Annotated in this window: 109 protein-coding genes, 2 pseudogenes and 1 riboswitch (2 of these 112 cut by a window edge); of the genes and pseudogenes, 60 read left to right on the top strand and 51 right to left on the bottom strand. The window is 65.1% G+C overall.

The annotated features are described in order from the left end of the window. Positions 1–359 carry the 3' end of a bifunctional aconitate hydratase 2/2-methylisocitrate dehydratase gene (locus tag ACFFJ7_RS17155; protein WP_377593943.1) on the top strand. Its footprint begins 2,431 nt before the window's first position, so 359 of the gene's 2,790 nt are visible here — the last part of the coding sequence; its start codon lies off the left edge, out of view; it ends in the stop codon at positions 357–359. Positions 360–629: 270 nt separating this feature from the next. Here ACFFJ7_RS17155 and ACFFJ7_RS17150 read toward each other — a convergent pair. Beyond that, positions 630–737, bottom strand: a pseudogene (locus tag ACFFJ7_RS17150) (helix-turn-helix domain-containing protein); the annotation flags it as partial. Between the two features lie 110 nt (positions 738–847). Between ACFFJ7_RS17150 and ACFFJ7_RS17145 the strand changes: the two are divergent. Beyond that, entirely contained in the window at positions 848–1,582 is a 735-nt protein-coding gene (locus tag ACFFJ7_RS17145) for an SDR family oxidoreductase (RefSeq protein ID WP_377593940.1), read from the top strand. 136 nt (positions 1,583–1,718) lie between these two features. Next, on the top strand, positions 1,719–2,048 hold the full coding sequence (locus ACFFJ7_RS17140) for a hypothetical protein (protein WP_377593937.1): 330 nt from the start codon (positions 1,719–1,721) through the stop codon (positions 2,046–2,048). Here ACFFJ7_RS17140 and ACFFJ7_RS17135 read toward each other — a convergent pair. The 3 genes from ACFFJ7_RS17135 to ACFFJ7_RS17125 all read right to left on the bottom strand — a co-directional run bounded on the left by ACFFJ7_RS17135 (position 2,037) and on the right by ACFFJ7_RS17125 (position 3,916). Further along, the gene (locus tag ACFFJ7_RS17135; RefSeq protein ID WP_377593935.1) at positions 2,037–2,858 is read right to left on the bottom strand and encodes an IS3 family transposase; all 822 of its coding nucleotides are present in this window, start codon (positions 2,856–2,858) and stop codon (positions 2,037–2,039) included. The two genes, ACFFJ7_RS17140 and ACFFJ7_RS17135, sit on opposite strands and share 12 nt — an antisense overlap. Further along, positions 2,824–3,159, bottom strand: coding sequence for a transposase (locus ACFFJ7_RS17130; protein WP_377593933.1), 336 nt, complete (start codon positions 3,157–3,159; stop codon positions 2,824–2,826). The genes ACFFJ7_RS17135 and ACFFJ7_RS17130 overlap by 35 nt, the downstream gene beginning before the upstream one ends. A gap of 244 nt (positions 3,160–3,403) precedes the next feature. Continuing rightward, positions 3,404–3,916, bottom strand: coding sequence for a hypothetical protein (locus ACFFJ7_RS17125; RefSeq protein ID WP_377593931.1), 513 nt, complete (start codon positions 3,914–3,916; stop codon positions 3,404–3,406). Positions 3,917–3,930: 14 nt separating this feature from the next. Here ACFFJ7_RS17125 and ACFFJ7_RS17120 point away from each other — a divergent pair, with 14 nt between their 5' ends. Beyond that, the gene (locus ACFFJ7_RS17120) at positions 3,931–4,197 is read left to right on the top strand and encodes a LysR substrate-binding domain-containing protein (RefSeq protein WP_377593929.1); all 267 of its coding nucleotides are present in this window, start codon (positions 3,931–3,933) and stop codon (positions 4,195–4,197) included. Positions 4,198–4,220: 23 nt separating this feature from the next. Here ACFFJ7_RS17120 and ACFFJ7_RS17115 read toward each other — a convergent pair whose 3' ends face one another. Continuing rightward, positions 4,221–5,219: a YeiH family protein gene (locus tag ACFFJ7_RS17115; RefSeq protein WP_377593927.1), complete on the bottom strand. Its 999-nt coding sequence runs from the start codon at positions 5,217–5,219 to the stop codon at positions 4,221–4,223. Positions 5,220–5,336: 117 nt separating this feature from the next. Between ACFFJ7_RS17115 and ACFFJ7_RS17110 the strand changes: the two genes are divergently transcribed. Next, positions 5,337–6,233 (top strand): LysR substrate-binding domain-containing protein, encoded by an 897-nt coding sequence (locus ACFFJ7_RS17110; RefSeq protein WP_166954188.1) that lies wholly within the window; start codon positions 5,337–5,339, stop codon positions 6,231–6,233. A 31-nt stretch (positions 6,234–6,264) separates the two neighbouring features. Here ACFFJ7_RS17110 and ACFFJ7_RS17105 read toward each other — a convergent pair whose 3' ends face one another. The 7 genes from ACFFJ7_RS17105 to ACFFJ7_RS17075 all read right to left on the bottom strand — a co-directional run bounded on the left by ACFFJ7_RS17105 (position 6,265) and on the right by ACFFJ7_RS17075 (position 12,486). Beyond that, positions 6,265–7,101 (bottom strand): phosphodiesterase, encoded by an 837-nt coding sequence (locus ACFFJ7_RS17105; RefSeq protein ID WP_377593924.1) that lies wholly within the window; start codon positions 7,099–7,101, stop codon positions 6,265–6,267. A 3-nt stretch (positions 7,102–7,104) separates the two neighbouring features. Then, on the bottom strand, positions 7,105–8,184 hold the full coding sequence (locus ACFFJ7_RS17100) for an ABC transporter ATP-binding protein (RefSeq protein ID WP_377593922.1): 1,080 nt from the start codon (positions 8,182–8,184) through the stop codon (positions 7,105–7,107). After that, a complete protein-coding gene (locus ACFFJ7_RS17095; RefSeq protein ID WP_166954182.1) occupies positions 8,181–8,975 on the bottom strand; it encodes an ABC transporter permease in 795 nt (264 codons plus the stop codon). Before ACFFJ7_RS17095 ends, ACFFJ7_RS17100 begins: the two co-directional genes overlap by 4 nt. Before the next feature lies 1 nt (position 8,976). Next, positions 8,977–9,789, bottom strand: coding sequence for an ABC transporter permease subunit (locus ACFFJ7_RS17090; RefSeq protein ID WP_166954180.1), 813 nt, complete (start codon positions 9,787–9,789; stop codon positions 8,977–8,979). A gap of 71 nt (positions 9,790–9,860) precedes the next feature. Beyond that, positions 9,861–10,874, bottom strand: a complete 1,014-nt coding sequence (locus tag ACFFJ7_RS17085) for an ABC transporter substrate-binding protein (protein WP_377593921.1) — start codon at positions 10,872–10,874, stop codon at positions 9,861–9,863. Positions 10,875–10,916: 42 nt separating this feature from the next. Next, positions 10,917–11,939: a substrate-binding domain-containing protein gene (locus ACFFJ7_RS17080; RefSeq protein WP_377593920.1), complete on the bottom strand. Its 1,023-nt coding sequence runs from the start codon at positions 11,937–11,939 to the stop codon at positions 10,917–10,919. Between the two features lie 226 nt (positions 11,940–12,165). Further along, positions 12,166–12,486 carry a DeoR family transcriptional regulator gene (locus ACFFJ7_RS17075; RefSeq protein ID WP_377593918.1) on the bottom strand — a complete coding sequence of 107 codons (321 nt, stop codon included), beginning with the start codon at positions 12,484–12,486 and terminating at the stop codon, positions 12,166–12,168. A gap of 342 nt (positions 12,487–12,828) precedes the next feature. On the opposite strand from ACFFJ7_RS17075, the gene ACFFJ7_RS17070 reads away from it, so the two are divergent. Beyond that, positions 12,829–13,722: a helix-turn-helix domain-containing protein gene (locus ACFFJ7_RS17070; protein ID WP_377593917.1), complete on the top strand. Its 894-nt coding sequence runs from the start codon at positions 12,829–12,831 to the stop codon at positions 13,720–13,722. Between the two features lie 84 nt (positions 13,723–13,806). On the opposite strand, the gene ACFFJ7_RS17065 is transcribed toward ACFFJ7_RS17070, so the two are convergent. Next, on the bottom strand, positions 13,807–15,930 hold the full coding sequence (locus ACFFJ7_RS17065; protein ID WP_377593916.1) for a TonB-dependent siderophore receptor: 2,124 nt from the start codon (positions 15,928–15,930) through the stop codon (positions 13,807–13,809). 353 nt (positions 15,931–16,283) lie between these two features. Between ACFFJ7_RS17065 and ACFFJ7_RS17060 the strand changes: the two genes are divergently transcribed. From ACFFJ7_RS17060 to ACFFJ7_RS17045, 4 genes are read left to right on the top strand one after another with little or no spacing between them, the layout of a single operon-like run. Then, a complete protein-coding gene (locus ACFFJ7_RS17060) occupies positions 16,284–17,297 on the top strand; it encodes an iron-siderophore ABC transporter substrate-binding protein (protein WP_166954170.1) in 1,014 nt (337 codons plus the stop codon). After that, positions 17,294–18,352, top strand: coding sequence for a FecCD family ABC transporter permease (locus ACFFJ7_RS17055; protein WP_377593915.1), 1,059 nt, complete (start codon positions 17,294–17,296; stop codon positions 18,350–18,352). The genes ACFFJ7_RS17060 and ACFFJ7_RS17055 overlap by 4 nt, the downstream gene beginning before the upstream one ends. Further along, entirely contained in the window at positions 18,352–19,389 is a 1,038-nt protein-coding gene (locus tag ACFFJ7_RS17050) for a FecCD family ABC transporter permease (protein ID WP_377593914.1), read from the top strand. The genes ACFFJ7_RS17055 and ACFFJ7_RS17050 overlap by 1 nt, the downstream gene beginning before the upstream one ends. A gap of 43 nt (positions 19,390–19,432) precedes the next feature. Next, positions 19,433–20,263 carry an ABC transporter ATP-binding protein gene (locus ACFFJ7_RS17045; protein ID WP_166954164.1) on the top strand — a complete coding sequence of 277 codons (831 nt, stop codon included), beginning with the start codon at positions 19,433–19,435 and terminating at the stop codon, positions 20,261–20,263. Between the two features lie 147 nt (positions 20,264–20,410). Here the strand turns inward: ACFFJ7_RS17045 and ACFFJ7_RS17040 are convergent, their stop codons facing one another. Next, a complete protein-coding gene (locus ACFFJ7_RS17040) occupies positions 20,411–20,809 on the bottom strand; it encodes a RidA family protein (protein WP_166954162.1) in 399 nt (132 codons plus the stop codon). A 170-nt stretch (positions 20,810–20,979) separates the two neighbouring features. Here ACFFJ7_RS17040 and ACFFJ7_RS17035 point away from each other — a divergent pair, with 170 nt between their 5' ends. Then, entirely contained in the window at positions 20,980–21,579 is a 600-nt protein-coding gene (locus ACFFJ7_RS17035) for a TetR/AcrR family transcriptional regulator (protein WP_377593913.1), read from the top strand. A gap of 36 nt (positions 21,580–21,615) precedes the next feature. On the opposite strand, the gene ACFFJ7_RS17030 is transcribed toward ACFFJ7_RS17035, so the two are convergent. Next, entirely contained in the window at positions 21,616–23,004 is a 1,389-nt protein-coding gene (locus tag ACFFJ7_RS17030) for a cytosine deaminase (RefSeq protein WP_166954158.1), read from the bottom strand. 274 nt (positions 23,005–23,278) lie between these two features. Here ACFFJ7_RS17030 and ACFFJ7_RS17025 point away from each other — a divergent pair, with 274 nt between their 5' ends. The 3 genes from ACFFJ7_RS17025 (at position 23,279) to ACFFJ7_RS17015 (ending at position 25,693) form a co-directional block, all read left to right on the top strand. Further along, positions 23,279–24,118, top strand: coding sequence for a GntR family transcriptional regulator (locus ACFFJ7_RS17025; RefSeq protein WP_377593912.1), 840 nt, complete (start codon positions 23,279–23,281; stop codon positions 24,116–24,118). A gap of 94 nt (positions 24,119–24,212) precedes the next feature. Continuing rightward, entirely contained in the window at positions 24,213–24,695 is a 483-nt protein-coding gene (locus ACFFJ7_RS17020) for a RidA family protein (RefSeq protein WP_166954156.1), read from the top strand. Next, positions 24,695–25,693, top strand: coding sequence for a CobW family GTP-binding protein (locus ACFFJ7_RS17015; protein WP_377593911.1), 999 nt, complete (start codon positions 24,695–24,697; stop codon positions 25,691–25,693). Before ACFFJ7_RS17020 ends, ACFFJ7_RS17015 begins: the two co-directional genes overlap by 1 nt. 24 nt (positions 25,694–25,717) lie before the next feature. Here the strand turns inward: ACFFJ7_RS17015 and ACFFJ7_RS17010 are convergent, their stop codons facing one another. From ACFFJ7_RS17010 to ACFFJ7_RS16970, 9 genes are all read right to left on the bottom strand, one after another. Further along, positions 25,718–26,707, bottom strand: a complete 990-nt coding sequence (locus tag ACFFJ7_RS17010) for an isochorismatase family protein (protein WP_377593910.1) — start codon at positions 26,705–26,707, stop codon at positions 25,718–25,720. Next, positions 26,704–26,940 (bottom strand): 2-hydroxymuconate tautomerase, encoded by a 237-nt coding sequence (gene thmT, locus ACFFJ7_RS17005; RefSeq protein ID WP_166954150.1) that lies wholly within the window; start codon positions 26,938–26,940, stop codon positions 26,704–26,706. The genes ACFFJ7_RS17010 and thmT overlap by 4 nt, the downstream gene beginning before the upstream one ends. A gap of 57 nt (positions 26,941–26,997) precedes the next feature. Further along, entirely contained in the window at positions 26,998–27,675 is a 678-nt protein-coding gene (locus ACFFJ7_RS17000) for a resolvase (protein WP_377594063.1), read from the bottom strand. 5 nt (positions 27,676–27,680) lie between these two features. After that, complete coding sequence (locus ACFFJ7_RS16995; RefSeq protein ID WP_166954148.1) at positions 27,681–29,027, bottom strand: dihydroorotase; 1,347 nt, start codon at positions 29,025–29,027, stop codon at positions 27,681–27,683. Further along, the gene (locus tag ACFFJ7_RS16990) at positions 29,024–29,938 is read right to left on the bottom strand and encodes a dipicolinate synthase subunit DpsA (RefSeq protein WP_166954145.1); all 915 of its coding nucleotides are present in this window, start codon (positions 29,936–29,938) and stop codon (positions 29,024–29,026) included. Before ACFFJ7_RS16990 ends, ACFFJ7_RS16995 begins: the two co-directional genes overlap by 4 nt. Next, on the bottom strand, positions 29,935–31,023 hold the full coding sequence (locus tag ACFFJ7_RS16985) for an NAD/NADP octopine/nopaline dehydrogenase family protein (protein ID WP_377593908.1): 1,089 nt from the start codon (positions 31,021–31,023) through the stop codon (positions 29,935–29,937). Before ACFFJ7_RS16985 ends, ACFFJ7_RS16990 begins: the two co-directional genes overlap by 4 nt. A 203-nt stretch (positions 31,024–31,226) precedes the next feature. Next, complete coding sequence (locus ACFFJ7_RS16980; RefSeq protein WP_166954138.1) at positions 31,227–32,666, bottom strand: amidohydrolase family protein; 1,440 nt, start codon at positions 32,664–32,666, stop codon at positions 31,227–31,229. A 59-nt stretch (positions 32,667–32,725) separates the two neighbouring features. After that, positions 32,726–33,919: a M24 family metallopeptidase gene (locus ACFFJ7_RS16975; protein WP_377593906.1), complete on the bottom strand. Its 1,194-nt coding sequence runs from the start codon at positions 33,917–33,919 to the stop codon at positions 32,726–32,728. Positions 33,920–34,130: 211 nt separating this feature from the next. Then, positions 34,131–35,291, bottom strand: a complete 1,161-nt coding sequence (locus tag ACFFJ7_RS16970; RefSeq protein ID WP_377593905.1) for a mandelate racemase/muconate lactonizing enzyme family protein — start codon at positions 35,289–35,291, stop codon at positions 34,131–34,133. A gap of 198 nt (positions 35,292–35,489) precedes the next feature. On the opposite strand from ACFFJ7_RS16970, the gene ACFFJ7_RS16965 reads away from it, so the two are divergent. From ACFFJ7_RS16965 to ACFFJ7_RS16950, 4 genes are all read left to right on the top strand, one after another. After that, entirely contained in the window at positions 35,490–35,846 is a 357-nt protein-coding gene (locus ACFFJ7_RS16965) for a hypothetical protein (protein WP_377593904.1), read from the top strand. A gap of 229 nt (positions 35,847–36,075) precedes the next feature. After that, on the top strand, positions 36,076–37,071 hold the full coding sequence (locus ACFFJ7_RS16960) for an ABC transporter substrate-binding protein (protein WP_377593903.1): 996 nt from the start codon (positions 36,076–36,078) through the stop codon (positions 37,069–37,071). A 7-nt stretch (positions 37,072–37,078) separates the two neighbouring features. Beyond that, positions 37,079–37,948: an ABC transporter permease gene (locus ACFFJ7_RS16955; RefSeq protein ID WP_343042588.1), complete on the top strand. Its 870-nt coding sequence runs from the start codon at positions 37,079–37,081 to the stop codon at positions 37,946–37,948. Between the two features lie 62 nt (positions 37,949–38,010). After that, on the top strand, positions 38,011–38,817 hold the full coding sequence (locus ACFFJ7_RS16950; RefSeq protein WP_166954121.1) for an ABC transporter ATP-binding protein: 807 nt from the start codon (positions 38,011–38,013) through the stop codon (positions 38,815–38,817). A gap of 73 nt (positions 38,818–38,890) precedes the next feature. On the opposite strand, the gene ACFFJ7_RS16945 is transcribed toward ACFFJ7_RS16950, so the two are convergent. After that, on the bottom strand, positions 38,891–39,805 hold the full coding sequence (locus tag ACFFJ7_RS16945; RefSeq protein WP_166954117.1) for a LysR family transcriptional regulator: 915 nt from the start codon (positions 39,803–39,805) through the stop codon (positions 38,891–38,893). 134 nt (positions 39,806–39,939) lie between these two features. Between ACFFJ7_RS16945 and ACFFJ7_RS16940 the strand changes: the two genes are divergently transcribed. The 4 genes from ACFFJ7_RS16940 to crcB all read left to right on the top strand — a co-directional run bounded on the left by ACFFJ7_RS16940 (position 39,940) and on the right by crcB (position 45,780). After that, complete coding sequence (locus tag ACFFJ7_RS16940; protein ID WP_377593901.1) at positions 39,940–42,129, top strand: dehydrogenase E1 component subunit alpha/beta; 2,190 nt, start codon at positions 39,940–39,942, stop codon at positions 42,127–42,129. After that, positions 42,126–43,166: an ACP S-malonyltransferase gene (locus ACFFJ7_RS16935; RefSeq protein ID WP_377593900.1), complete on the top strand. Its 1,041-nt coding sequence runs from the start codon at positions 42,126–42,128 to the stop codon at positions 43,164–43,166. The genes ACFFJ7_RS16940 and ACFFJ7_RS16935 overlap by 4 nt, the downstream gene beginning before the upstream one ends. Positions 43,167–43,458: 292 nt before the next feature. Then, positions 43,459–45,009 (top strand): L-piperidine-6-carboxylate dehydrogenase, encoded by a 1,551-nt coding sequence (amaB, locus tag ACFFJ7_RS16930; RefSeq protein WP_377593899.1) that lies wholly within the window; start codon positions 43,459–43,461, stop codon positions 45,007–45,009. Positions 45,010–45,140: 131 nt separating this feature from the next. Then, positions 45,141–45,200: riboswitch (Fluoride riboswitch) on the top strand. 151 nt (positions 45,201–45,351) lie between these two features. Further along, positions 45,352–45,780 carry a fluoride efflux transporter CrcB gene (gene crcB, locus ACFFJ7_RS16925; RefSeq protein WP_377594062.1) on the top strand — a complete coding sequence of 143 codons (429 nt, stop codon included), beginning with the start codon at positions 45,352–45,354 and terminating at the stop codon, positions 45,778–45,780. Between the two features lie 126 nt (positions 45,781–45,906). Here the strand turns inward: crcB and pqqE are convergent, their stop codons facing one another. The 14 genes and pseudogenes from pqqE to pedA1 all read right to left on the bottom strand — a co-directional run bounded on the left by pqqE (position 45,907) and on the right by pedA1 (position 60,333). Further along, positions 45,907–46,998: a pyrroloquinoline quinone biosynthesis protein PqqE gene (gene pqqE / locus ACFFJ7_RS16920; RefSeq protein WP_377594061.1), complete on the bottom strand. Its 1,092-nt coding sequence runs from the start codon at positions 46,996–46,998 to the stop codon at positions 45,907–45,909. A gap of 32 nt (positions 46,999–47,030) precedes the next feature. Beyond that, positions 47,031–48,088, bottom strand: a pseudogene (pqqC, locus tag ACFFJ7_RS16915) (pyrroloquinoline-quinone synthase PqqC). Further along, the gene (pqqB, locus tag ACFFJ7_RS16910; RefSeq protein WP_377594060.1) at positions 48,085–48,984 is read right to left on the bottom strand and encodes a pyrroloquinoline quinone biosynthesis protein PqqB; all 900 of its coding nucleotides are present in this window, start codon (positions 48,982–48,984) and stop codon (positions 48,085–48,087) included. The pseudogene pqqC and the gene pqqB overlap by 4 nt, the downstream one beginning before the upstream one ends. A 50-nt stretch (positions 48,985–49,034) precedes the next feature. Next, the gene (pqqA, locus tag ACFFJ7_RS16905; protein ID WP_166954478.1) at positions 49,035–49,118 is read right to left on the bottom strand and encodes a pyrroloquinoline quinone precursor peptide PqqA; all 84 of its coding nucleotides are present in this window, start codon (positions 49,116–49,118) and stop codon (positions 49,035–49,037) included. A gap of 177 nt (positions 49,119–49,295) precedes the next feature. After that, positions 49,296–49,727 carry a pseudoazurin gene (locus ACFFJ7_RS16900; RefSeq protein ID WP_377593898.1) on the bottom strand — a complete coding sequence of 144 codons (432 nt, stop codon included), beginning with the start codon at positions 49,725–49,727 and terminating at the stop codon, positions 49,296–49,298. 94 nt (positions 49,728–49,821) lie between these two features. Next, complete coding sequence (locus tag ACFFJ7_RS16895; RefSeq protein ID WP_377593897.1) at positions 49,822–52,044, bottom strand: PAS-domain containing protein; 2,223 nt, start codon at positions 52,042–52,044, stop codon at positions 49,822–49,824. Then, positions 52,044–53,219, bottom strand: a complete 1,176-nt coding sequence (locus ACFFJ7_RS16890; protein ID WP_377593896.1) for an FIST signal transduction protein — start codon at positions 53,217–53,219, stop codon at positions 52,044–52,046. The genes ACFFJ7_RS16895 and ACFFJ7_RS16890 overlap by 1 nt, the downstream gene beginning before the upstream one ends. Before the next feature lie 40 nt (positions 53,220–53,259). Continuing rightward, entirely contained in the window at positions 53,260–53,982 is a 723-nt protein-coding gene (locus ACFFJ7_RS16885) for a response regulator transcription factor (RefSeq protein WP_166954474.1), read from the bottom strand. A gap of 75 nt (positions 53,983–54,057) precedes the next feature. Then, positions 54,058–55,824, bottom strand: coding sequence for a PQQ-dependent methanol/ethanol family dehydrogenase (locus ACFFJ7_RS16880; RefSeq protein WP_377593895.1), 1,767 nt, complete (start codon positions 55,822–55,824; stop codon positions 54,058–54,060). 306 nt (positions 55,825–56,130) lie between these two features. Then, entirely contained in the window at positions 56,131–56,961 is an 831-nt protein-coding gene (pedC, locus tag ACFFJ7_RS16875) for a lanthanide ABC transporter permease protein PedC (RefSeq protein WP_377593894.1), read from the bottom strand. Beyond that, a complete protein-coding gene (gene pedB / locus ACFFJ7_RS16870; RefSeq protein WP_377593893.1) occupies positions 56,958–57,677 on the bottom strand; it encodes a lanthanide ABC transporter ATP-binding protein PedB/LutE in 720 nt (239 codons plus the stop codon). Before pedB ends, pedC begins: the two co-directional genes overlap by 4 nt. Before the next feature lie 7 nt (positions 57,678–57,684). Next, complete coding sequence (locus ACFFJ7_RS16865; protein ID WP_166954092.1) at positions 57,685–58,143, bottom strand: cupredoxin domain-containing protein; 459 nt, start codon at positions 58,141–58,143, stop codon at positions 57,685–57,687. Positions 58,144–58,169: 26 nt separating this feature from the next. Further along, positions 58,170–59,138 carry a YVTN family beta-propeller repeat protein gene (locus ACFFJ7_RS16860; RefSeq protein WP_377593892.1) on the bottom strand — a complete coding sequence of 323 codons (969 nt, stop codon included), beginning with the start codon at positions 59,136–59,138 and terminating at the stop codon, positions 58,170–58,172. Position 59,139: 1 nt separating this feature from the next. Further along, on the bottom strand, positions 59,140–60,333 hold the full coding sequence (gene pedA1 / locus ACFFJ7_RS16855) for a lanthanide ABC transporter ABC transporter substrate-binding protein PedA1 (protein ID WP_377593891.1): 1,194 nt from the start codon (positions 60,331–60,333) through the stop codon (positions 59,140–59,142). A gap of 182 nt (positions 60,334–60,515) precedes the next feature. On the opposite strand from pedA1, the gene pedF reads away from it, so the two are divergent. Next, positions 60,516–61,202: a cytochrome c-550 PedF gene (gene pedF / locus ACFFJ7_RS16850; RefSeq protein ID WP_166954087.1), complete on the top strand. Its 687-nt coding sequence runs from the start codon at positions 60,516–60,518 to the stop codon at positions 61,200–61,202. 3 nt (positions 61,203–61,205) lie between these two features. Beyond that, on the top strand, positions 61,206–62,120 hold the full coding sequence (locus ACFFJ7_RS16845; protein WP_166954085.1) for a substrate-binding periplasmic protein: 915 nt from the start codon (positions 61,206–61,208) through the stop codon (positions 62,118–62,120). A gap of 72 nt (positions 62,121–62,192) precedes the next feature. On the opposite strand, the gene ACFFJ7_RS16840 is transcribed toward ACFFJ7_RS16845, so the two are convergent. After that, a complete protein-coding gene (locus tag ACFFJ7_RS16840; RefSeq protein ID WP_377593890.1) occupies positions 62,193–63,068 on the bottom strand; it encodes an FAD:protein FMN transferase in 876 nt (291 codons plus the stop codon). Beyond that, positions 63,065–65,188, bottom strand: a complete 2,124-nt coding sequence (locus ACFFJ7_RS16835) for a 4Fe-4S binding protein (protein WP_377593889.1) — start codon at positions 65,186–65,188, stop codon at positions 63,065–63,067. Before ACFFJ7_RS16835 ends, ACFFJ7_RS16840 begins: the two co-directional genes overlap by 4 nt. A gap of 361 nt (positions 65,189–65,549) precedes the next feature. Between ACFFJ7_RS16835 and ACFFJ7_RS16830 the strand changes: the two genes are divergently transcribed. Further along, on the top strand, positions 65,550–66,377 hold the full coding sequence (locus ACFFJ7_RS16830; protein ID WP_377593888.1) for a L,D-transpeptidase: 828 nt from the start codon (positions 65,550–65,552) through the stop codon (positions 66,375–66,377). Positions 66,378–66,417: 40 nt separating this feature from the next. Here ACFFJ7_RS16830 and ACFFJ7_RS16825 read toward each other — a convergent pair whose 3' ends face one another. After that, positions 66,418–67,635 carry an NAD(P)/FAD-dependent oxidoreductase gene (locus tag ACFFJ7_RS16825; RefSeq protein ID WP_377593887.1) on the bottom strand — a complete coding sequence of 406 codons (1,218 nt, stop codon included), beginning with the start codon at positions 67,633–67,635 and terminating at the stop codon, positions 66,418–66,420. Between the two features lie 11 nt (positions 67,636–67,646). After that, positions 67,647–68,411 (bottom strand): HpcH/HpaI aldolase family protein, encoded by a 765-nt coding sequence (locus ACFFJ7_RS16820; protein ID WP_377593886.1) that lies wholly within the window; start codon positions 68,409–68,411, stop codon positions 67,647–67,649. Between the two features lie 107 nt (positions 68,412–68,518). Between ACFFJ7_RS16820 and ACFFJ7_RS16815 the strand changes: the two genes are divergently transcribed. From ACFFJ7_RS16815 to ACFFJ7_RS16730, 18 genes are all read left to right on the top strand, one after another. Then, complete coding sequence (locus ACFFJ7_RS16815; RefSeq protein WP_377593885.1) at positions 68,519–69,412, top strand: 2-hydroxy-3-oxopropionate reductase; 894 nt, start codon at positions 68,519–68,521, stop codon at positions 69,410–69,412. Beyond that, on the top strand, positions 69,412–70,224 hold the full coding sequence (locus ACFFJ7_RS16810) for a shikimate dehydrogenase family protein (RefSeq protein ID WP_377593883.1): 813 nt from the start codon (positions 69,412–69,414) through the stop codon (positions 70,222–70,224). The genes ACFFJ7_RS16815 and ACFFJ7_RS16810 overlap by 1 nt, the downstream gene beginning before the upstream one ends. Then, entirely contained in the window at positions 70,217–71,032 is an 816-nt protein-coding gene (locus tag ACFFJ7_RS16805; RefSeq protein ID WP_377593881.1) for an SDR family NAD(P)-dependent oxidoreductase, read from the top strand. The genes ACFFJ7_RS16810 and ACFFJ7_RS16805 overlap by 8 nt, the downstream gene beginning before the upstream one ends. 6 nt (positions 71,033–71,038) lie before the next feature. Then, complete coding sequence (locus tag ACFFJ7_RS16800; protein WP_166954071.1) at positions 71,039–71,386, top strand: RidA family protein; 348 nt, start codon at positions 71,039–71,041, stop codon at positions 71,384–71,386. Next, positions 71,383–72,234: a FadR/GntR family transcriptional regulator gene (locus tag ACFFJ7_RS16795; protein ID WP_377593880.1), complete on the top strand. Its 852-nt coding sequence runs from the start codon at positions 71,383–71,385 to the stop codon at positions 72,232–72,234. Before ACFFJ7_RS16800 ends, ACFFJ7_RS16795 begins: the two co-directional genes overlap by 4 nt. Before the next feature lie 297 nt (positions 72,235–72,531). Beyond that, positions 72,532–73,245, top strand: coding sequence for an SDR family oxidoreductase (locus tag ACFFJ7_RS16790; RefSeq protein ID WP_377593879.1), 714 nt, complete (start codon positions 72,532–72,534; stop codon positions 73,243–73,245). Between the two features lie 10 nt (positions 73,246–73,255). Next, positions 73,256–74,005 carry an SDR family NAD(P)-dependent oxidoreductase gene (locus tag ACFFJ7_RS16785; protein ID WP_343042587.1) on the top strand — a complete coding sequence of 250 codons (750 nt, stop codon included), beginning with the start codon at positions 73,256–73,258 and terminating at the stop codon, positions 74,003–74,005. An 83-nt stretch (positions 74,006–74,088) separates the two neighbouring features. Beyond that, positions 74,089–74,997, top strand: a complete 909-nt coding sequence (locus ACFFJ7_RS16780) for a LysR substrate-binding domain-containing protein (RefSeq protein WP_377593878.1) — start codon at positions 74,089–74,091, stop codon at positions 74,995–74,997. 125 nt (positions 74,998–75,122) lie between these two features. Further along, positions 75,123–76,157, top strand: a complete 1,035-nt coding sequence (locus tag ACFFJ7_RS16775) for an amino acid ABC transporter substrate-binding protein (protein ID WP_166954063.1) — start codon at positions 75,123–75,125, stop codon at positions 76,155–76,157. A gap of 57 nt (positions 76,158–76,214) precedes the next feature. Then, on the top strand, positions 76,215–77,378 hold the full coding sequence (locus tag ACFFJ7_RS16770) for an amino acid ABC transporter permease (RefSeq protein ID WP_377593877.1): 1,164 nt from the start codon (positions 76,215–76,217) through the stop codon (positions 77,376–77,378). 3 nt (positions 77,379–77,381) lie between these two features. Beyond that, positions 77,382–78,455, top strand: a complete 1,074-nt coding sequence (locus ACFFJ7_RS16765) for an amino acid ABC transporter permease (protein WP_166954059.1) — start codon at positions 77,382–77,384, stop codon at positions 78,453–78,455. Positions 78,456–78,575: 120 nt separating this feature from the next. Beyond that, positions 78,576–79,331, top strand: coding sequence for an amino acid ABC transporter ATP-binding protein (locus ACFFJ7_RS16760; RefSeq protein WP_377593875.1), 756 nt, complete (start codon positions 78,576–78,578; stop codon positions 79,329–79,331). 105 nt (positions 79,332–79,436) lie between these two features. Further along, positions 79,437–79,655, top strand: coding sequence for a thiamine pyrophosphate-binding protein (locus ACFFJ7_RS16755; RefSeq protein ID WP_377593873.1), 219 nt, complete (start codon positions 79,437–79,439; stop codon positions 79,653–79,655). Continuing rightward, entirely contained in the window at positions 79,652–79,852 is a 201-nt protein-coding gene (locus ACFFJ7_RS16750; RefSeq protein ID WP_377593872.1) for a hypothetical protein, read from the top strand. Before ACFFJ7_RS16755 ends, ACFFJ7_RS16750 begins: the two co-directional genes overlap by 4 nt. Positions 79,853–79,862: 10 nt before the next feature. After that, positions 79,863–81,959 carry a hydantoinase/oxoprolinase family protein gene (locus ACFFJ7_RS16745; protein WP_377593871.1) on the top strand — a complete coding sequence of 699 codons (2,097 nt, stop codon included), beginning with the start codon at positions 79,863–79,865 and terminating at the stop codon, positions 81,957–81,959. Next, the gene (locus ACFFJ7_RS16740; protein WP_377593870.1) at positions 81,956–83,575 is read left to right on the top strand and encodes a hydantoinase B/oxoprolinase family protein; all 1,620 of its coding nucleotides are present in this window, start codon (positions 81,956–81,958) and stop codon (positions 83,573–83,575) included. Before ACFFJ7_RS16745 ends, ACFFJ7_RS16740 begins: the two co-directional genes overlap by 4 nt. Then, positions 83,572–84,774: a pyridoxal phosphate-dependent aminotransferase gene (locus ACFFJ7_RS16735; RefSeq protein WP_377593869.1), complete on the top strand. Its 1,203-nt coding sequence runs from the start codon at positions 83,572–83,574 to the stop codon at positions 84,772–84,774. The genes ACFFJ7_RS16740 and ACFFJ7_RS16735 overlap by 4 nt, the downstream gene beginning before the upstream one ends. Before the next feature lie 6 nt (positions 84,775–84,780). Next, the gene (locus ACFFJ7_RS16730) at positions 84,781–85,599 is read left to right on the top strand and encodes an NAD-dependent epimerase/dehydratase family protein (protein ID WP_166954049.1); all 819 of its coding nucleotides are present in this window, start codon (positions 84,781–84,783) and stop codon (positions 85,597–85,599) included. A gap of 112 nt (positions 85,600–85,711) precedes the next feature. Here ACFFJ7_RS16730 and ACFFJ7_RS16725 read toward each other — a convergent pair whose 3' ends face one another. The 5 genes from ACFFJ7_RS16725 to ACFFJ7_RS16705 all read right to left on the bottom strand — a co-directional run bounded on the left by ACFFJ7_RS16725 (position 85,712) and on the right by ACFFJ7_RS16705 (position 90,850). Continuing rightward, positions 85,712–86,518, bottom strand: coding sequence for an ABC transporter ATP-binding protein (locus ACFFJ7_RS16725; RefSeq protein WP_377593866.1), 807 nt, complete (start codon positions 86,516–86,518; stop codon positions 85,712–85,714). 8 nt (positions 86,519–86,526) lie between these two features. After that, complete coding sequence (locus ACFFJ7_RS16720) at positions 86,527–87,549, bottom strand: ABC transporter substrate-binding protein (protein ID WP_377593864.1); 1,023 nt, start codon at positions 87,547–87,549, stop codon at positions 86,527–86,529. Positions 87,550–87,585: 36 nt separating this feature from the next. Continuing rightward, positions 87,586–88,431 carry an ABC transporter permease gene (locus ACFFJ7_RS16715; protein ID WP_377593861.1) on the bottom strand — a complete coding sequence of 282 codons (846 nt, stop codon included), beginning with the start codon at positions 88,429–88,431 and terminating at the stop codon, positions 87,586–87,588. Positions 88,432–88,456: 25 nt separating this feature from the next. After that, entirely contained in the window at positions 88,457–89,800 is a 1,344-nt protein-coding gene (locus ACFFJ7_RS16710; protein WP_166954041.1) for an LLM class flavin-dependent oxidoreductase, read from the bottom strand. A gap of 231 nt (positions 89,801–90,031) precedes the next feature. Further along, the gene (locus tag ACFFJ7_RS16705) at positions 90,032–90,850 is read right to left on the bottom strand and encodes an IclR family transcriptional regulator (protein WP_377593858.1); all 819 of its coding nucleotides are present in this window, start codon (positions 90,848–90,850) and stop codon (positions 90,032–90,034) included. 342 nt (positions 90,851–91,192) lie between these two features. Between ACFFJ7_RS16705 and ACFFJ7_RS16700 the strand changes: the two genes are divergently transcribed. The 11 genes from ACFFJ7_RS16700 to ACFFJ7_RS16650 all read left to right on the top strand — a co-directional run bounded on the left by ACFFJ7_RS16700 (position 91,193) and on the right by ACFFJ7_RS16650 (position 101,486). Beyond that, on the top strand, positions 91,193–91,948 hold the full coding sequence (locus tag ACFFJ7_RS16700) for an SDR family NAD(P)-dependent oxidoreductase (protein WP_377593855.1): 756 nt from the start codon (positions 91,193–91,195) through the stop codon (positions 91,946–91,948). Positions 91,949–91,991: 43 nt separating this feature from the next. Next, positions 91,992–92,747, top strand: coding sequence for an SDR family NAD(P)-dependent oxidoreductase (locus ACFFJ7_RS16695; protein ID WP_377593852.1), 756 nt, complete (start codon positions 91,992–91,994; stop codon positions 92,745–92,747). A 27-nt stretch (positions 92,748–92,774) separates the two neighbouring features. Then, a complete protein-coding gene (locus tag ACFFJ7_RS16690; RefSeq protein ID WP_377593849.1) occupies positions 92,775–93,548 on the top strand; it encodes an SDR family NAD(P)-dependent oxidoreductase in 774 nt (257 codons plus the stop codon). A gap of 46 nt (positions 93,549–93,594) precedes the next feature. Next, positions 93,595–93,891, top strand: coding sequence for a Dabb family protein (locus ACFFJ7_RS16685; protein ID WP_166954031.1), 297 nt, complete (start codon positions 93,595–93,597; stop codon positions 93,889–93,891). After that, complete coding sequence (locus tag ACFFJ7_RS16680) at positions 93,888–95,813, top strand: AMP-binding protein (protein WP_377593846.1); 1,926 nt, start codon at positions 93,888–93,890, stop codon at positions 95,811–95,813. The genes ACFFJ7_RS16685 and ACFFJ7_RS16680 overlap by 4 nt, the downstream gene beginning before the upstream one ends. Beyond that, positions 95,810–96,637 carry an enoyl-CoA hydratase/isomerase family protein gene (locus ACFFJ7_RS16675; protein ID WP_377593844.1) on the top strand — a complete coding sequence of 276 codons (828 nt, stop codon included), beginning with the start codon at positions 95,810–95,812 and terminating at the stop codon, positions 96,635–96,637. Before ACFFJ7_RS16680 ends, ACFFJ7_RS16675 begins: the two co-directional genes overlap by 4 nt. A gap of 166 nt (positions 96,638–96,803) precedes the next feature. After that, positions 96,804–97,559: an ABC transporter ATP-binding protein gene (locus ACFFJ7_RS16670; RefSeq protein ID WP_166954025.1), complete on the top strand. Its 756-nt coding sequence runs from the start codon at positions 96,804–96,806 to the stop codon at positions 97,557–97,559. After that, the gene (locus ACFFJ7_RS16665) at positions 97,552–98,289 is read left to right on the top strand and encodes an ABC transporter ATP-binding protein (RefSeq protein ID WP_166954023.1); all 738 of its coding nucleotides are present in this window, start codon (positions 97,552–97,554) and stop codon (positions 98,287–98,289) included. The genes ACFFJ7_RS16670 and ACFFJ7_RS16665 overlap by 8 nt, the downstream gene beginning before the upstream one ends. 95 nt (positions 98,290–98,384) lie before the next feature. Further along, complete coding sequence (locus ACFFJ7_RS16660) at positions 98,385–99,272, top strand: branched-chain amino acid ABC transporter permease (RefSeq protein ID WP_166954021.1); 888 nt, start codon at positions 98,385–98,387, stop codon at positions 99,270–99,272. Next, positions 99,272–100,255 carry a branched-chain amino acid ABC transporter permease gene (locus ACFFJ7_RS16655; protein WP_377593841.1) on the top strand — a complete coding sequence of 328 codons (984 nt, stop codon included), beginning with the start codon at positions 99,272–99,274 and terminating at the stop codon, positions 100,253–100,255. Before ACFFJ7_RS16660 ends, ACFFJ7_RS16655 begins: the two co-directional genes overlap by 1 nt. Before the next feature lie 25 nt (positions 100,256–100,280). Next, positions 100,281–101,486: an ABC transporter substrate-binding protein gene (locus ACFFJ7_RS16650; RefSeq protein ID WP_166954017.1), complete on the top strand. Its 1,206-nt coding sequence runs from the start codon at positions 100,281–100,283 to the stop codon at positions 101,484–101,486. 156 nt (positions 101,487–101,642) lie between these two features. On the opposite strand, the gene ACFFJ7_RS16645 is transcribed toward ACFFJ7_RS16650, so the two are convergent. Continuing rightward, entirely contained in the window at positions 101,643–102,422 is a 780-nt protein-coding gene (locus ACFFJ7_RS16645; RefSeq protein ID WP_377593839.1) for an SDR family oxidoreductase, read from the bottom strand. Positions 102,423–102,638: 216 nt separating this feature from the next. Here ACFFJ7_RS16645 and ACFFJ7_RS16640 point away from each other — a divergent pair, with 216 nt between their 5' ends. The 6 genes from ACFFJ7_RS16640 to ACFFJ7_RS16615 all read left to right on the top strand — a co-directional run bounded on the left by ACFFJ7_RS16640 (position 102,639) and on the right by ACFFJ7_RS16615 (position 108,681). Next, complete coding sequence (locus ACFFJ7_RS16640; protein WP_377593838.1) at positions 102,639–102,989, top strand: hypothetical protein; 351 nt, start codon at positions 102,639–102,641, stop codon at positions 102,987–102,989. A 183-nt stretch (positions 102,990–103,172) separates the two neighbouring features. Further along, positions 103,173–103,655: a tripartite tricarboxylate transporter TctB family protein gene (locus tag ACFFJ7_RS16635; RefSeq protein WP_166954010.1), complete on the top strand. Its 483-nt coding sequence runs from the start codon at positions 103,173–103,175 to the stop codon at positions 103,653–103,655. Between the two features lie 20 nt (positions 103,656–103,675). Continuing rightward, a complete protein-coding gene (locus ACFFJ7_RS16630) occupies positions 103,676–105,184 on the top strand; it encodes a tripartite tricarboxylate transporter permease (protein WP_377593837.1) in 1,509 nt (502 codons plus the stop codon). Between the two features lie 208 nt (positions 105,185–105,392). Next, positions 105,393–106,379: a Bug family tripartite tricarboxylate transporter substrate binding protein gene (locus ACFFJ7_RS16625; protein ID WP_166954008.1), complete on the top strand. Its 987-nt coding sequence runs from the start codon at positions 105,393–105,395 to the stop codon at positions 106,377–106,379. A gap of 39 nt (positions 106,380–106,418) precedes the next feature. After that, positions 106,419–107,822 (top strand): aldehyde dehydrogenase family protein, encoded by a 1,404-nt coding sequence (locus ACFFJ7_RS16620; protein ID WP_377593836.1) that lies wholly within the window; start codon positions 106,419–106,421, stop codon positions 107,820–107,822. Between the two features lie 97 nt (positions 107,823–107,919). Next, positions 107,920–108,681, top strand: a complete 762-nt coding sequence (locus ACFFJ7_RS16615; protein ID WP_377593834.1) for an SDR family NAD(P)-dependent oxidoreductase — start codon at positions 107,920–107,922, stop codon at positions 108,679–108,681. Positions 108,682–108,724: 43 nt separating this feature from the next. On the opposite strand, the gene ACFFJ7_RS16610 is transcribed toward ACFFJ7_RS16615, so the two are convergent. Next, complete coding sequence (locus ACFFJ7_RS16610; RefSeq protein WP_377593832.1) at positions 108,725–109,939, bottom strand: DUF5666 domain-containing protein; 1,215 nt, start codon at positions 109,937–109,939, stop codon at positions 108,725–108,727. Then, on the bottom strand, positions 109,936–110,335 hold the 3' portion of the coding sequence (locus tag ACFFJ7_RS16605; RefSeq protein ID WP_377593830.1) for a DUF6502 family protein. The gene runs 458 nt beyond the window's last position; 400 of the gene's 858 nt are visible here — the last part of the coding sequence; its start codon lies beyond the right edge, outside the window; the stop codon is at positions 109,936–109,938. The genes ACFFJ7_RS16610 and ACFFJ7_RS16605 overlap by 4 nt, the downstream gene beginning before the upstream one ends.

Genomic DNA, 110,335 nt, shown 5'->3' with positions numbered 1-110,335 from the left:
ATTCGGGCTTCGAGTTCGACGATCTGCTTCCCAAGAACAAGGCCCGCACCGAGTACGAGAACGTTCTCTATCTCGAACGTCCGGGCTGCAACCTCTGCATGGGCAACCAGGAAAAGGCCGAGAAGGGCGATACCGTCCTGGCCACGTCCACGCGCCTGTTCCAGGGACGGGTCGTCGAGGATACCGTCGAGAAGAAGGGGGAATCCCTGCTTGCCTCGACCCCGGTCGTCGTCCTTTCCGCGATCCTCGGGCGGACGCCCAGCGCGGAAGAGTACAGGGCCGCTGTGGAAGGGATTGACCTGACCAAGTTCGCCCCGCCGCTGGAAAAGCCGGCGATGGCGCGGTCTATCCATTTCTGAGGGAATGGCGGGTGCAGTTCAGGGCCGCTGACCAGCGGCCCGCGAGACCGACGGCAGATACTCGCCAGCGTTCGGGACGGCGGCGTCGCTGCTCTGGCGGGGTCGTCATATAAACTCGCCCCCCTCATACGAATACGGGGCGTGATCCGTCACGCCCGCCGTTCCGAAAGAATGCACTCGGCCAACGGTTCGTCCACCCGGCCCACGAAGACGCCGGGGCCGGGACTGGCGCTCCGCGCAGGCGGCGCATACAATTGCTCCAGCACTTCGCGCATCGGTGACTGTTGAGCGCGGCAAGCCAAGGTCTTCCGCTGCAAGGGTGAAGCTGCTCCGCTCGACGATGCGGACGAAGAGGCGCATCGCATCGAAGCTGTTCATTGTCCGTTATACCCGGAAACTAATATCGATTTAATAGTAATTATCCGCTTTACGGATTGTGCTATCCAGTTCGCAGCGCAAGGCGTCCACGAACACAAGGTGAAAATCAAATGCCTGAACAGAAAGTTGCCCTCGTTACTGGTGGTTCGCGGGGTATCGGCGCTGCCATTTGCATACGTCTGGCCCGTGACGGCTTCGCGGTGGTGGTGAACTACGCCGGCAATGCCGCCGCCGCCGATGCAGTGGTGCATGAGATCATCTCCGCGGGCGGCAAGGCCATGGCCGCGCAGGCCGACGTAGCCGACGCAACGGCAGTACGCCGCATGTTCGACAGCGCCGAGGCGGCCTTCGGTGGCCTCGATGTGCTGGTGAACAATGCGGGCATCATGAAGCTTTCGCCGCTTGCCAAGGCCGATGACGCGCTCATCGACAGTCAGATCGGCACGAACCTCAAGGGTTCGATCAATACAATGCGCGAAGCGGCGGAGCGACTGCATGACGGCGGACGCATCATCAACTTTTCCACCAGCGTCGTCGGCCTGAAGCTGGAAAACTACGGTGTCTATGCTGCCACCAAGGCAGCCATCGAGACGCTCACCGCCATTCTTTCCAAAGAACTGCGCGGACGGGGGATCACCGTCAACGCGGTAGCTCCCGGACCGACGGCAACCGCCTTGTTTCTTGACGGTAAATCCGCCGAACTGATCGAGAAGATGGCAAAGATGAACCCGCTGGAGCGTCTTGGCACACCCGAGGACATTGCAAGCGTCGTCGCCTTCCTTGCCTCGCCTGAAGGCGGGTGGATCAACGGCCAGACCCTGCGTGCCAATGGTGGCATGGTATAAGCACGAAGGTTCATGGAGCCGCCAACGACAATTACACATTGACCAAGTGCCGATTTATTGCCACATTTCGCCAGCGGAGGCGGCGCCGTTATTTTGAAATTGAACGGGCATCGCGAGAAATCAAGGAGCTAGGTTCATGATGAGCCGCCGACTTGGCGCGTTTCTTGCGATCGTAGTTTGCCTGTTCTGGTCTCCGGCATCGGCAGCGGATACGGCGAGTACTTGCGGGCCGGAACCAAACAAGTTTGTTGCTAAACGCACCCCCGTCAATGCGGCGCACGCGGAGATCCTGAATCTCATCGCCAAAGGCTCGCCGGATAAAGAAGCTGTTTCAAAGCGCCTGCCGAAAATGCAGGCTGCCGTGCGTGCGGAAAAACTGACTCGTGACCAGGAACTGCTGGTGCGCTTCGACCTGGCAAACATCAATGTATCGACCCAGCGGAATCTGCTCAGGTTAAGCCGCTAATCTGAATGCCTCGGCCGGCGTGCGCATGGCAAGGGCCTGATGAGGGCGGCGGTTGTTGTAGAAGCTGATCCAATCACCGATGGCGCGTGTTGCGTGTTGGATGCTGTCGAAGCGTTGGCGATGGACGCATTGCTCTTTCAGTGTTCGGATCACGCGCTCGACCATGCCGTTCTGTTGCGGGCAGTGAGGCGTGATGAACTCCTGCTTCAACCCGTAGCTGCGGACCAGTGCCGTGAACTTGCGACTGGTAAAAACGAGCCCGTTGTCCGACCTCAGCAGGAACTCCTGCGTGACCCGGCCCAAGGTGCCGAACCTGGTGATCAGGGCATGCTCCAATGCGCTGGCTGCGGTCGTGGCCTTGCCGGATCGCGACAAATGCCAGCCCAACAGCTCGCGGGTGTGGCAATCGATAACCAGGGCCAGTGTGGCCCAACCATCCCGCCCGGCCCAGACCCGGCACATGCCGGTCGACCAGCGCTCGTTTGGGGCTTGGGCCACAGATGGGATCGCCTCAATGCGGGGGCGCATGCCGATGGGCCGCTTGCGCACCTGCCAGCCCTTGAGCTGAAAGACCCGCTGCACCGTGTTTTTGTTGAAGCCGAGCAGCCAAGCCACGGTCCGGTAGCCGAAGGACGGTTCCTGCTCGATCATAGCCTTGATCGGCTCAGCGAACCGCGGATCGACCTTTGGAGCTGCCTTGGTTGGCAGGTAATACACCGTCCGGCGCGGCACCTCAAACCAGGCGCAGAGCTTGGTTAGCGGAACCTTGATACCCTCAGCGAGAAGGCCCTGATGGATGCTCTGGATCATTTGTCGTCCTGTGCATCCAGCAGGGCCTGGTATTTTTTCGGGCACGCAACTCCAGCATGGCCTCGCCATAAGCCTCCTGCAGGTCCTTCAACTGCTTCTCGTATTGCTCTCGAATGTCGAGCGGGTTCGCCCGCAGGGAATTCTCCATCCCCCGCTTCGCGTCATCAATCCAACCCTCAATCTCGGAGGGCGACAGGTCGAAGGACCGGCTGGCCTCGGCCACCGTGGTCTTGCCCTGAATGATTTCGATCACCAGCGCCGTTTTTCGCTTCGCGGTCCAGCGCTTGATGCTGTCGTCCATGGTCATACTCATTGCTACGTTCTCCCTTGTAGCATGAGCAGGAATTCACTGGGTCGATACAGCGATGCACTGCCTCCCAATGAGATCGCAGCGCTTTATGAACACATGTTACAAGCCGATCGGACTTTCATTTTGGCCACGTTCCTTTCACGTCTCGATAACGGTGCCTGGATACTGGAAGCGGTGCAGCAGGTCAGGCGCAGCTCGCCGCTAGAATGTTCGTCGAGAAGCTGTTCTCAGGAAATTATCCATAGTCATAATATAGTAATAAATTGCGAAATCGTCGAAAATTGCCTCCGGCTGGAACGACGAACGCCCCGGCATCACCTTCGTCACCAAGGAACTTGGAGACCATACGGGCCGCCTGAGGGAGAAGCTTCGCGTTGGGCAGGACGTCAGGGTGGAAGGTCCTTACGGCTGCTTCACTTGCGGCGACGACCGGCCGCGGCAGATCTGGATCGGCGGCGGCATCGGCATCACGCCGTTTCTTGCCCGCATGAAGCATATGGCGCTTCAGAAAGGCACACCGGACTGGCCGCTCTCGCAGCAGATCGATCTCTTCCACTCGACGGCCGATGTCGACGAGGAAGCGCGGGGCAAACTGACGGAGGGCGCATCGGGTGCCGATGTCCACTTGCACGTCCTGATCGACGCGCGCGACAGCTATCTGACCGGGGAGCGGATACGCGAGCCCGAGGTGCGCCACCTGCTTGTCCGACAGGGCGGAGCCGCAGGTATTGATGGGTGCGCTGGGCACGCCGGCTGCGGAGAATGTCGAAACCCAGTGTGCCGATCGCCGATCGCCTGACCGTCACCCAGAACCTCGGCTCCACCGACGCGGTCAAGCACGCCGTTGCGGCTTCCCTTGGCATTTCCATCGTGCTCGATGCCTCCGTGACCAACGAGGTAAGGGACGGGCGTCTCCACGCGATCGAAATCGAGGACGCGGCGCTGGTGAAGGACATTTACGTCATCATACCGGTGGAGACGCCGCCGAACTCGGAAATCCGCCGGTTCGTCGCCTTTCTGATGGAATAGGGACGTGCCGGTTGTTGCCGTCCTTACGGCGCGGAGAGGAGGGCGACGGCGGTGGCGCTCAGCGCCGCGAGGGTGATGAGGGACAGGCCGCCGGCGGCGAGCACTCTTCCGCCCGAGGAGAGAACGGTGCGAAGATTGACGGACAGGCCCAGCGCCGCCATGGAAAGATTGGTGAGGCCGGACGACAGGTGACTGAGCGGCGAAAGCAGTGCTTCGGGAACGAGGTTCAGCGACCGCGCCGTCATCAGCACGGCAAAACCGATGACGCACCACGGAACCGGCACCGCGCGGGCTCCCGCCTGCCCCCCGGCACGGCCGCGCATCAGGCCGAGGCAGGCGATCACGGGACCAAGCATGAGAACACGTATAAGCTTCACCAGGATGCCGATCTCGGCGCTTGCCTGGCCAATGGGTATGGTGGCCGCCAGCACCTGCGGCACCGCATAGAGCACCATGCCGGCGATGACGCCGTATTGCCACTGTGTGAGATGGAGAAGCGGGAATGTCAGCGGCAGCAGCACCACGACCGGGATGCCCAGGGCGGCCGTGAATGTGATGGAAGCGGTCACTTCTTCGCCCTTCGCGCCGATCACGGGGGCGGCGGCGGCGATCGCGGAATTGCCGCAGATGGCGTTTCCGCAAGCGACGAGTATCGCCACCCGCCGCGGCAGTCCGAGCATTCGACCGATGCCATAGCCTGCCGACAGCGTCATGACGACAACCGTCATCACTGCGCCGACCATGGCGAGGCCGGCATCCACAATCGCTGTAATGCTGGTCGAGGCGCCGAGAAGCACAATGGCGATTTCCAGAGGCCATTTGGCGGCGAATTGCACCCCGGGGAGCCAGCAGGGCGGAATTTTCCAGATTGTATGGATTGCCGTTCCAAGCAGGATCGATAGGATAATACTATCAATCCAGGTAAATCCAAGAAATATGAATTCAATATTCGCAAGTAAGATAGCTGAAATCGTGATAAATACGCAAGCGGACAGACCAGTTAGAAGTTTTTTATATTTCATGATAAATATCATAAATTTCGTATGTTTTTGACTGACTTGAAATATATTGCATTGTTAAAAAAACATATCTATCGAGAAAAATGATACATTCTGTTTGACGAAACTGAACGGTTTGCCATGACTTTTGAGCAGCTCACCATCTTTGTCGCGGTCGCGGAGCGCGAGCATCTCACACGCGCCGCCTCCGCGCTTGGCTTAACGCCATCGGCTGTCAGCGCCTCTATCAAGACGCTTGAGTCTTTCTACAACGTACGTCTGTTCGAGCGGGTTGGCCGTGGCATCGAACTGACGCGCGACGGGCAAACCTTTCTCAAGGAAGCGAAGGAAACGCTTGCCCGCGTACGAGCCGCGGAACTCGTTCTGGGCGATCTCGGTAATCTCAAGAGAGGGCATATCGATATTCACGCAAGCCAGACAATCGCTAATTACTGGCTGCCACAGAGACTCCTTCGTTTTCGCGACGTCTATCCAGAAATAGAACTCAGTCTTACAGTCGGCAATACGATGACCGTCACCCGTGCTGTCGTCGAGGGCACTGCCGAACTGGGGTTCATCGAAGGCACCATCGATGAGCCGGCCATCGCGGCGCAAACGATCGCTCTCGATCAGCTCGTCGTCGTGGTGCCGTCGGGCTGCAAGCTTGCGCCGGCAGGGAAACTGCCGGTTGTCGACACCATCAGGGAGCTTGCCTGGATCATGCGGGAGCCCGGTTCCGGCACACGTTCGGAATTCGAGGCCGCGTTGCAGGCGTTTTGCATCGATGTCTCCGAACTCAAGGTTCTGTTGACCCTGCCGTCGAACGAGGCCGTTCTGAAGGGCATTCTCTCCAGCGGGGCCGCCGCGGCCCTTTCCAGAGCGGTTGTCGAGCCTTTCATCGGGAACGGCACGGTCACGGTACTCGACATACCGTTGCCGTCACGCAAGTTCACCATCCTGAAGCACAAGGAACGCCGGTTGTCGTCAGCCGCCCGGCGGCTCAGCGAGTTGTTCCGGAACAGTTCGTTCGGGACGTAATTCCGGCGTGCGATCGAGGGGGCCGCGCTGCCTACGGGACCGCATCCGGGCGGCGGCCGGGGTAGTCGTCGGGCAATATGAACGGGAACGGACCGGGTGCCCTGTCTATCTTGGCCGTGTGGGTGACGATCCGGTTGCCGGCAAGCCGATGCAGCAGAAGCTCAGGCGGTTCCAGGATGAAGCACGACGGCGCATCGGCATGCAGGTCGAGGGCGACCTGATGGCCCACGGACGGCGCGATCTGGCATAGCGTTCCGCCGAACAACTGCTGGATCGAACGATGCACGTGTCCGCAGAGAACGCGCTGCACCTGGGGGTTCCTTCTGACAAGGCGCTCCAGTTCCTCCGCGCCGTCGAAAAGGCGTGCCCTGTCCATATGGCCGATGCCGGTTTCGAAGGGCGGATGGTGCAGCATGACAAGCGTCGGCGCTTCCGGAGCCTCCGCGAGCGCGCGCTCCAGAAACGCCAGCGTCTCGGGCAGCAGCGCGCCATGGCTTTCGCCCTGCACCAGACTGTCGAGGGCGACGATGCGCGCCGGACCGCACCGCACGGCGTAGTTGAGCGGGCCCGCAGAGGGAAGATACCCGGCGGACCGGAAGGTGCGCCGGAACGGCTCCCGCCTGTCGTGGTTTCCCGGAATGGCGTAGACGGGCATGGGCAGCCGGGACAGCAACCCGGATACGATCTCGTATTCCTCGTCCAGCCCGCAATCGGTGAGGTCGCCGGTCACAAGAACGCAATCCGGCGCCGGGTTGAGGCGCAGCAGCGCGTGGATCGCGTGTTCGGCGAGGAGATTGGTTTCGGAGATACCGTAGGCGAGTTGGCCGTCGGGCCGAATATGCAGGTCTGAAATCTGGGCGATGAGCATTGATCAGGCTTCTTGCTGGAACTCGATGATCGCCTGCGGATCGATATCGAAAGCGACGATCTGGCCGGGCGTGAAGGACAGGCTGGACGACAGGTCGAGCTGCAACCTGCGGCCCGGCGCGACCTCGGCGACGAGACGTTGCGTGGCACCGAAAAAGGTCGAGGCGACGACGCGCGCCGCAACGGCGGCCTCACCGGCCGACAGCCGCGCGGCTTCGGGACGGAAGCAGATCGCGGCCGCGCGATCGGGGCCGCCGACGTCCAGGCGCGCGTGGGTGCCGTCGCCCTCGATGGCCAGCACCCCGCCGGCCACGCGCCCTTCGAGCCGGTTCATGGTGCCGACGAAATCGGCCACGAAGTCGTTGGCGGGGCGGTGGTAGATCGTCTGCGGCGCGCCAATCTGGGCAATGCGCCCGCGCTGCATGACGGCGATGCGGTCGCCGATGGCCATGGCCTCGGCCTGATCGTGGGTTACATAGACGGCCGTGATGCCGAATTCGCGCAGCAGCAGGCCGATTTCGACCCGCAGGCGCTCGCGCAGCACGGCGTCGAGCGCGGCGAGCGGCTCGTCGAGGAGCAGGACGCGCGGCTTGATGGCAAGGGCGCGGGCCAGCGCGGTGCGCTGGCGCTGCCCGCCCGAGATGGCCGAGATGCGGCGATCCGCATATTCGTCCATGCCCACGAGCGCCAGCAGGCGGCGGGTTTCAGCCTCGCGCTGCGCACGCCCGATCCTGCGGATTTTCAGGCCGTAGGCGACGTTTTCGGCAACCGTCATGTTCGGGAACAGGGCGTAGGACTGGAACACCATGCCGACATTGCGCTTCTCGATGGGCACGCCGCCGACATCCTCGCCGTCGAAGCGGATCATGTCGGGGCCGTCGGGCTGTTCGAGGCCGGCGATCAGCCGCAGCAGCGTGGTCTTGCCGCAGCCGGACGGCCCGAGCAGCACGAGGATCTCGCCCGCGGGGATTTCGAGATCGGTGGGCTGGAGCACGGTGACGCCGTTGAACGTCTTGGACAGCCGGCGGGTGGTTATGGACGAGCCGCGCCGGGCAGCCGTCGGGTTTGCGGTGTGGGCGTTCATGACTTTGTCCGTTTCTCCGAGAGGTCCGCAACGGCCTGCACGCCGACGAGCAGAGGGATCACCATGACGAGGAAGACGAGCGTATAGGCGGATGCGATTTCGAGACGCATCGACGCATAGGCATCGGCCAGCCCCACGGGCAGGGTCTTGGTCATCGGCGTATGCATCATCCATGTCAGGTTGAATTCGCCGATGGACAGGGTGACGACGGTGAGCGCGCCCGCCACGATGCCGGGGCGCACGTTCGGCAGGATCACATCCACGAAACGCCGCCACGCGGGGGAACCGAGGCTGGCCGCGCCTTCATCCAGCGTCCGCCAGTCGATGGTTTCGAGAATGGCGATGACCGAGCGCATCATGAAAGGCAGCGTGAAGAGCACGTGCCCGATCACGACGAACAGCGTGGATTGCCGGAACGCACCGAAGCCGCCGTAGAGAAGGATCATGGCGAGCGCGAGCGCCAGACCCGGAATTGCGACGGGCAGCGTCACGATCTCCTCGACGATGCGGGCGAAGCGGCCGCCCCGGCGCACCAGCGCATAGGCGCCGGGCACGCCGATCAGCAGTGTCAGGATGAGCGTCAGCAGCGCGACGACGAGGCTGCGCAGGACGGTGTCCGAATAGAGCCCCCAGACCTGCCTGACCCAGTCGAGAGTGAAGCCCGCCGAAATGCCGCGCGCGTAGTTGACGGTCAGGCCGGCATATACCGACAGCAGCACAGGAACGATCAGGAACAGGGTGAGCAGGGCCGTGATGACGATCCCGGCGCAGGTGGTCCAGCGAATGCGCATGTCAGCCTCCGTTCACGTCGCGCATGGCGCGGCTGCGGGCGACGACGAGCGCGGCCCAGGTGATGAGTCCGAGAGCGATGGAGATGGCGGCGGCCATGCTGGCGTTGGTGGCCAGCGTGAACTCGGTATAGATCAGCATGGGCACGACATCGATGTTGGTTGCCAGCGTGAAGGCGGTGCCGAAGGCGCCCATCGCCGTGGCGAAACACAGCGCGCCGCCGGTGTACATGGCCGGAAACAGGGCGGGCAGCACCACATCGCGCTGGATCGCGACCGGGCCGGCGCCGAGGGAGCGCGCCGCCTCGACCAGCGACGGGTCGAGCTTTTCGGCGGCTGCGAGAATGGTCAGCAAGACGCGCGGCACCGAAAAATAAAGGTAGCCGAGAAACAGGCCGAACAACGAATAGGCGAAAACGACGTTGGTGCCGATCAGGCTTTTCGTGACGCTGCCCACAAGTCCGAGCCGGCCGCCGAAAAGGATGATCATGAAGCCCACCACCACGCCGGGAAAGGCGAGGGGGAAGGTCAGCATCGACAGCAGCAGGCCGCGCCCCGGGAACTTCCTGTGGGCGAGCGTCTGCGCCGCGACCGTGGCGACCGCGAGTGTCGCGACCGTGGTGACGATCGCCAGCACCAGCGTGACGATCAGGCTGTTGCGAAAGCGCGCTTCGGTCAGGATGACGAAGAAGCCCGCCAGGCCGCCCGGTCCGCTCCCGGCCTCAAGTGTCAGCCGCGCGAGGGGAAGGATGAGAAAGGCCAGCGTGAAAATCGCCGCCGGCAATATCAGCAACAAGTCGAAATGTCTGCTGCGCACGGGAGCCTCCGGTCGGTGAGGGGCGATGCCGGGGGGGGGGGGGAGCGCTCCTCCCCCGGCAACGTTGGCCGTCAGCGCGCTTCAGACAGGTAGCGCTGGGAGAATGCGGCCTGCGCGGCCTGCGCCTGCGCCCAGTCAATGGCCTTGGCGCGCTCGTATTCGCTCGCCGGCAGGAACTTCCCGGCGATTTCCTGCGGCATCTCGACCGGCAGCGCGGGGCGCAGATAGGCGGTGCTCCAGAAAAGCTGGCCTTTGTCCGAAAGCAGGTAATCAAGCACCTTCTTCGCCGCCTCGGCGTGCGGGGCGCCCTTTACCAGGGTCATGACGTATGGGAAGGTGACCGAGCCTTCGCAGGGCAGAACGAACTGGAAGTTTCCGGTCTCGGTGTATTTGGCGCGATAGGCGTTGAAATCGTAGTCCAGCAGGATCGGAAACTCGCCGGAAACGACGCGGGCGTAGGATGTCTGCTTGGTCGCGATCGCGCCGTTGCCGGCCAGCGCCTTGAAGTAGTCGATGGCAGGGGTGAAGTTGTCGAGCGAGCCGCCGAGCGCCGTGTTGACGGCAACGGCGGAGACATAGCCGACGGCCGCGGAAGTCGGGTCGAGATAGCCGACCAGACCCTTGTATTCGGGCTTCTTCAGGTCGGCCCAGCAAGCGGGCACCGGCGTGCCGCCCAGGGCGTCGACATTGACGAAAAAGCCGAGCGTCCCCTGATGAACGGCCCACCAGCGGCCGTCGGGGTGCTTCAGGCCTGCCGGAATCTCGTCGAAGCGGGCCGGTTTCCAGGCCTCGACCAGATCCTGTTGGGCGGCGGAAATGCCGGCATTGATGCCGAGATAGGCGATATCGGCCACGGGGCTTGCCTTTTCGGCGATGATCTGGGCGATGGCCTGGCCGGAATTCTTGTTGTCGCCCGGGATATCGATACCGAGATCGGCGCGGATGCGGTTCAGCATCTCGCCCCAGTTCGCCCATTCCGGCGGGCAGTTGTAGCAGATCGCGTCAGCGGCCTTGGCCTGAAGCGGAACGAGGGTGAAGACGCTCAGGGCGGCGGCAAGGCCGAGCGAGAGGAGGCTGGCTTTCATGGTCTGGACCTTCCGATCAAGAGGACTGGGTTGGCGTGGGAGTCAGGCTGGTTTGGGAGGTTGGTTGACTGTCGATAATCCGCACTGCCGGGGCGGTGCGATTGTCTCCCCGCTGAGCGGGATGACGTCGGGCCGCAGCTGTTGCGGGGGCTTGTGCCCTGCGGCCATATCCAGGAGCAGGGAAGCGGCGAGCGTGCCCATGGCCTGGGAAGGTTGCTGGATCGTCGAAAGCCTGGGCGAGACATGCCGGGCGAAGTCGATCCCGTCGAAACCGACGACGGATACATCTTCCGGGATGGACAGGCCGGCACGGCGCAACGAGCCGATTACCGTCACCGCCAGGAGGTCGTTCGAGGCGATGATCGCGGTAGGTCTGTGGTCGGCGATGACTTCCGTGAGGTCGATGTCTTTCGTGGCGTCGATGAAGTCGACTTCGATCGCCGGGACAGTTTGCAGTCCTGCCGCGGTCATCGCGTCGCGGTAGCCTTCGTAGCGGCGGGCCGACCTGTCGGAGGAGACGAACCGGCCGCCGACGAAAAGGATGTTGCGATGGCCGAGCGCCAGAAGTTCCTCGGTCATCCGGCGGACGGCGCCGCGATTGTCGACCGACACCGCGCCGACACCCTCGGGCGTGCCTTCGTTGTAGATCGTCACGACGGGCAGCCCGGCCTTGCGAACGCGCTGAAGCGCCACGCTGGAGACGGGATCGCAGACTGTCATGATCATCCCGACGGGACGTTCGCCGATCAGCGCGGTCACGATCTCCTCTTCTTGCGCGGGGTCGTAATTCGATTGACCGAGGACGGTGGACAGCCCCGCCGACCGTGCCCGCTGCTCGACCCCGGCGACAGCCACGGCGAAGACGGGATTGGTCAGGCTGGGAATCAGAATGCTGATGATGGGACGGGTTTCGGGAAAGGCGCGCGCGATCGCGAAGCCAACCTCCAGAGCGGCCTGGACCACGCGCTTGCGCATGTCCTCGCTCACAGGGCCGTTGCCGGTGATGACGCGGCTCACGGTGGCAATCGAGCATCCTGCCCGTGCCGCCACGTCGCGGATCGTCATTTCCGATGAACCCATCGCCTTGCCCCGGCCTCTCGCTGCGCCGTACCTGTGCGGCCGCTGATGCAAGGCTCCTAGCAAAAGCTGTTATTGCCTGAATGACAGTGTTTCAGTCGTTTTCAGTGGGCTATAGCATTTCGACATTCCATTGAAACGCCGAAATTCTATAAGTTTTTGATATTACGCGCTTTCTTCACGCAAACCGGTATCCGCTCTGCTTGAAAACGCTTTAGAGGCTGTTGGTGACCATGGATAGGGTATTCATGGCGGAATTGCTCCGGATGTTCGCATCCGGCATGGAGACCTCACCGGCGCCGTGTACGCAGCGCACCTGGCCGGTTTCCTTCAGGGCGCGGATATCGCGCCGGATCGTTTCCTGGAAGATCCCGAAACGGCCGGCGAGGTCTTCGGCGACGATACTCTCGCGGCCGGAGATGAGTGAAAGGATGTTTCGCTGGCGGGCGATGCTGAGCTTGGCGCTGCCCAGCTTGCGGTTCTTGCCGCCTTTCACGAAACAGGGCAAAGCCGTGCCGGCTGTAGAGCATTTCATCGAGAACAGCTCAATAATTTACATTATAGTAATTTTAGAGTAGTGCAGAATATAACTATCATAAAGTTTGCTTCTGTATTATTTATATGTTGCATAATTTCTCTCGGCAATATAAATATCTGCTTCCGCAATGGTCGGAGCGGAGTGTGCTGACTTTTTTCATGATTACCCGGCGTTTCCGGCTTCTGTCTTTAGGCGGCAAGTGGATGCACCGGAAAGCTGGACTGCCGGAACGCGAGCCCATCTCGTCCGTTCCACCCCTTTCTGGAGAACTGGCCGTGACCGGGCGCGTCGAGATGCAGGTGCTTGCGGCCGTGATACCATGGATAAGGTTGAGTGGAGATGTTAGGCTATCAGCATTCCATGACCTGCCATACAGAAGGCATCCGGCCGCTCGCGCCCGTCAAATGGCGCGGCCTTGACGGGCTGATGAGCGTCTTCTGGGATGCGGAAGGCGACACCGGGGCGAGAGCCTATTATCTGTCTCCCGACCCGCGCATCGTGATCTTTTTCAACGACGTGTCCTCCCATATCCGGATGACGAACCAGGAAGGCGGAGTCGAAAGGCATTATCGCCGCATGACGCGCGCGATCTATGTGCCTGCCGGTGTTCCCTTGTGGACCAGCTTCACGTCCTCACATCGCTTCTCGCATCTGGATCTGCACGTTCACAAGGACCGGATGTTGAAATTCCTGTCGCCGTCAGTCGGCACCTCGGGTGCGCTCACGGCATTGCGCCGCTCGGTGGAAGTTCAGGATATCGTTGCCATCGAAATGCTGGCCAGCCTGTTGGTCAATGAAGTGTCGAATCCATCGAAACATGCAGTCTATGCCGAAAGCCTCGTCGGCAGCATCGTGGCCGGGCTTCTCGATATTCCCGAGAACAGCAGCGAGCGGGCCAATGGCAGGCTCACCCAGGCGCAGATGAACAAGCTGGTCTCGCGCATCAACGCCTGCAACGATTGCCGCCTGACCGTCGCGGAGATGGCCGCGACGGTGGGGTTGTCCGAGAGCTGGTTCGCCAATGTTTTCAAGCAGACCACCGGCACAACGCCGCTGCAATGGCAGCTTGAAAGACGCATCGATGTTGCGAAAAAGCTGTTGGCGGAAAGCGACCTGACCATAGCGGATATAGCGGCCCAGCTCGGGTTTTCCGATCAGGCTCATCTCACGAAAGCCTTCCGGCGGATTGCCGGGGAAACGCCCGCCGCATGGCGCCGGATGCAGCAGCCTTGATCTTGAGCGAAGTCCTGTCGGCCGGATAAGGCCGTCAAGGGCGGAAGAATCCCGCCCGCAATGATTGCGGGCGGGATGGTTTCGTCACCAGGTATGGCGCAGCGTCGCCGAAATCCTGCGGCCAGGGTTGTACCAGTCCGCTCCGAAACCGCCGTAAGCAACGTGTTTCCTGTCAAACAGATTGCTGACGTTGAGTTCAAGCGAGGTGCTTTCCCGGACCTTGTAGCTGACGGCTGCATCGACGACGAAGTTACTTCCGGTTGACGCCGTATTCGCCTCGTTGAAGTAATACGAGCCCGTATAGCGCCCGCCGACGCCGAACGTCATGTCGCCGCGAATGCCGCTGCCTTTCCACAGGTAGTTGAGCCAGAGCGAAGCCGTATGTCGAGGCACGAAGCTTGGACGATTGCCCTTATTCCCGGCATTTCCATCGTCGACGATCTCGGCATCGAGATACGAATAGGCGGCAGTGAGGCTGATGTTGTTCATCAGCTCCGCCTTTGCCTCCAGGTCGATGCCACGAACACGCACCTCGCCGATCGTGGACTGAATCAGTGTAGCCGGATTGGTGACCGTGATATTGGTTTTGCTGAGATCGTAAATGGCGGCGCTGAACAAACCCGGGAAGGCATCGGGCTGATACTTGATCCCTAGTTCGAACTGCTCGCCGCGCTCGGGCTCAAGGCCGATGGTGGGAGGCGCGGCGGACTCGGCGTAGCTCGCGTACGTCGCCAGCTGATCGGTCCACTTGTAGGTCACGCCGATGCGCTTCGTGAACTCACTGACGTCGTCGTCAGACAGCCTGCCGGTGAGCCGGTTCGTCGATTTCAGATCGAGCCAGTCGTTTCGCAAGCCGACGGTCGCGATCAGTTTCTCCGCGATGGTCAGCTCCTGCTGGAGATAGACGGACTTGGTCTTCTGATCGTTCTTCGTGCTGCTGATAAGCGGAAGAGAAACAGGCGGGCCCGTAAAAATCGGATTGAGCCAATTGATACTTGGCGCAGCCCCCCAATACGTATCGGTGCTGGACAGGAATTCGTTATATTCTACCCCGGCCAGGGTGCGGCTTTTGACGTTGTTGAAAGTCGCATCGTACTGCAAGCGCGCGTCGGCGATGAAATGCTCGCTTGAGTAGTCGTTGCCGAAGAAAGCCCGGTTGACGAGCGTTGAGCCATTCGTCGGCGTGGCGGAGATGTAGGCATAGCCGAAGTCAGTCTTGGTATCGCTGTAGCGCGCGTTCGAGCTGAAGCTGAGGCCGGAGCCGAAATCGTGGTCGAACATGACGCTGACAGTGCTTCTGTCCGTGCCGCGATAGTTGAAGTCGGGCTCCCCGAAGAACAGCCTTCTGTTCAGATCCGACCCCACCGGATGCCCGCCGCTGCCGGGAACGCCGTCGCGGTTGAGATAGTCGTAGACGACGGTCAGGCTGGTCGCGTCGCTGGGGCGCCATGTCAGGCCGCCCATGAAGAACTGCTGGTCATCCCGCGAATGTTTATATTCATCATCCGCGTCTCTGACCATGCCGGTAACGCGGAAGGAAAACTTACCGTCAGGGGTGATGTTGTCTCCGAAATCGAGACCGACTTCCTTGCGGTTGAACGATCCGCCCGTGAGGTAAGCTTCGCCGAACCGTTCATTTTTAGGCCGTTTGGTGACGAAGTTGACCGCCCCGCCCGGGTCCGCGACGCCGAAGACGGTTGAGTTCGCGCCCTTCAGGACCTCGATGCGTTCAAAGGCATAGACCTCTTCCCTAACCCCGCCGAAGGGGCGGCCCAGTGTCAGCCCGTCGCGATACATATGGGCGTCGAAACCCCTGATCTTGAAGAAGTCGAAACGGTTGTCCGAGCCGTAGTAATCCGTGGTCACGCCGGCGGTATATTTCAATGCATCCTCGACGCTCTGAACGCCGCGCTGCTGCATTTCCTTGGCGGTGATCACGGAGACGGAGGCCGGCGTATCCAGAATGGCCGCCGGCAGCTTGCTGCCGCTCGACGTCTGCGTTGCGACGATTGATCTCCGATCGTCATCCGCGCGGGTGCCCCCGACGGTGATCGTGTCGAGAACGATGGCGGTGTCCGACGTCTCAGCCTCCTGGGCCAGCAGACGGGATGGCGTGAGGGTGACAATTGCCGCACAACCCAGGAGCAGCGCATTCCGATAGTGGCTGATGGACCGTCTGCCGCATCCACCCGTTTTTTTGAAATTCATCGTCAATTTCCAGAAATTGGTGTTGCTATCGCCGGCGGTCTGAAAATGCGTGCCGGCCTTACCGAAAAGCCTGCCTGGTAACCCTCGTCCGTATCGTGCCCGTATGTCTCGCGCGGCCGGCCACCTGGCCGGGACGTCCTTCCGGATTGCGGACAACAATAGAGATCGTTCGGTATCATGTCGGAATACGTGCTAACCCGAGCGTGCTCGCCGGGTATTGTAAATTTCCCCGCCTTTGTAGAAAGCCACGGAAATCTCACGGCTTTTTCGGGAAGAGGCCGGCTCCGGAGTTGACGCCGGCCGGTGAACCTGAAACTAAAAAGCCACCTCGGACGACATGGAGTTTCTGCCGAATGCTACGGTTCGTTCGCTCTTCCGTGATATTGATCGCCACAGCCTTTTCGATCATCGCTTCCGGCGGCGCGCTGGCCGCGGAGGGCACGTCCTATCCCATCGTCATCAGGCACGCCCTCGGTACGACGACCATTGCGAAAAAACCCGAGCGCGTTGCGACGGTCGCCTGGGCGAACCATGAGGTTCCGCTGGCGCTCGGTATCGTGCCTGTCGGCTTTGCCGCCGCCAACTTCGGTGACGATGACGGCGACGGGTTGTTGCCGTGGGTGACCGAGAGACTGGCCGAGCTTGGCGCCGATAAACCCGGCGCCGGCAAGCCCGTGCTGTTCGATGAAGGCGACGGCATCGATTTCGAGGCTGTCGCCGCCACCAAACCCGATGTGATCCTGGCATCCTACTCCGGCCTGAGCCAGTCCGACTACGACACGCTGAGCCGGATCGCCCCGGTCGTCGCCTATCCCGAATCCGCCTGGGCGACCGACTGGCGCGGCATGATCCGCTTCAACAGCGCAGGGCTGGGCATGGCGGCCGAAGGCGAAGCGCTCATCACGCGCATCGAGGGAGAAATCGCCCGGGCAGCCGCCGGTCATCCAGAGCTTGAGGGCAAGTCGGCGATATTCGTCACGCATCTCGACACCACCAATCTCAGCATCGTCAGTTTCTATACCGCCAACGATACGCGGGTGAAATTCTTCGCGGATCTGGGGCTGAAATCGCCGAAAAGCGTCCTGGAAGCGACGAGACCGGGGCAGTTCGCGGCGGAGGTCAGCGCCGAGCGGGTCGATGCCTTTGACGATGTCGATATCGTCGTGACCTACGGCAGCCAGCCGCTGCTCGACGCCGTGCGGGCCGATCCGCTGCTGTCCAGGATGCCGGCCGTCAGCAAGGATGCGATCGTCATGCTCGGCCGAAACCCGCTCGGCACGGCAGCCAATCCGACACCGCTGTCCATTCCGTGGGTGCTGAAGGATTATGTATCCTTGCTGGGCGAAGCCGCCAGAAAATCCCGATGACGGCCGGCCGCACGGAAGCATCCGCCCGGGCCCCGGTACCCGAAAGATCGCGCCGCACCCGCGGCCTCTCGTTGGCTGCATTGGTCGCGATCCTCGCCGCGCTGTGCGCCCTGTCGGTTGCGATCGGCACGCGCGCGATACCCTGGGCCGACATCGTCGCCGCGCTTGAAAATCAGGTTCTCGGCGGTCAGGTGGACAACATAGGCCAGGCTGCGGTCGCCGTCCGTATTCCGCGAACGTTGCTGGCGCTGCTCGCCGGTGCGGCGCTTGGCCTTGCCGGGGCGATCATGCAGGGCGTGACGCGCAACCCGCTTGCCGATCCGGGTATTCTCGGCGTCAACATGGGTGCGTCTCTGGCGGTTGCTGTCGGAATCGCCTGGTTCGACATCTCCTCCGCCCATGCCTATATCGTGGCGGCCATTCTGGGAGCCGGCGTCTCTGCCGTGTTCGTGTATGTCATCGGCTCGCTCGGGCGGGGCGGGGCGACCCCGCTCAAGCTGGCGCTTGCCGGCGCCGCGACCTCGGTCGCCTTTTCCTCGCTGGTCATCGCCGTCGTGCTGCCGCGGGCCGACATCGCGGGCGGCGTCCGCTCGTGGCAGATCGGTGGTGTGGGCGGAGCGACTTTCGACCGCATCTTCCACGTCCTGCCGTTTCTCGCCGCGGGTTTTGCCATCGGTCTGCTGTCGGCACGGAGGTTGAATTCTCTCGCCCTGGGCGACGAACTGGCCGCCGGGCTCGGCGAGCGCGTCGCCATGGCTCGCGCCGTTGCAGCGCTTGGCGCGGTTCTGCTGTGCGGGGCAACCACGGCGATTTGCGGGCCGATCGGCTTTCTGGGGCTGGTCGTGCCGCACCTGGGCCGCTTGCTGGTGGGGGTCGATCACCGCTGGCTCCTGCCTTTCTCGGCACTGGGTGGCGCTTGCCTGCTTCTGGCCGCCGATATCGTCGGGCGCATCATTGCGCGTCCCGCTGAACTCGACGTCGGCATCGTCACCGCCTTCGTCGGAGCGCCGGTCTTCATCTGGATGGTCAGACGCCAGCGGGTTCACGAGTTGTGATGTTGCTTTCTCCCACCCTCGACTCCATCATCGACAATCGCCGCCGGCGCGCACGCAGGCGCAGCCTTGTGATCGGCGTCCTGGCGGTCCTGCTCGTGGCGATGTTCGCCCTGACGCTGCTGCTGGGGCAGTCCTTCACACCGCCTGAAGACGTCATTCGCGTGCTGCTTGGGGAGCAGGTGGCGGGCGCGAGCTTTACCGTCGGGCAATTGCGGCTGCCGAGGGCGGTTCTGTCGATCCTCGCGGGACTGAGCTTCGGCCTTGGCGGGGTGGCCTTCCAGATCATGCTGCGCAATCCTCTCGCCAGCCCGGACATCATCGGCATCAGCTCCGGCGCCAGCGCGGCGGCGGTGTTTGCCATCGTCGTTCTATCGCTGAAGGGGCCTCTGGTTTCGGTCATTGCCGTCGCGGCCGGTCTGGGGGTGGCGTTGCTGGTTTATGCTCTTTCATTCAGAAACGGCGTTGCGGGCATGCGGCTTATCCTTGTCGGGATCGGCGTTTCGGCGATGCTGGACAGCTTCATCGCCTATGTCCTTTCCCGCGCCCCGGCCTGGACCCTGCAGGAGGCGATGCGCTGGCTGACCGGCAGCGTCAATGGCGCGCAATTGAGCGACGCGCTTCCGCTCGTGCTGGCGGTGGTTGCCTTCGGCGGGCTGCTGACAAGCCGCGCGCGGGACCTTGACGCGCTGAAGCTGGGTGACGACACTGCCGCGGCGCTGGGGGTAGGGGTCGTAAGGACCCGCGTCATGGTCATCGTTGCGGCGGTCGGCATGATCGCCTCCGCGACGGCGGTGGCGGGGCCGATCGCGTTTGTCGCGTTCCTGTCGGGACCAATCGCGGCCCGCATTATGGGAAATAACGGATCGTTGCTGATCCCGTCCGCGCTGATCGGCGCAATGCTTGTGCTGGCGGGGGACTACTGCGGCCAGTTCCTGTTGCCGAGCCGCTATCCGGTGGGTGTCGTTACCGGAGCATTGGGAGCGCCGTATCTGATTTTCCTGATCGTCCGCGCCAACCGGACAGCCAACTCGCCATGACCGCCAACTTGCCACGACCGCTTATCCGATGACCGCTTATCCGATGACTGCTTGCTCCCTTGTCGCCAACCGGGTTTCCGCCGGTTATGGCGACACCGACATTTTACGCGGGCTTGATCTTGCCGTGCCGCCGGGCAAGATCACCGCGATCGTCGGCGCCAATGCGTGCGGCAAGTCCACGCTCTTGCGCACGATGTCCCGGCTCATCTCGCCGCGTCAGGGGCAGGTGCTGCTCGACGGCAAGTCGATCCACCGCATTCCATCGCGGGAACTGGCGCGGACACTGGGCCTGCTTCCCCAGTCTCCCGTCGCGCCGGAGGGCATTACGGTTGCCGATCTCGTCAGCCGCGGCAGGCACCCTCATCAGGGCCTGTTCTCGCGCTGGACGCGCAAGGACGACGAAGCCGTAGCGGCGGCACTCGTGGCGACCAAAACCGTCGCCCTCGCGGAGCGACCGGTGGACGAACTTTCCGGCGGCCAGCGCCAGCGTGTATGGATCGCCATGGCGCTGGCGCAGCAGACGGAGATATTGCTGCTGGACGAGCCGACAACATTTCTCGACATCAGTCATCAGATCGAGGTTCTGGATCTTCTGACGGATCTGAATCGGGCGCGCGGCACCACGGTCGTCATGGTCCTGCACGATCTCAACCTGGCGGCACGCTATGCGGACCACCTCGTCGCCATGGCGGGCGGGCGCCTGCACGTCTCCGGCAAGCCGGAAGACGTGCTGACGGAACAGCACGTGCGAGAGGTTTTCGGCCTCGAAAGTCGCATCATCGTCGACCCGACCTCGGGGAGGCCGATCATGCTTCCGATCGGCCGCCACCGAATGGTGACAGAGCAGGTTTCCACGATCCCGCCGGCAGGTTAAGGTCAGGTGTGGGCGAGCCTTGACGCCGGATCGCATGCCGAGGTTCGCGATCGGGCGGCCACGCTTGAATGCCATGGAACTTGCGCTTCCGTGAAAAGCGCAGGTCCGGCATCCGTTCATGGAAAACCGCCGCCGGGCCGCGGCGGCTTACGCCTTGTCGGGAATGCGGGCAATGACCTTGATTTCGAAGTCGAAGCCGGCAAGCCAGTTAACACCGACCGCGGTCCAGTTCGGATAGGGCGCGCGGGAAAATGCCTCGTTCTTCACGGCCATGACGGTTTCGAACTGGTTCTCGGGATCGGTGTGGAAGGTCGTCACATCGACGATGTCGTCGAAGGTGCAGCCCCCTGCCGCAAGCGTCGCCTTCAGATTGGCGAAAGCCTGCCGAACCTGGGCTGCAAAGTCCGGTTCCGGCGAGCCGTCGGAGCGGCTGCCGACCTGACCGGAAACAAACAGCAGATCGCCGGAGCGGATCGCGGCCGAATAGCCGTGTGCCTCGTAGAGGGCATGGCGGTTTGCAGGGAAAACAGCCTCGCGTTGCGTCATGTCATGATCCTTTCAGATACTGCTGTCCCGCGTGAAACCGGCTTGGCTACCGCCGGTCGGGACTTCACAAGAGGTAATGTGATTTGATATACGCTGCGTATGTCGTATAATCTCACATACGAGACGCATGTCAACTCAAATACGTTGCGTATCTGAAATGAAAGTGAATCATGGCTCCGAAGCGCCGCATCGAAATGATGGAGGAGAACCGTGTCAGGCTGATCTCGGCCGCGCGCAAGGCTTTTGCCGAGAAGGGTTTTGCTGCGGCCTCGATGGACGAGTTGACTGCGGATGTCGGCCTCACCCGCGGGGCGCTATACCACAACTTCGGCGACAAGAGGGGACTGCTTGCCGCCGTTGTCGCCCAGGTCGATGGCGAGATGGCCAGGCGCGCGCAAGAGGCCGGTGCCGCAACGGGGAACGATTGGGAGGGGATGCTCGCCGAGGGGGCGGCCTATATCGAGATGGCGCTCGACCCCGAAGTGCAGCGGATTGTGTTGCTGGATGGGCCTGCTTTCCTCGGCGATCCGTCGCAATGGCCAAGCCAGAATGCCTGTTTGCAAATGACGAAACAGGCCGTCGCCCGCTTGATCGCCACGGGCATCCTCAAGCCCGTCGACGTTGACGCCGCAGCGCGCCTTCTCCACGGCGCGGCGCTGAACGCGGCCCTGTGGGTGGCCGCGAGCGATGAGCCACGATCGGCTTTGCCCAAAGCCGTTGAGGCGTTTCAGCTCATGGCGGCAGGCTTGCTGGCGAAGCAAACGGGTTAAAACGCCAGACGCTCTGACGGAATAAGACCGTGCGCTCTAGACCATCTCGTTGGGAGATTCGTCGAGTTCGGCATAGTCGGGCAGGGGGCTGTCGAGCGGGCTGGCGCCGGCGACCACGATGCGGGCGGCCTGCGGCCGTGACAGCAACTCCGACCAGGAACGTCCTTCGCAGATGACGAGATCCGCCCCGGCTCCGGTGCAAAGCGGGCCGCCTGCGATACCGATGAGCTTCGCGGGGAGGGTGTTGACCGTGTCGATCCAACTGCCGGGGGCGCGGTCGAGATGCATGACGCGGACGCCGATGCGGAAGACCTCCATCATATCGAGATCGCCGAAGGGGTGGAAGGGGTCGCGCGTGTTGTCCGAGGCGATCGCCACGGGGATGCCCTGTTCGTGCATTTCGTGGATGGCGGTAATGCCTCGCCAGCGCGGTGTCGTGGCATCGTGGCGCCGGTCTTGAAGATGGAGATTGCACAGGGGCAGCGACACGATTCCGAGCCCGGCCCGTGCCACCTTTTCCAGTGTGCGCCTTCGGTCGTTCTCGTCCTGCACGGCGAGCGAACAGCAATGGCCGACGAGAACCGGCGGCGATTCCGCGCGTGCAAGAGCCCGGTCGGCAATGCGCTCCAGCATGTTCGAGGACGGATCGCTGGTCTCGTCGGCATGAAAGTCGAGCGGGAGCCCATGATCGGACGCGGCGCGGAACATGCGCTCCAGCAGGTCGTCCACGTCGGGCGTAGGGAACACGACCGCGCCGAGCGCGCCGCCCGCGCGGCCGACACGCCGGCAGACTTCCGTGAAGAAGGTCTCGTCGCGAACGTATTCGATGCTGAAGAGGCTCGCGCCCTGCAGGGCGATCCGTCCCCGCCAGGTATCGCGCAATTCCTCGAACACCTCCCATGACACCCGATACTGGCCGGGTTGGGAATCGATATGCGTGCGCATGGACGCTGTGCCATGGTGATGCGCGCAGCGCAGCGCGAAGCCCATGCGCCGGCGCAGGTCGGCCGGCGTCCAGTGGGTGCGGTCGGCCGCAGTCACTGCGATGGCCGTGGGCAGCGTGCCGTCGCCGTCCGCGGTGCGTGGCAGGATATGTCCCTTGTCGAGATGGGCGTGGCAATCCACGAACGGCGGCAGCACGATCCTGCCGCGCAGGTCGATGACCGCACAGGGCGCGGGGCGGGCGACATCCGGCGCCCACGGTTCGCGCGCAGACATGTCGCGCGGGACGATGCCGCGGATGCCTCCACCCGCGATGTGGAGATCGGCGGTGACGAAGCCGGTGGCGGCCGTCTCCTGGCCCGGGAGATCGGCGGCCAGTACGGCTGCCGGGATGCGGGCATTGGTGAGCACGTAGCCGCCGGCCGCCGCGCCGCGCCGGATGGCGTCACGGATATCCGCCATCGTCCGGATGTCAGCGATCATCACGATATCCGCCTTCCCCGATCTTCCTTCCCGGGCGTTGCCTATCCCCCTACGGGAATACCTTTGCACGAACGGTTGTCGGGAGATCTTGCATGTGGCGAGAAGATCATTTATTGATCACAGTATGAGATCACATTTTGATTTCTGTCAATATCGGCATCGGCGGGCCAGCGATGAAGCGGCGTGCAGCGGATCGGAAGGCGTGGAGCTCGATGCGATCCGGCGGAGGATCATCCCGCGCCAGCAGTGTCCTCCCGAGCTATGAGGTGTGAACATGGGGCGCGACAAACCGGGGCGGGAACAGGCGGACTTCGATCCGCAGGACATGAGCCGGGACATGGTAGGCCGGGACATGGACCCGGCGCCGGAGCGGAAGAGCCCTGATCCGGAGGAATCGCCGCAGAAGCGGGAACGCCGCCATGTCTACGGAACGGTCATGAGCCGCATGCGTCGCGGGTTGATGATCGGCGCCTTCCTGCCCGGCGAGGTCATGAGCCTGCGCAAGCTCGCGGCGGAATTCGGCACGAGCGCCATGCCGGTGCGCGAGGTGCTGAGCCGGCTGGTGGCGGCCAATGCCCTGGAGGAGATGCCTAGCGGATCGGCCCGCGTTCCCCGGCTGCGGCCGGCGCGGCTGCGCGATCTCTTCGCCGTGCGCGAGGTGGTGGAGGGAACGGCAGGCGAATGGGCGGCAAAGCACGGCGGGCTGACGCTGGCGGACGATCTTCTCAGGATCAACAACGAACTGCACGCGGCGATCGACAAGCGCGATATCCTGGGATGCCTGTCGCTCAACCAGCAGTTCCATTTCATGCTGTATGAGGCCTCGGGATCGGACGTGCTGGTGCCGCTGATCGAGTCGCTCTGGCTCCAGTTCGGCCCGACGATGTACATGTCGCTGCTCATACCCTCCATGCCGTGGGACGCCTCGCACCACGAGCACGTCGTTGACGCGCTGCGCGCGGGCGACGGCGCGGGCGTGCGGCAGGCCATCGTCGGCGACATCCGCAGCACCTGCGCAGCGCTGTTGAGCGTCACCGGCGAGTCCGGCATTGCGGATCTGCCGTTCATCGCGCGCGCCGGCGCGCTGACCTATCCGTCTGCAAGGGGGGCGTGACTGTCGCCAGTCTCACGCCAGGCCGCGTGCCGGATTTTACCGAAGCGGGACCGATCCCCGGTGTGATGCGCATAATCAGGGAGGAAAGATCGGCATGGACAATAATAACACGGGCCATCGCGTGACAACCCGTCTGGCGGAACTGGGCATCGATCTTCCGTCGCCCGTCGCACCGGCGGCCAATTATGTCCCGACCCGCAGGACGGGCAATCTGCTCCACGTCTCCGGGCAGGTGCCGCATGTCGACGGCAAGGACGCCTTCACCGGCAGGCTCGGCGACACCTATGACGTCGAACAGGGACAGGCGGCCGCCCGCCTGTGCGCCATCAATATCATCGCGCAGGTGAAGGCGGCGCTCGATGGCGATCTCGACCGCGTCACGGGCGTCGTGCGGCTGGGCGGCTTTGTCAACGCGACGCCTGATTTCACCCGGCATCCGCAGGTACTCAACGGTGCTTCCGATCTCATGGTAGCGGTTTTCGGCGATGCCGGCCGCCACGCCCGGGCGGCCGTCGGCGTGTCGTCGCTGCCGCGCGGCGTGCCCGTGGAAGTCGATGCCATCTTCGAGGTTTCCTGATGGCGCTGGCGCTTCCGCCGCGATCCGGCGCGGGCGGCAGGATTCCGCTCCATGTGCTGACGGGCTTTCTCGGCAGCGGCAAGACAACCATTCTGCGGCGGCTTCTGCAGAGTCCCGAGTTCGCCGACACCGCAGTCATCATCAACGAGTTCGGCGAGATCGGGCTCGATCACGTCCTGGTGCGGGATGTGGCGGAGGATGTGGTTCTGCTGTCGTCGGGCTGCCTGTGCTGCGGGGTGAGGGGGGATCTCACGTCGACGCTCATCGATCTGCTCGAAGGCGCGGCGTCCGGCGCCATCCCGCCCTTTCGCCGCATCGTGGTGGAGACGAGCGGTCTGGCCGATCCGGGGCCGATCCTCGGCGCCGTCGTCAGCGACCGGGCGCTGAACGTGCATTTCGCGCCCGGTGTCGTCGCCACCGCCGTCGATGCGGTGAGCGGGATGCAAAGCCTGCAAGGCTTTGTCGAGGCGCGCCAGCAGGTGGCGCTGGCCAGCCGGCTGCTGATCACGAAAACGGATATCGCCGACGACGACGGGATCGCTGTGCTGGAGCGGACGCTTGCTGGCCTCAACCCGCTGGCGCCGCCGGTGCGGCTTTCCATGCAGGCGGCGCCGCGCTTCGCCGACCTGTTCGCCCTCCGGCCGCAGGACGATCCGCTCCCCGCCGGAAGCGGCTTCTCCGCCAGTTGGACGTCGCATAGCGACGGTATCGGCTCCTTCACCATTTCGCTCGACTGCCCGGTGCCGCGCGCCGCTTTCATCGAATGGCTCGAACTGCTGCTTGCCGCCCGGGGCGAGTCCATTCTGCGGGTCAAGGGCCTTCTGGCCGTCACCGGCAGCGACCTGCCGCATGTGGTGCAGGGGGTGCAGCAGCGCGTGTTTCCGCTGGAGACTTTGCCGGCGTGGCCGGCGGGCGCGACGCGGACCGGCCTCGTCTTCATCGCGCGCGACCTGACCCGGACGGCGATCCAGAGATCGCTGGAAAGCCGGCTGAGCTGAGGGCTCGGCCGGCGTCCCTTCCGGTCAGGCGGTGGCCCCGGTCTCGTAAAGCTCGATCTTGGTGCCGTCGGGATCGCGGACATAGATCGACAGGCCATAGGGGCCGTCGTGCAGATCGTTGAAGAAATGCACGTCAGCCTCTTTCAGCCGGGCAGCAAGGCCGCGCACGTCATTGACTTCGAAGGCGATGTGATCGATCTGGCGATGGCCCGCCTCCTTGCCTGCGATCAGGGCGATGCCCTGCCGGAAGGCGGTGAAGGGGCGCCCGTCCGCCAGCGGCTTGGCCGGGCGGATGCTGAAGCCGAGCAACCGCGTGTAGAAGTCCACCGACCGGTCGATGTCCTCGACCATGATCAACTGGTGGCCGTATTCGAGCACGCGCGGTCTGCTCTTCTCATCGATCCACGACGCGACTTCCGCGCTGGTCGACAGCTCGCAGAAATATTGCTGCCAGACCTCCTTCGCCGTCGTCTCCCACGTGCCGTTGACGCCGGCGATGCAGTCGTCAACGGCAACGACGTCGAGATCGCGCAGATAGGCCTCCCGGATGGAGGTCTCGACGCAGGCGTTCGTCGTGGCGCCGGTGACGAACAGGTGCCGCACGCCCAGTATCCGCAGCAGGATCTCCAGCCGGGTTTCGTGGAAGGCGCCGAAACGGTGCTTGCGGACGACATGGGCGGGATTGACAGCGGCAAGGTCCTTCAGCTCGTCGACGATTTCCTCGTCCCAGGTGTTGGCGAGCGCGGAAATCTGCTTGCGGCGCGCGGTGTGGTTCGCAAGCTTCTTGCCGGCACGGCTGTGATCGGTCGCGAAGTGCTCCTGCAGCGTCCACAGCACGGGAATATCGGCCTGCTGGAAGCGCTCGATCAGCGTCTTCAGCGGCGGCACGATGGCCGACAGGCGGCGGGTGTCGACACCCGAAACGCCGAGTGTGCCTTCCTCATGGATGAAGGCGTTCTGCAGATCGATCACGAGAAGGGCGGATTTGCCCGGCTCCAGTACGTCGAGACTCATTGCCCCTTCTCCTCTGCGTCCGCGGCTGCCTGCGCCTGCTTGTTTTCCTGCATGTCGATGCCGAGAACGCCGGCCCGGCCCCAGCTTGCCTTCGGTGTTTCGTGGATGACCACATGCAGGTGGTCCGGCTTGCAGGCGGCCTCATTGACCATGGCATCGGTGATGGCACGCACCAGATTGCGTTTCTGCTCGACGGTGCGGCCTTCCCACATTTCGACAATGACGAATGGCATCGGTTAATTCCCCTTATCGCTCGGCCGGTTCTGCGGCCCTTTCATCGAAACCCGGCGTTAGGCGGCTGGCGCGACGGCCTCGATCCACACCGGGACGGTCATCGAGAAGCCGCGCACGAGATCGCTGCCGCCCCGGTTTTCACCGGCCAGCAGCCATAGCGGGCGGTTCGTGTAGTTGATCAGCACCTGTTCCTCCATGCAGCACCGGTTGGCGGGGCTGCGCGGATCGCGGTCGTAATGGCTCGTTGCGGGCATGACGCGGATGACATAGAGCGGCCGACCAGCGCCGCGCGCTGCCAGTTGCGGAACGGTACCCCGGCCGATGGCCGCGACATCAATCGCCTCGATGGCGGTTTCCCGGTCCTCGAAAGCGACCAGTATCACGGCGCCGGCAAGCGGCGTGGCCGGCCAGTAACGTCCCTCGCGGTCTTCCCGCAGGAAACTGCAATAGTGCGCGCCGTCGAGATACAGCTCGCTGTCCCACAGCAGGATGTCCGGCCCGAGTAGCGACTGGGCCGCCGCCACGACGGGCGCGCTTTCGCACAGGTCGAGAAAGGCCCACGGATCGGTGATGGCACCCGCGAGCCCCCACGGATTGTGGATGCCGGAGAGCCGCTCCTGCCGGATCTTTGTTCCGCGTGCGGCGAGATCGGCGACGTGCGCGCCGGCGCTGCGGCGTTCGGGCAGCAGCGGCAGGCGGCCTGCGAGATCGGGCCGGGCGGCCGCTTCCGGCATGGCGCTCACGCCGGCACCGTCACGCAGCGGCCGCGGCCGAAGTGCCTGTCGTCGACGGCGCCGTCTTCATAGACCACCTCGCCGCGCGCGACGGTGAGCACCGGCCAGCCCCTGAGCGTCCAGCCCTCGTAGATGCAGGTGCCCTTGCCGGTGTGACGCACCGTGCGCTCCTCGTCCGGATCGACAAGAACGAGATCGGCGTCGAAGCCCGCATCGATATCGCCCTTGCGCGGCCACAGCCCGAAGCGGCGGGCAGGGTTGTAGGAATTGAGCGTCACGAGGCGCGACAGCGGCAGCCCGCGCTGATGTACGCCGAAATGCAGCATCAGCGGCAATTCCCAGGGAAAGCTGACCACGCCCGGGAACTCGGTCCAGATGTCTTCCAGCTTCTTCGGCAGGAAGGGAACGTGGTCGGTGCCCAGGCTGTAGACGGAACCGTTGAGGATGCCCGCCCACAGGCCTTCCAGCTCGGAGCGGTCGCGCAGCGGCGGCGAGATCTTGGCCCGCATGTCGAGATCCTCGTCATAGCAGGTGCGCGTCAGGTAGTGCGGGCAGGTCTCGACCGTGACCTCGATGCCGCGCGCCTGTGCTTCCGCCGCCAGCACGGGGCCCATGCCCACGGAGGTGTGGACGAGATGCAGGGAGCAGCCCGTCTTCTCCGCCAGAAAGATCATGCGACGGATGGTCTCGACCTCGCACAGCGCAGGGCGGGATTCGGTATAGGCGCCGAGATCCTGCCGGCCGGTGGCGATCATCTCCTTCTTCACCCAGGCGGCGATCTGGGTGTTCTCGCAATGGACGTTGATGACCCCGCCGGGGATTTTCGCCAGGATGCGCATCGCCGCGTAGACCCAGCCATCGGTGGCGGGGACGATGCCGATGGGGTTGTCGGGCTCGTAACCGAAATAGCACTTGAACGAGCGGACGCCGGTTTTCGCGACAAGCTCCGGTATCTCCGCGATGTGCTCCTCGCGCTGGATGCCGAAGTGGAAGCCGAAATCGATGGCTGCATTGGCCTCGCCGATCGCCCTGCGCTCCGCGTAGAACGGCAGGTAGGATTCCTTCAGGTTGCGGATATAGAGCAGCGCCGTCGTCACCCCGCCCGATGCGGCGGCGGCTGTTTCGGTGCGCATGTCCTCATCGAACGGGAACTTGACCCCCAGATGGCAATGGGGATCGATGAGGCCCGGCATCAGCACCAGCCCCTTTGCGTCGATGATGCGATGCGCGTCGGGCAGAAGGTCGTCCCTGCCGGTGAGCGCGATCTTTCCGTCATGCACGGCGACCCCGCCATGAAATTCGCCGTCGTGGCGCACCACGCGCGCATTCCTGATAACCAGATCGACTTTCATGCCCGCTTCTCCCGCAGTTCCGCGATGCGTCTCCTGATGCCGCTCCACTGGCTGCGGCCGACCGTGACCGGCGCCCGCGCGCCCATGCCGCGCGCCCATACCGCCTTGAGGCCGAGCGCTGCCGCCGCCTCCCGGTCGATGGTGCCTGGCGGGGCGGCGATGTCGACGAGCAGCGTCGACGGCCGCAGCGTCGCCAGCAGATCACGTCCGATGATCTGTTTGGGCACGCTGCCGATGACCATGTCCATGCGCGGCAGCAGCGACGGCAAATCCTCCAGGCTCCACGACTCCGCCCCCGCCGCATAGGCGGCTGCGCGCTGGACGGGATTGCGCGCCGCCACATGCACCCGCGCGCCGAGGGAAACCAGTGTGTGAGTGAGCAGCGAGCCGATCGTGCCCTGTCCGACGAGCAGGATATCGGCCCTGTGAATGGTGATGTCGGTGTTCTCAATGAGCACCTTGAGAACACCCTCGACGATGGCCGGACCGCGCAGCAGCATCAGGTCGACGTCCCACTCGTACTCGTGCAGCGTGATCCCGAGCGCTTCGCAATGGGCCTTCAGATTGGCGTCCGCCCAGCCGAGGATGATATGGCCGGGCTGCTTCATGCCGGCGAGCGCCTCTCGGGTCGGGATGATCCGCCCGCCCGCCGCAGGTGCAAACAGTGCCCCGTCCGGCGCGATGCCGGGAATGGGAAAGAGGGCGATGTCGGCGCCATTCAACGCCTGCTCAAGGCTGTCCGCGAGCGTCACGCCCTTGATGCCGCCTTCGGGCCAGGGAAAGCCGAAGGCGCGCACGCTGGCGCCCGCGTCGCGGGCGCAGCGGGCGATTTCCTGCTCGCGCGCGTCGCCGGCGACGACGGCGATGGTGATGTCGTTCCAGCTATCTTGCCAGCTGTCTTGCCGGGTCATGACGCCCTCACTTTTTCCAGAAGCTGATCCTTCGACAGGCCGGCGATGCCCATCGCCTGCGCCGTGCGCCCGCCCTGCCGGTAATCGACGCCGACGGCAGTCTCCGCCAGCGTGTAGAGCGCCTCGGCGACCGGCACGTCGACACCGGCGATGCGTGCCAGTTCGATGAATGGCAGCAGGCCGTGGCCGAAATCCTCGCGGTAATAACGGTGTTTGAAAGAGTCGGGGGCCATGATGCGGCGGTTCGCCTCGCCGCCGGCGATCGCCGCCCGGTAGTTGCCCGGATCGTCAAAATCCGCCTCGACCGTGCCGACAAGCTGCATCTCGCCGATGAGGTCGGGAAGCGCGTGGCCAAAGGCCTGCGCCACCGCAAGCCGCTCCCCGTCCAGCCGGCGCATGGTGCGCGCGACACCGTCCGTCATGCCTTCGACGTAGAACGTGAAGTCGCCGCCGGTCGCCTCGACCCAGGCCGCGCCCAGCACGGCGCCGGGCGGGTGCAGCACAAGATTGGTGCTGCTGAGATCCGCCGCCAGCACGTCGCGCACCGGCGCCGCGCCCGGAAACAGACGTGCCGCCAGATCAAGCTCCTCCACCCCGCCGCCCAGCGCCGCTGCGCGAACCTGCCGGGCGCGTCCGCTGACGGTGACGCCGTCGGGGCGGTATTTGCGCGCGACATAGGTCAGCGTCGAAAAGGCGACCACCGGCGGCGGTGCGGCTCCCGCGCTCCGGAAAGCATGCGAGAATTCCAGCGCACCGCCGGTATGGCCGGGGTTGAGGATGACGGGCTTGCCGGCGGACCACCCGGCCCGCGCCAGCGTCGCCGCCATCGGCGCATGCGAAAAGGTCGGCAGTGCAATCACCGCCGCATCGACATCCTCGATCGCCGCCGCGACGTCGCTCGTGATGCGGGCCATTTTTGCGAGGCCCGTGCCAAGCACGCCCTCATATTCCACGCCGCCCGCCGCCTGATGGGGGGCAAGCGTTTCCGGCGAGCGCGCCCAGAGATGGACGTCGTGCCCGGCGAGAAACAGCTCGCTCGCTGCCGCCGCGCCGCCTGCACCCGCGCCCAATACCGCAATCTTCATCCACTCCTCCAACGTCCGATATCGCCGGCGACCACGCGCCGGCCCTGTTCCCCTCGGCTGTTCGTGCAGCCGAATTCTTGTCATCCGTGCTGTTGGCGGTCTTATTTGATCACAGTTTATGATCACATAAGGGAATGTCAAGCGCGGTACACGGGCCGGGCATGACTTCCCCCGGGATGGCGGGCGCCGGCGCCCGCCGCCTTTCAGTTGCCCTCGTCGTAGAGCGTCGTGGCCGTTTCCACGTCGTCCTTGTGGAGGCCGGCGCGCACCACGGCGGCGGCGGCCAGCTCGCGCGCCTTCCGCCGCACGTGGCGCTCGTCGACGCCATGCACCTTGCCCTCGCCGTAGACCTTCACGCCGTTGACCCATGTCTGGCTGACGGAGGCTGTGGAGGCGGAGAACACGAGCGCCTGCAGCGGATCGTGGAAGGGCGTCCATTCGACGTGATCGAGATCGAACAGCACGAAGTCAGCCTTCTTGCCGATTTCCAGCGAGCCGATCTCGTCGTCCCACAGCAGCGCCTTCGCACCCTCGATGGTGGCGGCGCGCAGCGCCTGCCTCGCCGTGAAAACGTCCGGCTTGATGCGCGCGTCCTTGAACATGCCTGCGACGAGCAGCATCTGGCGCATGAGGTTCAGGTTGCCGGCCGCCGACACGCCGTCGGTGCCGAGGCCGACCTTGACGCCCGCCTGCGCCATTTCCGGATATTTGCCGATGGCCGTCGCGCCCTTGCCGAGCTTGAAGGACGAGCAGGGGCAGAAGGCCACCCCCGCGCCGCGCTCGGCCAGCAGTTGCACTTCCTCATCCGTCACCGCCGCGCAATGGGCGATGACGAGATTGCGACGGATGCCGCCGACGCGATCGATGCGCGTGATGGGCCAGCAGCCGTATTTGCTCTCGCACACCCTGGCCTCCTCGATGGAGGTCGTGAGGTGATACGTCGTGCCGACGCCGAGCTTCTCAGCCAGCGCCACGGCACCGACATGCAGTTCCAGGGTGCAGGGCTCCTTGCCCTCGATATTGACCCAGCAGCGCGCGCGTCCGTCGAGCGCGCCGTTATACTTGACGACGCAGGCTTCGAGTTCCCGAAGCGCGGTCTGCGCATCGGGAAAGAAATGATGGTCGGCCATTTCTTCCGTCCAGCCGCGCGGCAGTTCCGCAGGGCGGTTGTCGGCGGCGTGGCGGCCGGTGATACCGCGGATGCCGGTCGGCTCCATGGCGCGGACGACGATGCCGGGGTCGTATTGCGAGCCCATGTCGAGGAAGCAGGTCGTGCCGCCGCGCAGCATCTCGGTGATGCCGAGCAGCGCGCCCCAGTACTCGTCCTCGGCCGTGATGTGGGCGTAGAAGGGCTTCGCCCAGTGGAACACCCAGGCGCGGGTGTTGAGATTGTCGGGGAAGGCTGCCCGCGACAGGGTTTCGGACAGGTGCACATGGCTGTCGACGAAGCCCGGACACATGCCGAGCATGCTGCCGTCGATCACCTGATCGAAGCTCTCCGGCGCATGCCGGTCGGCGATGGCGGCGGCCGGGCCGATATCCGCGATGCGGTCGGCATCGATGACGATGCTGGCATTGCGCAGGACCGTGTCGCTCTCGTCGACGGTAAACAGGAAATTCAGGTTCCGGATCAGGGTGCGCATTGACGGGCTCCCGCTGTAACGTGACGAAAAGGATGGGGCGGCGAGCGTGCTGCCGCCGCTCAGGCGACGGCAGCGCGCGCGGCATCCTCCCGGCCCGCGGCGTTGCCTGCCCGCGCGGTTCCGGTGCGGATCAGGGCATCGGTGTCGGCATAATCGGACAGAAGCTCGGAACCGGTGGCGGTGACGAGCAGCATGTCCTTGTTCTGCATGCCGAAGCCGTGGCCGGTATCATAGCAGAGGGGCTCGAAGCCCAGCACCATGTTTTCCTCGATGACGGCGTCGCTCCCCGGCGCGCCCAGGATCGGCGTCTTGCCGAGATAGGGATCTTCGTGCAGATGCAGGCCGATGCCGTGGCCGACGAAGGAAATGGGCGGCAGATCGAGCTGCGCCAGTTTCGCGCAGAAGGCGTCGTAGATGGCACGGCAGCTCGCACCGGGCTTCACCATGTTCATGATCTCGTACTTGCATTCGACGAGGTGGCTCCAGATCCGCCCGGCATGGGGCGGGGCCTCGCCGACGAAGGCAGTGCGGCAGACGCCGGCCTGATAGCCGCCGATGACCGAGAAGATTTCGACGCGGCAAACGTCGCCATGCCGCAGCACCCGTTCGCTCGGTCCGACATTCGGCAGCATGCTGCGCTCGCCGGTGGCCACGATCATCAGCTTGAAATGTTCGGCGCCGAGCGCATAGACGTTGCGCGTGAGGTGGCCCGCGATGTCCATCTCCGTGTCGCCCGCGTCGACGGCGGCGAGGGCGTCGGTGATCGCCTGGTCGGCGATGCGCGACAGGCGGCGCAGCAGGGCGATCTCCTCCGCCGTCTTGATCTGGCGCAGCCGCGCGAGGACGTTTTCGGCGCGTGTGAACGCGGCGTCGGGCAGCGCCGCCCTCAGGCGGGCGAAGTCGCCGGCCGGCAGATAATCCATCTCCAGCCCGATGTGAGCCCTCGCCAGTCCGCGTGCGCGCAGCTCCTCCGCGAGAACGGTCATCGCATCGTCGGAAAACTCCGCCCATACCCGCAACGGGGTGTCCGGAGCGCGGCGGCGGATGGTGCCGGCCTCCATGTCGACGCCGACGAGCGAGACGCCGCCATCGGCCGTCACCACCGCGAAGGCGTGGCGATGGCGGATCAGCGGCTGGGAAGGCACCACGAAACCCGTGACATAGGCAAAATTTTCCGGCGATACGGAGACGATGGCGTCAAGCCCGTGCTCAGCCATGGCCTTCTTCTGCTTCTCGATGATTTCCGGTCGCATTATCGTTCCCTCTGCATCCAGATCGTGTCATCGTTTCACGGAAACGCCGACGCGATATAATTATTTGATTTATAATGAGTTTTTCTCGATCGAATGCTTCCGTTCGATCGGCATGCGCTCTGGAGCCCCTGACAAACCTCGCGAGGTCGGCTGGCCGGCGTTCCGGCCTTGCCGCGTCGCCGACCCCCGTTGATGCGCCACGGCGCCGCCGTCAGTCGGGCACGCGGTATTGCTCGATCTTGCGCTCGTCGACATCGATGCCCATGCCCGGTCCGGTCGGTGCCTCGATGGCGCCGTCGACCAGGCGCATCGTCCCGGCAAGCAGGTCGTCCTTGTAGTAGATGCCGCCGATCTGGCCGGTCTGCGCCTCAGCCGGAACGGAGACGGGTATGACGCACGACAGGGTGACAGCAGGCGAGGCGAGGGCGAGCTGCACGTTGGCGAGATTGCCGATGCCGGTCTCGATGGAGCCGTTCACGTTGCAGACGATGCCCGCCGCCCGGCAGACGGCGGCAACCTCCTGCGCCTTGTAGAGCCCACCTGATTTCGTGGTGTAGATGGAGACGATCTGCACCGTGCCTTCGCGGATGATCTGGAGCACGTCGTGAGCGTTCCAGGCCGATTCATCTGCCATGACCGGAATATCGATCTTGCGCGCGACTTCGGAGATGCGCTCGATGCCCATCGTCGGCTGCTCGACATACTTGATGCGGCAGGACTCGATGCGGCGGATGACCTGCAGTGCCTCGCCCGGCGTGGCGTAGCCCTCGTTGGCGTCGACGCAGATTTCCATCTGCTCGCCCGCCGCTTCGCGGACCGCGTGCACGATACGCACATCGCGCTCGGGGTCGACGCCGATCTTGATCTTGATGGTGCGGATGCCTTCCCGCGCGAGCTGCGCCGCCTCGGCCACCGCTTCCTCGACCGATATCAGGCCGATGGAATGGGTGACGGGCACGCGGGTGCGGGCCCGGCCGCCGAGGAGAACATGGACGGGAACGTCGAGCCAGCGGCCGGCAAGGTCATAGGCCGCAAACTCGACCGCCGCCTTGGAATAGGGGTAGCCGCGGATGATGGCGTCCATGCGCCGGTGCAGCTCGACGATGTCGCCGACCTCGACGCCCGTGATAGCCGGGGCAAGATAGGTATCGATGACGGCGCGCGTGATCAGTGCGGATTCGCCGAAATAGCGGCCGAACTCGCCGCCCCAGTCCTTGAGCGCCGGCGCCTCGCCCCAGCCGACGCGCCCGTCGCTGTCCGTGATCCTGACGATCACATAGCGCCCGATGACCTCCGTCAGCCCGGTCCACTTGTGCTCGCGGCGGGTGGGCAACTGGACGATCATGGTCTCGACGGACTTTATGACTGGCATGTCGATTTTCCCCCGCAATGGTCGCCGCCGTTTGCCGGCTCTGCCGACAGAAGCCGGGCTGCCGGCGGCATTGTGATGTGATTGGAGCTGTGCTTTAATGTGCGAGATCACTTAGTGTGATCACATAATATGATCTTTGATGTCGGCCGTCAAGCGCATCGGAAATCCGGGCGCAGCCCAGGGATGGAGAAGCCGGTCATGATTGTGGAAACCACGAATTACCATGCGCAGGAAGAAAAGGTGGAGGCCGTTCTCGCCCAACGGCGGGCAGCGTGCGCCATACGCAGGGAGCTTGGCCTCGACCCGGGCGTGATCCATGTCAGGCTGGAGGGCGACGGGCCCGTCGTGCGCTGGCAATGCGCGTTCGCCAGCCGTGAGGCTTACGACGACGACATGCGTGTGCGTGGCGGTTCACCGGCGTTCCGGTCCGCGCGGGAGGTCATGCATCGGCTGATCGAACGATTCGAACGCACGCTGTACCTTGTGGATGGCGAGCAGGATGGCCCGGAAACGCAGGCTGGACGCGCTGCCGCACCCGGCAGATCACTGCCCTGAAAACGGGCAATCGGCGTAATCGTTCATCAGCGAGAGGCCGAAAACCCGCAGCAGGCCTGCAATTCGCCAATTGTCCGCCTGTTTATTATAGCAGCTTGACAGCGTATCGTTGTGATCACAGTATGAGATCAAGAAAGCGACGTCCGACGGGCCCCGTCATGACCCGCATGATGGACGGCGCCGGTCCAGAATGAAGCGCAGACAAATGCGCGTGAGGAAGGGGAATGACATGATATTCAAACGTTCGCTCGCGAGAGTGGCGGCGACCATTGCAGCTGTCGCATTCGCCGGGGGGCTTGCTATGTCCTCCGCCAGTGCCGCGGACCAGGTGAAGGCCCGTTTCAGCTGGAAGCTCAAGGGCGAGTATGCCTTTTTCTACCTTGGCCAGGAACGCGACCTCTACGGCAAGAAGCAGATCGGGCTCTCCCTCGGCGAGGGCGCGGGGGCCCAGGCGGCGCTCGGCGCGGTGCTCCAGGGGCAGGAGGATGTGGCTATCCTGCCGGGCATTTTTGCCATTTCCGCGATCCAGAAGGGCATGCCGGTCAAGCTGATCGCACTGTATCAGCCTGCCGCGCCGGTGGTGATTATCTCCCATCCGGAAAACCCTGTGACGAAGCCCGGCGAACTTGAGGGCAAGACGATCGCCCACGCCGTCGGCGAGACGGGCACGTCCTATCTGTCCGTTCTGTGTGCGAAGAACAATGTCGATTGTGGCAAGCTCAGCAAGGTGCAGATGGACTCGCAGTCGCGCGTGCCCCAGTTCCTGCAGAAGAAGATCGATCTCGTCAGCGTCTATCTGACCAACGATCTCCCGTTGCTCGCCGAGCGGACGGGCGTCGACTATCCGGTGCTCGATCTCGCGCAGTTCGGGCTGGAGGTGCCGGGCCTTGCCATCGTGGCGAGCGAAGAGGGCATCCGCAAGCGCGGCGACGTCCTGCGCCGGTTCCTGGCCGCGACCAACGAGGCGATCGAGGCAACGCGCGCCGATCCGGCGGCGGCTGTGACGGCGCTGAAGGCCGCCTGGGCGGGCAGCCCGTCGGACAAGGTGCTTGAAAAGCAGATCGTGGAGACGTCGCGCTCCATCCCCGCGCGGGGAGAGAAACCGCTCGGGTGGATCAGCGAACAGGCTATCGAAAATGCCCTGGCGCTGCTGGCGACGGAGCCGGACTTCGGCAAGCCGCGCCCGACCGCCGCTTTCTATACGAACGATCTCCTTTCCGAGTGAGGCAGCCGTGGCCAGATCCAATGTCCTGAAGCCGGAAGCCCTGAAGCCGGACGCCCGGGAGGCCCTTGCCGGCCGTGGCGGCAAGACGGCCCCGATGGCGGTACCCGTCCGCAAGAAGCGCAAGCGCCGCGTCCTCGAAAGATATTCGGCGATCATGCTCGCCGGTTTCATCCTTCTGCTGTGGCAGATTCTCGTGCCGCTTTCCGGGCTCTCCGAGTTCATCCTGCCGACGCCGGCCGCGATCGTCGCAAGGATCGTTGAAGATTTCCCGCTGCTTGCGATGCATGGCTACGTGACGCTGTTCGAGGTGCTGGCGGGCTTCGGGCTCGGCGTGCTGATCGGCGTTCCGCTCGCCCTCGCCATCTTCTATTCGCCTCCGTTCCAGTCCGCCGTCTACCCCCTGCTGGTGGCCCTGCAGACGGTGCCCAAGGTGGCGCTTGCGCCGCTGCTCGTGCTCTATCTTGGCTATGGATGGGCGCCGAAGATCACACTTGCCTTCCTGATCGCGCTGTTTCCCATCGTGATAGGGACGGTGGTCGGGCTGCAAAGCCTCGACAGGAACCTCGTCGATCTGACGCGCTCGATGGGAGCGAGCGAGTGGCAGACGTTCCGCAAGGTGCGCCTGCCGGCCGCACTGCCCAACATCTTCGGTGGCTGCAAGGTGGCGATCTCGCTCTCGGTGATCGGCGCGGTGATCGGTGAGTATGTGGCGGCGGAACGCGGTCTTGGCTATCTGCAATTGCAGGCCAATGCCCAGTTCGACACCACGCTGAACTTCGCCAGCGTCGCGGCCATTTCGGCGCTTGGGGTGACGCTCTTCTTCATCCTCTCGTTCATCGAGTCCAAGGTGGTGTTCAGGCGCGACACGGCCCGGTGACAACCGCGCGGCAATCCGGCTGTTCCCTTCGGAAAGCCGGATCATCAGAAAGGAAGTAGCCAATGAACGTTGCATCCCGGATCGCCGGCGCGCGGGTCTCCATTTCCGGTCTAGTGAAAACCTACCAGACACGGGACGACGTCGACGTGCTGGCGCTCGACAATATCGACCTCACGATCGAGCGGGGCAGTTTCGTCGCCGTCGTCGGCCCCAGCGGTTGCGGCAAGAGTACGCTGCTATCGCTGGTGGCGGGGCTTGTCGAGGCCTCCGACGGGCGGATCGAGATCGACGATCAACATATCGTCAACAGACCTCACCCCAAGATCGGTGTCGTGTTCCAATCCGATCTCCTGCTCTATTGGCGCACGGTGCTCGACAACATCCTGCTGCCGATCGAGATCAAGCATCTCGACGTCAAGCGTCACATCCCGAAGGCCGAGGAACTGCTGCGGCAGGTCGGCCTCAAGGGCTTCGGCAACAAATATCCCTCCGAGCTGTCAGGGGGGATGCGCCAGCGCGTCGCCATCTGCCGCGCGCTCATTCAGGAGCCCGGCCTGCTGCTGATGGACGAGCCGTTCGGCGCGCTGGACGCCCTGACGCGCGAACAGATGATCATGGATCTGCAGGAGATGTGGACGCGGCTCGGCAACACCGTGCTGTTCATCACCCACGGCATCGACGAGGCGGTGTTTCTCGCCGACCGCGTACTGGTGATGTCGCCGCGCCCGGGCCGCATCGCTCTCGATCTGACGATCGACATGCCCCGGCCCCGCCGCTGGAGCAACGCGCACGAGAACCCCGGCTATCAGGGCTACGTGCGCAAGATCCGCGAGATCTTCGAGGCCCAGGGCGTGCTTGTCGCGCATTGAGCGCCAGGGGAGACCACGTCCGGGAGGCCACTGCCGCGGCGGGCGTCGCGTATCATATGCCTGACGCCGCCGCCTATGCCGGTGCCGCGCGGCTTTCGGTCGTCTTTCCGATGATCCATTCGGTGAACGCACTGATCAGCGCGCTGTGCTGGGTTTTCAGCGGGGTTACGATGTAGTAGGCGCCAGGCCCGGCAAATGGAACCTCATTGAGCTTGATCAGCCGGCCGTCGGCCAATTCCTGCTCAACGAGAAAGCCGGGCGCAAGCGCCACGCCCATGCCGACGGCCGCGGCCTGGATTGTCATGGCGAACTGGTCGAATATCGGACCGCGATAGGGGTGCGGATGGTCGATATGCGCCTCGTCGAACCAGTGTCGCCAGAGGCCGGGCCGCGACGCCTGCTGCAGCAAGGTGGCGTCGAGCAGATTGGCGGCGTCTCGCAGCCCCCGCGCCTGCGCATACGCGGGGCTTGCCACGGCGATAATGTTCTCGTCGCAGAGATAGGTCGCCTCGCCCTGAGGCCAGGTGGGCGCGCCGTAATGGATCGCGATGTCGACGGACTTTTCGGAGAAGTCGAACGGCTTCGGCTCCGACGTCAGGTTGACGGTAAGCGACGGGTGCCTGGCGATGAAATCCGGCAGGCGCGGAATGAGCCAGCGGGAACCGAATGTCGGCAGCACCGCGATGGTCAGTGTCGTGTCGCTTCCCGCCGACGCGACGATGGCATGCGTCTCCACCTCATAATCGCGCAGGATCTTGCGCACCGAGCGCAGGTAGCGCTCGCCGGGCCGGGTCAGCGTGACGCGGCCTTTGGTGCGGTCGAACAGCACGACGCCGAGCGTGTCCTCAAGCTGGCGTATCTGCTTGCTGACAGCGCTCTGGGTGAGGGCGAGTTCCTCGGCGGCCCGGGTGAAGTTGCCATGGCGGGCGGCCGCCTCGAAGGCCGTCATCTCCTGAAACGATGGCATCAGGCTGCGCGAGAACGCCATTGCGGGCTCCTGTCATTCCGGAATGTCATGGGGCGACAACATACCATCGCTTGTCGCGATCGGCGCAAGCCGGAAGATGGGCCATCTCGCGGTTCCGCGCACAAAGCCCATACGACAACATTCCAGAGCCTGACATGCCCCGCGCGCTCATCGTCCACGAAAACTTCCTGCGGCGCGTCGGCGCCGGCGATCTGCCGGCGGGCGGCGCGCCCGCTCCCGGCCTGACGCATCCGGAAGCCGTCAGCCTGTACCGCTCGCAATGCCTCAGCCGAGCGCTCGACCGCACGAGCCGCGCCATGCAGAAGGCCGGGCAGGGCTTCTACACCATCGGCTCCTCCGGCCATGAAGGCATGGCGGCCGTGGCCCATGCACTGCGGCCAACGGATATCGCGTTTCTGCACTATCGGGATGCGGCGTTCCAGATTGCCCGGGCCGCGCAGGTTCCCGGCCAGACCATCGCCTGGGACATGCTGCTGTCCTTCGCGGCGTCGTGCGAGGACCCCATCTCCGGCGGCCGCCACAAGGTGCTGGGCTCGCGGGCCCTGAACATCCCGCCGCAAACCTCGACCATCGCGAGCCACCTGCCCAAGGCGGTCGGCGCGGCCTACTCGCTCGGCCTGGCGCGACGCCGCCCGCCGGAACATCGCGCGCTGCCGGCGGACGCCGTCGCTGTGTGCTCCTTCGGCGATGCTTCCGCCAATCACTCGACGGCACAGGGCGCCTTCAACACCGCGCAGTGGACGAGCTATCAGGGCACGCCGCTGCCGCTGCTCTTCGTCTGCGAGGACAATGGCATCGGCATCTCGACGAAGACGCCGAAGGACTGGATCGCGGCGAGCTTCGCCAACCGGCCGGGCCTGAAGTACTTCCACGCCGACGGTCTCGACATCTACGACACGTTCGCCGTGGCCTGCGAGGCGGCCGACTACGTGCGCAACCGGCGCAAGCCCGCGTTCCTGCATCTGCGCACGGTGCGCCTCTACGGCCACGCGGGCGCGGACATGCCGACCACCTACATGAGCAAGGGTGAGGTCGAGGCCGAGGAAGCGAACGACCCGCTGTTGCATACGGTGCGCCTGTTGCAGGAGGCGGGTGCGCTCGCGCCCACCGAGGCGCTCGCCATCTATGAGGAGACCTGCGCGCGCACGGAGCGCATCGCGGCGCACGCCGTCACCCGGCCCAAACTGCGCGACGCCGCCGGCGTCATGGCGAGCATCGTGCCGCCGCGCCGGGAGTGTCAGCAGGGCAATGGCCCGTCCGCCGAGGCGCGCGCCGAGATGTTCGGCAGCGACATGCGCGCCATGGACGAGCCGCAGCCCATGAGCCGCCTGATCAACTGGGCGCTGGCCGACCTGATGCTGGAGCGGGGCGAACTCGTCCTCGCCGGCGAGGACGTGGGGCGCAAGGGCGGTGTCTATGGCGTCACACAAAAACTGCAGACGCGCTTCGGGCCGGACCGCGTCATCGATACATTGCTCGACGAACAGGCCATTCTCGGGCTCGCCATCGGGCTGGCGCATAACGGCTTCCTGCCCGTGCCGGAAATCCAGTTCCTCGCCTATCTCCACAACGCGGAGGATCAGATCCGCGGGGAGGCGGCCACGCTGTCCTTCTTCTCCAACGGCCGCTACGCCAATCCGATGGTGGTGCGCGTCGCCGGGCTCGGTTACCAGAAGGGCTTCGGCGGTCATTTCCACAACGACAACTCGCTCGCGGTGCTGCGCGACATTCCCGGCCTCGTCATCGCCTGTCCCTCCACGGGCGCGGACGCTGCACGGATGCTGCGCGAATGCGTGCGGCTGGCGCGCGAGGAGCAGCGCGTCGTGGTGTTCATCGAGCCGATCGCGCTCTATCCGATGCGCGACCTCCATGACGACAAGGATGGCCTGTGGATGACCCGTTATCCGCCGCCGGACGAGCGCATCGGGCTTGGCGAGATCGGAATACATGGCTCCGGCACCGATCTCGCCATCGTCACCTACGGCAACGGTCATTACCTGTCCCGGCAGGCAGAGAAGTTGCTGCGTGAGCGCGGCATCGGCCTGCGCATCATCGATCTGCGCTGGCTCGCGCCGCTGCCGGAGGAGGCGCTGCTGGCGGCAACGGCCGAATGCCGGCGCGTCCTCATCGTCGACGAATGCCGCCGCACGGGCAGCCAGTCGGAAGCGCTGATGGCGCTGTTCGCGGAGCGCACGGGCATACCGGCGGCGCGCGTCACGGCCGAGGATTCATTCATCGCCACCGGCCCGGCCTATGCCGCGACGCTGCCGTCGGCCGCGGCGATCATCGGTAAGGCACTTGAACTCGTCGGAGTGAAGGCATGAGAACCGCGGTCGTCATCTGTCCCGGGCGCGGCACCTACAACAAGGGCGAACTCGGCTATCTCGCCCGCCATCATGCCGACAAGGCGGAAATGCTCGCCGGCTTCGACGTCGAACGCCGCCGGAAGGGGCAGGAGGAACTCGCCGCGCTCGACGGCGCGCCAGCCTATTCGGTGGCGCGCCACACGCGCGGTGACAACGCCTCCGGCCTGATCTACGCCGCGACCTGTTTCGATTTCCTCGCCATCGACCGCACGGCTGTCGATATCGTGGCCGTCACGGGCAACTCCATGGGCTGGTATTCGGCGCTTGCCTGCGCCGGCGCCCTTTCCCCACAGGCGGGTTTCACGGTCGTCAACACCATGGGCACGCTGATGCAGGAGCACCTCATCGGCGGGCAGATCGTCTATCCCGTCGTCGGCGAGGACTGGGCCGACGACGATGCCCGGCGGCGGGAACTGCTGGCGCTCGTCGCGGGCATCCACGCGCCGCCGGAACGCCATCTCGCGCTATCCATCGACCTCGGCGGGATGCTGGTGCTGGCCGGCGATGCGGCGGGGCTCGCGGCGTTCGAGGCCGCCGTGCCGCCCGTGCAGGGCCGCTTTCCGATGCGGCTAGCCAACCACGCGGCGTTCCACACCGCCCTGCAGGAGCCCGTGGCGGGGAAGGGGCGGGCGCTGCTTGGCCCTGACCTGTTCGGCGAGCCGGATCTGCCGCTCATCGATGGGCGCGGGGCGATCCGGTGGCCGCATGCCTCCGACCCTGCCACGCTCAGGGACTACACGCTGGGCGAGCAGGTCATCGCATCCTACGACTTCACCCGCGCGGTCCTCACCGCCGCACGCGAGTTCGCACCGGACCTGTTCATCATCACCGGGCCAGGCGCGACGCTCGGCGGGGCGGTGGCGCAATCGCTCGTCCGCGCGAACTGGCGCGACATGCGCACCAAGGCCGATTTCCAGCGGCTGCAGGAGACCGATCCCGTCATCGTCTCCATGGGGCTCGACGAGCAACGCCGGTCGGTAACCGCTTCCGGCTGAAAGGCTCTTCGGCCTGCGTTGTTGCCGTTCCGGACCGGCGCCTTCGGGAATGCCCGACAGGTCGTACCGTTTCCTGCGGGAATGGAATACTGATAATATGGCACTATCAAACATCGGTCGGTGCTGATTTTATCGACTCAGCCGCATACTGGCCGCCGGTACAAGCCGTGACGAAGGGGAGCGGGATGAGCACGCAAGCCCGGTCTTGTTCCGGGGCGATGCATTCCGCCGACGCTGACAGTGGGACCGTTTCCATCCGCCCGCCGTCGTCAAACCAGAGAAGGAAACTGTCATGCCATCTCATTCCTCTCCCCCTCTTTCCTTCGCTGCGGAAGTTCCGGCGCTGCTGGCGGAACTCGGCGTGGATGCGGTGCGCTACACCGGCGGCGCGCTGAAGGCCCGTTCGCCCATCACCGGCGAGATCATTGCGGAAGTCTCCGGGACCGGCGAAGCGGAGGCAGGGGCCGCCATCGCGCGTGCCCATGCCGCTTTTCTGCAATGGCGGCTCGTGCCCGCGCCCCGGCGTGGCGAACTCGTGCGCCTGCTCGGCGAGGAACTGCGCGCCCATAAGGAGAGGCTCGGCCGCCTCGTCTCCATCGAGGTGGGCAAGATCACCTCGGAGGGGCTTGGTGAAGTGCAGGAAATGATCGACATCTGCGACTTCGCGGTCGGCCTGTCGCGCCAGCTCTACGGCCTGACCATCGCCACCGAGCGACCTGAACACCGCATGCAGGAAACGTGGCATCCGCTCGGTGTCACCGGCATCATCTCGGCCTTCAACTTTCCCGTCGCCGTGTGGTCGTGGAATGCGGCGCTGGCGCTCGTCGCCGGCAATGCAATCGTCTGGAAGCCGTCGGAGAAAACGCCGCTGACCGCGCTTGCCACCGACGCGCTGCTCGACCGCGCGCTCCGGCGCTTCAAGGCGGAGGGCGGCAGCGCGCCGGACGGGCTGTCCGCCGTGCTCATCGGCGGCCGCAACGTAGGTGAGGTGCTGGTGGATCATCCGCAGGTGCCGCTCGTTTCGGCCACGGGCTCCACGGCGATGGGCCGCGCCGTCGGCCCCCGCGTCGCGGCGCGCTTCGGCCGGACCATCCTGGAGCTTGGCGGCAACAACGCCGCCATCGTCACCCCCACAGCCGACTTCGACCTGACGCTGCGCGGCGTCGTCTTCGCCGCCATGGGCACGGCGGGCCAGCGTTGCACCACGTTGCGCCGCCTGTTCGTGCATGACAGCGTCTACGACAGTTTCGTGCCGCGCCTGAGGAAGGCATATGAGTCCGTTCCGGTCGGCAATCCGCTGGAGGAGGGCAATCTCGTTGGCCCGCTGATCGACAGGGCGGCTTTCGAGGCCCAGCAGGCCGCGCTGGCGGAGGCGAGAGCCGCGGGCGCATCGGTGACCGGCGGCGGGCGGGAAGACGCGGGCTTCGGCCCCGACGCCTACTATGTCCGCCCCGCGCTGGTCGAAATCGCGGAACAGGCCGGCCCGGTGGAGAAGGAGACCTTCGCGCCGATCCTTTACGTGATCCGCTACAGCGATTTCGATGCCGTGCTCGACCTGCACAACGCCGTGCCGCAGGGCCTGTCCTCCTCGATCTTCACCAACGACGTGCGCGAGGCGGAGACGTTCCTGTCGGCGCGTGGCTCCGATTGCGGCATCGCCAATGTCAACATCGGCCCCTCGGGCGCGGAGGTTGGCGGGGCCTTCGGCGGCGAGAAGGAGACGGGCGGCGGGCGCGAGTCCGGCTCGGACGCATGGAAGGCGTACATGCGGCGCGCCACCAACACCATCAACTACGGCCGCACGCTGCCGCTTGCCCAGGGCGTGAAGTTCGACGTGGTGTGAAGCAACGCGGAGCAAAGGGCCTGCGCATGCCCCCGAAAAGCAGATGCCGCTTATTGGAAAAGATCATGTTTCATGGGGCTATTGACCTGCCCCATGCAACTGACTACAAGGAAAACGCTGTCGCCGATTGAGCGATAGCGGGGAATGGAGTCTCCCGAAACCGCCATCCGGCTGATGACCCCTGCCAACCGTCCCGTTTCGGGGATAACAAGGGCGCGATGCGCCTGACGGCAGGAGACATGGTGGTTTTCAGCAATCATTCAGATACCGATGGCGCAGTGGCCGTTATGCCGCTCTCCGCTTTGCGGCACCTTCAGCAACCCGCCGGGGGGCGACAGCGTGATACAGACCACACTATGGGTCGCCCTCGGCGGCGCGATCGGCACCGTTGCCCGTTTCTGGATCGCTCTCTGGATGGCACCGCTCAGCCGCGACCTGCCATGGGGTACGATGCTGATCAATGTCGTCGGGTCCTTCGCCATCTCGTTTTTCGGCGCGCTGACGGTCGAGCACGGCCGCTACCCCGCGCCGGAACTCTGGCGTGCCGCCTTCATGGTGGGCATCTGCGGGGGCTTCACGACCTTTTCCTCGTTCAGCCTCCAGACGCTGGAACTGATCCGTGCGGGTGCGCCCGGGCGCGCCCTGATCAATATCGGCCTTTCCGTCGTTCTGTGCCTGAGCGCCGTGGCGCTCGGCTATCTTGCCGCCGAGCGCGTCAACGGCGGTATCCGGCAGGTCGTCCAGGAGCAAATCGAGGAGGATGCGGGATGACGGGCGACGTCAGCCTGAAGCCGGGCACGATCCTCGCGGTTCTCGCGGAGCGGGCGGGCAAGACCGTCTCGCCGCCGCTACGACGGAGGATATCCGGCGACGATGCGCGCCGGAACGCTCGCCCCGTCAGAGGTAGCGGCGATAGTCGTAGGCGTCCGCCGTCGCGGCGTCGGTTTCGGCCAGCGCCAGCATGTGCGCGTGTAGGGGCGACTTGTGGCAGGCCGGGTCGGTAGCGGCGGCGTCGCCCGCGATCGCCATCGCCTGGCAGCGGCAACCGCCCCAGTCGATCTCGCGGCGTTCGCAGCTCCGGCATAGTGCCGGCATCCAGTCCGTGCCGCGAAAGGCGTTGAAGGCGGGCGAGCCGGTCCAGATGTCCGCCAGCGCGTGCTCGCGCACGTTCCAGAAATCGAGGTGCGGGATGGTCTCCGCCGCGTGGCAGGGCAACACCTTGCCCGACGGCGAGACGTTGAGCGACTGCCGACCCCAGCCGTTCATGCAGGGCTTGGGGTATTTCGCATAATAGTCCGGCACGACGGCGTCGATGGTCAGGCGCCCCTTCAGGCGCTCCCGCGCCTCCTCCACGATGGCCAGCGCCTCAAAAACCTGCGCGCGCGTCGGCATCAGAGCGCCACGGTTGCGCAGCGCCCAACCGTAGTATTGCGCGTGGGCGATTTCGATGCGCCGCGCGTCGAGCGCGAGCGCCAGTTCGATGAAGGCGGGAATCTGGTGGATGTTCGCCCGGTGCACCACAGCATTGACGGTGAGCGGCAGGCCGAGCCTGCGCACCTCGCGGGCGACGGCGAGCTTGCGCCCGTGCGCGCCGGGGAAGTTGGAGACGTGGTCGGTCGTCTGCGCATCCGCGCCCTGGAATGACAACTGGATATGGTCGATCCCGGCGTCCGCGATCGCCCGCAGGCGCTCCGGCGTGACGCCGACGCCAGCGGTGATAAGGTTGGTGTAGAGCCCGACAGCGACGCAATGGCCGATCATCAGTTCGAGATCCCGCCGCGCCGTCGGCTCGCCGCCGGACAGATGAACTTGCAGCACGCCGAGTTTGGCCGCCTCGGAGAATACGCGCAGCCACGTTTCCGTGTCGAGTTCGCCGTTGCGGCGCTCCAGTTCCACGGGATTGGAGCAATAGGGGCATTGCAGCGGGCAGCGGTGCGTCAGCTCCGCCAGCATGCCGTATGGCGCGGGCGGCGGGGGAGGGGCGGGCATCTCGCTGCGCGCCGGTGCATCCGCGAGGGCGTTCATGGTCCTGCCTCTCCTGATCCGCCGAACTCGATCAGCCCCTTCTCGACGAGCCCGGCGAGGAAGGCGCCGACATCCGCCGCGACACGCGCGCGGTCAACCGAGAAGGCGCTCGCCAGCTCGTCGACGATGAGCGAAAGAGGGCGGACGCCGTCGACTTTCCGCAGGATTTCGACACCGACGGGATCGGGCTGGAATACGCGCTCGGGCGCCAGCAGCACCCACTGCCCGCGCGCCTCGTCATGGCGCAGGCGCACGCCGCGCGCGAGCCTCGGCACCCCGCCGGCGGACAACGGGGCGCTCATCGCCTTTCTCCCGGCGCGTGGCTTTCCGTCGGCAGAAAGGCGCCGGGATAGGCCATCTTCGGGTCCACATAGGCGAAATACAGCGCGTCGAGCTGCACCCAGAGCACGTCGCACTTGAACTCCAGCGCACGGATCACCGCCTGCTGCTGTTCCGGCGTGCGCGCGTGCGTCTTCACGTAATCCAGCGCGAAATCCGCGTCGCGCGGGGCCTGCGTGAGCCGGTTGTCGAAATAGGCCAGCGTCTCGCGGGAAACGAAGTCGTAGTTCTTCAGCATGCCGGCGACGCGCTCCTCGATGATGCCGGGCGAGAACATCTCGGTCAGCGAGGAGGCGATGGCTTCGAGCAGGCTCTTCTCGCGCACGAAATGCACATAGGCCTCGACGGCGAAGCGGGTCGCCGGCAGCAGGCCAGCGAGCGAGGTGACGTAGCCGCGGTCCAGCCCGAGCCCGTCCGTGAGCTTCAGCCAGCGCGCAATGCCGCCTTCGCCCGCGTGATCGCCGTCATGGTCGATGATGCGCTGGCGCCAGACGCGGCGCAGTTCCGCGTCCTCCATGCGGGCGAGGACGGAGGAATCCTTCACCGGGATCATCGCCTGATAGTAATAGCGGTTGAGCGCCCACGCCTGCACTTGCCCGAAATCGAGCCGGCCGCCGTGCAGCAGCCTGTGGAACGGATGCAGGCTGTGATAGCGCCGCGTGCCGACGTCGCGCAGCCGCGCCTCAAGTTCCTGCGGGGAGAGCAATCCGGTCATCCTGCAATCTCCATTCCGTCCCCGGCGATTTCCCAGCCCGCGCGGTTCGTCGCGTGCCTTTCTGGCGATCCCTCGACCAGCACCGGGTTGGTGTTGTTGATGTGTATGTAAATCTTGCGGCCGACGCGCAGGTCCGCGAAGGCGGCCATGGAGCCTTCCGCGCCCGACATCGCCATGTGGCCCATGCGCCGCCCGGTCTTGCTGCCGACGCCGGCGGCGATCATCTCGTCGTCGCGCCATACCGTGCCATCGAACAGCACCGCGTCCGCGCCTTCGATGCGGGCGCGCAGCGCGTCGGTCATGCGTGCGCAACCGGGAATGAACAGGACGCGGCGTGTGCCGTCGCCGAGTTCGACCCCGACGGTCTGCTCGCCCTCCGCCGCCGTCTCGACCTCTCCGCGCTCCAGATAAAGCGCGACCTTGCCCGGCACGGGAAAAATTTCGGCGGTGACGCCCGCCACGGGCTCGAAGGGCACGCCGAAAGCCACGGGCCGCCGGTCGACGATGCCGGGCGCGAGAACGTCGAAGGCGCTGTTGGCGCGGATCGTGTCATGAACCGCGCCTGTCGCGTAGAGGGAAAAGGGCTGCGCTTCCCGAAGGCTCAACAGGCCGGCGATGTGGTCGATGTCGGCGTTTGTCAGCAGCACGGATTCGATCGGCGTGTGCCGGCCGCATCCGCGTGGATGCAAGGCCGGCACCGCCTGGATCTGGGACAGGACCTCCGGCGCGCAGTTCACCAGCGCCCACCGCTCGCCGTCGGCGCTAACCGCGACAGATGTCTGGGTGCGCCGACGGACGCGCGGGTCCCCCTCCCACGCCAGCGTGCAGACCGGGCAACGGCAGTTCCATTGGGGAAAGCCCCCGCCGGCTGCCGAGCCGAGCACCACGAGACGCAGATGGAACGGGTGATCGGGCATTTTCATGCCCGCACCGCTTCCTGCTTTCCTCAGGCTTCGATATCAGCCGGGAAATAGGCGTTGACCTCAAGGCCGACGCAGACTTCTACAATATACGGAGTGGTCCAGCTCATGTTATCCTCCTCGTTGGTTGAGAAATATATTTTCTTTTGTCTCTCTCATAAGAGAGAGTATTTTTACGATATTGAATGCGAATTGTAAAGCATTCAATGGCACCGTAAACTTTACAATTAGAGTGGAATTCTATCTGTCGACTTTCGCTTTCGCAACAAGAGGGCGCGCAGGCGCGTTCAGGGAAGTGCCGCGAACGCCGCTTCCATCCGTTCGGCGGCCTTCTTCGGCAGCTTCACCGCCTTTGCGGCGTCGAGATTGGCCGGCGCGTCGCCCACCCGGATCACCGCCACCATGCCCATGGCGAAATGGGGCGTGCATTTCACGCCATAGATGCCGGGCGCGGCGACGGTGAGCACGTACTCCTCGTTGACCTTGCTCTTGAAGGGCTCCACGCCGTCCGGCAACATGCCCTTGATCGCCTCGACATTGTGGCTCTTGTCCGCGGGGACGAAGCGGATCGTATCGCCCGGTTCGGCTTTCACCGTGGCGGGCTCGAATACCATGGCCCCGTCCTTGCCCTGATTGAGCATCCGGACCTCATGCTCGGCGGCAATCGCGCCGCCGGCCGCCAGCCAGGCAGCCGCAACGATCCCCAAACCTGCGCGCATCCCTTCCTCCGTCGATTGTTCGTTACCTACAGAGGACATGGAAACGCCGCCGGGAACAATGCGACCTTGGTCGCGATTTGGTCGTAGTGCCCTATCATGGCCGTGCCGGCATCGAGGCGACGCTGGCGAGGAAGGCGTCGAGCGCGGCGGCGTCGACAGGCTTGCGCATGCAGCCGATCCCTACCGCCCACGTTCCGCAGGCGGGGTCTGCCGTCAGGATGCACGTCGGCCTGTCGCCATGGCGGTCGCGCAGGGCCAGCACGGTCTCGACGCAGCGCATGCCTGTGCCGGATTGATGGTCGGACTCGTGGTCGACGAGATAGAAATCAGGCACGATGCCGATCTCGTCCAGCAGCGCCAGCGCCTCCTCGCCGCTGCCCACCTCCCATACGGCGATAGCGCGCCTTTCCAGCAGCAGGCCGATGTCGCGCCGCAGGTCGGGGTCGCTGCCGACCAGCAGTGCGATCCGGTTGCTGCCGTCGCGCGGCTCGTCGGCGATGGCCGCCATCACGTCGGGATGCAGGGCGCGGGAGGCGACGAGCCCCATCTCGACCGAGAACGACGTGCCCCGCCCGGGTTCCGACGCCAGCGACAGCCGGTGGTTGAGCAGCGCGCAGGCGCGCTCGACGATGGCGAGACCGAGCCCCATTCCCTCCGAGGCGGAAGCCGACCCGTCCAGCCGGTGAAACTCGCGGAAAATGGCCTGCTGGTCCTCGCGTGCGATTCCAGGCCCGGTATCGTGCACCTCGATCCGCACGTTGCCCCCGATGCGCCGGGGACCGACCAACACCCGCCCCGTGCGGGTGTAGCGGATCGCGTTGCCGATCAGGTTCTGCAGGATGCGCCGCAAGTAGGCGGGATCGCTCACCACCGTGAGACGGCAGGGGAGGATCGTCAGCCGCAGCCCCTTGCCGGCGGCGACCGGCGCGAATTCGTCCGTCAACTGCGCGAGCAGGGGCGCAAGCCTCACCGGCACGACCTCGACGGCGGATTCGCCCACCTCCAGCCGGGAGATGTCGAGCAGCGCATGCAGGATTCCCTCCACGCTGACCAGCGCATTGAGGGCCTTTTCCAGCGGGGAGCGCGTCTGCGGGTTCTGCGCGTCGTCGCGCACGGAAGCCACGAAGAGCTTTGCCGCCGACAGCGGCTGCAGCAGGTCGTGGCTCGCCGCCGCCACGAAGCGCACGCGCGATGCGTTCGCCCGCTCCGCGTCCGCCAGCGCCGCTTCCAGATCGAGCGTGCGCGCCGCGACCCGCGCCTCCAGCGAGGCGTTGGCGCGCAGCATCGCCTGCACGGCGAGCCGCTCGCGCGTGACATCGCTGAAGGAGATGACGAAGCCGCCCTCGGGCGTTTCCTGCGCGAAGCCGTCCAGGATCACGCCCGAGGGGCGGCGTATCTCGAAGGAGAGCGGCGGGCGCGGTCCGTTCCCGTGCGCCCAGACGGAAAGCGCCTCGAACGACAGGTGCTCGTCATAGACGCTGTCGTGGCCGAAACGGCGATGCAGGCTGTCGAACCCCGTCCCCTGGCGCAGCACCGCCGCCGGCACGTCGAGGAGCTGCGCGAGCCGCTGGTTCCAGCCCACGAGCCGCAGCCCGGCGTCGAAGACGCAGACGCCCTGGTTGATATGCTCCAGCGTCGCGCGGATGATGCGGGCCTGATCGTCGAGCATCTTGCCGCGCTCGATCCGCTCCAGCCGGATGATGTCGGTCACGTCGGTCTGGAACATGACCGTGCCGCCGCCGTTGATGCGCTGGGCGCTGACCTGCAGCCAGCGGTCGCCGGCAAGCGCCACGTTGAACACCTGCCTGTCGTGGTGGCGTTGCATCCGCGCCGCCACCCAGTCCCGCCGCGCCTGGCCGGGCGGCAGGGCGAGCGCGGCCGAAAGGCTGACGAGTTCCACATATTCGGAAAACGGCATGCCGGCGCGCAGGCTCTGCCGCACGTCCGGCATGTCGCGGCAGAAGCGGGAGTTGTAGAGCCGCAGCGTGTCCGCCTCGTCGAACAGCGCGAAGCCCTCCTGCACGGCTTCGATGGCGTTGGCGAGGTCGCGCTGCGCCCGTTCGGCCGTCTGCTTTGCCGCCGCGAGGCGGCCGTTGGTTTCGCCGAGAAGCCGCAGGGCGTATTCAAGATCGCGCGTCCGCTGACGCACACGGTCCTCCAGCAGCGCCGCGCGGCGGAACTGCTCGTAGGCCGCGCCGCGCTCGCCGGAAGCCTGCTCGACCTGGCGCATCAGGACTTCGGTGACGGTCAGGAGCTTTTCGACGGTGCGCTCCTGCGTGTCGGCGGGATCGATCAGCCAGTCGGAGATGCGCGCCATCAGCCGTCCTCCGGCAATGCCGTGCCCGGCGGGTAGAAGGCGATGCCCGTCATGGTGTGGTTGACGTGCATCGCACCCAGTTGCTCGCCATAGGTCGAGAATCCGGTGACGCCGTGCCGACGCAGGATGTCCGACACACGGCCCGTGAGCTGCTTCTCCTGTGCCTCAAGCCGGCGCAGGATGCAGTCGAAGGCGAGGATGGCAGCCGGCTGCGCCGGGTCGCCGAGCCGGTCGAGTTCGCGTTCCAGATGCAGCGCGAGGTCCTGCGGCTCCGCCACCGTCAGCACGACTCCTTCGTCGATGGCGCAGAAGAACAGCAGATCGCCGTTCGGCGCCACCTGCTGGATGGCGCGGACATGATGGCGCCCGCCCATGCGCACCGCTAGCGGATGCGCGGCGAAGGTGAAGGGTGTGAGCTGCTGCCCGTCCTTGCCCAGAAGCCGGGCGTATTCCCGCGCCGCCGGCTCGTCGTTGATCCGGCGCACGATGCGGCGGCGCGGCTCGGCCAGCGTCACGACCATGCGCTTCGCGGTCGGCACCAGATGGTCGAGGTTGAATATCCGCACCGGACAGGCGCTGCGCACGAAGCTCAACACGGCGGCGTTGCGCAGCAGCCGGTCGCCGTCCATGATCAGCGTCTGCCGGAAGCGAGTGCCGTCCCCCGCCGAGCCGCCGAAGAGCGGCATGGAGCCGAGGCCCGTGGCGAGCGCCGAGGCAAGCTCGTCCTCCTTCACCGACAGCCCGTCCACAAGCAGCATGGCGAATTCGTGCGCGAAGGCGGGATGGTCCTGGGCCAGCGCCTCGCGCGCCCGCACCACGGCGGTTGTCAGGTCGCGCGGCTCCAGTCGCGACAGGTCGGGAATGGTCAGGGTCTCGGCGCCGAAATGCGATGCGGGCAGCGCGACGGCGACGATGGTGTCCTCGTCGTAGCCCGCGCGGGAAATCTCTCCCGCCGTCGTGCAGCCGACGAGCCGCGCCCCGGTGAAAATCCGCGCGGCCTGCCCGGCGAGCCGCACGAGGTCGGCCTCGGGAGAGGCGAAGAGCATGACGAGCGCGAACGGCCCCGGCCCCAGCTCCTCGGCCAGTTCCTCGGCCGGACGCGGCCCCCGCGCTGGCACGGAGGCACGCCGGACGATTGGCGCGCGCGCATCCGTGTGCCTTCCCGCCACAGTCATCGTCTGTTTCCCCTGAAGGTCCGCGGGATGGGCGGAATGCTCATCCCTCGGGGGTCATGGCGGCGAAGCTCGCCTCTTTCACGAACAGGACGGCCTGCATCCGTGTCTGCACGCCGAGCTTGCGCATGATCGCGGTCAGATGTGCCTTCACCGTCGTTTCGGCGATGGAAAGCTCGTAGGCGATCTGCTTGTTCATCAGGCCCTCGCAGACCATCTGCAGGATCTTCGCCTGCTGCCGCGTCAGCAACGCCAGCCGCGAGACGACCTGTTCGGACGGCGAGGCGGCTGCCATCTCCAGTGCCATGCGCGCGGCATGGATATCGCCGCGGGTGATCGCGGCGAAGGCGGCGCGGAATTCCTCGCGGTCGGCGTGCTTGGGCACGAAGGCGTTCACCCCCGCCCGCAGCGCGGCACGCACCACCCGCAATTCGTCGAGCGACGACACGACGACGATCGGCGTCGCGGGGACCGCCTTGCGCAGCCGCACCACGCCGTCGAGGCCGTTCACGTCCGGCAGGTTGAGGTCGAGCACCACGACATCCGGCAGCGGGCCGGCCTCCAGCCGCAGCAGCGCCATCTCCAGCGTGCCGACCGCCTCCACTGTCTCGATGCCGACGAGGCGCGTCAGCGTCATCGCCAGCGCGTCACAGAACAGCGGATGGTCGTCGACGATGAGCACCGAGTGCAGGTCCACCGCGACCGGCGGGGGCTCGGTGCGGGGCGCGACGGCGGTTTCGCGGAAAGTTTCATAATAGCCGGGCATCTTTTGCATACTCCGGTCGATCCTGGCCAGAAACGGGGCTAAGGGGGCAGGGCGGCCCGCCCCCGTCGCCGGTCATCAATTGGCTGCGGCCACTTCCTTCGGCAGGCGGAAGGTCCAGACCATGCCACCCTGGTTGAGGTAGTTGACCTTCTTCGCCACCTCGCCGCCCCACAGCGGCACAGCGCCGCCCCAGCCGGAGATGACAGACACATACTGCTCGCCGCCGTGCTCCCACGTCACCGGCTGGCCGACGATGCCTGAACCGGTCTGGAACTTCCACAGCACCTCGCCCGTCTCGTCATCGAGCGCGAGGAACTCGCCCTCCGGATTGCCGGTGAACACGAGTCCGCCGGCCGTGGTCATGACGCCGCCCCACAGCGGCGCCGCGTTCTTGTACTCCCACCGGATTGCGCCGGTGTTGGGGTCGATGGCCTTCAGGCTGCCGATGTAGTCCTCGAACAGCGGCTTGATGGTGAAGCCCGCGCCGAGATAGGCCGCGCCCTTCTTGTAGTTGATCGGCTCGTTCCAGATGTCCATGCCCCATTCGTTAGAGGGCACGTAGAACAGCCCGGTTTTCTGGCTGTAGGCCATCGGCATCCAGTTCTTGCCGCCGAGGAAGGACGGCACGGCGAAAACCTGCTGGCCCTTGGCGCCGTCTGCCGCCGCGGCGGGGTTGCCCGGGCGGTTCTCCTCGACGTAGATCGGGCGGCCGTCCTTGTCGATGCCCTTGGCCCAGTTGATGTTCTTCACAAATGGCCAGGCATTGACGAATTTCCCGTCCTCGCGGTTCAGGATGTAGAAATAGCCGTTCCGGTCGGCGGTGGCGAACCGCTTCGCGCCGTCGGCGGCGACGAAAGGCACGACCTCGTTCACGCCGTCGAAGTCCCAGCCCTCGCGCGGGGTGGTCTGGAAGTGCCACTTGATCTCGCCGTTCGCGGGGTCGATCCCGAGGCGGGTCGCGGCATAGAGGTTGTCGCCCTTGTTGCCCTCGACAGGCGTGCCGGCGCCGCGCAGGTGGCTGTTCCAGGGGGAGGGGTTGCCGGCTCCGAAGATCAGGGTGTCGGTATCCGCGTCATAGGAGCCGCCGAGCCAGGTTGCCCCGCCGCCGGTTTTCCAGGCGTCGCCCGGCCAGGTGGCGTTGAGCGTGCCGGTCATGCTCGATTCCTTGCCCTGAAAAGTGCCCTTGTGGCCCTCGATGGTCGGGCGGGACCAGACCAGTTCGCCGGTGTTGGCGTCGCGCGCCTGCACCTCGCCCACGACGCCGAATTCGCCGCCCGAGTTGCCGGTGATGATGAGGCCCTTCACGATGAGCGGCGCGGCGGTGTAGGAATAGCCTTCCTTGTACTCTGCGAGCTTCTTGTTCCAGACCACACGCCCCGTCTTGCGGTTCAGCGCGATCAGCCGCGCGTCCAGCGTGCCGAAGTAGACATTGTCGCCATAGATGGCGGCGCCCCGGTTCACCACGTCGCAGCAAGGCAGGATGCCCTCGGGCAGCCGGGCGTCGTACTGCCAGAGTTCTTTCCCGGTTGCGATGTCGATGGCGAAGATGCGGCTGTAGGAACCGGTGATGTACATCACGCCGTCGTGGATGATCGGCTGGCTTTCCTGTCCGCGCTGCTTCTCCCCACCGAGGCTGAAGGCCCAGGCCGGTACGAGCTTCTGCACGTTGTTTCTGTTCAGCGTCTTCAGCGGCGAGTAGCGCTGCAGCCCGCGGCCGAGGCCGTTCGTCAGCACGTCGCCGACGGTGTCGGCGTCCTTCGCCAGATCTTCTTCCGTCACCTGCGCCTGCGCCAGCCCGACGCAAGCCACGGCCGTGACCGCGGCCAGCATGATTCTTCTCATTTGTTTCCTCCCTCTACGGCACGGGCAGCCGGGGTTTCGCCGCCGGCGGCCAGCCATCTCCTTCTCATTACTTTCTCATTATTGGTGCGCGCGGGGCGACGGTATATTGCACCTTGGTCGTAACATCGGACAACGGCCGTGCCTCCGCTCCAACCCGGACCTTGGTCGTATATGCGGCTACGGTGACGCGATTAGAATAAACTGAAAAGGGAGAAATTGTCATGGGCATCCGGGCGTTTGCCGCGGCAGCGGGGTCCGAGCGGCTCGTCTTCGGCGCCGACGGCGCATCGCTGCTATAGCCGCGCCTCAGGCCTTGCGCGCGGCGAGGCCGCGGGCGGGGTCGTAGCCCCATATCGCGCCCCCGCCGAAGACGACGAGCGCTCCGAGCGTGACCGCGCCCGCAAGCCAGTTCGCCTGCCCGTAGAGCGCGAAGCGGATCAGCTCCACCGCATGGGTGAAAGGGTTGGCGACGCAGACGTCGCGCAGCAGCATCGATGCTTCCGCCATCTTCCACAGCGGATAGAGCGCCGAGGACAGGAAGAACATCGGGAAGATGACGAAATTCATCACCCCGGCGAAGTTTTCGAGCTGCCTGATCAGCGAGGACAGCAACAGGCCGAGCGCCCCCAGCATGAGCGCGGCCGCGAAAATCGCCGGCAGGGCCCCCAGGTAGCCCCACCATGTGAAGCGCACGCCCCATGCAGCCGCCACGGCGAGGAAGGCGTAGGCCTGCAAAACGGAGATCAGGCTGCCCGCGACGAGCTTGCAGAACAGCAGCCACCAGCGCGGCAGCGGCGCCGTCAGCAGCAGGCGCATCGAGCCCATCTCGCGGTCGTAGACGAGGCTCAGCGACGACTGCATGCCGTTGAACAGCAGGATCATGCCGACGAGGCCGGGAACGATGTAGATTTCGTAGGTGATGTAGGTCTGGTAGGGCGGGGTGATCGAAAGCCCCAGCGCTGCGCGGAAGCCGGAGGCGAAGACGATGAGCCAGACGAGCGGCCGCACCAGCGCGGCGACGAGCCGCCCGCGCTGGCCAAGGAAGCGCAAGGCCTCGCGGTGGAGGATGGCGCAAAGCGCCACGAGCGCATGCCGGGCGGCTTTACTTGCGGAGACGTCCGGTGGCGAACCCGTCATGCCTGTGCTCCATCGGTGAGGGCAAGGAACCGGGCGGTGAGATCCGCGCCGCCGATCTCCCCCGCCTCGCCGTCGGCAAGGACGCGGCCGCGATGCAGGATCGCGAGCCGGTCGTCGGCCCGCACCTCGTCCACGAGATGCGTGGCCCAGAGCACGGTGAGCCCGTCGTCGCGGGCGAGCGCGTGAACGTGATCGGTGATCGCCCGGCGCGCGGCTGCGTCGAGGCCCACGGTCGGTTCGTCGAGCAGCAGAACGGAGGGCCGGTGGATCAGGGCGCGCGCGATCTCCATGCGTCGCCGGTGGCCGCCGTTGAGCGCGGCCGCCCGCTCATGGGCACGCTCGGCCATGCCGAGCCGCTCCAGCGCCGCAGTGATGCGCATGCCGGCCTCGCGGCCGGAAAGCCCGTGCAGCGCCGCGAAATAGAGCAGGTTGCGCCGCACCGTGAGGTCGAGGTCGAGCGTCGATTGCTGGAACACGACGCCGATGCGCGCCAGCGCGGCGCTCGGCTCGCGGGCGAGGTCGTGGCCCGCGATGACGATGCGGCCCGCGCGCGGCGTGAACAGCCGCGTGAGCAGGCCGAACAGCGTGGATTTTCCCGCGCCGTTCGGCCCGAGCAGCGCGCAGAAGCGGCCGGGTTCAACGCGAAAGCCGACATTGTCCAGGGCGCGCCTGCTGCCCCAGTCGTGTGTCAGTCCCTCGGCCACGAGCCCGGCCATGATGCGCCTATTCGATGGTGATGGCGACGGTCTGCAGGTCGCCCGTCGTGCCCGGCACCTTGAGGTGGTAGCTGCCCGGCTTGACGGCGACGAAGCTGATCTCGGCCTCGCCGGCCTCGTCGAACTCCAGCGAGTCGACGCCGAGCGGGCGAACCTCGATCCCCTCGATGACGATCTCGTTGACCCAGACCGCGCGGAAGAAGCCGGGGCCTTCGAGCGCGAGTTCCTGGCTGCCGTCCGCCTCGATCGTCAGCTTGTAGTACTTGCCGGATTTCAGCGTCATCGGCTTCTCCGCCAGCGGCGCGCCGGCGGAAAGGGTGAGCTTCGGCAGGGTCTCGCGGTTCTGCGCCGACAACAGGCCCGCGAGGCCGAGCTTGCCGTTGGCGCCATCGTCGTCGCCGTCCGCCAGCGCCGCGAGCGGCATCGCCGCCGCGAGCAGGGCCGCGATCATCGTCATGCGTTTCATCCAGTCCTCCCTTCGTTCAGTTATGCTTATGGCCGCGTCGCCGCGCCCCATGGGAAACGGCCGACCTTGATCGATTTCAGCGGTTCGCGCGTCGCGACATCGACCACCGTCACGTCGCCGGAAACACCGTTCGTGGTGAAGAGCCTGCTGTGGTCGGGCGAGAAGGCCAGGTGCCACACCCGGCGGCCGACGAGGATGTAGTCTTCCACCTCAAGTGTCTCGGCATTGACCACGGCGACGTGGTTCGCCGGGCCAAGGGCCACGAAGGCAGTCTTTCCATCGGGCGTGAACTCGAAGCCCACGGGCTGGATGAGGTCCGCGTTCACGCCCTTGATGGCGAAACGGATTTTGCCCTTTTCGCTCTGGTCCGCGACGTTGAAGACGGTGACCGTGCCGCCGATTTCGGAGGACACCCACAGCTCGCGCCCGCCCTTCGTGAACTCCGCGTGGCGGGGGCGGCTGTCGACAAGTGTGTTGGCGAAGACCTTGTGGGTGGCGGTGTCGATCCAGTGGGCCATGTTCGTCGTCTCGGAGGTGGTGATGGCGATCTTGCCATCGGGCGAGATCGCCATGCCTTCGGGCTCGATGCCGACATCGATCTGCGCCACGACCTGGCGGGTCTCGACATCGACGACCGTCGTCACCGCGTTGTCCTCGTTGGCGATCCACAGATGCCGGTCGTCGGGCGCGAGCACGAACTGTTCCGGGTCCTCGCCCGACGGCAGCTCGTGCAGGATCTTGCCGGTCTCCGGGTCCATCACCTGCACGGTGTCGCTGTCGGAGGCGCAGATGTAGACGCGGCTGTGGTCGGCGTTGAAGGTGATGCCGCGCGGGCGCTCGCCCGTCGGGATCGTGCGGACGACTTCGAGCCTTTCCGTATCGATGACGGAGATGCTGTCGTCCTTCTCGTTGGTGACCCAGATTTCCCCGGCCGAGGCTTCCATCGGCAGCGCGGTCATCATGAGGATTGCGGCAAGGCGGGTGCGGGGGCCCATATCATCCTCCAAAGGCTTTGCAGGCGCTTTCCGGCCGGTCGAGGCCAAGCGTGTCCATCTCGTTGGTCTGGTGCAGGTAGCCGTCGAGCGGCGCGAGTTCGACCAGCGCGCGGGCGTTCACCACAGCCATCGGCTGGCGCAACTGGCCGTTCCACTGCCTGTAGGTCAGCGTCCGGCCCTTGAAGCCGTCGAGACCGAAGGCGTTCGACAGGATGTAGCCGCGCAGTGCGGCCGGATCGGCCGAGCCGGTGCGGGTCACCGCTTCGCCGACAGTGCGCAGCGCCGTCCAGGCGGCATAGTCGCGGCTGCGCATCTCGCGCTTCGCGGCCTTCTCGAAGCGGTTCTGTAGCTGCACGGCGGCCCATTGCTCAAGCACCGGCGCCCAGCCCTCGCTGCGCAGCCCGTCCGAACCCGCGACGGGCCGTGGAAGCCAGGTGTTGTGCTCCACATAGCGGGCGAAGTCGTCGGCCTCATCAGCGACGAGGAGCACGTGATGGTCGGGGAAGTCTTGCGTGAACAGCGGAATTTCCTGCCCGGCCGCCCGGCGCAGGTCGGTGTTGAAGGTCCATTCCTTCTCGGCCAGTATCGCCACGCCGAACTTGACGGCCGAGGCGCGCAGCGTGTCGGCGAAGACCCGGTCCTGCGGCTTCGGCCCCACGATCAGCGCGGTCCGCGTCCAGCGCCGTGCCTTCAGCACCTGCATCAGCGCGTCGGCGCGCATCGCGTCCTCGGGGATCGTGTGCAGCAGGTTCGCCCGGCAGTCGCCATCGCGCAGCCGCCGCTCGCCCGAGGCCACGTTGAAGATGAGCTTGCCCGCCGCCTCCGGCAGGTCCGCGATCTTCAGGATGTCGTCGGCCGGCGCGTCGAGCAGCAGGAAGGAAGCGGCCGCGAGCGCCGTCTTCGCCGCCCCGGCGAGGTCGCCGCCCGGCGCAACCGACACCACATCCAGGCTGTAGAGGTGGCCGAGAAAACGCCCGGTGGTTTTCGTGTCGGTCAGCGCGACCTCGGCGCCGGCGATGCCAAGATCCTCAGGCACGGGGTCGAGGTTCGAGAGAACGGGAGGCGCTTCCACCTCCTGGCGCAGATACGTGAGGGAGATGGCAATCTCCGCCGAGGCGTTCGTTCCGAAGGCTGCCGTTCCGAGCGCGGCGGCCCAGGCCGCCGCGAGCAGGCAGGCCCTTCCGGCCCCCCGCATGCAGGCTTTCCGCATTATGATTTCCTCCCCTTTCAAAGAATAGGAGCGGACACTTGCGGGGTGAAATACGACCAAGGTCCTATGCAGATCGCGACCAAGGTCGCATATCGCGCGTGCGCCGCGTGGCTCTACACCTTGAAATAAGTAAAAAGCACGTTTGAAAAGACACAGGTGGAGGAAAGATGTCCAGGAACCACATGCGCGGCGGCATCGCCGCACTGGCGCTTCTCGCGACGGTCAGCATGGTCGTCGCCCACGGCGATGTGGCGCCGCAGCCGGTGAACACGGACGCCCTGCCCGAAGTGGGCGAGGAATGGCTGACCGAAAACCCCTACCGGGAGGGCAAGGCCGGCCATGACGTCTGGCTGAGGGCTGTCGAGGCCGGGGCTTCGGGTTTCACGCAGAACTGCGCGCGCTGCCACGGGCTGGGCGCGGTTTCCGGCGGCCTCGCGCCCGACCTGCGTTTCATCGAGGCCGAGGAAGTCGGCGACGAGTGGTTCGTCGACCGCTTCCGCCACGGCTATACGCAGGACGGCGTCACCAAGATGCCCGCTTTCGGCGACGTTCTCGGCCAGAAAGCGGCCTGGGCGATCCGCACCTATATCGAGACCCGGCCGGAGGATGGCGCGGTGGACGCCCACTCGGACCGGCTGCACGCGATCCGCAACGAACTGGCTTCCGGCCAGGTGGCCGACCCGGCGGCGCTGAAGACGGAGCTTGAGGGGATCGCCAGCGAGATCAAGACCGCGTCGGGGGCGCCGGTGGCCGACAGCGTGGCCTATGAGGCGGCGCGCGTTCTGGCGGATGCGCCCGATAGCTGGAAGCGGGCCGGTGAAATCCTGACCGTGGGGCTTTCGGCGACGGAGTAAGGCATGGCCCGGTTCCTGTCCGCGCTGCCGGCGGCCATTCTGGCGTTTGCGCTCGGCGCCGTCCTCCCCGGCGGCGCCTTCGCGCGCTGCGAGGATTTTACGCCCCAACCCAAGCCGCAGAACACGTTCGCGCAGGATGTGGGGCGCACGTTCGACCGCATCGTCGACGAGGGCTGGATCGAGTTCGCCGTCTATGAGGATTTCCGCCCCTGGTCGTGGGAGGAAGGCGGCAAGGCACGGGGCGTCGATGTCGAAATCGGCCGCCTCATCGCCGCCGAACTCAAGGTCGAGCCGCGCTTCCGGCTGGTGCAGGCGGGGGAGAACCTCGACGCCGACCTGCTGAATTACGTCTGGAAAGGCGCAGCCGTCGGCGGGCGCGTCAGCGACGTGATGCTGCACGTGCCCTACGACAGTCTGCTGACCTGCCGGATCGAGCAGGTAGTGTTTACCGGCCAGTATGCGACCGAAGCCATCGCGATTGCCTACAGCGCTGCGGAATACCCCGAAAAGGGGCCGACGGCGCCCTTCTTCCGCTATGATCCTGTGGCGGTGGAGAACGACTCCATCTCGGATTTCTACCTCACATCGCTGATCGGCCCGGTGGACAAGATCCACCGCTTCCGCAGCACGCCCGTCGCCGTCGATGCACTTGCGACGGGGGAGGCCAGGGCCGCCATGGGGCCGCGCGCCGAGCTGCAGGCGGGGATGGCGCGGCATCCGGAAGCCGGCATCAAGATGCACGAGCCGCCGCTCGTCGGCTTTTCCCGGAGCCGGTGGACCGTGGGCGTCGGCGTCAACTTCCAGCACCGCGACCTCGCCTATGCGGTCGACGCGGCCATCGAGGCGGCGCTGGCGGACGGGCGCATCGCTGCCATTTTCGCGCGGCACGGGCTGACTTTCGAGCCGCCGCAACGCTGACATCCACGTTTCAATTCCACTATCTTGAGCGGATTCTTGGCAGCCAGATAATTGCGCTTGATCGGCAAGCGCTCAGAACGTCGTCACATCGCCCGAAAAGCTTGCCGCCGTGACGGCCGAGACTTCCGGAAGTCGCGCCAGCGCCGTACGGATCGCGGGCGCGTCCATCAGGCAGAAGGCGGTGGAAAGCCCGTCCGCTAGCGCCGCGCTGGCCGCCTGCACCGAGACGGTGGACCACACCGGCCGCTGTCCCGCCGGGCCGAGGATGTGGAAGGCGCCTCCGAGCCGCATCGCGCCGGGGCTCGATGTGGCGATAGCATCTCCCAGAATATCGTGGATGGCGATCTGGCCGAGTTCCGGATCGTCGACACCGATCCTAAACGGGCCGGAAAGGGCGGCGAACTCGCCCATGTCGACGAGGACGCGCCCGTAGCCCGCCGCGTGCAGCGTCTCGCGCACCCGGTCGGCGGCGTAGCCCTGCGCGAGGCCGTTGAGCGTCAGCGCCTGACCGGTGCCGAGGATGACGGGCGGACCGGGGCGCACCCGTTCCCAGCCGATCCGGGCGCGGGCGGAAGCGGGATCGGCGCCCTCCGCCAGTGCCTGCCACAGCGGCTGGACGGTCGCGTCGAATGTACCTGCCGTGGCGGCATGCATGCGCCCGGCGAGTGTCAGCAGATCGCGCAATGCGGGCGGCGGATCGTCGAGGCGGCCGGCGCGGTTGAGCCGCGAGAGCCCGGATTCCGGACGGAAGAGGCTCGCTGCCGCCTCCACCTCCTCGATGGTCGCGGCGATGGCCCGCGCGGTCTCCGTCGCGAGCGCGCGGGGGCCGCGCAGGTCGACGCGCACCAGGCCGCCCAGCGCCGGCGCCTGCCAGGTGATCACTTCCGCCCGCGCCGGCGCTGCGAGAAAGGCGGCGCCAATGGCCATGAAACGGCGGCGGTTCATCATATTGCGGCCTCCCGCGCCCGCGCGGGGCGTCCCTTCTGCCGGGCCCTTGCCGCCAGCACCAGCGGGACGCATTGCTTCGCGTCGTCGTGGATCGTTACGCAGTCGAGGCACTGGAAGCATTCGGAATAGGCGATCCTGCCCGATTTCGCGATGGCGCCGTAGCGGCAGCGTGCCTTGCAAAGCTGGCACGGCGAGCCGCACTCGGTCCGACGGGGAATCCAGTCGCGCAGCCGCAGCCAGCCGCCGATCGCCATCAGCGCCCCGAGCGGGCAGACGTAGCGGCAAAAGCCCTTGAAGGTCACCATGCCCAGCACCAGCCAGAAGGCCGCATAGGCGACATAGTACCATTCGCGCTGGAAGGCGGTGGTGACGGCCGTCTTGAACGGCTCGATCTCTCCAGCCTTCTCCGCCTCTCCCGGCAGCAGGAAAGCCGTGGCGACGAGGCCGGCGAGCGCGACATACTTCCCCGCCTTCAACCGCCCGTCCCAGCGGGGCGAGGGATTGCGCTCGGGCAGGCGCAGCAACCGGCCGGCGCGATGGGCGAACTCCTGCATCGCCCCGAAGGGGCACAGCCAGCCGCAGAACAGCCCCCGGCCCCAGAGCACGAAGCCGAGAATGGCAGCCGCCCACACCATCAGCGAGAATGGATCGTAGAGCAACACGGCGAAGGAGCCGCCGCCGATGGCCGCGCGCAGCGCCGCGAGCACGGTGACGATGGAGAGCTGACCCTGCCCCCACCAGCCGACGAAGCCGATCACCACCGCCAGCACCGCGAGCCGCAGCAGGCCGAAGTGCGGCAGCGCGGCCAGCCGGCGCATCGCCGGGCCGAGCGCCACCAGCAGCGGCAACAGCAGAAGGGCGAGCGCCACGAGATCGTATTTGCGGCCGAGCATCGCCTCCTGCCACGGCGGCAGGGCCGGAGCCCCGCCGACCCGCGTATAGAAGCGGGCATCGGCACGCAGCACGAGCGGGAAACTCCGGGTGCCGGTTTGCGGCTGCAGCATGCCGTGGGCGCGCACGGCCTGCGCGGACAGCGTCCAGTCGCGCGTCGGGTCGAAGCCCAGCCGGCGGTCGATGCGCAGGATCATGGTCTTGCCCTCCGGCACACCCGGGCGCGTCGCGACAGCGAGATCGGCATCGCGCAGCGCGACGGGCAGCCCGCCCTGTTCCGCCAGCAGCCGGTCTGGCGCGGTGTTGCGCACGAAGTCGTCGGAGACGAGGCCATGGCGGCCCGCCTCGATCAGCAGCAGCGGCTCGTCGTCGCCGGAGACATCAAGGAAGCGTTGAAGCTCGGCGAGGCTCGCGTCGTCCAGCACGGCGCGGGCGACAGCCGATGGCCCGATGTCCACCGCCCAAAGATCGAGGTAGAGCGCGCCGGGATCGGCCGAGGCGTCGGGATCGTCGTCGGCCCAGACAGTGCCGGCGAAGGCGGCGTCGAGTTCGGCGTTGGTCACGCGCAGATTTATGGCAAGCCCTTGCCTGATCAGGGCCTGCCAGTCGAGCGTCTCGTCCACCGAGGGATCGGGACGCACGGGCGTGGCGCCGCCGATGCCCGCCATCTTCTCGCGGGCTACCGCGAAGGCGGCGGCCATGATCGAGTCGTGCGCGATGCGCACCGAGGCGGTTGCCTTGCTCACGCCGTCGAGATGGACCTGTCCCGCGCCCGCGCCGCCCGTGCCATAGGGCGTGCCGACGACCAGGGACTCGCGGATCGAGCGGCCACGATATTGCTCCAGAAAGGCACGAAACGGCGCTTCGCCCAACCCTGAGACGAAGATCGGCTCGTTGTGCGAGATGAGCCGCACGTCGAGAAAGCGGCCGCCGGGATCCAGCATCACCAGCATGTCGATCGGCGCGCCGGAAAAGCCCGGCAGCGGGGCGAGCGGGCCGGTCTGGAACACGTAGCCCGCTTCCGCGCCGCCCGAGTTCAGCAGGCTCCACACGCCCTTGTCATTCACCGGTTCGCCGAGCGCATAAGGCGGCACGATCATTGGCTCCAGCGCCTCGCGCGGCAGCGGGCCGGGCACGTCGGCCATGGCGGGCAGCAAGGCGCCGCACAGCGCAACGGCCCACAGCGCGAACGCCTGCGCGGCCAGCCGGACCGCCAGTCTCCTCCACATCGGCCGGTTCCTCCCAGGGAACGTTTCGGGACCGGTTCTTTTCGCGCCGGCTCTCCCTATGGAACGATAGGCCGGAAGCGCCGGACGCGACATACGACCAAGGTCGCGGGGGCAGGGGGCCGATGCGAAGGCGCGGACCCGTGTGAGGCCTGCTTCATGAACGAAGTGCCCGGCCGGTCTGTCGAGCGTTGCCGCCAACCGATGCGCATTTGCAACACGATCCGGAATTTCTCATTAATAACGATCTGGTGACCGTCGACGGGGATGGCGTAAGCCGAGGCGTCACGCGACCCTGCGATATGGTGGAAGCGTTTGATTCGGCACTGCTACGCGCTGTCGGATGAGGTGAAGGATTTCTATCTTGATTAATGTCGGCTTGGCGAAGCTTGCCTCTCTTATTGCGTTGGCGCTGATGCTGCAGGCGTGTTCCCCTACGACACGGTCGGCGGCCGTCGGCACAGGCTCCACGGCCGCAGGGCCGCAGTCGCCTCCCGCCGAGGCTTTGCCTTCCGTCGATGTCTCTGCCGTCGATACTTCGCCTCTCGCCCTTGCCGAGGTGTCGGACGCGAGAGCGTGGCAGGTGGAGGATTGGGATCCGCGAGTCATCTATGACGAGAAACTCGACGGCCAGTTCCAGCTGGCGCGCATCGACCCGGCCAAGGTCAAGCCGCGCAACGTCCGGCAGGTGGTCGACTTCAGGACGAAGGAGCCGCCGGGCACGATCGTCGTCAACACGACACAGCATTCCCTGTTCTTCGTGCTGCCGGACGGAAAAGCCGTCCGCTACGGCATCGGCGTGGGAGCCGCGGGTCTCAGTTTCGAGGGCGAGGCGGTCGTCGAGCACAAGCAGCAGTGGCCACGCTGGATACCGACGAAGGACATGATCAAGCGCAGTCCGGATCATTACGCCAAGTATGCCGACGGCGTAGACGGAGGCCTGGGCAATCCCCTGGGCGCGCGGGCGCTCTACATGTTCCAGAACGGCATCGACACCTATTATCGCATCCATGGGACCAACGATCCGTCCTCGATCGGACGGTCTGTCTCTGCCGGTTGCATTCGCATGTTCAATCAGGACGTCGTCGACCTCTATGAACGGGTTCAGCCCGGCGCGCGCGTTATCGTGACAAGCCACGATGCGCCCGCGCGCGCGGCTTCCCGGCCCGCGCGGACGAAATCCGCTTCGTGAAGCAGAGTGGCAGCGCGCTTCGGCTTGAAGGTCCCACGCGCTATATGACCGCCTCTTCCATGAAAGGCTCGTCGAGCGGGATACGCTCATAGCGGAACGGCGTCAGATCCAGCGTTTGGAACGCGCCATCGACGATCAGTTCCGCGACCGCGCGGCCGACAGCGGGCGACTGTTGCAGCCCGTGGCCCGAAAAGCCGTTGGCGAACATGAAGTTTCTCACCTCCGGATGGAAACCCACGATGCCGTTGTGGTCGAGCATGTTGTATTCGTAGTGCCCGGTCCAGCTCTGCATCACGCGCAGGGCCTCGAAATCGGGAATACGGTGCCACAGCGCCGGCCAGATGCGGTCGTCGAACTCCTCATGACGGGTCTCGAAGTCGTCATAGTCGGCGGGTCCGTCGTCGAGCGGGGTATTGCCGGTCAGGAACAGCTCGCCTTCCGGGCGCACGAAAGTGCCGGAGAGATCGATGACATTCGGCATGCGGCCGGGAATGGGCGTGTTGCTGGCGAAGACGAAGCTGTAGCGCTTGTACGGGGCGACGGGGATGGACAGGCCGGCCATGGCGGCGACCTGTTGAGCCCGCGGCCCGGCGGCATTGACGAGGACGCCGCACGAAACGGTCTCGCCGGTCGACAGCCGTGCGGCCGTGACGCGCCCGCCGGTCAATTCCAGTCCGGTCACGGCATTGTCCACGTAAGCGATGCCGCTGGCCCGGGCGGCGCGGCGCAGGCCGTTCAACAGCCCCATGGAATCGAACCATCCCTCGTCGCGCGAACCCCAGGCGCCGCCGCCGAGATCGTCGACGTTGAGCCACGGGAAGAGATCCTTGAGAGGACCGGGTTCGAGAAAGACAGTATGGGCGCCGAGACTGCGCTGCAGTTCAACGCGCTCGCGCGCCGCTTCTATCCCTTCCGGAGAAATGCAGTAAAGATAGCCGTTCTCCCTGAATCCCAGGTCGGGCGCCGGTTCATCCGTGTAGAACGGCGCCATCCTCTCCCTGAATCCCTTGATGAATTCGACGCCGAACTGGCTGATCTTCACATTGATGGGGTTCGAATATTGCTGGCGTATCGCGCTGGTCGACAACGCGGTCGAGGAGAACTCATAGCTGCTGTCGCGTTCGACAACGAGGATGGAAGCGCGCGCCCCCAGCTTCTGGCTCAGCCAGTAGGCGGTGGAGGAGCCGATGACGGCGCCGCCGACAATGACGACATCGTAGGAAGTGCGGGACGGGGATTTATAGGAAGGGATGGCCATGGTGGCAGCTTTCAGCGTGAGAAGGATGCAATCAGGTTGTCGGCGCCGCGCGCCAGAAGGCCGAGGTCCGAGCCGACCGCAACCATGGTGAAGCCGTCGCGAAGATAGCGGTCGGCGTCGGCCTTCGCCGGCGCGAGTATCCCGCTTGCCTTGCCGGCGCCGGCCGCCGCCTGCCGGACGGCGGCGATGGCCTGTTGCACATGGTCCGCACCGGGATTGCCCATGGCATCCATATTGGTGGAAAGATCGCCCGGCCCGACGAACAGCACGTCCACGCCCTCGACAGCGGCAATCTCGCGGGCATTGGCGACGCCCGTCCTGCATTCGATCTGCACGGCGAGAAGCTGGTTTTCCCGTGCTTTCTGATGATAACCGGCGATGCGGCCGAACTGGTTGGCGCGGTGCCCGACCGAAAAGCCCCGGAAGCCGTCGGGCGCGTAGGTCATGGCCGCGACGATGTCGCGTGCCTGCGCCGCAGTGCGGACGTTGGGAATCATGAGGCTGCGCGCACCGGCATCCATGAACTGCTTGATGAGCACGGGATCGTCGGAGGGAAGCCTCACAGCCGCCTCGCAAGGAAAGGCGGCGATGACCTGAAGCTGCGCCATGACGCTGCGCAAGTCGTTGGGACTATGCTCGCCGTCGACAAGCAGCCACCCCGCGCCGGAGCCGGCCACGATCTCGGTTGCCAGCGTCGATGCCAGAGAACACCACAACCCGATGCAGGGCTTGCCCTCTCGCAAGGTCGCTTTCAGCAAATTGGGACGTTCCTGCAATTTCGGTGTCTCCGTGTCTTGAGGCCGATTGAAATTTGTATGATGTCATATATCATATCTACTGTCTGCTGCAACAGCGCCAGCCGAACGCGGAAAGGACAATCGCTGTGAAAATCGGTTTCATCGGGCTGGGGGTGATGGGGGCGCCGATGGCGCGCAACCTTGCCGCGGCGGGCCACGAGATCGTCACGTCGCTCAATCGTTCGGCGCTGCCTGAAGGTCTGGCGGCAACGGTCGTTCCCGATCCTCGCGAGGTGGCGCGCACCAGCGAAATCGTCATCACGATGCTGCCCGACACCCCCGATGTGGGGCGTGTGCTTCTCGGCGATAACGGCGTCGTCGGCGGCCTTTCGGCCGGCGCGCTGGTGATCGATATGAGTTCGATCAGCCCGATCGCCACGGCGGATTTTGCCAGGGCCGTGCGGGAAAAAGCGGCGGGATATCTCGACGCCCCTGTCTCGGGCGGGGAGGTGGGTGCCAGGGACGCCAGCCTCACCATCATGGTCGGCGGCCCCGCTTCCGAGTTCGAGCGTGCCTTGCCGATTTTCGAAGCTCTCGGCAAGAACATCACCCTCGTCGGAGAAAACAATGGCGCGGGACAGATTTGCAAGATCGCCAATCAGATCATTGTAGCGCTGAACATCGAGGCCGTGGCCGAGGCGCTGGTTTTCGCCAGTAAGGCGGGCTGCGATCCGGCGACGGTGCGCAAGGCGCTGCTGGGCGGTTTCGCAGCCTCGCGCGTGCTCGAAGTCCACGGCCAGCGGATGATCGAGCGCACCTTCGCGCCGGGGTTCCGCGTCCGGTTGCACCAGAAGGACCTTGGCCTTGCGCTGGAAAGCGCGCGTGCGCTCGGCGTGGCGCTGCCCAATACCGCAACCGTGCAGGAACTGTTGAACGCCTGCGCGGCGCGCGGCGCAGGCGATGCCGATCACGCGGCGCTGGTGCAGGCTCTCGAAGTGCTGGCAAACCATCCCGTGGCTGAGACAAGAGGAGTTTCCTGATGCGCGGAACCGGTAAAGCAGATGTTTTCGTGATGCTGGCCCACCCCGTGGGGCACGCGAAAAGTCCCGGCATCTTCAACGAGATTTTCGAGCAGCGCGGCCTCGACAGCCTGATGGTTCCTTTGAGTTGCAGGCCGGAGGACTTCGACACATTCTGGGCCGGCATCACCGCCGCCGAGAATGTTCGCGGCGTCATCGTTTCCGTGCCCTACAAGACGGCCGTCTTCCATAAGTGCGGGGCGGCGCATGACAGGGCGGCGCGGGTGAAGAGCGCCAACTCCGTTCGCCGGCAGGCCGACGGGAGCTGGTATGCCGACAATTTCGACGGCGTCGGCTTCATCGACGGTCTCAGGGCCGGCGGGCATCGCATCGAGGGGCAGCGCATTCTTCAGGTCGGCGCAGGCGGCGCGGGTGCATCGCTGGCCTACTGTCTGGCAGAGGCGGGCGCAGGCGATATCCGCCTCCACGACATTGACGAAGGGCGTGCCTCGCAACTTGCGGGCCTTGTCGCCAAAGCGTTTCCCGCCTGCCGCATCGCCGTCGGTCCTGCCGATGCGGCCGGGATGGACATGGCCATCAACGCAACTCCGACGGGCCTGCGCGCCAGCGATCCACTGCCGTTCGACGTCAGCCGGCTGAGCCCTGAAACGACGGTGGTGGACATCATCATGGAGCCGGCGGAAACCGCGCTCCTGCGCGCGGCGAAGGCGATCGGATGCCCCGTTCAGCCCGGCCGGCCGATGATGGATTTCCAGGTGCAGGCCATGGCCGAATTCTTCGATATAGACCGTGCGAGGCGCAATCATGAATGAAGCACGCACCGTCGTCGTCATCGGCGGCACCTCGGGCATCGGCCGCGCCATTGCCCTCCGCTTCGCGCAGGAAGGGGAGAACATCGTTGTTGCGGGACGGGATGCTGCGCGTGGCAACGAAGTTGCGGCGGAATGCGGGCGGCAGGGTGCGCCGGCCGCGCGGTTCATCGCCGCCGATGTCGCCGCTCCGGCCTCCGTCGAGGCGCTCGGCCGCGAGACCGAGGCCGCCTTCGGCATTCCCGACGTGGTGGTGAACTGCGCCGGCATTCTGCAAAGCGGCAAGCGCGTGCTCGATCAGGATCTCGACGAAGACGAGCGCCTGTGGCGCATCAACTATCGCGGCACGCTTCTCGGCTGTCAGATTTTCGGCCGCCTGATGGCGCGCAAGGGCGGGGGCGCCATACTGAACGTGGGTTCGCTGGCCTCCTTCGCGCCCCTGTCGCTGCCGGCCTACACACCCGGAAAGCACGCCGTTCTCGGCCTCACGGGCATTCTCGCCGCCGAGCTTGGTCCGCAAGGCATCCGTGTCAATGCGGTCGCGCCCGGTTATACGCTGTCGGACGGGCTGAAAGCCAGGATCGCCGCCGGCGAGCGCGATCCGGACGCGATACGCGCCACCACGGCGTTACGCCGTTTCGTGGCCCCCGAGGATGTCGCCGAGGCGGCGCTCTTCCTGTGTTCCTGGCGCGCGGCCTCGATTACCGGCGTAACGCTGCCTGTCGATGCCGGCTGGCTGGTTCAGGCGCCTTACGCCCACTACCTGCGCGGCAATCCGATCAGGACTGTTTCCGACCAACAAGGTGATTGAGAAGAGATGACCGAGATCAGACGTTTCGATTTCGACACCCGTATCCATCATGGTGTCATCCACAACGGCACGGTCTATCTGACCGGACAGGTGGCCGCGCCCGGCCAGTCTGCCGCAGGCCAGATGCGGGAGGTTCTTGCCAAGATTGATGCTCTCCTCGCGAAGGCCGGCACGGACAAGACGCGCATTCTGCACGTACAGATGTGGCTTGACGATGTGCGCGATTTCGATGAGGTCAATGTCGTCTGGGACCAATGGATGCCGAAGGAATACGCGCCGGCCCGTTCCTCGGGGCAGGGCCGCATGGCAAAGCCCGGAATGCTGGTGGAACTCATCGTGACCGCGGCCGTATGACGGTTTTCGTGGCCATCGCCCGGATTGGTTCCGCGCATGGCCGCAGCAAGGTGAAGGAAAAACTCGTGGCGAAGCGCAAACCCCTGTCCACCGTGGTGGCTGACAGCCTGTCCGAAAAGGTGCGGTCCGGGGCGCTGGCGCCGGGCGCCCAGCTCGCGACGGAGGCGGAACTGGGCGCCGAATACAACGTCAGCCGGACGGTGGTGCGCGAGGCCATCGCGCGACTGCGTTCTGCCGGTCTTGTGATCCCCCGGCAAGGAAAGGGTATCTTCGTCAGCGAGGCGCCGCACCAGCAAGGCTTCATGATCCCGGCCGAGGCGCTCGCGACTCTGCCAGAAACCATTGCTTTGCTTGAGCTTCGTCTCAGCGTCGAGGTCGAATCGGCGGGGCTGTGCGCCCAGCGACGAACCGATGAGGAAGCCCGCGCCATCCGCAGCCTGATGGAACAGGTGGATGCGCTTCACGAAGATCCCGAACAGGTCCAGATCCACTACGACTACGATTTTCATCTCAAGATCGCCGAATGCACCCGCAATGAGTTCATCTTCGGCTTTCTTGATTACCTTCGCCCGATCATCGCGCCACGCTTTCGGCTCGGCCATATCGTGGCCAGCGAATACAAGGAAGCTTACTACGCGCGCATCCACGCGGAGCACGACAGCATCGTCGCGGCCATTGAACGGCGCGACGCGCCTGCCGCGCGCGAGGCCATGCGCCAGCATCTCCAGAACAGCCTCGAAAGAGTGCGCGCCCTTGCGCTGGCGACGGGCATCAACGCTGATGATGCGACGCAGCCGCAGGCGTCCGGCACACTGTTCGCCGGTCTGAAAATACCGGCGGGGGGATAAGCCGGGCCGCGGCGTCCGCCAGGGCAGCCGGTGCGAGAAGATAGCGAAAGCGACGGTTTCGTTCAGCAACGGAAGCCGCGCCGCGTCATGGCGCGGGCAAAAATGCCGATACCGCAGAAGGTTCCATGCGCGGGGCGGCGGGCACGCCTCTATGCGGTGGCATGGATGTTGCTCTTGTGCGGGGAGCAACCCGTCCGGAGAAGAAAGTCATTCTTTCCTATTTACCGATTTTCTTGATTTTTTGCCGCCGCGTGAGCCAGCAAACTGAGCATATAAAAATGACAAGGGGAACGAGAAGTGAAAACAGCCTTCGTGACAGGGGCGACGAGCGGCATTGGCCGGGCGATCGCCATCGGTATGGCTCAAGCCGGGTACGGGGTCTACGGCGTCGGCCGAAGCCGGAAAGCCCTTGAAGAACTGCGCGCCACGCAGGGCGGTATTACGCCCATCGCCGTCGATGTTACCGACCGCGAGGCGCTCGAAACCGTCGTGAACGGCCTCGACATCGACGTTCTCGTCAACAACGCCGGCATGATGCCGCCGCTCGGCAACTTCGCCGACATGCAGGTCGCGGATATCGACGCCGCGCTGGAGGTAAACCTGAGCGCGGTCATCCTGCTGACCCGCCTCGTCGTGCCGCAGATGCGCGATCGCGGCAGCGGCCATATCCTGTTCACCGGTTCGGCTGCGGCTCATACCGCTTTTCCCAACATCGCGGTTTATTCCGCCACCAAGGCCGGCATCTCCGGCTTCGCCGCCGCGCTGCGCGCCGACATGTCTCCCCATGGCGTGCGGGTGACGGAGATCGTTCCCGGGCGCGTGGAGACCGCGCTTTACAAGGACATCCTCGACGCCAGGGCGCGCGAGGCGATGTATGCCGCGACCAAGGCGGTACAACCCGATGATATCGCGCACATGGTTCTTGCGGTCCTGAGCCTGCCCGCGTGGGCGGATGTATCCCGTTTCGACATCGTGCCAACCCGTCCGACTTCCCCCAGCGGCACCAAGTGAGGATATGAACGTGAACGGACTTTCAGTTGTAATCGTCGGCGGCGGTTCGGGTCTCGGCGCGCTGCTCGCCCGCATGGCCGTGGAGGCGGGCGCCACTGCGCTCGGCATCATCGATATCAACCGCGACGCCGCGGAGGCCGCGCTGGAAACCGCGCGCGCAAAAGGCCTGCCGGCTGCGGCCGCGAGCGCGGACATTCAGATCGGGCCCCAGTGCCATGAAGCGTTCGCGGCCATCACCGCCGATATCGGGCGCGTCGATACGCTCATCAACTGTGCGGCGATCTATCCCCGCCGGCCGGTCATGGAAATCACCGACGCCGAGTGGGACGCCTCCAACGGCATCAACATCAAGGGCACATATCACATGATGGTCGCCGCGGTCCGGCACATGGCGGCACAGGAGCCGAAGGATCATGTCCGCGGCCGCATCGTTAACCTGACTTCGGTTGATGCGTTCAAGGCCCACCCGCAGAACGCCCATTACGCCGCGACCAAGGCCGCCGTCGTCAGCCTCACGCGCTCCTTCGCGCATCATGTCGCCAGGGATGGCATTCTGGTCAACTCCGTAGCGCCGGCGGGCATGGCGACCGAGCGTGCCCGCGCCCTTGGCTTCCTGGAGGAACTGGCCAAGGCCAGCCCGCTCGGCCGCGGTGCGCAGCCGGCGGAGATCGCCGAATGGGTGCTGATGACCGGTGGTCCGAAGAATACGTACATGACCGGCGAGAACGTCATCGTCTCCGGCGGATACATCTATGCCTGACCGCATCCGGTCCCGTTCCGGTCGGGCAACCCGGATGGCCATGCATCCAGCGGCGACGGCCTGAACAGAAGGAGGGAATGACGATGAGCGGCAAGCCACGCCTTCCCCCGCTCAACGCCCTGCGGGTCTTCCATGCGGTCGCCCGCCACCGGAGCCTGCGTCAGGCCGCCGACGAGTTGCTGGTGACGCCGCAGGCGGTAGGGCAGCAGATCAAGCTGCTTGAGGATACGCTTCAGGTAACCCTGTTCGAGCGCAGAGGCCGTTCGATCGAGCTGACGGAGTCGGCCATCCTCCTGTCTCACTATGTGGAGGCAGGCTTCAGCGAGTTCGCGGAAGGGGTGCGGCGGGTCACGAAGGCCGCCTATCGCAACCGCATAAACCTCAACGCCAGTCCTTATTTTGCAACTCGCTATCTCCTGCCGCGTCTGTCCTCTTTCCGCGAGATTCTGCCCGGCGCCGACCTGCGTCTGACCACGATGATCGACATACCGGACTTCGGCCGCGACGACATCGATATGGCGGTGCAATGGGGGTATGGCGATTGGGCGGAATACGAGTGCAAACTGCTTGTTCCTGACCCAAAGCTCATCTGTTGTACGCCGCAGATCGGAGCGGAGATTTCCGGGGCTGCCGACCTTATCAAGTTCACGCTGCTCGATACGGTCAAGTCCCTGCGTCTGTGGCCGGATATTCTGCGTTTCCTCGGCATCGAGCAATCGGACGGGGACCGAAGCGTCAGCTTCGACACTGCCGCCTCGATGCGGCGTGCCACTTTGCAAGGCATCGGGATCGGTCTCCTCTCCTCCGCCGACGCGGAGGAGGACTTGCGCTCCGGCGCGTTGGTCGCGCCGCTCGGGCGCGATGTGCTGGCCGGCATGAACGCCGACGAGGTTCCGGGCTTCTATCTCGTGCTTCCGCGCGGGCATCTGAGGGTGAAGGGCGTTGCCGCGCTTCACCGCTGGCTGGTCCAGCAGGAGTGGAGCGTGTTGTGAAAACTCCGTGATTCCGGAGATCGACGCGGCATTGCTGCCAGCTTCCGGACTGTGTTCGGGCTCGGCTCCGATCACCGATCCGATGACGAGTTTTACCAGAGGAGATCACAATAATGGAGAGGACGATGAAAACACTGAAATTGGGAGCCATGGCGCTTGTACTTGCCATGGGCCAGTTCACGCCCGCCGCCCAGGCAGCCGGCGGAAAGACGCTTGAAACCGTCAAGGGACGCGGCACGCTCCTGTGCACAGGGCACGACGGCTCGTATCTCGGTTTCGCCGAGGTCGACGACAAGGGCAACTGGAGGGGCCTCGACATCGACCTGTGCCGCGCCGTGGCGACCGCGGTGCTGGGCGATCCGTCGAAGGTGACCGTCATCCCGATCAGCTGGGCGCAGCGCTGGCCGGCACTACAGTCTGGCGAGGTCGATCTCGTCATCAAGGCGTCTGGCGCGACACTGAGCCGCGATGCCGAACTCGGCCTCCAGTTCTCGCTGTCGTATTATCTCGGCACCACCAAGATCATGGCGCACAAGGAACTGGGCATCAAGTCGCTCAAGGAGGCCGACGGCGGAACGATCTGCATTCCCGCAGGCACGACCCAGCAGCAGCAGATCGCATCCTACACCGCCAAGCTCGGCATCAAGCTCGAACCGGTTCTGATCGAGAAGACGGAGGAACTGGAGCAGGCCTATTTCTCCGGCCGTTGCGACCTCTACACGCAGTGGGGGCCGGTGCTGGCCATCGCACGCACCGCGAAGGGAAAGGTCGAGGAACACGACATTCTCCCCGATGTTCTGGCGGTGGAGCCGGAGGTCATCGTGTTGCGGCAGGGTGACGACAACTGGGTCGATATCGCCAACTGGACGCTTTCCGCCCTCTGGTTCGCCGAACAGGAGGGCATCACCTCGAAGAATGTCGACGAAATCCGCGCCAACCCGCCAAGCCCCGAAATCGGCAAGTTCCTGGGGGTGACACCGGGCATCGGCACGGGCCTCGGCTTGGGCGATGACTGGGCCTACAACGTTATCAGGAAGGTGGGCAACTACGCCGAGATATTCGACCGCAATCTCGGCGCGGGCTCGCCCTACAGGATGGAACGCGAATTGACGGCGCTGTGGAACGCCGGCGGCGTTCTCTACCCCTACCTGATCGACTGATCGGACCGGCTCCGCCCGGCTCCGGGCGGAGCCGCTTCCACACCCGGAGAAGCCTTCATGTTCGCCCTGCTGCGCAACCAGAAAGTCCGAAATGCGATTCTGCAAGTATTCTTCGTCGGGGCGATAGCCTGCATCGTCATCGGCGGCTGGTTGAACGCGCAGCAGACTCTGGCGCAGCAGCGCATCACCTCCGGCTTCGGCTTCCTGTGGAAGTCGACCGGCTGGGAAGGCAACTTCTCTATCCTGTCTGCAGCTCCGAATGATCCGTACTGGTGGTTTTTCGTCGTCGGAATTGCCAACACGCTTTTTCTGGGCACGGCCGGGTTGATGTCGGCCACGCTGGTCGGCGCGGCGGTCGGGCTGGCGCGGACGTCGTCGAACGAGATGCTTCAGCTTCTGGGGCGGATCTATGTCGATTTCTTCAGAAACATTCCGCTGATCTTGCAGGTTTTCTTCTGGCATGCGTTCGTGACGCATCTGCCGGCGCCGCGTAACGCCCATGACCTGTGGGGCATGAAACTCAGCAGCCGCGGCCTCTACGTGCCTGTGTTCAACGTGGACGGAATCTATCTGCTGGCATCCGCCGTTTGCCTTGTCGCGGCTGTTCTGCTGCCGTTCTGGCTTGCCCGGACCCGCAGGATCCCCCGCCCGCCCGAGCAGAGGCGCGGTCTGTGCCTGGTTGCGTCTGTCGGCCTTCTGGCGCTCGCCTCGCTGATTGTCGTCGCGGGTCGTGTTCCGGGGGAGCCATTTCTGAGCGTGCCGCAACTGCAGGGGCTGAATTTGCGCGGCGGCACGCGCATCTCGCCCGAGTTTTCCGCTCTCGTGATTGCGATCACACTCTATGGCGGCGCCTATATCGGCGAGATCGTGCGCGGTGGCTTCAAGGCTGTCGGGCGGGGGCAGGTCGAGGCGGCCGCATCCCTTGGCCTGACGCCGTGGCAGGCATTCAGCCGCATTCGCCTGCCGCTGGCGTTGCGCGCCATGCTGCCGATCCTGGCCAATCAGTACATCTGGCTCATCAAGGCAACGACACTGGGTATCGCCATCGGTTTCTCGGATTTCTTCATGATCGTGGCCATCACCATCAACCAGTCCGGCCAGACGCTCGAAGCCATCGGCATTCTGATGGCTGGCTTCCTTCTCATCAATCTGTCTCTGGCCGCGATATTCAATCGCGTCAACAAGGCCATCGCCCTCAAGGGCAACCAGTTGCGGAGCTAACGGATGACGGCTCTTCACCCTGCTGCCGGCTATCGGCTTTCGAGTTTGCGCAAGCGCTTCTTCCGCACGCCGTTGCAGGCCGCCCTGTCGCTCGCCTCGCTGCTGCTGCTCGGCACGCTCGCCTGGAAGGCGTTCGACTGGGCGGTCCTGTCGGCGGTGTTCACGGGTGAGGGCGGACCCGCCGCCTGCAAGGCGGCCGAGGGCGCGTGCTGGTCGGTGATCGCCAATCGCTGGCGCATCATCATGTTCGGCCTCTATCCCTATGAAGAGCAGTGGCGGTCGGCGCTCTCCTGCGTCATCGTCGTCGTGATGATCGTGCTGAGCTGCCTGCCGGCTTGCTGGACCGGCAAGAGGATTGCCGCGATCTGGATACTGGGCGTGGGCCTGTTCTACGGCCTCATGAAGGGTGGCGTCTTCGGCCTGCGCTATGTCGGCGAGGAGGCGTGGGGCGGCCTCGCGCTGACGCTGTTCATCTTCGTTTCCACCTGCGTCATCGGCTTTCCGCTGGCGATCTGCCTGGCGCTCCTGCGCCGGTCCCGGTTGCCCTGGATTTCGCGTGTGACAGGTCTCATCATCGATTCCATCCGCTCGCTGCCGCTGATCTCGATCCTGTTCGCCTTTGCGGTCGTGGTGCCGTTCATGCTGCCGAGCTGGCTTCAGGGCGACAAGCTTTACCGGGTGATCTGGGGAGCGGCGCTGTTCTTCGCGGCCTATCAGGCCGAAATCGTGCGCGGCGGTCTTCAGGGCGTGGCGCGCGGGCAGGAGGAGGCGTCCATGGCGCTCGGCATCGGCTATTGGCACCGCATAAGCCGCATTCTCCTGCCGCAGGCAATGCGCAATGCGCTGCCGGCGACGATCAACCAGTTCGTGATCTCCTTCAAGGAAACGTCGCTGGTCATCGTCGTCGGCTTCTTCGAGATACTGGCTTCCGGCAACGCGGCCTACGGCACCGGCGAATGGACCTTCGCCTATGTGGAGGTCTACGCCTTCATCGCCCTCGTCTACTTCATCTTCGTCTACAGCCTGTCCCGCTACGGCGCCTTCCTGGAGCGGCACATGGCAATCGGCACACGCTAAAGCGTTTTCAAGCAAAGTGGATACCGGTTTTCGTGAAAAAAGCGCGTAATATCAAAAACTTATAGCATTTCGGCGCTTCAATGAAATGTCGAGATGCTATAGAGGCTCCAGGAAATCACCATGACCCAGACGTTACCGGAAACGCCGGCTGTCCAGATCGATGCAATGAGCAAGAACTACGGATCGTTCAGGGCCCTGCGCAACATCAACCTGACTGTGCGCAAGGGCGAGAAAGTGGTTGTGTGCGGCCCCTCCGGCTCCGGCAAGTCTACGATGATCCGCTGCATCAACCGGCTTGAGGAGCATGACGAGGGTCGTATCGTCGTGCTCGGCATCGAGTTGAACGACGACGTCGCCCGCATCGACGAGATCCGCCGTGACGTCGGCATGGTGTTTCAGCATTTCAATCTTTTTCCACACATGACGGTGCTCGAAAACTGCGTGCTGGCGCCGATGCTGGTGCGCAAGATTCCGCGCGCGCAGGCCGAAGCCACCGCCATGCGTTATCTGGAGAAGGTACGTATTCCCGAACAGGCTTCGAAGTATCCCGGCCAGCTTTCCGGCGGCCAGCAGCAGCGCGTCGCGATCGCCCGTTCCCTGTGCATGCAGCCGGAAATCCTGCTGTTCGATGAACCGACGTCGGCGCTCGACCCGGAAATGATCAACGAGGTGCTCGACGTCATGGTCTCGCTCGCCTCCGAGGGCATGACGATGATTTGCGTCACGCACGAGATGGGTTTCGCCCGCCGCGTCGCCGACCGCGTCATCTTCATGGATGCGGGCGAGATCGTCGAGGAGGGGCATCCCGAAACCTTTTTCGTCTCACCGGCCAATGAACGCACGAAGAAGTTTCTGTCGCAGGTTCTGAGGCACTGATGCGGTTGATCCGTCTCCCGAAAGAATAACTTTATAATAAGCCGGATTTCTTCATTTCCCTTTGGCGCGCTGACCGTCACATTCGACAGGTCGATCACTCCGGCGATGCCGGCTGAAAGCAAGAGATACATGATGCGGAATGGCGGTCAGCTTGTCGTTGAATGTCTTCCGGCGCTCGGAGCAACGAAAAGCTTCGGTGTCCCCGGCGGGAGCTATCTCGCTATTATCGATGCGCCGTACGATCGCGCCGGGGAACGCGATCACGTCCTTTGCCATAACGAAGGCCGCGCCATCCGCGCCGCCATGCGGGACAGCGCGTCATGATCCTGTTCATCGGGCCGGCTGGCACCGGCCTGAAGGGCCGCAAGGCCCTTCAGGATCGGTTCGACAACCATTCGCCGATCTTCGCCGACGCGGTCCTCGCCGTCGGCGTCCGTCTCGGCAATTCGATATCTCCCCGGAGGCGCTCACGCCGCGCCAGACCCTTTCCCAGATGCGCGCCGCCGCGCTCGCTTCGCTGAAGGCCAAGGAATGACAAGAAGGGCAAACGATATCCGCCTCGGAGCGGACATAGGAGGAACGTTCACGGATATCGCGCTCGACGTCCGTGGCACGATTTATTCGACCAAGGTGCTGACCAGCTACGCCGCGCCCGAACAGGCGATCCTCGACGGCATCGAGGAGGTGGTGAAACAGGCAGGCGTCGCATTCGGCGATCTCGATCTCGTCATTCACGGGACAACGCTCGCCACCAACGCGCTGATCGAGCGGCGCGGCGCGAAGACGGCCTTCATCACCACTGAAGGATTTCGCGACGTCATCGAAATGCGGACGGAAAACCGCTTCGAGCAGTACGACATCAACCTGCGCCTGCCGCCGCCGCTGATCCCGCGGGAACACCGCTACACGGTCGCCGGCCGTATCGGCGCCGACGGGCAGGAGCTTCGGCCGCTGGACGAGGCGGCGCTGGAGGAGATCGCCGACAGGATTTCAGCCGAGGGCTTCGGCGCCGTCGCCATCGGTTTCATCCATGCCTACGCCAATCCCGCGCATGAGCAGCGGGCAAGGGAAATTCTTGCGCGCAAGCTCGACATTCCGATCTCGATCAGTGCAGAGGTCTCGCCGCAGATGCGCGAGTTCGAGCGGTTCAACACGGTCTGCGCCAATGCCTACGTGCGCCCGCAGATCGGTGAATACCTTCTGCGCCTGCAGGAGCGGCTGAAACAGATGGGCGTGACCGGGCCGGTGTTCATGATCCACTCGGGCGGCGGCCTGATCTCGGTCGAGACGGCATCGCGGTTTCCGGTGCGGCTGGTCGAATCCGGCCCGGCCGGCGGCGCTATCTTCGCCGCGAACATCGCCCGCCGTTTCGGCATTTCGTCCGTTGTTTCCTACGACATGGGCGGCACCACCGCGAAGATCTGCCTCATCGAGGATTTCACGCCCCGCACGGCCCGCACCTTCGAGGTCGCGCGCACATACCGGTTCTGCAAAGGATCGGGCATGCCGATCTCGATCCCCGTCATCGAGATGATCGAGATCGGCGCGGGCGGCGGCTCCATCGCCTGGATCGACGCCATGGGCCGCATCCAGACCGGGCCCGAAAGCGCGGCTTCGGAGCCGGGCCCGGCCTGCTACGGCCGGGGCGGCGAAAGGCCGACCATCACCGACGCCGATCTTGTACTCGGCAAGATCGACCCCGACAACTTCGCCGGCGGCGCTATCAGGCTGGATCGCGGCGCTTCGGAGGCCGCCATCGCGCGCGATATCGGCGACCGCCTTTCGCTCGGCGCACTTTCGGCCGCCTTCGGCATCTGCGAGGTGGTGGACGAGAACATGGCCAATGCCGCGCGCGTTCACGCGGTGGAAAACGGCAAGAACATCTCCGACAACGTCATGATTGCCTTCGGCGGCGCGGCTCCGCTGCATGCGGCGAGACTGTGCGAGAAACTCGACATCGATCGCTGTCTGGTGCCGCGGGGTGCGGGTGTCGGCTCGGCCATCGGCTTCCTCAAGGCGCCGTTCGGCTATGAGGCGCTTGCCTCGCGGCTTGTGCGACTGTCGCGCTTCGACGCCGGCGAGGTCAACACGCTGCTCGACAGCCTGAAGACGACGGCGGAAGGTTTCGTGCGCGCCGGCACGGATCGGAGGATCGCGCGCGATATCACCGCCTTCATGCGCTATGCGGGGCAGGGCTGGGAGATTCCCGTTCCCTTGCCCGACCGTCCCTTCAACGCCCGCGACGCGGCATGGCTGATGGACGAATTTCGCTCCCATTATACCCACTTTTTCGGCCGCGCGATCGATGGCCTCGACGGGCTGGAGATCGAGATCGTCACCTGGTCGGTGAAGGCGCAGGACGAGCAGGAGGTGCCCGTGCACCACGAAATCACGCGCGGCAGCCGCACTGTTTCGTCCGCCGCCGTGCGCGACGTATTCGATCCGGCGACGGCCTCGATGCGAGGCTCGCTCATCATCGAGCGCGCCGATCTGCGGCCCGGCGACCGCGTGCCCGGCCCGGCGGTGATCGTGGAGCGCGAGACCTCCACGGTCGTCACCACCCTGTTCGACGCCGTGTTGCAAAACGACGGCTCCATCCTGCTCGTCCGCAAGGAGATCGTGGCATGAGCGACATCGGCAACATCCGCATGCAGGTGATGTGGAACCGCCTGGTTTCCGTCGTCGAGGAACAGGCGCTGACCCTGCTGCGCACCGCGTTCTCGACCTCGGTGCGTGAATCCGGCGACCTCTCGGCCGGCGTCTTCAACCCGAAGGGCGAGATGCTGGCGCAGGCGGTGACCGGCACGCCCGGCCACGTCAACACCATGGCGGAGGCGGTCGCGCATTTCATGGCCGCGATCCCGCGCGACGACATGTTCGAGGGCGACACCTACGTCACCAACGACCCCTGGCTCGGCACGGGACATCTGCACGACATCACCATGGTGTCGCCGTCGTTCCTCGACGGCAAGCTCGTCGCCTTCTTCGCCTGCACGGCGCATGTGGTCGACGTCGGGGGGCGCGGTTTCGGCGCGGACGGCAAGTCCGTCTACGAGGAGGGCATCCAGATCCCGATCATGAAATTCGCCGAGAAGGGCGTGGTCAATCGCGATCTCGTGCATCTGCTGCGGGTGAATGTGCGCGAGCCGAACCAGGTGGTTGGCGACTTCTATTCGCTTGCGGCATGCAACGACGTCGGCCGCCGCCGGCTGACCGGCATGATGCGCGAGGCAGGCCTGTCTTCCCTCGACGATCTCGGCACGTTCATCTTCTCGCGCACCCGCGAGGCGATGCTGGAGCGGATCGCCAGCCTGCCCAAGGGAAGCTGGTCTAACGAACTGACGACCGACGGCTATGACGAACCGGTGAAACTTGCCGCGACCGTGTCAGTCGGCGAGGGCGGCCTGCATGTCGACTTTTCCGGCACCGATGCGATGAGCCGATGGGGCATCAACGTCCCGATCATCTACAGCAAGGCTTACGCCTGCTATGCGCTCAAATGCGTCGTTGCACCCGACATCCCCAACAATGCGGCCTCGCTGGCCCTGTTCACGGTATCGTCGCCGACCAACATCCTCAACGCCGCGCGTCCGGCGCCGGTGTCCTTGCGTCACGTCATCGGGCACCTGGTGCCGGACCTGATCCTCGGCGCGCTGGCCACGGCGCTTCCTGGCCGGATCCTCGCCGAAGGAGCGGGCGCGCTGTGGAACATCCACCTGTCCGTGCGGCCTGTTGCCGGCGCGGAAGGGCGTCGCGCCGAGGTGCTGATGTTCAATTCCGGCGGCATGGGCGCGCGCCCCGGTCTCGACGGTCTTTCGGCCACGGCCTTCCCGTCCGGCGTTCACACCATGCCGATCGAGGCGACCGAGAACACGGGTCCGATCGTCATCTGGCGCAAGGAGCTGCGGCCTGATTCCGGTGGCGACGGAGAGTTTCGCGGCGGTCTTGGCCAGATCATCGAGATCGAGGCGCTCGCGGGCCACGAGTTCGATTTCTCGGCGATGTTCGACCGCGTCCGCCATCCGGCACGGGGGCGGGCAGGGGGAGTGGATGGCCGTGCAGGCGTCGCGCGGCTTGATGACGGCACGCCGATGCGACCAAAAGGCTGGCAGCACGTGCCGGCCGGCCGCCGGCTCGTGCTCGAACTGCCCGGCGGCGGCGGCTACGGCCCGCCCGAGCGCCGCAGCGGCGAGGCACGCCAGCTCGACCTGACCAGAGGATACGTTTCGGGGAGTTCCACATGAGCTATATTTCATCCCGGCTGTCGGTCGTGAAGCCGTCAGCCTCGATGGTTGCCTCGCAGGCAGCCAGAGCCTTGCGCGCCAAGGGCATCGATGTCATCGACCTCGGCCTCGGCGAGCCGGATTTTCCGACTCCGCCCCATATCATCGAAGCGGCCTTCGCGGCTGCCAGAGCGGGTGAGACGCTCTATACGGCCGCCGCCGGCACACTGGCTGTACGGGAGGCCGTGGCGGCAAAGTTTCGTCGCGAGAACGGGCTGGATTACAGCGCGGATGACATCGTCGTCGCCAACGGCGCCAAGCAGATCATCTTCAACGCCCTGATGGCCACGCTGGAGCCGGGCGACGAGGTGATCGTGCCGGCGCCCTATTTCGTTTCCTACCCGGAAATGGTGAAGCTTCTCGGCGGTTCGCCCGTGGTGGTGGAGTGCCCGGAGGCCGATGGCTTCCGTCTCACCGCGGAGCGGCTCGAAGCCGCGATAACGCCGCGCACCAAATGGTTGTTCCTCAACACGCCGGGTAACCCCAGCGGCGCGACCTACGCGGAGGAGGCCCTGAAGGCGCTCGGCGCGGTCCTTGCGCGGCACCCGCAGGTGCTCGTGCTCTCCGACGAAATCTATGAGCACATCATCTTCGACGGACGCACCTTCGTTTCCTTCGGCCAGGCGTGTCCCGGTCTGAGGGAACGCAGCCTGATCGTCAACGGCGTCGCCAAGTCCTACGCCATGACGGGTTGGCGCGTCGGCTATGCGGCGGGCCCGGCTCCGCTACTCAAGGCCATGTCGACGATCCAGAGCCAGTCCGTCACCTCGGTCTGTTCCATCGCGCAGGCCGCAACCGTCGCGGCCCTCAACGGGCCGCAGGACGGTGTGGCGCGATTCCGCGACGCATTCGAACGGCGCAGGAACCTCGTGGTCGACGGCATCGCCGGCATTGATGGCCTGACGCTCGCAGCACCGGAAGGTGCCTTTTATGCCTACATCGGCTGCGCCGGCCTGATCGGACGCCGGACACCGGACGGCACGGCGCTGGAAGACGACGCCGCGGTGTCGAACTACCTGCTGCACAGGGGCAGGGTTTCGTCGGTGCCGGGCGTGGCATACGGCCTGTCGCCCTATTTCCGCATCTCGACCGCCACCGCCGACGATATTCTGACCGAGGCAGTGGCGCGTATCGGGTCCGCCGTGGAAGAACTGGAGTAAATCGTTATGGCACGTTACGAACGCATTCTTCTCACGGGCGCCGCCGGCCGGCTGGGCACGGAACTGCGCAAGGGTCTGGCGCCGCTCGCCGGCAAGATCAGGCTGGGCGCGCGAAACGCCTTCGACGATCTTGCATCCAACGAGGAACAGGCTGTTTTCGATCTCGCCGACATGGAGGCCACTATCGAGGCGACCCGCGATTGCGATGCGATCGTCCATTTCGGCGGCGCATCGCTGGAATCGCCCTGGCAGACCATTCTCGACGCCAATATCCGCGGCTCTTATCATGTCTACGAAGGTGCGCGGAAACATGGCGCGCGACGTGTCGTCTATGCATCCTCGGTGCATGCCATCGGCTATCACGAGATCGAGGCCCACATCGGCGTCGATGCGCCCGTGCGGCCCGACAGCCTGTACGGAGTGTCGAAGAACTTCGTCGAGAGCCTGAGCCGCCTTTACTGGGACAAGTTCGGCATCGAATCCGTTTGTCTGCGTATCTTCTCGTCCTTCCCCGAACCGGCCGACCGGCGCATGCTCTGGTCCTACCTGTCCTTCGCCGATTGCATCCGGCTGGTCGAGGCGTCGCTGACCGCGCCGCGCGTCGGCCACACCATCTCGTTCGGCCTGTCGGACAACAAGGTGAAGACCGTGGACAACGGCGGCGCCAGCCACCTGGGCTACATTCCGCGGGACAGCTCGGAACCGTTCCGGGCAGCAGTCGAGGCAAGGACGCCCTTGCCCGATCCGAAGGCGGCGGCGGTGAAATATCTGGGGGGCTGGTTCTGCGAGCTGGGGCATCCGGACGATGAAAAGCCGAATCCCTGACACCACCGGCGCACCACGCCATCCCCCGGGCCGGCTGAGGACGGCCCCGCACGGGGGCTTCGGCGGGAGGATGCCGAAGTTCGTTTATGCAGACCCGCTGCATTGACGGCCGTCAATGCAGGCCGAACTCCTGCAGCAGCGCCTCGCGATAGCGCGTGAACGCCGGGGAACTGCGGTCACGCGGACGGGGCAGATCAATGTCGAGCAGCCGGGGTGCGCGATGCTTCTCCTTCGGCAGAACGAGCACCCGGTCGGCCAGATAAACCGCCTCTTCCAGATCGTGCGTCACCAGCACCATGGTCACCTGTTCCTCGTGCCAGATGCGGGTCAGTTCGTTCTGCATGGTGATTCTGGTCATGGCGTCGAGTGCCCCGAAGGGTTCGTCCAGCAGCAGGATCTCCGGCTGCACCGCCAGTGCGCGGGCAATGCCCACCCGTTGCGCCATGCCCCCGGAGAGCTGGCGCGGGAAGGCATCGGCGAAATCGGTGAGCCCCACGAGAGAAAGGTAGTGCCGCGCCTGCGCCTCGGCCTCCCTGCGCGGCACCTTGCGCGCCCCCTGCCGCAGCTCCAGCCCGAAGGCCACGTTGCCGAGCACGTTCACCCAGGGAAGCAGGCGCGGCTCCTGGAAGATCATCGCACGCTCCGCGCCGACGCCGCTGACCTGACGGCCGCTGACCTGCACATCGCCGGCGTCGGCCGTTTCCAGCCCCGCGAGGATGCGCAGCAGCGTCGTCTTGCCGGAGCCGCTGGCACCGACGATGACCAGGCTCTCCCCGGCGCCGATCGCGACATTCAGGTTGCGTATCACCGGGAAATCGCGGCCGGCAATGCGGAAGGACTTGGAGAGATCCCGGATCGAGACCTCCCCCCGCGTGGAAGCGGGGGAAGAGCCGTTGGCGGAAAGCGCGGCGGCTGTCATGGCGGACCTCAGTTCCCCGCCTTGGCGGAAGCGGGCCGGAAGATAATCCCGGACACGTTGATCTTGCCGGCGGGCAGGGTTCCTTCGCGCGAGAGAGCCTCCACCCAGAAGCCCACGTCGCGATCGGTGATCGGTGCGCCGGGCTGGAGACCGAAGCCGAGCCAGAATTTCGCCAGCCCGCCATCCTCGCCGCGCGAGTCGAGAAGCTTGCCGACCACCTTGCGCGCCTCCTCCGGGTTCTCGCGCGCCCAGTCCGCCGCGCGGGCCGCGCCCTCGACGAAGTAGCGGGCGGCCTGCGGGTGCGCCTCGGCGAAATCGCGGCGGAACACCACGAAACCGCCGGCGAGTTCGCCCAGCACATCGGTATCGGTGAAGATCGGCCGCACACCGCCATTGGCTTCGAGCTGGCCGCCGAAGGTGGTCTGCCAATAGCCGATGCCGGCGACGTCCACCTGCTTCGCGCGCAGCGTCTGTTCGAGCTGCGGGCCCGGCACCACCACCAGCTTGGCGGATTTCGGCGGCAGCCCCTTCTGGTGGAAGGCTTCGCGGATGGTGTAGTCGAGGTGCGCGCCGAGTGTGTTGACCGAGATGGTCTTGCCCTTCAGGTCCTCGATGGTCTTGATCGGGCTGTCCTCCAGCACGTAGAAGACGCTTTCCACGCCCTTCTTGATGCCATTGGACGGATAGGCGATGAGGAAGTCATTACCGCCGGCGATGGAGTTCAAGACCGCCGAGGTGGCGGCGGAGCCGAGATCGATGCTGCCGCCGGCAAGGGCGAACAGCGTCTCCGGCCCGCCACCGGCGAACCCCTTGTTCTCCAGCTTGATGCCATAGGGCTCATAGTAGCCCAGCACCTCCGCCAACTCGTGCGGGCTGACGCTGCCGCGGTTGGGGAGAAAGCGGAAGGTGTAGGGGTCGGACGCATCGGCCGGGGAAGCGGAGGTACCGGCGAAGGCGGGCGCGATGCCGGATGCTGCGAGGCCGGCGGCGAGAAGCGCGGCCGCGCCAAGCTTGCGGAAGGAAAAGGTCATGGTCGTGCCTTTCTGGTAGAGAACGGGAAAAGTGCGTCAGACGGGGGCGTTGCTCCACCGGCACAGGCGCCGCTGCAGGAGAACGATGGTGTAGTTGGCCGCGAGCCCCAGCGCCGCGAGCAGGAAGATGGCCGAGAACATCAACGGGATCTGGAAGTTGAACTGGGCGTTCATCACCTGGAAGCCGAGGCCCTGGTTCGCGCCGATCATCTCGGAGGCGATCAGCATCAGCAACGCCATCGTCGCCGACAGGCGCAGGCCCACGAATATGGAGGGCAGCGCCCCGGGCAGCACGACCCGGCGGAACACCTGCAGGCGCGAGGCGCCGTAAACCCGTGCCATCTCCACCAGCTTGGGGTCCACCTCCTTCACGCCGCCGATGGTGGACAGCAGGAGCGGGAATATCGTGGCCCAGAAGATGACGAACACCTTCGACAACTCCCCGAGCCCCAGCAGCAGGATGAAAACCGGGTAGAGGGCCAGCGCCGACGTCTGGCGGAAGAGCTGGAGAATGGGGTCCAGCGCCCGCTCCACCGCCCGGATCTGTCCCATGAAAAGGCCGAGCGGAACGGCCACCGCCACGGCAGCCACGAAGGCGATGCCCGATCGCTGCAGGCTGATGCCCAGGTCCGCCAGCAGCGAGCCTTGCGTCATGCCGCGCCAGAAGGCGGCGGCAATGTCATCCAGAGGCGGGAAGACGGAGGGGTTCACCCAGCGCTGGATGCTGGCCACATGCCACAGCAGCAGGAAACCGATGAGCAGTCCGTAGCGGGAAAGGAAACGTCCGGCCCCCTCCAGCAAGGACTGCAGCGGCTTTTGGCCGCCGGCTTCTTCCTCACCGTTGAGGGCGACGACGGTGCTGTTCACGTCCTGAACGCTCATGTCGTTCTCCTTCTGTGTGAGATGCTCACTCCGCCGCCTGCACGGCGGGGCGGCTCCAGCGGTTTTCCGGCTTGGGCAGGCCAAGATTCTCGCGCAGCGTCCGCCCCTCGTAGGCGGTGCGGAACAGGTTGCGCCGCTGCAGCTCCGGCACCACCAGATCGATGAAATCCTCAAGCGCGGTGGGCAGATAGGGCGGCAGGACGTTGAAGCCGTCGGCGGCTTCGTTCTCGAACCACTCCTGCAGCTTGTCGGCGGTCTGGAGGGCCGAGCCCACGAAGGTGTAATGGCCGCGCGCCGTCGCGATCCACGAATAAAGCTCGCGGATGGTGAAGTTGTTCTCATCGGCGATCTGGCGGATGAGTACCTGCCGGCTCTTGTTGCCCTCGGTCTCTGTCGCCGGGGGCAGGGGGCCGTCCAGCGGATAGCCGGAAAGGTCGAGCGTGCCGCCGGTGAGGGAGTTGAGCAGCGCCACGCCGTCTTCCGGAACGATCAGATCGGTGAGGGCGCGGTATTTCTCGCGCGCCTCTTCCTCTGTCCGCCCGACGAAGGGGGCGAAGCCGGGCATGATGAGCACATGGTCCGGATTGCGGCCCGCGGCCCTGGCGCGGCGCTTGATGTCGCGATAGAATTCCTGCGCGGAGTCGAGCGTCTGGTGGGCGGTGAAGATCACCTCCGCCGTTTCCGCCGCAAGCTGGCGGCCCGCCTCGGACGAACCCGCCTGCACGATCACCGGTTGTCCCTGCGGCGAGCGCGAGATGTTCAGCGGCCCCTGCACGCGGAAATGCCGGCCGCGATGGTCGATGGCGTGGACCTTGTCCCTGTCGAGGAAGCGGCCGGACGCCTTGTCGCGGATGAAGGCGTCATCCTCCCAGCTATCCCACAGGGCGGTCACTACCTCCACGTATTCGCGCGCCCGATCGTAGCGATCGGCATGGGGAAGCTGGTGGTCGAGGTTGAAGTTGCGGGCGGTGTCGTCGCCTACCGTGGTCACCACGTTCCAGCCTGCCCGGCCGCCGGAGATCAGGTCCAGCGAGGCGAACTTGCGGGCGGTGGTGAAGGGCTCCTCATAGGTCGTGGTGGCGGTGGCGATGAAGCCGAGATGGGTGGTAAGCGGCGCCAGCGCCGAAAACAGCGTCAGCGGCTCGAAGCCGGCCGCCTTGGCATTGCCGCCCTCCTTGCCGCCGATGGCGACGGAAAGGCCGTCGGCCAGAAAGTAGGCATCGAACAGGCCGCGCTCGGCAATCTGGGCGAGTTGGCGATGGAAGTCGAAACTCACCGCCCCGTCGGCCGGCTGGTCGGGATGACGCCAGGAAGCGATATGCTGGCCGCCACCCGGGAGAAAGGCTCCAAGCCTGATTTTGCGCGACATTTCAACTCCTTGTAACACCGCAGGAAATGGACATCCGGACGGAGGAACCCGGATTCGTCGGGCTGGCACGGCTGCGCACCCGAACGTCATCGCGAGTGTTACAAGCGGTCGCTTTTATGTCAACTAATTCTATATATTTTATGAAATTTTGAAGGGCAAAGTGTGAGCTTTTGATAACGGATTGATATCCAATGAATTATCGGGAGTTCCGGCTACGGCGGCCGGCGGGGCTCATGCCGCTCCGCCGTTTCGGAGAACGTTGCCACGCCGCGGCCTTGCGGGCAGGGCCGGCATGCCGGTTTTCTCGGCGACGCTGGCAAGTTTCGCATCGATGCGTGCGGCCGCGTCGATCACGTGCCGGCGCATCAGTTCCTCGCCGGAGTGCGCGAAAGTCTCCTCCCGCAGGATCATCACCAGACTGCCGAGCACCCGTTTGTCGGGATCGAAGATCGGCGCGCCGATGCCGACGAGATCGGGTATGACCTCGCCGTGGGTGACGACGCATCCCTCCTTGCGCATGCGCGACATCGTCGTGCGGAACTCGTCCCAGTTCGATCCAAGGCCGGCGGCGCGGATCTCGTCGGCGTGCCAGAGCATGATGCTGCGCAGCTGGTAGGGCGTGAGATTGGACAGGATCACCTTTGCCATCGCGCCGCGGAACATCGGCATGGGGCGGCCGCGCTCATAGAACCGGGTGAGACTTTCGTCCGGCCAGGCGAGGTCGGCGCACATCACCTTGTTTCCATAATAGCTGCACAGCATGAAGTTGATCCGAAGCGCGCCCGCCACCTCGTGCATGACCGGGCTGGCGTTGGTCAGGAGGGGATCGGTCAGCCGCATCAGCCTGTCCAGCTCGATCACCCGCGGCCCCAGCACGTAGGTGTTGCCGGTCGCCGGCGCGAGGACGCCGGCCTTCGAGAGAGACTGCAGATAGCGGTAGGCCGTCGCCCGCGAGAGGCGCGTGAGCTGCATGACATCCTCAAGCTGCACACCGACCTTGTCGTCGTCGAACAGGTCCAGAATGCCCAGCATCTTGTCCAGGCTCGTCATGCGGGTTTCCGTATCATTTGCTGGTCTCATAATCCTCCATCCGAGCCGACATGGTTATCGTGACGTAGCTTCCTATCACATTGCGCGGCCCTGAAGTCCGCCGCCAGGTCCAGGCATATAAGGTCCATACATATCAGGTCCGGGCATACCGGGTCCGCACCGCATTGCGGCCCCTTCCGGATATCCCCCGCCGGCCGAATCCCGCAGCGACCGCGCCGCTCCTTTTCCTCCCCGATCATGCATACAACAGTTTGACGTGGTCCAGAAATTGTTATAAATCTCATTATATGCGACAACTGATAATTATCCGATAATGGTTGCGCGTTCGCAGGGGAGGTTGTTATGGCGCGTCTGGCGGGCAAGATCGCCCTCATCACCGGAGCCGGTGCCGGAATAGGGCGCGAGGCCGCTATTCTGTTTGCTGCCGAGGGTGCGAGCGTCGTGGTGGCGGAGCTGGACGGGACGGCCGGCGGAGAGACTGTTCGCCTCATCGAAGCTGCGGGCGGCCGCGCCTGCTTCGTTGCCATGGACGTGACCGAGCCCGAGAGCGTCGAAAGCGGCGTGCGGCAGGCAGTCGAGACGTTCGGCGCGCTGGACATCCTCTACAACAACGCCGGCGGCTCCACGATGCACGACGGCCCGGTAACCGAAGTGCCTCTCGACGAATTCTGGCGCGCCATCAGGCTCGATCTGCTGGGAACCTGGCTGGTTTGCCGCTACGGCATTCCGGAACTCATCAAGGCCGGGGGCGGCTCCGTCATCAACGCCTCTTCCGTGGTGGCCCTGATCGGCTGGGGCGGCAAGGACGCCTACACCGCCGCCAAGGGTGGCGTGACGGCGCTGACGCGCTCGATGGCGGTGGAGTATGCGCCCTACAAGGTGCGCGTGAACGCCGTCGCCCCCTGCGTGACACGCACGCCCCGGGTGATGGAGCAGCTTGCCGCCAACGCCACCACGCAAAAATTCGCCGAGCAGCACCTGCTCGGCCTCGCCGAGCCGCGCGATGTCGCCCAGGCGGCGCTGTTTCTCGCTTCCGACGAGGCGGCGCGCACGACCGGCCATATTATAAGGGTTGACAGCGGCCTGACGATCTCGTGACGGAAACCGGCAACACCAACCGGGAGAGAAACGGGAGATCGGCATGCAGCATCTCATGCGGGACAAGGTCGTCATTGTCACGGGCGCGGGTTCGCCCGCCGGCATCGGCCTGGCAACCGCGAAGGCATTCGCGGCGGCGGGCGCACGGGTCGCGATAACGGATGTGGCGGAAGGCAGTGCGCCGCGCCGCGCGCGGGACATCGGCGATGAAGTGCGGGGATACACCTGCGACGTCACCGACCGCGCCGCCTGCGAGGCCCTGGCGGAGGAAGTGCTGGATGCCTGGGGGCGGATCGACGTTCTCGTCAACAACGCCGGCATCACCCAGTCGCGCAAGGTCATGGACATCGCGCGCGCGGACTACGATCTGCTGATGGACGTCAACCTGCGCGGTGCCCTGCATATGTCGCAGGCGGTCATCCCGGCAATGGCCGCCCGGGGGGCGGGGTCGATCGTGTGCATCGCCTCCGTTGCCGCGCAGCGCGGCGGCGGCTTCGTCGGCGGTTCCCACTACGCGGCCTCGAAAGGCGGCGTGCTGGGTCTCGTCAAGGGCATGGCGCGCGAACTCGGCCCACAGGGCATTCGCGTCAACGCGGTCAATCCCGGCGTCATCATCACCGACATGAATTCCCGGGCCTTCGATGAGGCGCGGCGGCGGCAGATCGTCGAGAGCATTCCGCTCGGCCGTTTCGGCCGGCCCGAGGACGTGGCTGGCGTGTGTCTGTTCCTCGGCTCCGATCTGTCCGCCTACATGACCGGCAGCGAAATCGACGTGAACGGCGGCATCCACATTCACTGACAGCCCTATATCCGGAGGGACAGGACAATGCAGCCCCAGGTGCCGATCACGCCGAGCTTTCGCCTCGACGGCCGCCATGCGATCGTGACCGGCGGCGGGCGCGGCATCGGCTTCGCGCTTGCCGCCGCGCTCGCCCAGGCGGGTGCCCGCGTCACGCTCTGGGCACGCTCGCCCGATGAGATCGAGGACGCCGCCGCGACGATCCGCGCCCACGGCGGCGCGGCGCAAGGCCGCGCGGTGGATGTGCGCGACGGCAATGCCGTGCGTGAGGCGATGGACGCCGCCGAGCCGCCGTGCGACATCCTTGTGAACAACGCCGGCACGAACCGGCCGCGCCCCTTCGTCGATGCGACGGAGGAGGAGTTCGATACAGTGATGGGCCTGAACGTGCGTGCCGCCTATTTCGTGGCGCAGGCGGCCGCGCGCCGCATGATTTCGGCCGGCCGGGCCGGCGCGATCGTCAACGTCTCGTCGCAGGCCGGGCATGTCGCCGCCGCCGGACGGTCCGCCTACACGATTTCCAAGTTCGCCGTCGAAGGGATGACCAAATCGCTCGCGGTCGAACTCGCACCGCGCGGAATCCGCGTCAACAGCCTGTGCCCGACCTTCATCGAAACCGAGATGACGCGCCCGGCCCTTTCCGATCCCGCATTCCGCGACTTCGTCCTGTCGCGCATCAGGCTCGGCCGTCTCGGCCGGGTCGAGGACCTGATGGGCGCCGCGGTCTTCCTCGCTTCGGACGCATCCGCGCTGATGACCGGGTCGTCGCTGATGGTGGACGGCGGATGGACCGCGGGATGAACGGCAGCAAGCCAACGACAAAGGCACAATACGGGGAACACGATCCATGTTCTATCACATCGTTCTGATGAGTTTCACGTCCGAGGCGAACGCGGCCTTTTTCGACAAGGTCGAACACTACGTGCGGCGGGTGCGCGCGGAGTGCGACGGCCTCGTCACCTATGCGATGGCGCAGAACGGCGCCTCGCGCAGCGACGGCCTCACTCACGGGGTGGTTGCGACTTTCCGGTCCTCGCAGGCTCACGACGCCTATCAGGTCTCCCCCGCGCATGTGGAAATGAAGACATATATGTCGCCCTTCATTTCCCGCATCGTCGTGCTCGACACCGAGGTGGCAGCATGAGCAGCGAAAACGGCACCGCGCCCATCGAGCGCTTCCTCACGCTCCACGGCCTTACCGGCTATGACGAACTGGTCGAACGCGCCGCGCGCGATCCCGAATGGTTCTGGCCGGCGGTCATGCAGTTTCACGGCCTGCACTTCTTCAAGCCATACGAGCGTCTGCTCGATGTGTCGAAGGGGCCGGAATTGGCCGAATGGTGCCTCGGCGGCACCACCAACATCGCCTACAATTGCCTGAACCGCACCATCGCCAACGGTTTCGGCGGCAAGGACGCGGTCCTGTGGGAAGGGGAGGACGGCACGCGGCGGGCGGTGTCCTATGTGCAGTTGCAGGAGACCGTGGCCCGGGCCGCGGGCGGGCTCACGGCGCTCGGCATCGGCAGGGGCGACGTCGTGGGTCTGTTCATGCCCTCCGTTCCGGAAACCATCGCCGCCTTCCTCGCCATCGTCAGCATCGGCGCCATCGCACTGCCGATGTTCTCCGGCTTCGGCGCGCAGGCAGTGGCCGAGCGTCTCGGGGACGCCGGTGCGGTCGCCGTCGTCACCGTGGACCGGACCTTGCGCCGCGGCAAGGCGATCGAGATGGCGGAAACGATCGATGCCGTGCGCGGCATGACGCCGTCGCTTCGCCATATCGTGGTCGTGCCGCGGGATGCGGCCGATCCCGATCCGCGCTGGCTCGGCTGGGAGGAGCTGCTCGCGACGGGCGAGCCGGTGGCGCCCGTGGAGCTGCCGGCCGAGACGCCGGCCATGCTGGTCTACACCTCGGGAACCTCGGGCAAGGCCAAGGGCACGGTCCACTCGCATTGCGGGTTCATGACGAAGGTGGCGCTCGACTTCGGCACCATCCTCGACCTGCGGCCCGACGACCGGCTGTTGTGGATGAGCGACATGGGCTGGCTCACGGGGCCGATACTGGCCGTCGCCTCGCCCATGGTCGGTGCGACCATGTTGCTGGCCGAGGGCGTTCCCGACTATCCCGAGCCCGGTCGGTTGTGGCGGCTGGCGCAGGATTACGGCATCACCTTCCTCGGCGTCGCGCCGACCATGGTGCGCGCCTTCATGCAGCAACCGCCCGGCACCGTGGAGAGCTACGACCTGTCGACGCTGCGCGTCACCGCCGCGACGGGCGAGCCGTGGACGCCGGAGGCGTGGAACTGGTTCCGCGACAAGGTATGCGGCAACCGGGCTCCGATCCTGAACTACTCGGGCGGCACCGAGATCGGCGGCGGCATCATCGCCAGCACGATCCTGCATCGCGACCTCAAGCCGTGCGCCTTCGGCGGCCCCATCCCCGGCATGGGCGCGGTCGTCGTCGACCTGACGGGTCGCCCGCTGCCGCGCGGCGAGGTCGGCGAACTGGCGCTGACAGTTCCGTCGATCGGCCTGACGCGCGGCCTGTGGCGCGATCCGGACCGCTATCTTGAGAGCTACTGGTCGACCATCCCCGGCCTGTGGGTGCATGGCGACTTCGCGTCGGTCGACGCAGACGGGAACTGGTTCATCCACGGCCGCTCGGACGACACGATCAAGATCGCCGGCAAACGCACCGGACCGGCCGAGATCGAGGCGTTCCTGCTGGGCACCGGCAAGGTGGCCGAGGCTGCGGCGATCGGCGTCCCGGACCCGGTGAAGGGCTCTGCCGTGGTCTGCGTCTGCGTGCTCGCGCGCGGTGTCAGCGAGACGCCCGAGGTTGTGGACGAACTGCGGCGGGCCGTGGTCGAGGGGCTCGGATCGTCCTTCCGGCCGAAGGCGGTCGCGTTCGTCGGCGATCTTCCCAAGACCCGCAGCATGAAGATCATGCGCCGCGTGGTTCGGTCGATCTGGATCGGGGAGCCGGTCGGCGACGTGTCGGGGCTGGTGAATCCGGAGGCGGTCGCGCAGCTGCGCTCCCGGCCGGGCGAGGCGGAGGTTCCGACATGAGCGCCGCGGCATCGAATGGCGAAACCTTTCGCGGCTACGAGCGCCTGCGCTTCGAGAGGCCGCATCCCAACGTCCTGCGTATCGTCATGCACAATCCCGAGCGGCTGAACGCGGTCGATCAGGTCATGCACGGGGAGCTGGCGCGCGTCTGGCGCGATGTCGATGCCGACACTTCGGTGTCGGCGGTCATCATCACCGGCCACGGCGCCGCTTTCTCTGCCGGCGGCGACTTCCGCATGATCGAGCGGATCATGAACGACTTCGATACCAGGGCCCGGAACTGGAAGGAGGCGCGCGACATCGTCTTCAACCTGCTCAACTGCTCGAAGCCCGTGGTGAGCGCCATGCGCGGTCCAGCGGTCGGCGCGGGACTGGCCTGCGGCCTCCTCGCGGACATCCCGATCGCGGCGAAGGATGCGCGCATCATCGACGGCCATACCAGACTTGGCGTCGCGGCGGGCGACCATGCGGCGATCGTCTGGCCGCTGCTGTGCGGCATGGCCAAGGCCAAATACCACCTTTTGCTGTGCGAGGCGTTGTCCGGCGAGGAGGCGGAGCGCATCGGCCTCGTCGCGCTGGCGGTGGACGACGCCGAGCTGGACGCCAGGGCTCTGGAGATCGCCGTCCGGCTGGCCGAGGGCGCGTCCAGCGCGATCCGCTGGACAAAATACGCGCTCAACAACTGGCTGCGTTCGGCCGGCCCGGCCTTCGACACGTCGCTGGCGCTGGAGTTTCTCGGCTTCTCCTCCCCGGATGTCAGGGAAGGCCTGGCAGCGCACCGCGAAAAACGACAGCCGGATTTTCCGCGCGAAAGCCCTCTCTGAACAACGGTGCCGAGGAAGCGGCAACAATCCCGTTGAGAACGATATCATATGTATCGCGTATGATGCGTATTGACGAAAATCGCATATTATGCGACTAATCACAAAAAATAACACAGGGTCTGGAGGGACCCCAAAGGGAGGAGGGCGGCAGCGCATGCCGATGGCCATGTCCGATGACATTATCCTCGCAACAGAAGGATTAACCAAGGATTTCAAGGGCTTTACGGCTGTGGACGACGTAACGCTGCGCGTCCGCCGCGGCAGCATCCATGCGCTGATCGGCCCGAACGGCGCCGGCAAGACGACATGCTTCAATCTCCTGACCAAGTTTCTGGAGCCGACCAGGGGAACGATCACCTACAACGGCCGTAACATCACGGCGACGAAGCCCACCGATGTCGCGCGTCTCGGCATGGTCCGTTCTTTCCAGATATCGGCCGTGTTTCCTCACATGAGCGTCATGGAGAATGTCCGCATCGCGCTGCAGAAGAAGCGCGGCGAAAGCTTCGATTTCTGGCGTTCGGAGCGGACGCTCGACACGCTCGACGACGAAGTCCGCAATCTCGTCGGCGCCGTCGGGCTGGGCGATTTCGTCGCTGCAAAGGCCGTCGAGCTTCCCTACGGCCGCAAGCGGGCGCTGGAGATCGCCACGACGCTGGCGCTCGATCCAGAGATGCTTCTGCTCGACGAGCCGATGGCGGGCATGGGCCATGAGGATGTCGAGCGCATCGCAGCGCTGATCCGGCGCATCGCCGCCAACCGCACCATTCTGATGGTGGAGCACAACCTGTCGGTCGTCGCCTCGCTGTCGGACACGATCACCGTGCTGGCGCGCGGGCGGGTCCTGGCGCAGGGCGACTACGCCACCGTGTCGAAGGATCCGCGCGTGATCGAGGCGTACATCGGAGCAGGTCATGGCTGAGACGGCAAGGAACGTGGCACAGGCTGACCCGGCGCCGCAGCTCGCCGTCGAGAACCTGCACGCATGGTATGGCGAAAGCCACGTGCTGCACGGCGTCACCTTCGCGGTGAAGCCGGGCGAGGTGGTGACGCTGCTGGGGCGCAACGGGGCGGGCAAGACCACGACACTCAAATCGATCATCGGCATCGTCGGCAGGCGCACCGGTTCCATCGCCTTCGCGGGCACCGAAACCATCGGCATGGTGTCGCGCGCTATCGCGCGCCTCGGTATCGCGTATGTGCCGGAGGAGCGCGGCATCTACGCCTCGCTCAACGTCGAGGAGAACCTGATGCTGCCGCCGCAGGTGCGGCCGGGCGGCTTCACGGTCGAGCAGATCTTCGAGCTGTTCCCGAACCTCAGGGAGCGGCTCGCGAGCCAGGGAACGAAGCTGTCGGGCGGCGAACAGCAGATGCTGGCCATCGCCCGCATCCTGCGCACCGGCGCCCGCACCCTGCTGCTCGACGAACCGACCGAAGGGTTGGCGCCGGTCATCATCCAGCAGATCGGCCGCACGCTGGCGCGGTTGAAGCAGGAGGGCTTCACGATCGTGCTGGTCGAGCAGAATTTCCGGTTCGCGCAATCGGTCGCGGATCGCCACTACATCGTCGAGCAGGGGCGGGTCATCGACATGATCGCCAACGACGAACTCGACGCCAACCATGACAAGCTCCAGACCTATCTCGGCGTCTGACGCCGGGCGGGTGAGGGGAGGGGAGGAAGAAAAATGAGACAGGCGAGATTGCCGGCACGGGCCGGATCGCAGCTTGCATCGGCATGGGCCGTGCCATGTTCGAGCTGATAGGCATCACACCCCAGGTTCTGTTCGGCCAGTTGCTGCTCGGTCTGATCAACGGATCGTTCTACGCGATCCTTTCCCTCGGACTGGCAGTGATCTTCGGGCTCCTGAACATCATCAATTTCACGCACGGTGCGCAGTACATGCTGGGCGCGTTCGCCGCCTGGATGCTGCTGAACTACGCCGGCATCGGCTATTGGTGGGCGCTGCTCCTCGCGCCGCTGATCGTCGGCGCCCTGGCGATAGTGGCGGAGCGGCTGCTGATATCGCGACTCTACAAGCTCGACCATCTGTACGGCCTGCTGCTCACCTTCGGGCTGGCGCTGGTCATCCAGGGGTTGTTCCGCAACTACTACGGCGCCTCGGGCCTGCCTTATGCCATCCCGCCGCTGCTTTCGGGCGGGCATAATCTCGGCTTCATGTTCCTGCCGAACTATCGCGGCTGGGTTGTCGTCGCGTCGCTCACGGTCTGCCTGACGACCTGGTACATGATCGAGAAAACCCGCCTGGGCTCGTATCTGCGGGCCGCCACCGAGAACCCCGTCCTGACCGAGGCCTTCGGTATCAACGTGCCGCGTCTGGTCACCCTGACCTACGCTTTCGGCGTCGCGCTCGCCGCCTTCGCGGGTGTGCTGGCGGCGCCGATCTATTCGGTCAATCCCAATATGGGCGCGGACATCATCATCGTCGTCTTCGCCGTGGTGGTGATCGGCGGCATGGGATCGATCCTCGGCTCCATCATCACCGGCTTCGGTCTCGGCCTCATCGAGGGGCTGACCAAGGTGTTCTATCCGGAAATCTCCGCGACCGTGATCTTCATCATCATGGCCATCGTCCTGCTCATCAAGCCGGCCGGCCTGTTCGGGAGGGCTACCTGATGGCCAATGTTTCCACGACCGTCGCGGCCGGCGTCGCACCCGCCTCCGGCGGCGACCGCACCCGGACCTTGCACCGGGCCATCTTCATCGGCCTTGCGCTGATGCTCGCAGTCGCGCCCTTCCTCGTCTATCCCGTTTTTCTGATGAAGGTGCTGTGCTTCGCGCTGTTCGCCTGCGCCTTCAACCTCCTGCTCGGCTTTGGCGGGCTGATGTCTTTCGGCCACGCCGCCTATTTCGGCATGGCGAGCTATGTCAGCGCGCACGGCGCCAAGGTATGGGGCCTCACGCCGGAACTCGCGATCCTGGCCGGCACCGCGGTGGCGATGGTGCTGGGCGCGGTGTTCGGCGCGCTCGCCGTGCGCCGCAAGGGAATCTACTTCGCCATGGTTACCCTTGCGCTGGCGCAGATGGTCTACTTCCTGTCCGTTCAGGCCCCTTTCACCGGCGGCGAGGACGGCATTCAGGCCGTGCCGCGCGGCAGGCTCCTCGGCCTCATCAGCTTCGCCGACGACCGCGTGCTGTATTATTTCGTCATGGCTGTCTTCATGGGCGGGCTCCTGCTCATCTACCGCGTCATCCATTCACCCTTCGGGCAGGTCTGCAAGGCGATCCGCGAGAACGAACCGCGCGCCATCTCGCTCGGCTACCGCCCGCTGCATTACAAACTGGCGATGTTCGTGCTCTCCGCCGGTCTCGCCGGCCTCGCCGGCGCCACCAAGGCCATCGTCTTCCAGCTCGCCTCTCTCACCGACGTTCATTGGTCGATGTCGGGAGAACCGGTGCTGATGACCCTCATCGGCGGCATCGGCACCGTATTCGGGCCCATCGCGGGCGCGCTCGTCGTCGTGTCGATGCAGAACTACCTCGCCCATCTCGGCGCGTGGGTCACTGTCGTGCAGGGCGGGATCTTCATCCTCGCAGTGCTCATCTTCAGGGAGGGCATCGTCGGCTTCATCGCGGGCCGGTTGAAGCAACAACTATAAAGCAGAATCCAAAGGAGGAATCGTAATGGGAAAACCCTGGAAATATCTGTTGCCGCTGGTGCTGGCCATGAACCTGACGGCGGGCGCGGCCGTGGCGGAAAAGGTGAAATTCGGCGTGCTGACGGACATGAGCGGCCCGTTCTCGGACCTCTCCGGCGCGGGATCGGTAGAGGCCGCGCGCCTCGCGATCGAGGATTTCGGCGGAGAGGTGCTGGGGGAGAAGATCGAGCTGATTTTCGCCGACCACCAGCACAAGCCCGACGTGGGCCTCAACACCGCGCGGCAATGGTATGACGTCGACGGCGTGGACGTCATCCTCGACGTGCCGAATTCCGCCATCGCGCTGGCGGTGAACACGCTCACCGCCGAGAAAAAGAAGATTGCGATCTATGCGAGCGCGGCCACCGACCGCCTGACCGAGGATTCGTGCAACGGCTACGGGCTGCACTGGACCTTCGACACCTATTCCCAGACGCGCGGCGCCGCCCGCGCCCTGATCGAGCAGGGGATCGACACCTGGTTTCTGCTTGTCGCGGACTATGCCTATGGCCACAGCATGGAGGAGGCCATGCGCGAAGCCGTCACCGGGGCCGGCGGCAAGATCGTCGGCAGCGTCCGTCATCCGCTGCAGACGCTCGACTTCTCCTCCTACCTGCTCCAGGCGCAGAATTCGGGCGCCAAGATCGTGGCGCTGGCGTCGGGCGGCGATGTGACGATCAATGCCATCAAGCAGGGCCGCGAGTTCGGCCTGCAGCAGGGCGGGCAGCGGCTGGCGAGCCTGCTCACCTTCATTACCGATGTGCATGGCCTTGGCCTCGACATGATGCAGGGCCTGCAATTCGCTGTGCCGTATTACTGGGACATGGATGACCAGACCCGCGCCTTCGCCAAGCGCTTCCACGAGCGCACGGGCAAGATGCCGGGCGAGGCGCAGGCCGGCATCTATTCGGGCGTGCTGCACTATCTCAGGGCGGTGAAGGCCGTGGGCAGCAAGGACTCCGACCAGGTGCTCACCTGGATGCGCGATAACCCCGTCGAGGACATGTTCTCGCGCCATGGCAAGCTGCTGCCCAATGGCCGCATGGTCCACGACATGTATCTGGTCGAGGTGAAGTCGCCCGCCGACAAGGCCTACGACTGGGATTATTACCGCGTGGTCTCCACCATTCCCGCGGAACGCGCCTTCCGGCCGCTTTCCGAGAGCGCCTGTCCGATCACCAAGGGCAAGTAATACCAGCGCCTCCGGAAGGGACAAGCCGCCGCATGCCGGCGACCGCTCGCAACAGAAGGCCGCCCCATGAACAAGGGCGGCCTTTTCGGGTCGCGCCACGTGAATTGCGTATGAAAGGCAGGCGCGTATTCTTTGGAAACGCGCCTGCCGGTCCCGTCATACGGCGCGGCGACGGGCGGAGAAGCCGCCGTCGATGGTGACGACGGTGCCCGATATGTAGCTGGCACGCGCGGACGACAGGAAGGCGCACAGATCGGCGACTTCCTCCACGGATGCCGGCCGGCCGCCGGGGTATTTTTCGAACAGTTCCTGCCAGCGGTTTTCGTCGCCCAGCGTTTCGGCGGCCTTGCGCTTCATGAGCGTCGATACCCGCTCCGTCGCGACGGGGCCCGGGTTGATGCCGACGACCCGTATCCCGTCCTCGAAGCTCGCGCCGCCCAGCGCCTTGGTGAAGGACATCAACGCGGCATTGCCCGTGCTGCCCGCGATGAAGCCGGCATCCCAGTTTTCGCCCGAGTTGCCGATAATATTGACGATGACGCCCCCCTTGCCTTTCATTTTCATGTAGAAGGCGCGCGCCAGCGTAATATAGCCGAATACCTTGAGATCGAAGCTGCGTCGCCATGCCTCGCCGTCGAGATGTTCCAGCGAGCCGGCGGGGATGGCGCCCGCGTTGTTCACGAGAATATCGATATCGCCGGCATCGGCCGCAAGCTTTTCCGTCGCCTGCGCGTGCGACAGGTCGAGCGCGTGCAGGGCCACGCGAACCTTGTGCGCCGTTTCGATCTCCTTCCGGGCGGCTGCGAGCGCCTCGCCGTCGCGGGCGGCGAGATGAAGGTCGCAACCTTCCTTCGCCAGCGCTCGTGCAACCGCAAGGCCGATGCCTTTCGAGGCGCCGGTGATGAGCGCCGTCTTGCCGTCGAGTTCCAGATTCATGCTGTTCTCCCCCTGTCGTGCCCGGTGATCCGGCCGGTTATTCGGCAGCGCGGTGCCGATGCTCGAACAGCCGCGCGCGGCGGGTCGGAGGCAGGATCCGGCTGTGCTCTGCCATAACTTTTAGTTTCCTATGCTAGACCAGAGCATCGTTATCGCCGCATTCCCTTTGTGTCAAAGTACACTTAACCAACAGGGCGAACGTCCGGGGAGGGAACCATGGATATCGAACTGCCCGAAGAGCAGCGAGCTTTTTTCAGCCCGGCCCGCAGGTCTGCCTTGTCGGAACAGGCCGAGAGCGCCGTGCGGCGCACGAATGCGCGGGAATGCGCCCGGCAGGCGGCGCAGAGGCTTGCGGATATGGAGCCTTCGGCAAGCGCTTTCCCCGCAAACGATCGCGGCCCGTGTGGGCTGCCAACGGATTCAGTGCTTGTCACTCGCGCCGCCAGCCGCCCGAAGCCGGGTGACATGACCCACGCCTGCGACCTCACGCCGATCCACCCCCTCGTCGACCATGCCCCCGGGGACGGGGAGAAACGGTTTCTGTCCGGGCGTATCCGGAATTCGTGAGAGGTGGATCACGCCCGCCGCGGCGGGCGAAAAGGGAGGCGGCAATGGACGTCAGGGATGTCCGCGACGGCATGTCCGCATCGGGACCGCTATGATTTCCACCGCTGACAGCGGCGCCGCAAGCGGATCGTCCCGAAATGCGCTTCAATATTGAAAAATGCTCACCAGTATAAGGAGCCCATCATGGGCATAAAGAGCCAAAAGGACTTCCTGTCCGGTCTCATGTTCATAGCTTTGGGCATGGCTTACGTGATCGGCGCCAGCAGCTATAAGATCGGTTCGGCGTCGAATATGGGGCCCGGTTACTTCCCTCTTCTGCTCGCCATCCTGCTGACGGGCATCGGCGTTATGGTCACCTACTTTTCCCTAGCCGGCGAAGCGGATCCGGAGGGTGCGATTACCGATTTCGCGCCACGACCCCTGATATTCGTTCTTGCCGCCAATCTCGTCTTCGGCGTGCTTCTGGGCGGGCTTCCATCGTTAGGGCTTCCGTCGTTCGGCATGCTGGTGGCCATCGCAGGTCTGGTTTTCGTTGTCGGAATGGCGATCCGCCCGATGCGCATCAAGGAGATGGTCCTGACCGCCGCGATCCTGGCAGTCTGTTGCTATGTGATCTTTCATCTGGCCTTGCGGCTACCCGTGCCGTTCTGGCCGGCCTTTCTGTAAGCCGGATCGAGGGAACCGCAATGGATCTCATCAGCAACCTCGCAACCGGGTTCGAAACGGCCCTGACCGCCCAGAGCCTGTTCTACGCCTTTATCGGTTGCTTTCTGGGCACCATGATCGGTGTCTTGCCCGGCCTCGGGCCGGTCGCCACCATCGCCATGCTGCTGCCGATCACCTATGGCCTCGATCCCGTCAGCGCCCTGATCATGTTGAGCGGCATCTACTACGGCGCCCAATACGGCGGCTCGACCACGGCGATTCTCATCAACCTGCCCGGTGAATCCTCCTCGGTGGTCACCGCGCTCGACGGTTACCAGATGGCGCGCAACGGCCGGGCGGGGGCCGCTCTTTCGGTTGCCGCGCTCGGGTCGTTCTTCGCCGGCTGCGTCGGCACCCTGATTATCGCCGCGTTCGCGCCGGCAATGACCAGCATCGCTTTTCAGTTCGGGCCGGCGGAGTATTTCGCGCTCATGCTACTCGGCGTCGTATGTGCCGTGGTGCTGGCGACCGGCGCCCTGCTCAAGGCCATCGGCATGGTCATCATCGGGCTTTTGCTGGGGCTTGGCGGCACTGACATCACCTCCGGCGTCACGCGCTTCGCCTTCGGGATTCCGGAACTCTCCGACGGCATCAATTTCACGGTCGTCGCCATGGGCGTGTTCGGGCTGAGCGAGGTGATCGTCAACCTGTCGACGCCGCAGGGGCGCGAAGGTATGCTGGTCAACAAGATCGACCGGCTTTACCCCACCCGGGCGGAGGTCAGGGAATCGATGCCGGCGGTGTTGCGCGGCACATTTCTGGGATCGATCCTCGGCATCCTGCCCGGCGGCGGTGCACTGCTGTCGTCCTTTGCATCCTATTCACTGGAAAAGTGGATCGCCAAGGATTCCGTCCCGGCATTCGGGCGGGGCAACATCCGTGGCGTCGCCGGTCCGGAATCGGCCAACAACGCCGGCTCGCAGACCTCGTTCATCCCGATGCTGACCCTCGGCATTCCCTCCAACGCCGTCATGGCCCTGATGATCGGCGCCATGATGATCCAGAACATCCAGCCCGGACCGCAGGTCATGTCGAGCAACCCGCAGCTCTTCTGGGGCCTGATCGCATCGATGTGGGTCGGCAACCTGATGCTCGTCATCCTCAACCTGCCGCTGATCGGCATCTGGGTGCGGCTGCTGACGATCCCCTATCGGCTGCTGTTCCCGGTGATACTACTGTTCTGCGTCATCGGCGTCTATTCTCTCAACAACAGTGTCTTCGATATCTGGATGCTGATGATCTTCGGGGTCGCGGGCTATGTTTTCCGTAAACTGGGCTGCGAATGCGCGCCGCTTCTGCTCGGCCTTATCCTTGGGCCGATGATGGAGGAATATCTGCGGCGGGCGCTGATCATTTCCCGCGGCGACTGGAGCGTTTTCCTCACCCACCCGATCTCGGCAGGGCTGCTTCTGGCTTCGGCGGCAATGATCGTCGTCGCGTCCGTTCCCTTCATCAGCAGAAAAAGGGAGGAGGCCTTTGTTGAAGACTAGCTCTTGTCGACAAATACTTGAGCGTCAGCCGCTGCTGGTAGCATAGATGAAAATGTCTGCCGAAATAAAATATGTAACTTGAATATATTCAAATTATGCAAATGAAAACATCAATAAAAATTGATGTTTTCTGAAAATACCCGTGCCAGACGCGCGGCAGTGTAAATGCTCCGAGACCCCCTGAACTCGAACATAGTTAGTGGACGCCATGAAACTGAACATTCTATCCCGGATGATCGGCCTGGCCGCTGCCGGCTTTTTCTCCGCCGCCGTGCCAGTGCAGGCAGCAGACACCTATCCCGATCGAACCATACAGATGATCGTCCCATATGCGCCGGGCGGTACGACCGATCTGGCGGGGCGCATCGTCGCCAAGGCCATGGGGGCGGCGTTCGGACAGTCCGTCGTGGTCGAGAACAAGCCGGGAGCTGCCGGCTCGCTCGGCGTTGGGCAGGCGCTCCGGTCCGTGCCGGATGGATACACGATGGCCGTGTCCGGCGTATCCTCCACCATGATCCATGACCTGCTGGGCAGGGAATTGCCTTATGACCCCAAGAAGGATCTGAATGCCGTCGCCTATCTCGGCTCTTCGGGGATGGTCGTAATCACCGGTAACAACTCCGGCTTGAAGACGCTCGCGGATATCATCGAGCGATCCAAGAAGGAGCCGGGTTCGATTTCATTCGGGTCCGCCGGAAACGCATCGCCCGGACACATGGCAACCGAATACCTGGCCAGCATGGCAGGCATCAAGATGACCCATGTTCCGTATACCGGCGATTCTGCCCTGATGACTGATCTCATGTCAGGACGGATAGATTTCGCGACCGTCGGCATCGCCAGCGTGTTTTCCCACATGAAGGCGGGTTCCGTGAGGCCGCTGGCCATCACGTCCGCAGAACGCATCTCCACCTTCCCCGATGTTCCCACCGTGGCCGAAGCAGGCGACCTTGCCGGCTATGAGGCCGACATCTGGAACCTGTTGGTGCTGCCCAAGGGAACGCCCGCGGCCGTCGACCAGAAGCTCAACCAGACCATCAACCAGCTGATGCGCGAAAAAGGGGTTCGCGAAAGCCTGCTCGAAATCGGCTTCACTGCCCGCGAAATGGATATCGCCGAGATCCAGAACTTCATCCAGACCGAGCGCGAAAAGTGGGGCAAGGTGATCCGCGAGTCCAATATCAATGTCGAATAACTCACCCTTTCTTTCACTGAAACGGGAGCCATGCCCGTCATGAGCCAGACCATTACTGTGCGCAACCCGCGTACCGGCCAGTTCGACTATGAATTTCAGGCGACAGACCCAGCTCAACTACCTGTCATTGCCCGGGAACTGAGGTCTCACCAGCCACAGTGGGAGCAGGAGGGTCTGGAGAGGCGTCTGGAGGTGCTCAACGCATGGCGCCACGAAGTCGACAAGGACCGCGATGTCATCCTGCAGGCGCTGATCGCCGACACGGGCCGTGTCGTGGAGTCGGAGCGGGAGTTGCTGCGCCTGCCCGGCAGCATCGACAAGCTCACCATCATGGCGCGCGAGGTGTTCACCGAACGCAGCCAGCGCCTGCGCTCGCTGAACCATGTCGATATTCATGGCGGGTTCAGCCCGTTTCCGCTGGTTGGCGTCATCAGCCCCTGGAATTTTCCGCTGTCGAGTTCGCTGCTCGACACCATTCCGGCGCTCGTCGCCGGATGTGCCGCCATCGTCAAGCCCAGCGAAGTCACGCCGCGTTTTGTCGCGCCGCTCGTGGCCACGCTGGAGCGCGTACCGGAAATGGCAAGCGTACTGCGCTACATCACCGGTGACGGCTCGTTGGGAGCGGCACTCATCGAGCACGTCGATGCCGTGTGCTTCACGGGCAGCGTGCCGACCGGGCAAAAAGTGGCGCAGGCGGCTGCGCGCGCCTTCATCCCTTCCTTTCTGGAACTGGGCGGCAAGGACCCCGCCATCGTCACGGCCAGCGCAGACATCGACAGGGCGGCCGCCGGGATCGTTCAGGGTGCCGTCGCCAACGCGGGCCAGGTCTGCGTGTCGATCGAGCGTGTATACGTGCCTGAGGCGATTGCGGAACCTTTCATCAACAAGCTGATCGAACATGCCCGGAAGGTCAGGCTGGCCTATCCCACGCTGCAGGACGGCACCCTCGGGCCGATCATCCAGGAAAGTCAGGCTCACATCATCAACCGTCACTTGCAGGATGCCGTCGACAAGGGTGCGAAAATCCTGTGCGGCGGCCCGGTGACCCAGCGTGACGGGGGCTGGTGGGCTGAACCCACCGTCATTACAGATGTCGATCATAGCATGGAGCTGATGACGGCGGAGACCTTCGGCCCTGTCATCCCTGTCATGACCTACGACTCCATCGACGAAGCCATCGCATTGGCCAACGACAGCAGCTACGGGCTGAGCGGTGCGGTTTTCGCCGGTTCGACGGAGGAGGGGCTGTCGATCGCCAGGCGCATCGATGTGGGGGCCGTCAGCATCAACGGCACCGGACTGGGCACTGCGGCCATCGGCGAAGGCGACATGCACGAGAAAAATGCCTTCAAGCACTCGGGGCTGGCAGGTTCGCGTCTCGGCTACGACTCGATCACGCGCTTCGTGCGCAAGAAAGCCTATCTGGTCGCCAACCCCGGCTAAATCAGTTCCAGCAAAAGCGGCCTCGCCATGGCGCTCTTTGCCGGGCGAGCGTTCCGCGCCGCCGTTCCCGGCATCCGATCCACTTTCAGGAGACCTCATGTCAGACTTTTCCGGCCAGATCGTATTCATCACTGGCGCCAGCGGCGGCATAGGCAGCCAGATTGCCCGTGAGTTCGCGCATGCTGGCGCCAGCGTCGTGCTGCACGATTTCGGGCTCGCAGAAGCGGCGCAATCACTGCAAAAGGAACTGGAGACCGGCGGCACCCGCACGTTGCTGGTGGACGGCGATCTTACCGATCCCGCCGTCAGCCGGACCATCGCGGGGCAGATTGATGGCGCCTTCGGCCGTCTGGATGTGCTGGTCAACAACGCCGGCGCTTCGCCCGACAAGATGGCCTTCGACCAGCTGCCCGCGGAAACATGGGATCGCGTGATCAGCATCAACCTGCGTTCGGTGTTTCTGGTGACGCAGGCCTGCCTGCCACTGTTGAAGAAATCCGCACGCGGGCGCGTCATCAACGTCAGTTCCACGGCGGCGCGCAATGGTGGGGCCCCCGGCGGCAGCGCTTATGCCGCCGCCAAAGGCGCGGTGTCCTCGCTGACCAAGGCGTTCGCCAAGGATTTCTGCGCGAGCGGCATCCACGTCAATGCGGTGGCGCCGGGTCTGGTGGATACCGCATTCTATGGCAACTTCAGCGTGGCCGAGAAGTATGCCGAACGCATCAAGGGCATTCCCGCAGGCCGGGTGGGGCAGCCGGCCGACATTGCCGGCCCGGTGCTTTTCCTGGCCAGTCCGATGGCCGACTATATCGTCGGCGAGGTTCTGGAGGTCAGCGGGGGCTTGTCGTTGATGGCGTGAGTCGAGCCAGGCTTCAGACGGCGGCCGGCACGGCAAGCCACGGTCATCGCGGGCCGTCGCCTGGCCCCGAACCACGGCCTCGTCCGCCGCCGTCTCCCGGTGAGCCGAAACCGCCGCGGCCGCCGTCAGCTCCGGAGCCGCTGAAACCGCCGCCTCCCGCATTGCGTGGTCCCATCCCGTCCATGCCGAAGCGACTTTCTTCGGGCGAAGGGCCCATCGGCCCCTGTCCCGGCACGCCCGGCGAGGCGCGATTTCTGCCGAAGGAGGGTTCGGCCATCGGCGACGGCTGTGGCGTGCGACCCGTCGGCTGTCCCGGTCCCGGTCCGCGCCCGGCTCCAGGCCCGCGGTCTCCGATGCGGCTGCTGCTGGGACCGACATTGTCGGCGATGGTCCGGCCCCGCTCGTCGACGGATGCGCTGATCACGACGCGAGCCTCGTCGAAATCCGCGCCCCGCGTCAGGCGGTGTCCGTCCAGCGCCAGCCCGGCCACGGTCTGGATGGCATCGCCGACCGAGCGCGCGAAGGTCTCGATGGACAGGCGGCGCAGGCCCGGCGTGTGGATGAAATCGTCCTGCCTGACCGACCGCGCGACGAACCACCCCTTCTCCCGGCTGCCGGTGAGTGTGACACGCCGGCCCACGGCCTCGGGCGGCACGCCCTTCAGTGGCAAGTTGCCGATCCAGAGCGCCTTGCCATCGTTGACGACAACGCCGGAAACCGTATCCGGCCGCGCTGATCGACCCGGCGCGCGGTGCTCGATAAGCGATGCAAAAATGGTTTCGTCGATCCGGCGAAGACCGTAGACGGCGACCCGCTGGCCCGCCCGCCACCGGTTCTGCCGCGTCAGGCCGGCCGTTTCCACCTGCTGGCCCAGAACCGTCAGCCCCGTCTGCGTGATCCGGTCTATGGGGCCGACGACCTCGCTGATAACGGCGATATGCGTGGTCGTGAAGCCTTCTCCGTCGGTCCGGGCGACGGTCTGCACCACCTGGCCGATGCGCAGGTCGCCCACGGATGCAGGGTTGCCGTCGAGCGTGACGCGGACATCCGGCCTGAAGCCGATGCGGCTGTCGTTGACGATGATGCTTCCGAAACGCTGAATGGTGCCGATGAAGCCTGTCCCGCCGAGCCCGCGGTCACCGGCATAAGGCTTCGTTTCCTCATCGTTCGCCTTTCCCGGCCCGACGAGGGAGACAGAGCCGATGCCGGCGAGGCCAGCCAGAAACGTCCGACGGGAAAAGGCGGATGGACTCGTCATTCTGTCTCCCCATTTCCCGGGGCTCCGGCGGCATCTTCATCGCCGGTTTCACGATAGATATAAATGCCAAAAATCCAACGGGCATTGCCTGCCTGTTGCTGTCCCGCCATCTTGTGCGCTTCTCTGTTGGCTTTTTGCAGCGCGTCCATGCCCAGCTTGCGGGAGAACGCCTCAAGTTGTGCGGCCATTTGCACGGAGAGGCCGTCGTAGTGAACCGCGCGCTCGAAAAAGGGCGGTTTTTCCACGCCGATGTTGGCGGCGGCGGCGGAGACGTGGTCATGCAGGTTGCGGCTGAAGTAATACAGCTTGCGTTCGTCGTCGGGCCGGGGGGCGAAGGCTTCCTCCCGCAACTGGACGCGGTCGTGCTCGTCAACCGCCGCGATGCCCCTGTCGATC

Source organism: Pseudochelatococcus lubricantis, from assembly GCF_042432495.1.
GTDB classification, from domain to species: Bacteria; Pseudomonadota; Alphaproteobacteria; order Rhizobiales; family Beijerinckiaceae; genus Pseudochelatococcus; species Pseudochelatococcus lubricantis.
The sequence above is the reverse complement of the archived record's forward strand: the minus strand, read 5'-3'. Positions and strand labels throughout refer to the sequence as shown.

Excerpts from the sequence above, each read along its gene's own strand:
- ACFFJ7_RS17145 (WP_377593940.1), top strand. The coding sequence starts at position 848 with ATGCCTGAACAGAAAGTTGCCCTCGTTACTGGTGGTTCGCGGGGTATC.
- ACFFJ7_RS17140 (WP_377593937.1), top strand. The coding sequence starts at position 1,719 with ATGATGAGCCGCCGACTTGGCGCGTTTCTTGCGATCGTAGTTTGCCTG.
- ACFFJ7_RS17135 (WP_377593935.1), bottom strand. The coding sequence starts at position 2,858 with ATGATCCAGAGCATCCATCAGGGCCTTCTCGCTGAGGGTATCAAGGTT.
- ACFFJ7_RS17130 (WP_377593933.1), bottom strand. The coding sequence starts at position 3,159 with ATGGACGACAGCATCAAGCGCTGGACCGCGAAGCGAAAAACGGCGCTG.
- ACFFJ7_RS17120 (WP_377593929.1), top strand. The coding sequence starts at position 3,931 with ATGTCGAAACCCAGTGTGCCGATCGCCGATCGCCTGACCGTCACCCAG.
- ACFFJ7_RS17115 (WP_377593927.1), bottom strand. The coding sequence starts at position 5,219 with ATGAAATATAAAAAACTTCTAACTGGTCTGTCCGCTTGCGTATTTATC.
- ACFFJ7_RS17110 (WP_166954188.1), top strand. The coding sequence starts at position 5,337 with ATGACTTTTGAGCAGCTCACCATCTTTGTCGCGGTCGCGGAGCGCGAG.
- ACFFJ7_RS17105 (WP_377593924.1), bottom strand. The coding sequence starts at position 7,101 with ATGCTCATCGCCCAGATTTCAGACCTGCATATTCGGCCCGACGGCCAA.
- ACFFJ7_RS17100 (WP_377593922.1), bottom strand. The coding sequence starts at position 8,184 with ATGAACGCCCACACCGCAAACCCGACGGCTGCCCGGCGCGGCTCGTCC.
- ACFFJ7_RS17095 (WP_166954182.1), bottom strand. The coding sequence starts at position 8,975 with ATGCGCATTCGCTGGACCACCTGCGCCGGGATCGTCATCACGGCCCTG.
- ACFFJ7_RS17085 (WP_377593921.1), bottom strand. The coding sequence starts at position 10,874 with ATGAAAGCCAGCCTCCTCTCGCTCGGCCTTGCCGCCGCCCTGAGCGTC.
- ACFFJ7_RS17080 (WP_377593920.1), bottom strand. The coding sequence starts at position 11,939 with ATGACGATCCGCGACGTGGCGGCACGGGCAGGATGCTCGATTGCCACC.
- ACFFJ7_RS17075 (WP_377593918.1), bottom strand. The coding sequence starts at position 12,486 with ATGAAATGCTCTACAGCCGGCACGGCTTTGCCCTGTTTCGTGAAAGGC.
- ACFFJ7_RS17070 (WP_377593917.1), top strand. The coding sequence starts at position 12,829 with ATGTTAGGCTATCAGCATTCCATGACCTGCCATACAGAAGGCATCCGG.
- ACFFJ7_RS17065 (WP_377593916.1), bottom strand. The coding sequence starts at position 15,930 with ATGAATTTCAAAAAAACGGGTGGATGCGGCAGACGGTCCATCAGCCAC.
- ACFFJ7_RS17060 (WP_166954170.1), top strand. The coding sequence starts at position 16,284 with ATGCTACGGTTCGTTCGCTCTTCCGTGATATTGATCGCCACAGCCTTT.
- ACFFJ7_RS17055 (WP_377593915.1), top strand. The coding sequence starts at position 17,294 with ATGACGGCCGGCCGCACGGAAGCATCCGCCCGGGCCCCGGTACCCGAA.
- ACFFJ7_RS17050 (WP_377593914.1), top strand. The coding sequence starts at position 18,352 with ATGTTGCTTTCTCCCACCCTCGACTCCATCATCGACAATCGCCGCCGG.
- ACFFJ7_RS17045 (WP_166954164.1), top strand. The coding sequence starts at position 19,433 with ATGACTGCTTGCTCCCTTGTCGCCAACCGGGTTTCCGCCGGTTATGGC.
- ACFFJ7_RS17040 (WP_166954162.1), bottom strand. The coding sequence starts at position 20,809 with ATGACGCAACGCGAGGCTGTTTTCCCTGCAAACCGCCATGCCCTCTAC.
- ACFFJ7_RS17035 (WP_377593913.1), top strand. The coding sequence starts at position 20,980 with ATGGCTCCGAAGCGCCGCATCGAAATGATGGAGGAGAACCGTGTCAGG.
- ACFFJ7_RS17030 (WP_166954158.1), bottom strand. The coding sequence starts at position 23,004 with ATGATCGCTGACATCCGGACGATGGCGGATATCCGTGACGCCATCCGG.
- ACFFJ7_RS17025 (WP_377593912.1), top strand. The coding sequence starts at position 23,279 with ATGGGGCGCGACAAACCGGGGCGGGAACAGGCGGACTTCGATCCGCAG.
- ACFFJ7_RS17020 (WP_166954156.1), top strand. The coding sequence starts at position 24,213 with ATGGACAATAATAACACGGGCCATCGCGTGACAACCCGTCTGGCGGAA.
- ACFFJ7_RS17015 (WP_377593911.1), top strand. The coding sequence starts at position 24,695 with ATGGCGCTGGCGCTTCCGCCGCGATCCGGCGCGGGCGGCAGGATTCCG.
- ACFFJ7_RS17010 (WP_377593910.1), bottom strand. The coding sequence starts at position 26,707 with ATGAGTCTCGACGTACTGGAGCCGGGCAAATCCGCCCTTCTCGTGATC.
- thmT (WP_166954150.1), bottom strand. The coding sequence starts at position 26,940 with ATGCCATTCGTCATTGTCGAAATGTGGGAAGGCCGCACCGTCGAGCAG.
- ACFFJ7_RS17000 (WP_377594063.1), bottom strand. The coding sequence starts at position 27,675 with ATGCCGGAAGCGGCCGCCCGGCCCGATCTCGCAGGCCGCCTGCCGCTG.
- ACFFJ7_RS16995 (WP_166954148.1), bottom strand. The coding sequence starts at position 29,027 with ATGAAAGTCGATCTGGTTATCAGGAATGCGCGCGTGGTGCGCCACGAC.
- ACFFJ7_RS16990 (WP_166954145.1), bottom strand. The coding sequence starts at position 29,938 with ATGACCCGGCAAGACAGCTGGCAAGATAGCTGGAACGACATCACCATC.
- ACFFJ7_RS16985 (WP_377593908.1), bottom strand. The coding sequence starts at position 31,023 with ATGAAGATTGCGGTATTGGGCGCGGGTGCAGGCGGCGCGGCGGCAGCG.
- ACFFJ7_RS16980 (WP_166954138.1), bottom strand. The coding sequence starts at position 32,666 with ATGCGCACCCTGATCCGGAACCTGAATTTCCTGTTTACCGTCGACGAG.
- ACFFJ7_RS16975 (WP_377593906.1), bottom strand. The coding sequence starts at position 33,919 with ATGCGACCGGAAATCATCGAGAAGCAGAAGAAGGCCATGGCTGAGCAC.
- ACFFJ7_RS16970 (WP_377593905.1), bottom strand. The coding sequence starts at position 35,291 with ATGCCAGTCATAAAGTCCGTCGAGACCATGATCGTCCAGTTGCCCACC.
- ACFFJ7_RS16965 (WP_377593904.1), top strand. The coding sequence starts at position 35,490 with ATGATTGTGGAAACCACGAATTACCATGCGCAGGAAGAAAAGGTGGAG.
- ACFFJ7_RS16960 (WP_377593903.1), top strand. The coding sequence starts at position 36,076 with ATGATATTCAAACGTTCGCTCGCGAGAGTGGCGGCGACCATTGCAGCT.
- ACFFJ7_RS16950 (WP_166954121.1), top strand. The coding sequence starts at position 38,011 with ATGAACGTTGCATCCCGGATCGCCGGCGCGCGGGTCTCCATTTCCGGT.
- ACFFJ7_RS16945 (WP_166954117.1), bottom strand. The coding sequence starts at position 39,805 with ATGGCGTTCTCGCGCAGCCTGATGCCATCGTTTCAGGAGATGACGGCC.
- ACFFJ7_RS16940 (WP_377593901.1), top strand. The coding sequence starts at position 39,940 with ATGCCCCGCGCGCTCATCGTCCACGAAAACTTCCTGCGGCGCGTCGGC.
- ACFFJ7_RS16935 (WP_377593900.1), top strand. The coding sequence starts at position 42,126 with ATGAGAACCGCGGTCGTCATCTGTCCCGGGCGCGGCACCTACAACAAG.
- amaB (WP_377593899.1), top strand. The coding sequence starts at position 43,459 with ATGCCATCTCATTCCTCTCCCCCTCTTTCCTTCGCTGCGGAAGTTCCG.
- pqqE (WP_377594061.1), bottom strand. The coding sequence starts at position 46,998 with ATGCCCGCCCCTCCCCCGCCGCCCGCGCCATACGGCATGCTGGCGGAG.
- pqqA (WP_166954478.1), bottom strand. The coding sequence starts at position 49,118 with ATGAGCTGGACCACTCCGTATATTGTAGAAGTCTGCGTCGGCCTTGAG.
- ACFFJ7_RS16900 (WP_377593898.1), bottom strand. The coding sequence starts at position 49,727 with ATGCGCGCAGGTTTGGGGATCGTTGCGGCTGCCTGGCTGGCGGCCGGC.
- ACFFJ7_RS16895 (WP_377593897.1), bottom strand. The coding sequence starts at position 52,044 with ATGGCGCGCATCTCCGACTGGCTGATCGATCCCGCCGACACGCAGGAG.
- ACFFJ7_RS16890 (WP_377593896.1), bottom strand. The coding sequence starts at position 53,219 with ATGACTGTGGCGGGAAGGCACACGGATGCGCGCGCGCCAATCGTCCGG.
- ACFFJ7_RS16885 (WP_166954474.1), bottom strand. The coding sequence starts at position 53,982 with ATGCCCGGCTATTATGAAACTTTCCGCGAAACCGCCGTCGCGCCCCGC.
- ACFFJ7_RS16880 (WP_377593895.1), bottom strand. The coding sequence starts at position 55,824 with ATGAGAAGAATCATGCTGGCCGCGGTCACGGCCGTGGCTTGCGTCGGG.
- pedC (WP_377593894.1), bottom strand. The coding sequence starts at position 56,961 with ATGACGGGTTCGCCACCGGACGTCTCCGCAAGTAAAGCCGCCCGGCAT.
- pedB (WP_377593893.1), bottom strand. The coding sequence starts at position 57,677 with ATGGCCGGGCTCGTGGCCGAGGGACTGACACACGACTGGGGCAGCAGG.
- ACFFJ7_RS16865 (WP_166954092.1), bottom strand. The coding sequence starts at position 58,143 with ATGAAACGCATGACGATGATCGCGGCCCTGCTCGCGGCGGCGATGCCG.
- ACFFJ7_RS16860 (WP_377593892.1), bottom strand. The coding sequence starts at position 59,138 with ATGGGCCCCCGCACCCGCCTTGCCGCAATCCTCATGATGACCGCGCTG.
- pedA1 (WP_377593891.1), bottom strand. The coding sequence starts at position 60,333 with ATGCGGGGGGCCGGAAGGGCCTGCCTGCTCGCGGCGGCCTGGGCCGCC.
- pedF (WP_166954087.1), top strand. The coding sequence starts at position 60,516 with ATGTCCAGGAACCACATGCGCGGCGGCATCGCCGCACTGGCGCTTCTC.
- ACFFJ7_RS16845 (WP_166954085.1), top strand. The coding sequence starts at position 61,206 with ATGGCCCGGTTCCTGTCCGCGCTGCCGGCGGCCATTCTGGCGTTTGCG.
- ACFFJ7_RS16840 (WP_377593890.1), bottom strand. The coding sequence starts at position 63,068 with ATGATGAACCGCCGCCGTTTCATGGCCATTGGCGCCGCCTTTCTCGCA.
- ACFFJ7_RS16835 (WP_377593889.1), bottom strand. The coding sequence starts at position 65,188 with ATGTGGAGGAGACTGGCGGTCCGGCTGGCCGCGCAGGCGTTCGCGCTG.
- ACFFJ7_RS16825 (WP_377593887.1), bottom strand. The coding sequence starts at position 67,635 with ATGGCCATCCCTTCCTATAAATCCCCGTCCCGCACTTCCTACGATGTC.
- ACFFJ7_RS16810 (WP_377593883.1), top strand. The coding sequence starts at position 69,412 with ATGCGCGGAACCGGTAAAGCAGATGTTTTCGTGATGCTGGCCCACCCC.
- ACFFJ7_RS16805 (WP_377593881.1), top strand. The coding sequence starts at position 70,217 with ATGAATGAAGCACGCACCGTCGTCGTCATCGGCGGCACCTCGGGCATC.
- ACFFJ7_RS16800 (WP_166954071.1), top strand. The coding sequence starts at position 71,039 with ATGACCGAGATCAGACGTTTCGATTTCGACACCCGTATCCATCATGGT.
- ACFFJ7_RS16795 (WP_377593880.1), top strand. The coding sequence starts at position 71,383 with ATGACGGTTTTCGTGGCCATCGCCCGGATTGGTTCCGCGCATGGCCGC.
- ACFFJ7_RS16780 (WP_377593878.1), top strand. The coding sequence starts at position 74,089 with ATGAGCGGCAAGCCACGCCTTCCCCCGCTCAACGCCCTGCGGGTCTTC.
- ACFFJ7_RS16775 (WP_166954063.1), top strand. The coding sequence starts at position 75,123 with ATGAAAACACTGAAATTGGGAGCCATGGCGCTTGTACTTGCCATGGGC.
- ACFFJ7_RS16770 (WP_377593877.1), top strand. The coding sequence starts at position 76,215 with ATGTTCGCCCTGCTGCGCAACCAGAAAGTCCGAAATGCGATTCTGCAA.
- ACFFJ7_RS16765 (WP_166954059.1), top strand. The coding sequence starts at position 77,382 with ATGACGGCTCTTCACCCTGCTGCCGGCTATCGGCTTTCGAGTTTGCGC.
- ACFFJ7_RS16760 (WP_377593875.1), top strand. The coding sequence starts at position 78,576 with ATGACCCAGACGTTACCGGAAACGCCGGCTGTCCAGATCGATGCAATG.
- ACFFJ7_RS16755 (WP_377593873.1), top strand. The coding sequence starts at position 79,437 with ATGCCGGCTGAAAGCAAGAGATACATGATGCGGAATGGCGGTCAGCTT.
- ACFFJ7_RS16750 (WP_377593872.1), top strand. The coding sequence starts at position 79,652 with ATGATCCTGTTCATCGGGCCGGCTGGCACCGGCCTGAAGGGCCGCAAG.
- ACFFJ7_RS16745 (WP_377593871.1), top strand. The coding sequence starts at position 79,863 with ATGACAAGAAGGGCAAACGATATCCGCCTCGGAGCGGACATAGGAGGA.
- ACFFJ7_RS16740 (WP_377593870.1), top strand. The coding sequence starts at position 81,956 with ATGAGCGACATCGGCAACATCCGCATGCAGGTGATGTGGAACCGCCTG.
- ACFFJ7_RS16735 (WP_377593869.1), top strand. The coding sequence starts at position 83,572 with ATGAGCTATATTTCATCCCGGCTGTCGGTCGTGAAGCCGTCAGCCTCG.
- ACFFJ7_RS16730 (WP_166954049.1), top strand. The coding sequence starts at position 84,781 with ATGGCACGTTACGAACGCATTCTTCTCACGGGCGCCGCCGGCCGGCTG.
- ACFFJ7_RS16725 (WP_377593866.1), bottom strand. The coding sequence starts at position 86,518 with ATGACAGCCGCCGCGCTTTCCGCCAACGGCTCTTCCCCCGCTTCCACG.
- ACFFJ7_RS16720 (WP_377593864.1), bottom strand. The coding sequence starts at position 87,549 with ATGACCTTTTCCTTCCGCAAGCTTGGCGCGGCCGCGCTTCTCGCCGCC.
- ACFFJ7_RS16715 (WP_377593861.1), bottom strand. The coding sequence starts at position 88,431 with ATGAGCGTTCAGGACGTGAACAGCACCGTCGTCGCCCTCAACGGTGAG.
- ACFFJ7_RS16710 (WP_166954041.1), bottom strand. The coding sequence starts at position 89,800 with ATGTCGCGCAAAATCAGGCTTGGAGCCTTTCTCCCGGGTGGCGGCCAG.
- ACFFJ7_RS16705 (WP_377593858.1), bottom strand. The coding sequence starts at position 90,850 with ATGACGAGCCTGGACAAGATGCTGGGCATTCTGGACCTGTTCGACGAC.
- ACFFJ7_RS16700 (WP_377593855.1), top strand. The coding sequence starts at position 91,193 with ATGGCGCGTCTGGCGGGCAAGATCGCCCTCATCACCGGAGCCGGTGCC.
- ACFFJ7_RS16695 (WP_377593852.1), top strand. The coding sequence starts at position 91,992 with ATGCAGCATCTCATGCGGGACAAGGTCGTCATTGTCACGGGCGCGGGT.
- ACFFJ7_RS16690 (WP_377593849.1), top strand. The coding sequence starts at position 92,775 with ATGCAGCCCCAGGTGCCGATCACGCCGAGCTTTCGCCTCGACGGCCGC.
- ACFFJ7_RS16685 (WP_166954031.1), top strand. The coding sequence starts at position 93,595 with ATGTTCTATCACATCGTTCTGATGAGTTTCACGTCCGAGGCGAACGCG.
- ACFFJ7_RS16680 (WP_377593846.1), top strand. The coding sequence starts at position 93,888 with ATGAGCAGCGAAAACGGCACCGCGCCCATCGAGCGCTTCCTCACGCTC.
- ACFFJ7_RS16675 (WP_377593844.1), top strand. The coding sequence starts at position 95,810 with ATGAGCGCCGCGGCATCGAATGGCGAAACCTTTCGCGGCTACGAGCGC.
- ACFFJ7_RS16670 (WP_166954025.1), top strand. The coding sequence starts at position 96,804 with ATGTCCGATGACATTATCCTCGCAACAGAAGGATTAACCAAGGATTTC.
- ACFFJ7_RS16665 (WP_166954023.1), top strand. The coding sequence starts at position 97,552 with ATGGCTGAGACGGCAAGGAACGTGGCACAGGCTGACCCGGCGCCGCAG.
- ACFFJ7_RS16660 (WP_166954021.1), top strand. The coding sequence starts at position 98,385 with ATGTTCGAGCTGATAGGCATCACACCCCAGGTTCTGTTCGGCCAGTTG.
- ACFFJ7_RS16655 (WP_377593841.1), top strand. The coding sequence starts at position 99,272 with ATGGCCAATGTTTCCACGACCGTCGCGGCCGGCGTCGCACCCGCCTCC.
- ACFFJ7_RS16650 (WP_166954017.1), top strand. The coding sequence starts at position 100,281 with ATGGGAAAACCCTGGAAATATCTGTTGCCGCTGGTGCTGGCCATGAAC.
- ACFFJ7_RS16645 (WP_377593839.1), bottom strand. The coding sequence starts at position 102,422 with ATGAATCTGGAACTCGACGGCAAGACGGCGCTCATCACCGGCGCCTCG.
- ACFFJ7_RS16640 (WP_377593838.1), top strand. The coding sequence starts at position 102,639 with ATGGATATCGAACTGCCCGAAGAGCAGCGAGCTTTTTTCAGCCCGGCC.
- ACFFJ7_RS16635 (WP_166954010.1), top strand. The coding sequence starts at position 103,173 with ATGGGCATAAAGAGCCAAAAGGACTTCCTGTCCGGTCTCATGTTCATA.
- ACFFJ7_RS16630 (WP_377593837.1), top strand. The coding sequence starts at position 103,676 with ATGGATCTCATCAGCAACCTCGCAACCGGGTTCGAAACGGCCCTGACC.
- ACFFJ7_RS16625 (WP_166954008.1), top strand. The coding sequence starts at position 105,393 with ATGAAACTGAACATTCTATCCCGGATGATCGGCCTGGCCGCTGCCGGC.
- ACFFJ7_RS16620 (WP_377593836.1), top strand. The coding sequence starts at position 106,419 with ATGAGCCAGACCATTACTGTGCGCAACCCGCGTACCGGCCAGTTCGAC.
- ACFFJ7_RS16615 (WP_377593834.1), top strand. The coding sequence starts at position 107,920 with ATGTCAGACTTTTCCGGCCAGATCGTATTCATCACTGGCGCCAGCGGC.
- ACFFJ7_RS16610 (WP_377593832.1), bottom strand. The coding sequence starts at position 109,939 with ATGACGAGTCCATCCGCCTTTTCCCGTCGGACGTTTCTGGCTGGCCTC.